Source organism: Flavobacterium sp. LS1R10, from assembly GCF_003968825.1.
GTDB lineage: Bacteria > Bacteroidota > Bacteroidia > Flavobacteriales > Flavobacteriaceae > Flavobacterium.
In genome coordinates this window covers 57,672-173,014 of record NZ_RYDH01000004.1, presented here as the reverse complement: position 1 = coordinate 173,014, position 115,343 = coordinate 57,672, and the positions used below count along the sequence as shown (strand labels likewise).

The following is a 115,343-nucleotide window of genomic DNA, read 5'->3' as shown; positions in this document are numbered from 1 at the left end:
GTGATTTGGGGAGGAGATCAAACGATAAAAACTTTTAAGAAATTTAGAACTTCACCAAGAACTAAAGATATTGTCTTCGCTGACAGAGTTTCGATGTTGTGTATAGACTGTAATTCTTATCTTGATCTTGACGAAAAAGAGATTAAAGTAGTTATTCGTAATTTTTATAATGATGCATATACCTTCGATCAGATGGGTTGTTCTTCACCCCAAACAATCTATTTTATAGGTGACGAAAATCAATATAAAAAGTGTGTAATTAAATTTCAAGAAGATGTTTCTGATTATTTGAAAATAAACTACGAAACAGATTTAGCTTCAATCTCTTCGTTAAAGTTAAATAGAATGGTTGATGATGCAATTGAAGATGTCATAGTTTCTCAATCAGGGAATAATTATATTAAATTCTTAGAACTTAATACTAATGTTGACGAATCTACATTACATGGCTGTGGTGGGGGGTATTTTTATGTACGTAATATAATATCTACAACATCTTTGATCAATTTACATACTCCCAAAGTTCAAACAGTTTCTTATTTTGGTTTGAAAGAAAGTGATTTAGAAGCTTTGTTTCAATTATCAAATGGTGAGGGTATTGATAGGATTGTTCCTTTGGGACAAGCATTAAATTTTAATTATATTTGGGATGGTTATAATTTATTTGACGAATTGAGTAAGAAAGTATTTATAAAATAAGCTAAAATGCTCCTAGTACTTTATATTAACAGAAAAAAGTATATGTATAGATAAAGCAAAATACTTCATAAAAATTTAAGCATGAATAATCCAAAAATATGGCTTTCCTCACCACACATGGGAGGAAACGAACAAAAATTTGTACAAGAGGCTTTTGATGCCAATTGGGTAGCGCCGCTAGGACCAAACGTAAACGGTTTGGAACACGATTTAGAATCCTATCTAGGGAATCAATCTCATGTCGGAGCTTTAAGTTCGGGTACGGCAGCGATACATTTGGGATTAATCCTTTTAGGAGTCCAAGCTGGCGATGAAGTACTTTGTCAAAGTATGACTTTTTCGGCTTCGGCTAATCCTATATTGTATCAAGGGGCAATTCCTGTTTTTATTGACAGCGAAACGGACACCTGGAATTTATGCCCGATTGCCTTAGAAGAGGCAATAGTAGACCGAATTGCTACAGGAAAAACGCCTAAAGCGATTATTGCAGTGCATTTGTATGGTGTGCCGTATCAAATTGATGAAATTAGAACAATAGCGGATAAATATGGTATTCCAATTCTAGAGGACAGTGCGGAGGCTTTGGGAAGTTCTTATAAAGGTCAGAAGTGCGGTACTTTTGGGGATATAGGGGTTTTATCTTTTAATGGGAATAAAATCATTACCACTTCTGGAGGTGGTGCTATTGTTACTCGAACGAAGGAGTTGAAAGACAGAGCTGTGTTTTTTGCCACACAGTCGCGAGATGATGCTCCTCATTACCAGCACAGTGAAATAGGCTATAATTACAGAATGAGTAATATTTGTGCCGGTATTGGCCGTGGGCAAATGGAAGTTTTAGACGATCATGTGGCTTTGCGAAGAAAAATGCATGCTTTTTATGTCGATTTATTCAAGGATATTGCAGCAGTAACCGTTTTTGAAGCTCCAAATGATGATTATTTTGCTAATTACTGGCTGAGTTCCATTATGGTGGAACCTGATGCAGTGAAAGGAATTAATAGAGAAGCTTTGCGTTTGGCTTTCGAGCAAGCCAATATTGAATGTCGTCCTTTATGGAAACCAATGCATTTACAGCCTATTTTTGAGAAGTACCCATACTATGGAAGTACAGTTGCTGAAACTTTATTTAAAAAGGGGTTGTGTCTGCCTTCCGGTTCTAATTTGACGAATGAGGACAGGGAGCGGATTGCCGGGGTGGTGAGAAGGGTTTTCGGTTTGTAGTTATCGGTTAGCTATTGTCAGTTCGAAACTGAAAGTTGATAAGTATGCAAATAACGGATATACGATCTTTGTAAAAGTAAACTTTTAAAAATATAGAGTATGACACAACGCCAAGCTTTACAGTTATTTGAAGAAAAAAAAGTGCGCACCCTTTGGGATTCTGAACAAGAGAAATGGTATTTTTCTATAGTGGATGTTATTCTTGTACTAACCGATAGTACAATCCCTAGAAGGTATTGGACGGATTTAAAAAAGAAGTTGTCCAAGGAAGGGAGCCAGTTGTACGAGGATATCGTACAACTGAAAATGCAATCTGCCGATGGAAAGTTTTATAAAACTGATGTGGCAGATACCGAGCAGCTTTTCAGACTGATACAATCGATACCTTCACCAACAGCGGAACCTTTTAAACTTTGGTTGGCACAAATAGCATCAGAACGTTTGGATGAGATGCAAGATCCTGAACTGACGATCGATCGCGCCTTAGAACAGTATTTGCAATTGGGTTATTCGGAAAGTTGGATCAATCAACGACTGAAAAGTATTGAAATCCGAAAAGAACTGACCGATGAATGGAAAAACAAAGGGCTGAAAGAAGGAATTCAGTTTGCAACATTAACCGATATTATTACCAAAGCTTGGTCGGATAAAACTACTAAAGAGTATAAAATTTTGAAGGGATTGAAAAAGGAAAATCTGCGGGACAATATGACTAATACAGAATTGATTTTGAATATGCTAGCGGAGGCTTCTACCAAAGATATTTCGCAAGCCGTAAATCCTAAAAGTTTTGAAGAGAGTCAAAAAGTGGCTCAACAGGGGGGAAACGTTGCTAAAGTAGCTCTTCAAGAATTGGAAGCTAGAACAGGTAAAAAAGTTGTAACAGGATTGAATGCAAAACAGGTTTTGCAAGAGAAAAATAAAAAACAGTAATCGATTTGCAAAAAAGAACGATCGAGAGATGATGCGCCGCATTACCAACACAGTGAAATAGGGTATAATTATAGAATGAGTACTATTTGTGCTGGTATCGGCCGCGGTCAAATGGAAGTTTTAGACGATCATGTGGCTTTGCGAAGAAAAATGCATGCTTTTTATGTTGATTTATTCAAGGATATTGCAGCAGTAACCGTTTTTGAAGCTCCAAATGATGATTATTTTGCTAATTACTGGCTGAGTTCCATTGTGGTGGAACCTAATGCAGCGAAAGGAATTAATAGAGAAGCTTTACGGTTGGCTTTCGAGCAAGCCAATATTGAATGTCGTCCTTTATGGAAACCAATGCATTTACAGCCTATTTTTGAGAAGTACCCATACTATGGTAGTACAGTTGCTGAAACTTTATTTGAAAATGGGTTGTGTCTGCCTTCCGGGTCTAATTTGACGAATGAGGAGAGGGAGCGGATTTCGGCAGTTGTCCATGCTTTTTTTAAACAACGTAACTAATTTCTAAATAAAAATTTCACGCAGATTGGCGCAGATTAAAAAAGTGCAGAGTAGCGCCTATTTTTTAAAGATTTTAAAGAATCTGCGAAAATCGGCGTGGAGCTAGATCAGCGATTATCGGCGTGTAAAAATATCCAGATATCCCCGTAAATAAAACATTGTTAAGTGGTACAATATTGAGTACATTTTTTTGTACATTTGTAAAAAAAATAATAAATTATGAAAGCGATAACAATTTCAGCATTAAGAAAAGGGATGAAAGAATACTTTGATTATGTTTCTCAATCGATGGAAGTAATTGTAGTTCCTAGAAATAAAGAGAATGAAGCGGTTGTCATTATGTCAATTCAAGAATATAATTCACTTTTGGAAACAGAGCATCTGTTATCCACCAAGAGTAATAGGAATAGACTTCAAGAATCTATTGGTCAACTAAAGGAAGGAGAAACAATTCCCTATTCATTAGATTAATAGAATTTACAAAATCATGAAATCGCAATGATTCTAAATCACAAACTGGAATGAAGAATGGCGATTCCTCCCGACAGCTATCGAGAAAGACAAAAACAAATATTATCTTCATATGAATATCGAATTTACAAGTCATGGTTGGGAAGATTTTACCTATTGGATAGAAAATGATGCTGATGTACTTGATAAAATTAAAGAGTTAATAAAATCAATTAAGCAAAATTGTTTTAAAGGGATTGGAAAACCAGAACCTTTAAAGTTTGGGTTAAAAGGATTTTGGTCAAGAAGAATTACAGGTGAACATAGATTAGTTTATTCCATAAAAGGAACAAAAGGGATTGATCAAAAATGTATTATTATTCAATGTAGATTTCATTATGATGACAAATAATACGTTCTATTTGCAACTGCCAATAAAATAATTTCAAAAATAATTATAGGAGGAAATCATTCTGATACTAGAGGTACCCTTCGATTTAATAATTCTTTTGATTCAACGGCTATAAAAAGAATTTATCTCATAGAAAATAGCGAAACCACATTTGTTCGTGGGTGGTAAGGACACCGCACAGAGCAACGGTGGTTTTCTGTTGTACAAGGTAGTTTTAAAATTGAATTGATTGCCATTGATAATTGGGAGAATCCTTCCAAAAGGTTAAAATCACTCTCTTTTATTATAAATAAATGCTGAAACACTTGATATTCTCTATATTCCTCAAGGGTACGTAAGTAGTATTCAAGCACTCAAGGAAGGAGCAAAATTATTGGTCATGGGAGATTATTTGTTAGGAGAAATTCAAGATGAATATCGATTTGATATTGATTGTTTTAAATAGAAAAGTTTCACGCCGATGCGTTAAAAAAATTTCACGCAGATTGGCGCAGATTAAAAAAATCTATACAATTATGGAATTTGATTCCGTAATTGTATAGATTTGTAGAATGATACGTAGAGAAGCAGAAAAAGAAATTATAGCTTTGGCAAAGCAGTTTAAAGCAGTTGCCGTGGTTGGACCGAGACAGTCTGGTAAGACTACCTTGGTACGGTGGATTTTTAAAGACAAGGAGTATGTGAGTTTTGAAAATCCCGACATTCGTTTGTTTGCTATTGAAGACCCAAGAGGCTTTTTGTCAAACTATCCCAATGGAGCAATATTTGATGAGGCGCAAAGAGTTCCAGATATTTTTTCCTATTTGCAACAAATCCTTGATGAATCAGTTGTAAAAGGTTTATTTATTATAACGGGTTCAAATAATTTTTTGTTGCAGGAAAGCATATCTCAGAGCTTAGCAGGAAGAGTGGGTTATCTTAATCTGTTACCACTGACTTTGCACGAAATAGGTGATAAGGAGCGTACTATTAGCCAGACTATTTTTAAAGGTTGCTATCCTTCGTTATATAATGACACTGTTGATACTACGCAGTGGTATTCAAATTATATTAGAACATATATTGAGCGAGACGTTAGGCTGATTAAGAATATAACCAATTTGGTGGTTTTTGAAAAATTCTTGCGATTATGTGCTGGTAGAATTGGTCAGTTGTTGAATATGAATAGTTTGGCGGTAGAAATAGGTGTTGATACAAAGACGATTAGTTCTTGGATTAGTGTTTTGGAAGCTAGTTTTGTAGTGTTCCGTTTACAACCGTATCACTCTAATTTTAACAAAAGAGTTGTAAAAATGCCTAAATTATATTTCTATGATACGGGATTAGCGTCTGCCTTATTGGGAATTCAAAATAGTGAGCAAATTGACGTTCATCCATTTAGAGGTGCGCTTTTTGAAAATTTGATTATTGTTGATTTTCTTAAAAGTAGATTTAATAAAGCCAAGACCAATAACCTTTATTTTTGGAGAGATAATTTAGGGAAAGAAATAGACTTGATTATTGATAATGGGATGGATATAATTCCTATTGAGATAAAATCAGGGCAAACAATAACCATTGATTATTTTAAAGGAGTTGTTTATTGGAATAAACTAGCTCAGAAAGAAGGGGGATATGTGATTTATGGGGGTGACTTGGTTCAAAAAAGGAGCAATTCTATTACGGGAATTCCATTTAGTGCAATAAATTCGATTGAAAATAAACTACTGTAATCTTTTATTGGTTTTAGTAGGATTCGTAATGATATAAAAGAATATCCCACAATGAAAATGGAGTTACCTTTATTGCGAGGTGTTGATTTGGGCTTTGTTCCAAAAATCAAACAATTGTTGGCTATAATCTCTGAATCGGTTCCTTTTATACCTAATGTGAGTAATTTAAGTGATAAAATTGGTATAAATAGAACTACTTTAATGACTTATCTACATTATTTGGAAGAAGTAGGTTTGACCATTAACTTGCAAAAAGAAGCTAAAGGAAGTGTGAAATTGCAAAAACCAGCTAAGATTTATTTAGAAAACACAAATTTAATGTTTACACTTTCTCCTTCAAAAGCTACTATTGGTAAGGCTAGAGAGACCTTTTTTGCAAATCAATTGGGGTATAAAAATAAGTTGAGCCATCACGAAAAAACTGATTTTTTTGTAAGTGATTTATATTCTTTTGAAATTGGAGGAAAGGATAAGTCGATGAAACAAATTGAAGGTATCGAAAATTCCTATATCGCCGCAGACGATATTGAGTATGGTTTTCAAAATAAAATTCCATTGTGGTTGTTTGGCTTTCTGTATTAAGTAATAACCCTGGTATAATGTCGTATTTTAAAATCAGGATAAAATCATGTAAAAATTTGATTTAAAGCTGTTTTACTTAAAGTTAATTCTTTTGACTTTACGACTTTTAAACTTTCGACTTACTTACAATTAAATGATAGAATAAATAAAATTACAATTACAAGATGACCATTGAAAAAACAAATATAAAAGATTTAGTACTTATTTCCCCGACAGTTTTTGAAGACTCGAGGGGTTATTTTTTTGAAGCCTACAATGAGGCTCAATTTCATGAACATGGGATTTTCTATCAATTTATACAGGACAATCAGTCTTTCTCCAAACGTGGGGTGATTCGGGGATTGCATTTGCAGATTAATCCTTTTGCACAAGCTAAATTGGTGCGTGTGTTTGAAGGAGAAATCCTTGATGTGGCGGTCGATTTACGCAAAAACTCATCTACTTATGGACAGCATTTTAGTGTGATTTTAAGTGCAACCAATAAAAAACAATTGATGGTTCCCCACGGTTTTGCCCATGGTTTTTCGGTTTTGAGTGAAACTGCTTCGGTGCTATACAAAGTAGATCAATTGTATCATAAGGAGAGCGAAAGAGGGATTAGGTATGATGATCCTACTTTGGCCATTGATTGGCAAGTGAGTCCTGATGAAGTTATTGTTTCTCAAAAGGATTTGGTTTTGCCGAGTTTTGAGGATATTGATTGGGAGTTTTGAAAAGAGAGTTTAAGGTCATATCGAGAGGCAGTTTTAATCGCAATCCTGATAGTAATCAGGAAGCAAAGACATTAAGTAGTTTTGTTTGTGATTTGAAAATCGACCGGTTGATCATAAATTGACTAACTATAAATGTAAAGTATTGATTTTTAGTATTATAAAATAGATGAATTAAAGCTATTATCTTTGTAGAAGTAAATTTTTAAATTTTTCGTTATGATACAGCGCCAAGCCTTACAGTTATTTGATGATAAAAAAGTACGGACTCTTTGGGATTCCGATCAAGAGAAATGGTACTTTTCTATTGTTGATGTAATTGATATTTTGACAGGCACTCCTAATGCAAGAAAATATTGGAGTGTTTTAAAAATGCGTTTAAAAAAAGAGGGAAGTCAGTTGACTACAAATTGTAGTCAACTGAAAATGCAATCTGTCGATGGGAAATATTATAAGACGGATGTCTTCGATACCGAGCAACTTTTTAGGTTAATACAATCGATACCTTCACCAAAAGCTGAACCATTTAAGCTTTGGTTGGCACAGATAGCTTCGGAACGTTTGGATGAAATGCAAGATCCAGAACTCACGATTGACTTGTGAGAAGTTGAAAGTGAGGAGTGAGAAGAGGAAAAGTGAGGAGTGAAAAATTAAAAAGATAAATGAAGAAAATAGTAGTTACTGGTGCTAATGGGCAATTGGGTTCTGAATTAAAGGTGTTGTCTAAAAACTACCCTCAGTTCGAATGGATTTTTGCAGACAGAACGCAAGTGTCCTTGGATAATTTGTCGATTTTACAAAGTCAATTAGAAGAAATTACTCCAGATTTTATATTAAATTGTGGTGCCTATACAGCCGTTGATAAAGCAGAAACAGAACACGAATTAGCGGATATTGTTAATCATTTAGCGGTCGCCATTATTGCTCAATATACGAAAGATCATTCTGTAAAACTAATTCATATTTCTACTGATTACGTTTTTGACGGGACATCAGCTGTCGCATTGAGCGAGGAGGCCCTAACGCAACCTGTTAATGTGTATGGAGTAACCAAAAGAGCGGGAGAGTTAGCTTGTTTGAAAGCAAATCCCGATGCAATTATCATTAGAACTTCATGGGTGTATAGCAGATTTGGAAACAATTTTGTAAAAACCATGCAACGATTATTACAAGAACGAGATACGATCAGTGTGGTTAACGATCAGATTGGTTCGCCTACTTATGCTGCCGATTTAGCTCAGGCTATGATGACTATTGTAACAGCACCAGACTGGATTGCCGGAATCTATAATTATTCGAATGAAGGAGAAATCAGCTGGTATGACTTTGTCCTGGCAATCCAGGATATTGGTGGGTATACTTGTGAAGTGAAAGGAATTCCCTCAGCGGCTTATCCTACACCTGCCAAACGTCCAGCTTTTTCTTTATTGGATAAAAGCAAGATTAAACGAGTTTATGGTATTGTTGTTCCGGATTATAAAGAGAGTTTAGCTGTTTGTATGAAAGGTGGGTTATGAGTTAGGGGTTGTGTAAAATTTCCGTTTTGCCCCACCCCTAAAGGGAGCCGAAAATCCAAAACGTAATTTAAATAAAGCCTGTTAATTTTAAATCGGATTTTGTGTTTCTTTTTTGCTCCCTTTAGGGACAGGGGGAAACAAAAAAGAAACTAACTAAATTTTATTTTTCGCACGCTCTAGGCGAGGGGGAAACAAAAAAGAAACTGACTAAATTTTATTTTTCGCACGCTCTGGGCCAGGGGGAAACAAAAAATAAATTTCGGGAAGTTTTGTTAAAACGAATTAAAAATAAAATCTAAAAATGAAAAAAATACTAATCACCGGTGGGGCCGGTTTTATTGGGTCCCATGTCGTACGGCTTTTTGTAAAGAAGTATCCGCAATATCAAATTGTTAATTTGGATGCACTCACGTATGCTGGGAATCTCGAAAATATTGTTGATATTGAAAAAGCGCCTAACTATACTTTTATAAAAGGAGATATCGTTGATGCGCCATTCATTGATCAATTGTTTGCGGAGCATCAATTTGATGGTGTTTTGCATTTAGCTGCCGAATCTCATGTGGATCGTTCTATAACCGATCCGTTGTCTTTTGTGAAAACAAATGTTATCGGAACGATGAATTTATTGAATGCGGCTAAGGCTACTTGGCAAGGCAATTACGAAGGAAAACGTTTTTACCACATCAGTACCGATGAGGTTTATGGCAGTTTAGGTGCCGAAGGATTGTTTACGGAGACTACTGCGTATGATCCTAATTCTCCGTACTCGGCTTCAAAAGCCAGTTCGGATCATTTTGTCAGAGCGTATGGAGAAACGTATGGCTTGCCTTATGTGTTGACCAATTGTTCCAATAATTACGGGCCGTTTCATTTTCCTGAAAAATTGATTCCATTATTCATCAATAATATCATTCAAAACAAACCCTTACCCGTTTATGGTGACGGGAAATATACCCGCGATTGGCTTTTTGTAGAAGATCATGCGGTAGCCATTGATTTGGTTTTTCATGAAGGAGTTAACCATGATACGTATAATATTGGTGGATTTAACGAATGGCAAAATATTGATTTGGTTAAATTGCTTTGCAAAATAATGGATGAGAAATTAGGAAGGGCATCCGGAACTTCGGAACAATTAATTTCGTACGTAAAAGACCGTCCCGGACATGATTTGCGTTATGCTATTGATGCCAGTAAGATAAACAGAGAATTGGGATGGAAACCATCGGTTACTTTTGAACAAGGATTGGAAAGGACCGTAAATTGGTATTTGGAAAATCCAACCTGGCTGAATAATATTACTTCGGGGGAGTATGCAAATTATTACGAGAAGCAGTATAATTAGTGATCAGTTGTCCGTTTTTTTAACTGATGTAGATTTAACTATAGAAAAAACTTCCTTTGTAAGGTATTAGTTAAAAAAATAAATTATTTTAGATTAAAAATTATACCTGTGAAATTTAGTGCCTTTGTGGCAAAAAAATAAAAAATATATGAAAGGAATTATATTAGCCGGAGGTTCCGGGACCCGTTTACATCCGTTAACACTGGCCATGAGCAAACAAATGATGCCGGTTTATGACAAACCCATGATTTATTATCCATTGTCTACTTTGATGATGGCGGGAATCAATGAAATATTAATTATTTCAACTCCTCATGATTTGCCTAATTTCAAAAAATTATTAGGCGATGGGTCTTCAATTGGTTGTCAATTTAGTTATGCGGAGCAGGCCATTCCTAATGGATTAGCGCAAGCTTTTGTTATTGGAGAAGAATTTATAGGGAAAGACAGCGTAGCTTTGGTTTTAGGGGATAATATTTTCTTTGGATCCAATATGGATGAATTGTTGCAATCCAATACCAATCCTAAAGGTGGGGTCGTATTTGCGTATCATGTTTCAGACCCGGAACGATACGGTGTAGTCGAATTTGATGCTGATTTTAAAGCGCTTTCTATTGAAGAGAAACCGTTAGAACCCAAATCAAATTATGCGGTACCCGGTTTGTATTTTTATGATAATTCAGTAGTGGAAATTGCCAAGAATATCAAGCCAAGTGCTAGAGGGGAATATGAAATTACTGATGTAAATAAAGTGTACTTGGAAAAAGGGGCTTTGAAAGTAGGAATTTTAAGCAGAGGTACGGCCTGGCTAGATACCGGTACTTTTAATAGCTTAATGCAGGCGGGACAATTTGTTCAGGTTATTGAAGAGCGTCAAGGATTGAAAGTGGGCTGTATTGAAGAAATTGCGTGGAGACAGGGTTTCATTAGTGAGCAACAATTGAAAGATCTAGCCGAGCCTTTGAGAAAATCAGGTTACGGAGAATACCTTTTGGGATTGCTGAAGCATAAGTTGTAAGCATTTCGGGCGCAGTATTTAGACAAATGATGCAGTACGGATAGTTATAGCTACAGTCCAAAAACAAAATTTCCGAATAATTTTGGCAGAGCGAAAATAGATGAAATAAGGAAGTCGAAAGTTTTAAGGTCATAAAGTCAAAAGGAACATTATTGTAAAAAGTAATTTAATATCAATCTGTTGCGTCATTTTGTTTATTTTTAATACACGACAGTATATAATAGTTGTTACTGAGTTTCCTCTTCCCATTCAAAAAATAATCTGTGAAAATTGGTGTAATTTGTGTTAAAAAAGACTCGTTATTTGATTTGCTTCGTCTATTTGAACACAGCTCTTTGGTCTCCTTCCTCTAACATCTATCCAGACAAAACACCTCTATTTTTAATACACGACAGTATATAATAGTTGTNNNACACAGCTCTTTGGTCTCCTTCCTCTAACATCTATCCAGACAAAACACCTCTATTTTTAATACACGACAGTATATAATAGTTGTTACTGAGTTTCCTCTTCCCATTCAAAAAATAATCTGTGAAAATTGGTGTAATCTGTGTTAAAAAAGATTTCTTATGTGATTTACTTAAGCCGTTTGAACACAGTTCTTTGGTCTCCTTCCTCTAACATCTATCCAGACAAAACACCTCTATTTTTATTGATGACACACAAGGAATAGTCTTTTTGTTCGGCTTAAAAAAAATAGTGCGTGTAAGAAAATGTTTTATTTCATATATTTGACGTGAATATCGTTTAAAGCGCATAACCTAAAACCAATCAATTTTGAACCCGGAAACCAACAGAAATGCAACCCGATTTAATTCTAAATTTTTTTCAAGAATAAACCGAAGGCTGAATATGCATAATTTAGGTTATTTGCCCCGATGGATCATCGTATTAATTGATCTTATGGTGCTTACCACCTCCTTTGTGTTTACTTTTCTGATCTTTAAAGGAACAGGAATGGATTATATTATTACCGACCACAGCACAATTTTAATTGCTGGTTTTTTTGCGACTAATTTGTTTTTCTTTTGGCTTTTCAGAACCTATTCCGGGATCATTAGGCACTCTTCTAATATTGATGCGGTCAAGTTGTTATTTTCACAAATGTCCGTACTGATTGTTTTTTTTATTTTTAATTTTCTTTTCCAAATTTTTTTTAAACAAAAAGCATTCTTAAATACAGCCCTTTTTATCAATATTGTACTTTCTTTTTGTGGCCTGTTTTTATACCGAGTGGTCGTGAAGCAAACGTTTGAGTTATATTTTTCAGAAAAGAACGACAGTAAATTGATACGAACCATAATTTATGGAACCGATGCCAATGCGATTTCGGTAGCGAATGCGCTGAAATTTGAAACACCATCCCGCTTTAAAATAGTCGGGTTTGTAGATAAGAACAATCAAAACGCATCTAAGCGCATGCTGGATTTGCCTATTTTAATCCAAAAGAAAAAGTTGCCTACACTAATGCGTTCTATAGGTGCCGAAAGTGTCATTATAGCGGATAAAAGTTTGTCTAAAGAAGAACAGATTGTGATCGTAGACCAGTGTCTGGAGTATAATTATAAGGTATTTACCGTTCCGCTGATCTCCGATTGGGAAAATCAAAAGGAAATTTCCCAAAAAGTAAAAACCATACAAATTGAAGATTTGTTGGAGCGAAAACCAATAGTGCTGGACAATAAAGCCATATCGAAACAATTAAAGGATAAGGTAGTTTTGATTACTGGTGCAGCAGGTTCTATAGGAAGCGAAATCGTCCGACAAATATTGGTGTTTAATCCTAAGAAAATTATTATTCTGGATCAGGCGGAGACCCCATTGCATCATTTAAAACTGGAAACCGAAAACATCAGTACCACAGTAAAAATATGCACGGTAATTGGAGATGTCAGAAACAGACAGGCTATGGATGAAATCTTTAAAGCCTACCGTCCGCAGGTTGTTTATCATGCTGCAGCTTATAAACATGTGCCGCTGATGGAAGAAAATCCCTGTCAGGCTATATTCACCAATATTGAAGGAACTAAAATTCTGGCTGATTTGTCTTGTTTGTACAAAGTCAAAAAGTTTGTGATGGTCTCTACCGATAAAGCGGTAAACCCAAGTAATGTCATGGGAGCCAGCAAACGGATCGCCGAAAAATACGTGCAGTCCTTGCAACTCAGGGATCAGATTGAGAACGGGGAGGAAGCTACAAAGTTCATTACGACGCGTTTTGGTAATGTTTTGGGATCCAATGGATCTGTAGTGCCTTTGTTTACAAAACAAATTGCCGAAGGAGGGCCGCTGACCATCACCCACAAGGACATCATCCGTTATTTTATGACCATACCAGAGGCGTGTCAACTAGTGCTGGAAGCGGGTGCGATGGGGAACGGAGGGGAGATTTATATTTTTGACATGGGGAAACCGGTTAAAATTATTGATTTGGCTCGAAAGATGATTAAGTTAGCGGGATTTATTCCGGATAAAGACATTAAAATACAAATTGTAGGGTTGCGTCCCGGGGAAAAATTATACGAGGAATTGCTCAATGACACGTCTAAGTCGATACCCACACACCATGCTAAAATTATGATTGCACAGGAAATTCAAGAAGAGTTTGAAGCATTACATGCAGATATTGATGAATTAATTTGTATTGCCAGCAGGTTCGGAAATAAGGCTATTGTGACGCAAATGAAAAAGATTGTGCCTGAATTTAAAAGTATGAATTCAGCGTATGAAATATTAGATAAACACGAGGAAGTTGCTGCGGTTCCTTATTTAACAGAACAATAATTATTGTGAACTTCTCAATACGCTTCGCACTCGGAGCGACGTGTTTCGAGAACCGTTTTTAATTCCAAATTTATTACTTCCCATACGATCGCCCAAAATCAAGATCACTCGTACGGATGAAAATTGCATTTAAAACAATCTTCATCCAGCGAGTTTTATATTTGACTTTATGATGTTTAAACTTTGGACTTAATTGGTTCCGAGTAGGGTATGGATTATTTATTTTTCTTTGCTTTAATCAACAGCTCCAGCTGATCCCAAAGTGCTTCCGGTATCGCTTCTAACAGATTGAATTGTCCGGCGCCTTTCAGCCATTCACCACCATCAATCACCACCACTTCACCATTGACATACGCTGAAAAATCAGAGACCAGATAAGCCGCTAAATTAGCCAATTCCTGATGGTCTCCCACGCGTTTTAATGGCACTTTTTTTGCCATATCAAATTTCTCGGCTAAGTCACCGGGTAGTAAACGGTCCCATGCGCCTTTAGTCGGAAAAGGTCCCGGTGCAATTGCATTAGAACGGATTCCGTATTTTGCCCATTCTACAGCAAGACTGCGCGTCATTGCCAGGACACCTGCTTTTGCTGTCGCACTAGGCACCACATAAGCAGAACCGGTCCAGGCATACGTTGTTACGATGTTTAAAATGGTTGCTGATTTTTGTTTGGTGTCAATCCAATGTTTCCCAAAAGCAAGGGTGCAGTTTTTTGTCCCTTTCAAAACAATATCAATCACGGTGTCAAAAGCATTGGCAGAGAGTCTTTCTGTGGGGGAAATGAAATTTCCGGCGGCGTTATTAAGCAGGACATCCACTTTGCCAAAAGTGTTCAAAACCTCTTGCAGCATGTTTTCGACTTCACTATAATGACGTACGTCACATTGAATAGGAAGGCAGGTTCCGCCAGTTAGCGTTTCCAGCTCCGCAGCGGTTTTTTTTAGTTTTTCTAAATCCCTGGAGGTGATGGCGACTTGCGCACCTAATTCCAAGAAATAGTGAGTCATCGCTTTTCCTAAACCACTTCCGCCTCCGGTGACTACAATCACTTTGCCTTTAAGAGCATCGTCCCGTAACATTTTATCTGTATAACTCATGTTTTTTATGTTTTAATGGTAAATATAGCAAAATTAAATAGTATGCATGCATAATAAAATAATAATATATTGAAACGATTTGCCAAAGGACGACTCCATCACACGACGATTCAACAGTTTCTCCCGCGTGTGTGTTGTAATCATTTTTGTTTTTGGAGTGCATGCTTTTTCTATAATCGCCCAATTTGGGGTGTAATGATCGCGTACTATGGGAACTTCATAACAATAAATATACTCGTGCTGCTATTTGGAAGTTTACTCCTAAAAAAAATCATTAATTCTAATCATAAAAATAGGGTTTTATAATTAGAATTAATGATTAGAGGTGTTGTTTTATTAAGTCCAACAATTCAGCGTATTCTGTTGTTTTATTGAATTGTAACTTTGTTAACGGATCTGGTTTACCTTTTTAGTAAAAGGAAAAGAAGTTTAAATTTACATTTTGTGGATGATAAAAATAGTCGGTCGTTTGTGCAAGTCGATGGTTTCTTTTTTCCAGGCCGCAATTTTCTTAGTCTTGATATATTCGGTAGGTAAAGTGATATCCGCAGCAATGCACAAGTGTGTTTCGGGATGCAGTGTTTGTACTAAATCTTTCAATAATTTGTTGTTGCGATACGGCGTTTCTATGAAAATCTGAGATTGATTTTTTTCAAAAGAAACTCTTTCCAAGGTTTTGAAACTGGCTTTTTTTTCGTCTTTTTCAATAGGCAAATAGCCATGAAACGTAAAGCTTTGTCCGTTCATTCCGGAAGCCATCATGGCCAAAAGAATGGAAGAAGGGCCAACCAAAGGAACAACCTGAATGCCTTTTTCATGGGCTAATTTGACAATCACAGCGCCAGGATCAGCCACTCCGGGACAGCCTGCTTCGCTCATTAATCCCATATTTTGCCCTTCCAGCAATGGTTGTATAAAGTCTAAATGTTCTTTGGTTTCAGTGTGTTTGTTTAAAACAAAAAGTTTTAACTCAGATTGTTTCTTCTCAGGACTAACACCTTTGATCGATTTGCGGGCTGTTTTGTCGTTTTCTACAATATAATAATCAAGGAGGTCAATACTTCTTTTTATGGTTTGCGGCAAAACATCCATAGGATCGCAATCGCCCATTGTGGTAGGGATTAGATAGAGTTTTCCTAAAACAGCGTTTGGTTTCATAGGTGTGATTTATGTTCCTTAAAATAGTGTGTTTATAGTATGATCAGTATATTGTTAGGATTCCCAAAATAATTTTATCCGAAAAAACTAGGTGTGTTTGGCGATTAGCTTTTGTGCAAGAACCGTACACGCTTCATCCAGCATGTTGTACACAATTTCAAATCCGTTAGGCAAACCAAAATATGGATCAGGAACATCTACTTTTTCGTTTGGAAATAATTCATTCAAAATCAGTTGTACTTTTTCTATTTGTTCCGGGTGCTCCGCAAGCTGCACTACATCCTCATAATTGGAATTATCCATGACATAGATATAATCAAATGTGTCGAAATCAGCACTGCTGAATTGCCTTCCTTTTTGATTTGAAATGTTGATTTTGTTTATTTTTGCAACAGCAATAGAGCGTTCGTCTGGCGAATGGCCAATGTGCCAGGATCCAGTTCCTGCCGAATCCACTGAGAATTTGTTCTTTGGAAGCTTAGAAGCTAATAGGCCTTCAGCCAATGGGGAACGACAAATGTTTCCCAAACAAACCATTAAAATTTTTATGGACATAAGGTGTCTATAGCGTTAATTTTTTATTGATGTCTTCCACAAATTTTTTGAATTGTTTGTCCGTAGCCACTAAATTATCAACGGTTTTGCAAGCGTGTAATACTGTAGCATGATCGCGATCTCCAATTTGGGAACCAATATTTGCCAAAGAGGCTTTTGTGAATTTCTTTGCAAAAAACATCGCCAGTTGTCGGGCTTGCACCACGTGTCTTTTTCTGGTTTTGGATTGCAGTGTTTCTAAATCCAGCTGGAAATACTCCGAAACAATTTTTTGAATGTAATCAATAGAAATTTCTCGTTTTACATTTTTTACAAATTTTTCAACGACACTTTTAGCCAGTTCCAGCGTTACTTCTTTTTTATTAAAAGACGATTGTGCAATCAATGATATAATGGCTCCTTCTAATTCCCTTACATTCGATTTGATATTACGCGCTACGTATTCGATGATTTCGTCCGGAATTTCAACGCCGTCTCTGTACAATATGTTTTTTAGGATGGAAATTCTGGTTTCATAATCCGGTTGGTGCAATTCAGCACTCAATCCCCATTTGAAACGCGAAAGTAACCGTTGTTCAATATCTTGCATGTCAACAGGCGCCTTGTCCGAAGTTAGGATGACCTGTTTGCCGTTTTGATGTAAATAGTTGAATATGTGAAAAAACACATCCTGAGTTCCTGACTTTCCGGAAAGAAATTGCACGTCATCAATAATTAAAACATCAATTAATTGATAGAAATGGATGAAATCATTTCGGTTATTTTTCTTAACCGAGTCGATGTATTGTTGGGTAAAAATTTCAGCCGAAATGTATAAAACGGTTTTTTCAGGGTATTTGTCTTTTATTTCTACCCCAATGGCATGCGCCAAATGCGTTTTTCCAAGACCAACACCACCAAAAATTAATAACGGATTGAACGAAGTTCCACCCGGTTTATTGGCAACAGCCATACCTGCAGAACGAGCCAATCGATTTGAATCCCCTTCTAAAAAGTTGTCAAAACTATAATTTGCATTCAGCTGTGATTCGATTTTTAAATTTCGGATGCCTGGAATTACAAATGGATTTCTTAATTCGGGGTTTAAGTTTTTAAAAGGAGCATCTACTTCTTGCGGCTTCATAGGAACTCTATTGGCGCTTGGCAACTGTTCCGTAAACGGTTGTTTATTGCCGTAAGTGTTTTCCATTCTGATTTTATAAAGTAACTTAGCATTTTTTCCAAGTTCTTTAGTAAGGGCCACTTTTAACAATTTTACATAGTGCTCCTCGAGCCATTCGTAGAAAAATTTACTAGGTACCTGAATATATAATGCGTTATCGGTAAGTTCAACTGATTTGATTGGTTCGAACCAAGTTTTGTACGCTTGGTCTTGGATGTTGTCTTTTATGAAAGACAAACAGTTTTCCCATACTGATTGAGCAGTTTTGTTCATATATTCTATTAAATTATTTTTAATTGGTAATTTTTATCTTACTAAAAAAAAGAGGTTGTGTGATTATTTATTGGGGTAACAAATATGTGAACAAATTTCTGTAAAAAAAAATATATAGGGCACTAATTTCCCGAATTATTGTTGTAAGGCGCTTTTTTAAATTTAAATTTTTTTAATACATAAGTAATGAAAGATCATCAAATAGAAGTTCGGGTGCGATACTCGGAAACGGATCAAATGGGAGTTGTATACCATGGGAATTACATTCCTTATTTTGAGATAGGAAGGGTGGAATGGCTTAGAAACAAAGGGATCTCCTATAAAAATATGGAGCAAAGCGGAATTGCGCTGCCTATTGTTTCTATGAATATTAATTATAAAAAATCAGCGCGCTATGATGAGTTGTTAACGGTTCATACGATTTTCAAAAGCCAGACTTCGGTGAAGATAGAATTTGATTGTGCTATTTATAATGAATCTGATGAGTTATTAACAACGGCTCAATTTATTTTGGTTTTTGTCTCCTTAAAAACAGGTCGTCCAATGGCTCCTCCAGCGTATATTTTAGAATTGTTAAAAACAATCGAATAAAGTACAAAAGAAGCAATATTGAATGGGAATTAGAGTCGTTTTATACCGATTTCAAACATCGAATTGAAAGTGTCGAATAGTTTTTCGGCATTTTTTTTTCGGGTTTTTAGCTCGATTTTACCTATCGGAAGGGTAGTGATCGCACTTATTTCCATTTCCTGAGATACAATTTCCAATTTTTGTTCCTTGATGACCCGCATTACTTTATTCATATTTTGGTACTCAAAGGCGAGGCTAAAATGACAATCGATTGTTTTCTCTATAATGGCACAGCTTTCCAGAATCAGTTGTGCCGTGGTTTTATAGGCAGTAATCAAGCCGCCAACGCCTAACTTCACGCCGCCAAAAACCCGAACTACGACTAACAGGATATTAGTGACTGAAAACGACTGAATTTGTCCGTAAATAGGCATACCGGCACTATGGCTTGGTTCTCCGTCATCGTTTGCTCTATAGGCCATTGTGCTGGTGCCAATTTGATAGGCATAGCAAAAATGTCCTGCATGAGGATGTTGCTTCCGCAAAATATCGATGAGCGGCTTTACTTCGTCCTCCGATTGAATGGGATAGGCATAGCCAAAAAATTTGCTGTTTTTTTCTTTGAATAGCAGTTCCTCTGAAGAAAATGCAATGGTGTTGTATGTGTCTTTCAATTGAAATTAAAAAAAGGAGTGAAATTTGAAATTTGATATTACTTGAAGCGGTTCTTTCAAATTATTTTTTTGTCCAGTAAATGGATGACATCTTCTGTGCCTACTTGTAAATTCCAAACTTCAAATCCCAATGCGAGTGCGACATCTGTATTTTCTTTTTTATCATCGACAAATAACGTTCGCTTGGGCGCTAATTCATGGTTGCTTATCAAATGATGAAAAGCGTCAGGATTTGGTTTTCTTAAGCCTAGCTCAAATGAAAAATAGACTTTCTCAAAGCATTGGTAAAAATCCCTGTAAAAAGAAATCCCGTTTTTGCGTTCGAACGTTTCTATATGAATAGCATCCGTATTGGATAATAAAAACAAGCGGTATTTTTGCGAAAGCATTTGCAGGAATTCCAATCGATACAACGGGAAATCGAGGAGTATGGCATTCCAAGCGGCTAGAATTTCTTTGGTGGTGGCATTTGGAAGATGTTTTTGAATGCCCAAAAGGAAATTTTCACGGGAAATTTTTCCGGTTTCAAACTGGATGTTCAAATGGTCTAAATCAGCATTCCATTCCTTCAGGCCTAATTTCTGGAACGCAGTAACGGTGGCTTGTTTGTCTAAGTTGATAAAAACATCTCCAAAATCAAAAATGATAGTGTTAATCATGGTTTCTGTGAATTAGAAGTTCGTCTGAACCTATGCATTGTTTTGTGAACTGTTTTTGAACAAGAATAGGCGCCTTGATTCCAGTTTTAAATTGGATATTTCCAACAAATATTCGAGCTTCATCCCAAAGATTAGCATCGATAAAAGTTTGCAGCGTTTGCCTTCCGCCTTCAATGATAACGGATTGAATTTGATGTTTGTACAGGGATTGAACCAAGTGTTCAGCTGTGTTTTTTTCAAAATCGATGCACTCAAAGATAGTATTTTCTTTTTCAACACCCGTTTTAAATCCGGAAAAAAGGATAGTTTTAACGTGATTGTCAAAGATGTGACTGTCTTTTGGGATGCGGTTCTTTTGATCTAAAACCACCCGAATGGGATTGTTTCCATACCAATCGCGCGCATTGAGTTTTGGGTTATCATCAATAACAGTTTGTGTTCCCACCAGTATGGCTTGCTCCTCGGTGCGCCATTTATGAACCAGTTGTCTGGAATAAATAGTGGTGATCCAGACCGGTTTTTTTTCTGATTTTTCTTTTGGCGCAATAAAACCATCTTGACTTTGTGCCCATTTCAAGATAATATACGGCCTTTTCTTTTTGTGAAAGGTAAAAAACCTTTTGTTGAGCTCCTGGCATTCGTCTTCCAGAACGCCTAGGGTTACGTGTACTCCGGCTTCCATGAGCTTTTTGATTCCGTTTCCTGCCACTTTTATATTGGGGTCAACAGTGCCTATAACTACATTTGGAATTTTATTTTTGATAATCAAATCACAACAGGGCGGTGTTTTGCCAAAATGACTGCAGGGCTCTAAACTCACGTAAATAGTTGCTTTATTCAGCAGCGATTTGTCTTTTACGGAATTTATTGCAAGGACTTCTGCGTGCGGTTCTCCTGCTTTTTGATGCCAGCCTTCGCCAATGATGTTGCCGTCACAAACAATTACACTGCCTACTAACGGATTTGGATAGGTGGTTCCCAGACCATTTTTGGCCAGCTCGACGCACCGTTTGATGTATTTTTCATGTATTTTCACTCTACAAAAGTAGTGATTTTTGCGTGTAGCCCCAATCAGGTACCCAAACTTGGGATTGAGGCAGGATTAGTTTTAAAAACTTTAGAGAATAACAACAAACAATTGATACTTTTGTGGCTAAAATTAGTTTCTGAAAAAAAATGGAAAAGTACCGCATTAGAAAAATAAAAAAAGAAGACAATCTCGCAGTTGCAGCATTGATACGAGCAGTTTTTGACGAATTAAAGATTCCAAAAGTAGGAACGGCGTATGAAGATCCGTATTTGGATTTAATGTATGAGGAGTATAATAAGCCAAAATCGGTTTATTATGTGGTGGAAAAGGATGGGAAAATTATAGGTTCTGCCGGGGTTGCCCCACTTGAAAATGAAGCAGAAACCATTTGTGAACTTCAAAAAATGTATTTCCTGCCGGAAACCAGAGGTCTTGGACTTGGAAGTCAGATGATGGCTCAGTGTTTAGAAAGTGCCAAGGATTTTGGTTTTGAAAATTGTTATCTTGAAACCATGCCATTTATGCTTGATGCCCAGAAACTGTATAAGAAAGTAGGTTTTGAATACCTTGAGTCGCCCATGGGAAGCACTGGTCATACCAGTTGTCCGATATGGATGCTCAAAAAATTATAAATCATGAATTTTAAATGAAAAACAGTTCCGTTAAAATTAGAGATTACAGAACCCAATTTATTCAAGAACTGACTCCAATTTATGATGCCGGAGAAGCAGAGAGTTTTTTCTATTTAATAGCAGAAGAAAAGCATCAACTGAAAAGAATAGATCTGGCCTTGCATCCTGATTTGGTTTTTTCGGAAACGGAAAGGGTAGTTTGGAATTCGATTTTGGCACAATTAAAACAGGAAATCCCGATACAATATCTTTTAGGCAAAACGAGTTTTTACGGATTGGATTTTGAAGTCAATGAAAATGTATTGATTCCAAGACCCGAAACCGAAGAACTAGTCGCATGGATTATTAGAAATAATTTAAAGATTGAAAAATTCAAAGATTTAAAGATTCTTGACATAGGCACGGGAAGTGGTTGTATTGCTGTTTCATTGGCAAAACACATTCCGAATGCGCAGGTTTTTGCAATTGATGTGTCTGAAAAAGCGTTGGCTACAGCCCACAATAACGCCCACAATAATGCTGTAAATATTACTTTTATCAATCAGAACATTCTGGAAGTGGTCTCCCTGAGCGCAGTCGAAGGGCTAGATCCACAATTTGATGTTATTGTTTCTAACCCGCCGTATGTTCGCAATTTAGAAAAAGAGGAAATTAAGAAAAATGTATTGGACTATGAACCGCATCTGGCACTTTTTGTAGAAGATAATGACGCATTGATTTTTTATAAAAAAATAGCCAAACTGGCTCAAAAAAATCTGCTGCCAAACGGAAAGTTGTATTTTGAAATTAATCAGTATTTAGGCAAAGAAATGGTCGATTTACTCGAAAAAATGAATTTCAAAAACATCGAATTACGAAAAGATATTTACGGGAATGACCGGATGATTAAAGGAGAAATAAGTAATTAGTATTTATAAGTTGAAAACGGATCAGTTTTTCAAAAGTTTTAGAGACTGACCACTGTAATCTACTCATAACGCAAGGCTTCAATGGGATCCAGGACCGCCGCTTTGATTGCGGGATATAAACCAGAAGCAATCGCTACAATGAAACTGGTAATAAAAGCCGCCATGATAGCGCCCCACGGAATTACAAAGGCAAAGTCCATGGCTGTGGCAATACCAAATCCGATTAAGATTCCAAAAATAATGCCTACTAATCCGCCCATTTGGCCTATCAGTAATGTTTCTATAAAAAACTGAATGGCGATTGTCGTTTTCTTGGCTCCCAAGGCTTTACGGACTCCAATTTCCCGGGTGCGTTCCGTAACGGAGACGATCATGATATTCATCAGGGCTATCGAAGATCCCAGCACGGTGATGATGCCTATAAGCCAGGATGCCAGTCCCAGGTATTTTGTGATTCCTAAAATTCGGTTGATCAAGTCATCGCTGCGCACGACGCCAAAATTACTGTCTTCTACGGGACTCAATTTACGAACCCGGCGCATCGTACTTGTGGCGTTGTCCAGAGCTTGTTCCAGTAATTCTTTTTTGCCCACCATGACACTCACTGTATAATTGATGTTGGGTGCCGTAAACAAGGAGCGCGCTAGTTGAATTGGAATCAAAACCCGTAAATCCTGACTGTTCCCAAACGTGGATCCTTTCTCTTTCAAAACTCCTATGACCTTAAATTTAGCTCCTCGGATGGATATTATTTTATCAATGGGATTTACGTCTTTCAGCAATCCTTTTTCAAAATCAGACCCTACAACACATACATACGCATTGTTGTCAATGTCAAATCCTGTAAAATTGCGACCGGAACTGGTTGCTAATCCGGAATTCGTTATGAAAAATTCGTCAACTCCGAGGATCGCATTTTCGGGATCCGTTTTTGTTGCCTCATATTTTACTTCGGCGGCAGATGTCGCGGTAAAGGAAAGCGACGTTTCTGTAAATGGGTAGTTGTATTTTTTCTTGAAAGCCACAGCCTCCGGATAAGAAATGATGGGATTAATGATTTCTCGCTCGTCCCCGCCACGATTTCGAGTGGTGTTTTCGTACTGTTTAATGTTGAAGGTATTGGCTCCCATGGAGGCAAAATCTGAGGAAATAGTGTTTTCAAGTGCCGAAACAACCGTAAGAATACTGACTAAAGCCGTGATCCCAATAGCGATAATCATCACCGTAAGCACCGTTCGCAACAATTGCGTTCGGATGGAACCAAATGCAATCCGAATATTTTCTTTGAATAATTTTAACATCATATACGTTTGACACGAAATTACAATTTTTGTTACAAATTAAGCTTTCGAAGACAGAATATTTATTTTGAATCAATATATTTGGTGTGAGAAAAATTTAAATTTCCATTTTTAGGAAATATATTTTTTTGAAATTTTTAATTTATAATTATTTGAAATGAATAATATTTTTTTCGCCTTTTTCTGTATTCTTTTTTGTAGCAATATTGGTCACTCCCAGAATTTTAAAATCACTAAAATGATTGCTGATAAAACAACAAAAGTACCTTTAGAAAACGTTAGTATTTATAATGATAAAGATAATTCTACAACAAATCAAGAAGGATTATTTGTATTTATTTCTGGCCGTAATGAAATTAATTTTAATTTGCTGGGCTATAATTCTCTGAAAACTACTTTTGAAAGAATAGAAAGGCACGACACCATTTTTATGGAAGCCAAAGCCTTTGAACTAAAGGAGGTTGTTGTGGCTAATAATGAATCGTTTATCAAAAAAGTATATGATAAAATGGTCGACAATTATAGTGCAAAGTATACTTCAAACTTCTTTTTAAGAAATGTACTCAAAAAAGGCAACAGCATCGTCGTGTTGCAGGATATTCACGCCAAAAGAGGTAAAAATTCATTTCCCAAAAATTTTAGTGAGATCGAAGTTTTAAATATGAGGAAAACTAGTTTTTTTGAAAAAAAGAAGCAGATTGATTTTGCCTTTCCAGATTTTACAGAGTTTTTTGGTGGATTCTATCCAGCGTTGGATCAAAATATTTTTACCGAGGTGGATTATAATGATTTTGATTTTAGAAAATTTTTATTTGAAGCCAAACAAAAAAATGTTTGGGGGCAAATTAGTAAAGGGTATTTTATTATTAATAGAAATGATTACGCAATTGTCGAATTTTTTGTGTCAATCTATGATAATCCTGAAGTAATACCTTTTAAAAAATTTAAGCTTTCAAGTACGCAATATAGGACCACACGATACGAAAAACTCGTCACCTACAATAAAAACAGTACAGTAAATAAATACTATCTCAATTTAGCAAAACTGAATGCACAGGTAGAAGTATTAGCTGATAAAAATAGCGATGGGTCATTTAAATACAACTTAACAATGGATTATTTTACAACCAATTCTGTTACTAATGAAAAAGTAGAATCCAATTTTGCTGTTGACAAAGATGTTTTTAAAGCTAAATTTCCTTATTCGGCAACCTTTTGGAACACTCAAAATCAACTGCCTTTAACGAATGAGCTTAAAGATTTTTTGAAACGAGTTTCTGATAACAAAGACCAAAAGAAGGAATTTGAGATAATTGGAAATTTCTAATTTTTTTTATTTAAAAATCAGGATATTTGCAGAGAGAATTAGGATTTTCAATGTAGCCATTACGATTTTGAAGAAATCGATTTTGTTTTTTGTAATTCGTATTTCGTAATTTGTAATTAATTAAAATGGCATCAAAACCTAGTATTCCAAAAGGAACCAGAGATTTCTCACCAACCGAGGTGGCAAAACGGCACTATATCATCCAAATCATAAAAAACAATTTCGAGAAATTTGGTTTTCAACCCATAGAAACCCCTTCATTTGAAAATTCCGAAACCCTAATGGGAAAATACGGAGAAGAAGGCGACCGTTTGATTTTTAAGATTTTGAATTCCGGAGACTATTTGGCGAAAGCCAATGCCACGCATCTCGAAAATAAAGACAGTACAAAACTGACAGCGAGCATTTCGGAGAAAGCGTTGCGGTATGACTTAACCGTTCCATTTGCCCGGTATGTGGTACAGCACCAAAACGAGATTGAATTCCCGTTCAAAAGATACCAAATCCAACCCGTTTGGAGAGCGGATCGCCCCCAAAAAGGCCGTTTCAGAGAGTTTTTTCAATGTGATGCGGATGTGGTAGGGTCTAAATCATTGTGGCAAGAAGTAGAATTAGTGCAATTATATGACACTGTTTTTTCAGCTTTGGGATTAGAAGGGGTAACCATCAAAATCAATAACCGAAAAATATTATCCGGTATTGCAGACGTGATTGGAGCATCGGATAAACTGATCGATTTCACAGTGGCACTCGATAAACTGGACAAAATTGGCGAAGACGGGGTCAAAAAAGAAATGATGGAGAAAGGAATTTCAGCAGCAGCAATTCTGAAAGTCCAGCCGTTATTCCATTTTACAGGAACCATTTCTGAAAAAATAAGCCAACTTTCAGTCTTGCTTGCTGAGTCAGAGGAAGGAATGAAAGGCGTGGAAGAATTGCGTTTCATTTGTGATAATGTGATGAAATTAGGTTTGAGCAATTCGACTTTAGACCTGGATGTAACTCTGGCTAGGGGATTGAATTATTATACCGGTGCCATTTTTGAAGTGGCGCCGCCAAAAGCTGTTGCAATGGGCTCCATTGGCGGCGGCGGACGATACGATGATTTGACCGGAATTTTTGGATTGAAAAACATGAGTGGTGTGGGGATTTCTTTTGGACTGGACCGCATTTACCTGGTGATTGAAGAATTGAATTTGTTTCCGGAAACCGTAACAGCAACTTCAAAAGCATTGTTTATTAATTATGGTGATGCTGAAGCTTTTTATGGATTGCAAGCCATTCAGAAGCTTAGAGCTGCAGGAATTAAAGTGGAATTGTATCCGGATAATGCTAAAGTGGCCAAGCAGTTTCAGCATGCGGACAAACGAGGAATTCCTTTTGCCGTAATTGCAGGAGAACAGGAAATAGCGTCGGATACGTTTGTGCTCAAAAATTTAATATCGGGGGAACAGCGTACAGTGGATTTTGAGAGTCTAAAACAAGATTTGTTACGGTCTTAAACACATAAAAAAAGCTCCGTTTTAGTACACGAAGCTTTTTTTTACTATTAGGTAATGGTGAATTAATAATTGTTTAGAATAAAATCGTGAGTTTTTACTTTCTAAAAGTGTTCTAAATAAAAAATTTTAACAAAGCTAAAGAAACAATAGCAAGATAATCTTAAAATAATCTTAAAATTTTGAGTACTCAGGTGTTATATTGAAAAGAAAAGCGAAATCAATAAAAAGATGACAATTTGACATTTTAAAAGAATTGGCAGTACTTTTGCAATCCCAAAAAGAATAAAAATGAAGTTTAAGAATATTTTTAAAAATACGAGTACTATGACTACCGAAAATACAGAAATCGATCAAGAATTAGAGGAGGTGACATTAGAAAATAATGCCAATGAAGAGCAAATCATTGTTGAGGAATTAAGTGTAGAAGAGCAATTAACGCAAGACTTAGCTAAAGAGAAAGATAAATATTTACGCTTATTTGCTGAATTTGAAAATTACAAACGCAGAACAACCAAAGAGCGTATTGAATTATTCAAAACGGCTAATCAAGAAGTGTTATTAGCGATGCTGCCTGTATTGGATGATTTTGACAGGGCTTTGGTTGAAATAAACAAATCGGATGACGAATTGTTGACAAAGGGAGTGGAGCTTATTCATGAGAAATTAAAAAGCACTTTGATTTCTAAAGGATTAGAGCAAGTTGAGGTTAAAGCTGGAGATGTTTTTGATGCGGATTTTGCAGAGGCAATTACTCAGATTCCAGCTCCAAAGATGAAGGGGAAAATTGTTGATGTTCTTGAAAAAGGATATAAATTAGGAGACAAGATCATTCGTTTTCCAAAAGTGGTTATCGGTCAGTAGAGATGCGATTTATTGCGTCTTAATTAAATAGACAAAGACGAGATACATTGCGTCTGTACTGTATAAAAAAATAAAAATGAAAAAAGATTTTTACGAAATATTAGGCATTTCCAAAAGTGCTGATGCTGCTGAAATTAAAAAAGCATATAGAAAAAACGCTTTACAGTACCATCCTGACAAAAATCCTGGAGACAAATCGGCAGAAGATAAATTCAAACTAGCTGCTGAAGCTTACGAAGTATTGAGCGACCCTCAGAAAAAAGCCAAATACGACCAATACGGCCATCAAGCTTTTGATGGATCGGGTGGTTTCAGTGGCGGAGGTGGTCACGGAGGTATGAATATGGATGATATTTTCAGTCAGTTTGGGGATATTTTTGGTGGCGGTTTTGGTGGTTTCAACAGCGGTGGAGGCGGTGTTCGTCGCGCTAAAGGAAGCAACCTGCGCATCAAAGTAAAATTGACGTTGGAAGAAATTGCCAACGGCGTGGAGAAAAAAGTAAAAGTAAAACGTAAAGTTCAGGCCCCTGGAGTTAGTTATAAAACGTGTTCAACCTGTAACGGTCAAGGACAAGTAATGCGTGTTACGAATACCATTTTGGGCAGAATGCAATCGGCTTCTACCTGTCCTACCTGTGGTGGTTCCGGACAAATTCTAGATAAAAAACCAGCCGAAGCAGACGCGCAAGGAATGATTCTTGAAGATGAAACTGTTTCTATAAAAATACCTGCGGGTGTGGTAGACGGCATGCAATTGAAAGTGTCTAATAAAGGGAACGATGCTCCGGGAAACAGTATTCCGGGAGATTTAATTGTGGCAATTGAAGAGTTAGAGCATGAATTCTTGAAACGCGAAGGAGAGAATTTACACTACGATTTATACATTAGTTTTGCTGAAGCGGTTCTAGGAATTTCCAAAGACATTGAAGCTATAAACGGAAAAGTGAGAATCAAACTAGAAGAAGGAATCCAATCCGGTAAAATTTTGAGATTAAAAGGAAAAGGAATTCCGAGTATCAATGGGTATGGAAACGGCGATTTACTGGTTCATGTCAATGTTTGGACGCCAAAAACGCTGGATAAAGATCAAAAACAGTTTTTCGAAAAAAATCTTACGGATGAGAATTTTATTCCAAATCCGGAAAAATCAGACAAATCCTTTTTTGAGAAAGTAAAAGACATGTTTTCATAAAAAAAAAGTTAGACTCGAGTTATCGATTCGATTAAAAAAATACATTACCCATCCTTGTTATAATAAGGATGGGTTTTTTATGAAATCGCCATTAACAATTTGTTTGCGTACAAACAGCAATAAATACAAAGCGATAACATAGATGACCGCTGAATATTAAATGCTACATATAGGAAACAATTCTTAGTATTTTGGCACGAATTATTTACTTTTACACCAATTAAAAAATAAGCATGAGTAATATTCTTGAAGTGAATAAAGTTGTCAAGCAATACGGTGATTATGTTGCGCTTAACCAGGTTTCATTAACGGTTCCTAAAGGAAGTATCTACGGACTTTTAGGTCCAAACGGAGCCGGAAAAACATCACTTATCCGAATAATAAACCAAATTACATTGCCGGACCGTGGCGAAATTATTCTTGATGGCGAAAAACTGCAACCCAAACACGTTCAATATATAGGATATTTACCGGAAGAAAGAGGCTTGTACAACACGATGAAAGTAGGAGAACAATGCTTGTATTTAGCCCAGATGAAAGGGCTTTCTAAAGCTGAAGCCAAAAAACAACTGGAGTATTGGTTTGAAAAGTTTGAAATACAAGGCTGGTGGAACAAGAAAATCCAAGAACTTTCTAAGGGAATGGCTCAGAAAATTCAGTTCGTCGTGTGTGTGTTGCACAAACCAAAACTATTGATATTTGATGAACCTTTTTCTGGTTTTGATCCCGTGAATGCCACTATTATCAAAGAAGAAATTCTGGCGTTGCGAGAAGAAGGAGCCACCATAATTTTTTCGACACACCGCATGGAAAGCGTAGAAGAATTATGTGATCACATCGCTTTGATTCACAAATCAGATAAACTGATTGAAGGAAAACTGGACGATGTTAAAAGACAATTTAAAACCAATAGTTTTGAAGTGGGTATTTTATCGGATAATGCAGCGGGATTGATGTCTGCTATTACACAGAAATTTAGCGTTGCTCCGGCACATTTTAAATCACTGAATAACGAGTTAAAACTGGAAATCCAACTCGGAAATGCTACGCCAAATGAATTATTGAATATCCTTACACAATGTGGACAAGTAACACATTTTGTAGAAAAAATTCCTAGTGTAAATGATATTTTCATTCAAACAGTAACACAATAGATGGTTAGACTTCTTAGATTGTCAGACTTTTTACAGTTTCCTAATCTAATTGTTCTAAAAAAATCTAAGTAATTTAAAAATTTAAGCAGTCTAAAAAATGAGTATCATTTCATTAATCATAAAAAGAGAATTTATTACTAAAGTGCGTAATAAATCTTTTGTTGTAATGACTTTTTTAAGTCCGTTGTTATTTGTTGGGATAGCAGCATTTATAGGCTATTTAAGTTCCATGAAAGCGGATACCAAACGCATCGCCATTCATGATGAATCAGGTTTGTTCGTTAAAGAATTTATACTTAAAAACAACAAAAACAGCCAATACAAATACCTCGATTTATCTCTTGTAGATTTAAAATTTTTGAAAGACAGCATCGCTGACGAGCGCTATGAAGGACTATTATATATTCCAAAGTCAGAACACACAAAGGATTTCGAAAATAAAATACAGTTTATTTCAAACAACAGTCCCAGTATTTCTTTTATAGAAAAAGTTCAGGATGTGATTGCTAATAAATTGACGAAAAACAATTTAGAAAAAGCACATTTAGATACGCTTGCCATAAAAAAAGCCCAGGCCCAAGTCAATATTAGTTTGACAAAAGCATCGGGTGAAGAGAGTGTCAAAGGACTTAACGAAATCAAAATTGGGATTGGTGGCGCATTTGGATACCTCATAATGATGTTCATAATCATCTACGGAAACATGGTGATGCGAAGTGTGATCGAAGAGAAAACCAGCCGAATTGTAGAGATTATTATATCCTCGGTCAAACCGTTTCAACTGATGATGGGCAAAATCATTGGAACTGCGCTAGCCGGATTGCTGCAGTTCCTTATTTGGGCTATCATTGGACTCTCATTAATGTTTGCAGCCTCAGTCTTTTTTGGGGTAAATGTGGGTCCAAGCGCCAGCGTTTCGCCTGAATTGATGCAAGCTGCACAGCAGGAAATGACTGGAACTGCCCAAATGTATATTAAGGAATTATGGAATCTGCCCATTGCAAATATCTTGATTGGATTCGTGATTTATTTCATCGGCGGTTATTTTTTGTACAGTTCGTTTTACGCAGCCATTGGTGCCGCAGTAGACAATCAGACGGACTCACAACAATTCCTTTTACCTATCATTATGCCATTGATGCTGAGTGTTTACGTTGGTTTTTTTACGGTTATCAATGATCCACACGGAACAATTGCCGTTATTTTTTCAATGATTCCGCTTACATCACCAATTGTTATGCTGATGCGAATTCCGTTTGGCGTACCTTTGTGGCAAATCGCCATTTCAGTAACGCTGCTATTTGGCACCTTCTTTTCTGTAGTTTGGTTTGCCGCAAAAATATACCGAATAGGAATACTAATGTATGGCAAGAAACCCACTTGGAGGGAATTATATAAATGGTTGAAATACTAATAGAAGTTTAATCGGTTATTTGGTTAACTGATTAACCCAATAAAGAAAAGAGATGTCAAAAATACTAATCATAGAAGATGAGGCCGCCATTCGAAGAGTACTTACAAAAATACTTTCGGAAGAAAATGATACTTATCAGGTGGAAGAAGCCGAAGATGGTCTTGCAGGTCTTGAAAAAATAAAAAATAACGATTACGATTTGGTTTTGTGCGACATCAAAATGCCTAAAATGGATGGTGTTGAGGTACTGGAAGCTGTCAAAAAAATCAAGCCCGAAATTCCTATGGTGATGATTTCTGGTCATGGCGATATGGAAACGGCTATCAATACAATGCGTTTGGGAGCCTTTGATTACATCTCAAAACCGCCCGATTTAAACCGATTGTTGAATACAGTTCGAAATGCTTTGGACAAAAAACAACTTGTAGTAGAGAACAAATTTCTGAAGAAAAAAGTCAGCAAAAACTACGAAATGATTGGCGAAAGCGACGCCATCAATCACATTAAAGTGATGATTGAGAAAGTAGCCCAAACCGAAGCCAGAGTTTTAATTACGGGACCCAACGGAACCGGAAAAGAACTGGTTGCACATCAATTACATGAAAAAAGTGAGAGAGCTAACTTCCCTTTAATCGAAGTGAATTGTGCGGCTATACCATCGGAATTGATTGAAAGCGAATTATTTGGTCACGTAAAAGGAGCGTTTACCTCCGCAGTGAAAGACCGCGCAGGAAAATTTGAAGCGGCAGATAAAGGCACTATTTTCTTGGATGAAATTGGAGATATGAGTCTTTCGGCGCAAGCTAAAGTATTGCGTGCTTTACAGGAAAGTATGATTACCAGAGTGGGAGCGGACAAAGATATCAAAGTCGATGTTCGTGTAGTTGCGGCAACCAATAAAGATTTGAAAGTCGAAATTGCCGAAGGACGTTTCCGGGAAGATTTATACCATCGTTTGGCCGTGATTTTGATAAAAGTTCCGGGATTGAACGAAAGACGGGATGATATCCCGATGTTGATTGCTCATTTTGCCGAAAAAATTGCTTTGGAGCAAGGAAATGCGGTAAAAAAATTCTCTTCAGCAGCGATTCATTTATTGCAGGATTATGATTGGACAGGAAATATTCGGGAATTACGAAATGTAGTGGAGCGTTTGATTATCCTTGGCGGAAACGAAATTTCTGAGAATGATGTGAAGTTATTCGCATCTAAATAAAATTAATTTAATGATTTAAAAATTTAATGATTTAAAGATTTGGCAATAGCTTTAATCTTTTAATTTTTTAATTTTTAATCTTTCAATCTAAAATAAATGAAACTAAAAAAAATAAACCAAGCGTTACAACAAGCCCTGATTGAAAACGGTTTGACTGAGGCCAATGCAATTCAAAAAGAAACATTTTCGACACTAAAAAGTGGTTCGGATTGTATTATTATTGCACCAAAAGGAAGCGGGAAATCAACTACAATCGTGCTAAATGTAATTCAGAGATTGACAGGAGCAACCGAAGAATCGCCAAGGGCTTTGATAATTGTTGAAGACAAAGCGAAAGTATTGGAAATGGAATCCCTATTTGAAAAATATGGGAAGTATTCTAATTTAGAAGTCTATGGTGTTCATGACAAAGGAGATATGGAATACGATAAGAATTATATTTCCAGCGGAATTGATGTGTTGATAGGGACTCCAAATAAACTAAGTGAAATGTTTACTACGGCTGGTTATAATGTAAACCGATTAAAAATGCTTGTTCTTGATGATGCAGATCCAATTTTGAAATTGCGTCATGAGACAAAAATCATGCGTATTTCGAATAGCATTGTCAAAACTCAACGTATTATTTTGTCGGAACAATTCACCGAGCGAATAGAGGTTCTTGCTGAAAAAATGCTGGTGGAGCCTTTTGAATTCGATTTTGATGGAGGAGAGGAAGAGGAAGAGGAGGAAGATTTAGAACCTGAAGTTGGAGATGACTTCCATAGCTAGAATAATTTATACTCCTTATGCTCCGCAAAGTTTTTAACTTTGAGGAGGTGTAGTTCAGTCTATGCTCCGCAAAGTTTTAACTTTGAGGAGGTGTGGTTCAGTCTCAGACTGAAGTAATAATGATATGAAAGAAGGCTAGATTACTTGCTCCTCAAAGTTTTTAACTTTGAGGAGGTGTAGTCAAGTCTCAGACTGAAATAATAACGATATGAAAGAAGGCTACATTATCCGAGACCAATCAAAACCTCATTTTATTACGGCAACAGTTGTAGATTGGGTAGATGTGTTTTCTAGAAAAAATTACAAAGATTGCATTATTGAAAGCTTGGATTTTTGCATAAAAAACAAAGGGATGATTTTGTATGGATTTGTAATTATGTCCAATCATATTCATTTGATTATTCAATCCGAAGAAAGTAAATTATCTGATTTGATTAGAGATTTCAAAAAGTTTACGGCAAAGACTATTTTGAATAAAATAGAAAACGGACCAGAAAGTCGCGCAGACTGGATGTTAAAACGATTTGAATTTGCTTGTAAAAGTCATACGCGTAATGAAAAATATCAGTTTTGGCAATATGGCAGCCATCCCGAAGAAATCTTTTCTGAAAAATTTATGTGGTCTAAATTAGATTATATCCACATGAACCCAATACGAGCGGGAATAGTTATTAAAGCGTCACATTATTACTATTCAAGTGCATCGAATTATGTAAATGATGAAGGAATCATAGCAATTACAAAAGTTGACAATCCAGTAATAGATGTTTTAAAACCGTCTTCAATAACGAATAATTTTATTTGGTAACGAGGTCAAAATAAAATAGGGAAAACTATTAGATTATAAATAACAAGGTCAGGAGATCTTTAACGCATCCTCAAAGTTGGAAACTTTGCGGAGCTGGTGTAGTCAAGTCTCAGACTGAAATAATAACGATATGAAAGAAGGCTACATTATCCGAGACCAATCAAAACCTCATTTTATTACGGCAACAGTTGTAGATTGGGTAGATGTGTTTTCTAGAAAAAATTACAAAGATTGCATTATTGAAAGCTTGGATTTTTGCATAAAAAACAAAGGGATGATTTTGTATGGATTTGTAATTATGTCCAATCATATTCATTTGATTATTCAATCCGAAGAAAGTAAATTATCTGATTTGATTAGAGATTTCAAAAAGTTTACCGCAAAGACTATTTTGAATAAAATAGAAAACGGACCGGAAAGTCGCGCAGACTGGATGTTAAAGCGATTTGAATTTGCTTGTAAAAGTCATACGCGTAATGAAAAATATCAGTTTTGGCAATATGGCAGCCATCCCGAAGAAATCTTTTCTGAAAAATTTATGTGGTCTAAATTAGATTATATCCACATGAACCCAATACGAGCGGGAATAGTTATTAAAGCGTCACATTATTACTATTCAAGTGCATCGAATTATGTAAATGATGAAGGAATCATAGCAATTACAAAAGTTGACAATCCAGTAATAGATGTTTTAAAACCGTCTTCAATAACGAATAATTTTATTTGGTAACGAGGTCAAAATAAAATAGGGAAAACTATTAGATTATAAATATTAAGGTCAGGAGACCTTTAACGCATCCTCAAAGTTGGAAAGTTTGCGGAGCTAAGAACAGATATTACATTGAAAATAACAAGGTCAGGAGACCTTTTACGCATCCTCAAAGTTGGAAATTTTGCGGAGCTAAGAACAGATATTACATTAAAAATAATAAGGTCAGGAGATCTTTAACGCATCCTCAAAGTTGGGAATTTTGCGGAGCTAATCAAAATAAAATAGGGAAACTATTAAATTATAAATAATAAGGTCAGGAGACATTTAACGCATCCTCAAAGTTGGAAACTTTGCGGAGCTAAACAATTAAATAAAGAGTAAAATGGGATTAATGAAAGTGTTTTCGGGAAGTGAAATTTTAGCAATGGCGTTACAAGAAAAAATCGAAGCGATTGGTGTAAATGTAGTAGTGAAAAACAATATACAATCGGCTCGATTGGGAGGATTTGGAAATTCAGATTTAGCGGTTGAATTGTTTGTTCAGGAAACCGAGTTTGCAAAAGTAAACCCCGTTATTGAAGAATTCAGAATGAGTATTTAAATTAGTATATTTGCTATTCAAATACGGCTATAAGACGGATATAACTGCGAAAAAAAATAGAATTGATGGATTGATTACTTCACATCGATCATGAACGTAAACTGAGAAAATAATAGTGTTTAAATCTGTTTTAGACCAGAAATTTGTTGCTCATACTATAGCTGTTATACAGTTTATAAAGAAGCTGATAGATGAATTTTATCAGAAAAACATACAACTATTGAGGATTTAGAGAAAGAAATGGAGAAATGGTAATATGCAAAAGCCAATTACCATACTTTAGTATAATGAAGCGAAAGCCGATTTAAAATTAATAGTTGAATTGATTAAATTAAAATCTCTTCAAGGAGCGAGAAATGGTATCAGAGATATTGTAATTCAAAGTAAAAATATTCATTTTGTGGAACAATATCAACTTGATGAATTCTTGGGAGAACCATACAGAAGAATGATTATTCTAACGTATAAAATTATTTATAAAATTCATTCTGAAATGAAAATTCGTATTCTTCAAATTTTTGACAATCGTCAGAATTCAATCAAATTGAAAAAGTAATTTGTGAATCCGCAGTAATTGAAACTACTACGTTTAAAAAATAAAAATGAAATATAAAATGTTGGTTTTGGACATGGACGACACATTGTTGAACGATGATCATACCATTTCAGACGAGAATAAAGGGATGTTGGCTAAGGCGCAGGAATTAGGGGTTTATGTTATTCTGGCTTCTGGACGACCTACACCTGCAATGATTGCCTACGCCAAAGAGCTACAATTGGATAATTCCTACATGATATCCTACAACGGGGCAGTAATTACCGATTTAAAGGAAGATAAAATTATTTTTGAGCAAATGTTGACACAAAAACAAATCCATGAATTGTACGATTATAGTATAAAAAGTAAGACACATATTATTACCTATATTAATGGTAAAATTGTAAGTGAAACGGATTCTGAATACATAGAAATTGAAAAGAAAATTACCGGTTTAGCCCATAATAAAGTGGTGAGTTTTAAAGAGGAAGTGCAGTCTTCAGCTGTAAAATGTATTTTATTGCAAGAGCCAAGTTATCTTAAAGAAGTAGAAAAAGACCTAAAAATCGCTATGCCGCATCTAAGTGTCAGCATGTCTAAGCCGTTTTTTCTGGAAGTAGCACAAAATGGAATTGATAAAGGAGCCAGTATTGAATTTTTAGCCAAAAAATTAAATATTCTGCAAAGTGAAATTATTGCTGTTGGAAATGCAGGGAATGATTTAACCATGATTGAATATGCTGGATTGGGTATTTGGGTGGATAATGTGGATCCTGAATTAAGACACAGAGGAGATTTTATCGTGGCATCAAATAATAATCATGGAGTGGCTGAGGTGGTGAGACGGTTTATATTGAACTAAGATTTTTTTTAAGAGTTTTACAACTAATATAAAAATCAAGGTATTGTTGTAATCTTTGTAGGAGACCTGTTCGAATTTCTAAAAGCTTTTCTCTTTTTGTCTCAGTTCAGTAGTTTTTGAAGCAATTGCATATTCCTTCTTGTATTGTTTCTGAACGGCGTTAAAAAGCACTTGTAAAAGGTGGTGTCAGAAAAAAATCCTTTTGGGTTGTAAATTTATTTTTAGCAATTTTATGCATAGAGTACAGATAAATTAAATTCATGCTGAGCAAAATTCACTAAATGGTTTGCTGTATTAGTTTTAATTGCAATAATGGATGCCGTAGCACTTTTGAATTAAAATCCTTGGTAAACAGGAACTCAATATTGCTCATTTGAAACGCAAAATCAGGACTGGAAGCGTTATGAATACTATTGATTTTATATTCCCAATTTGAGTAGCGCTAGATTGAAAATCGGAAAGCTGCATTTGGTACTTATCATGCCATTCAACAATGTTTTGAGCATTTGCTTGAATTGCATTAAAAAGGAATATAATTAAAATTATTTCTTTCATCTTTTGAGTCTAAAGTAGTCTACTTCACGATGCTAGTATATAGAAAATTATTGATTTCATTTTCCAGAATATTGTTCGTAAATTTGCACTCTTAATTTTTTGACAACGATTTCATTAATTGAGTTATCTTATGGAAAACAGAAAAAAAGTTGCTTTTTATACACTAGGTTGTAAACTGAATTTTTCAGAAACGTCAACAATTGCCCGTACCCTGCAAGACGAGGGTTTTGATCGGGTAGGTTTTGAGGAAGTGGCTGATATGTATGTGATTAATACCTGTTCCGTTACGGAAAACGCGGATAAGCAGTTCAAGCAAGTTGTGCGAAAAGCGATGAAATTGAACAATAAAGCCTTTGTAGCGGCGGTGGGTTGCTATGCGCAATTGAAACCGGAAGAATTAGCGGCTGTTGATGGTGTGGATTTAGTTCTTGGTGCTACCGAAAAGTTTAAATTGACCGATTATATCAATGATTTGTCCAAAAATGATTTTGGTGAAGTACACTCCTGCGAGATTTCCGAAGCTGATTTTTATGTGGGAAGTTACTCGATTGGGGATAGAACCCGTGCGTTTTTGAAAGTACAGGACGGTTGTGATTACAAATGTACTTATTGCACAATTCCATTAGCAAGAGGGATTTCCAGAAGTGATGAACTGGAAAATGTATTGAAAAATGCAGCCGAAATTTCGAAACAAAACATCAAGGAAATTGTGCTTACCGGCGTAAATATTGGTGATTACGGAAAGGGGGAATTTGGTAATAAAAAACACGAACATACTTTCCTGGAATTGGTTCGGGAATTAGACAAAGTAGAAGGAATAGAAAGATTGCGAATATCCTCTATTGAACCGAATTTATTGAAAAATGAAACGATTGAATTTGTATCAAAAAGCAGAACTTTTGTGCCGCATTTTCATATTCCGTTGCAGTCTGGAAGCAATGATATTTTGAAATTAATGAAGCGTCGGTACCAACGTGAAATTTATACTGAAAGGGTAAATAAAATTCGGGAAGTGATGCCGCATGCTTGCATTGGCGTGGATGTGATTGTGGGTTTCCCTGGAGAAACAGACGAGCATTTCCTGGAAACCTATCATTTCGTGAATGATATGGATATTTCGTATTTGCACGTTTTTACCTATTCTGAACGTGATAATACTGAGGCAGCAACCATGGCAGGTATTGTTCCTGCTAATGTTCGGGCTAAACGCAGTAAAATGATGCGCAGTTTATCCGTCAAAAAACGCCGTGCTTTTTATGAAAGTCAGTTGGGAACTAATAGAACCGTTTTGTTCGAAAGTGAAAATAAAGAAGGTTATATTCACGGGTTTACGGAAAACTATGTGAAAGTAAAAACCCCTTGGAATCCGGAATTAGTAAATACATTACAAAAAATCAATTTGACAAAAATTGATGAAGACGGTAGTGTCCGAATGGAATTTGTTACAACTTTGGTTTAATTAGTTTTTAAACATATAAGTCATATAAGCAAAAGATTAAAAACCATTAAGGGATTAAGTTCATTAAGTTTTATGCTTAATTTTCTTAATCCCTTAATGCTTTTTTTTACTAGATATTGGTCATTCGACTTTAAGACTTTTGACTTCCGACTACTTTTAAGGATTTGTAGACCAAATACTGCTGTTTTTAATGAAAACGCGTCGGTTAAGTTTGAGTTGTGCGATGATTAACTCTGCCATATCTTCTGCTTGCATGACTTTTTCCGGATTCCCGTCGGTCAGTTTTAAATCTTTGGCCATTTCCGTGGCAACCGTACTTGGGGTTAAGGCCGTTACACGAATATTGTGTTTACGCACTTCCTGCATCAACGATTCCGTTAATCCTAAAACGGCAAATTTTGAGGCACTGTAAGCGCTTGTCAATGCATTGCCACTTAATCCGGCTGTGGAAGAAATGTTGATGATGTCCCCGGTTTGTCTTTCGATCATATTGGGTAAAACGGCGCGAGTTACATAATAGGTTCCCATTAAGTTTACCTGAATGATGCGTTCCCAATCCGTAGGTTCTAATTCTAAAAATTTTCCAAAAGCGGCTATTCCGGCATTGTTGATTAGAATATCAATGGTTCCAAATTCAGCCAATGCTTGCTCAACGGCAGCGTTTACCGAGTTGATATCAGCAACATCAGCAGTTATTGCAAGTGCTTTTACGCGCAACGAACGCACTTTTGCCGCTACGCTGTCTATTTCATCCTGTGTTCTGGCAATCAAAATTACATTAACACCTTCTTTGGCTAGGGCCAAAGCGATTGCTTTACCAATTCCTTTTCCTGCGCCGGTGATCAGGGCATTTTTATTTTTTAAATCTGTCATTTGGAGAATTATTTTAGGCCAATAAAAGGCTAAGTTTACTGTAAAAGTAGTCCGTTTTACATTTGAAATCTATTTTGATTTTCTATTTAATCTAAATTTAACGTTCTGTTATTTTGACAGCAACGAACATTTTTTAATCAAATGGACTTTATTTTTTGTCCAATGTCAGTTTGTAAATTTCGGTTTCTAAAACCTCGGTATCTTTGTCTTCACAGAGCAGGAATTCTATTTTTTCTTTTGAATTGGCGTATAAAGTCAACCCCTCGAATTTATGGGTGCTGCTAATTTTTTGTGTGAAATCGATTTTCATGGTTGTCAGGTTGATGCTTCCAATAAGACTTCCTAAAATTTCGCCATCCTCATAAGTAGATTTGGTATCTTCGGCTGTGGCCAAAAAATAAATGCTGTTGTCGACTAAAACGGCATCGGTAAAACTACTTCGTACTCCTTGTATTTTTGGGAGTTTGTAGTTGTTTGAAAGAATAGCGAAATCAGTAGTGAGGTTTTTTCCTTCGATGGTAAAAAGGACATTCTTATTGGCGCTTCCGTTGCCACGATTCACTAAAAACCAACTTTTGCCATTGTAGATGGCACCTTCAATGTTGAAATCTTCGGCTTTTATTTCCCCGAAACTTTGCAGCGCTGCATATAAATTAGTGATATCATTTGTGGCAGTTACTCTTTTATGGCTGGAGTTGATTTGAATCATTTTGTTTCTTTTTTCGGTGGAACCGGAGCCAAAAACATACACGCTGTCTTCAAAATGGGTTATGGCTTCAAAATCAGCTTTGTCTTTTTTTGGCGTGTTCTCTGTAGGATTTTCCAGTAGCGGATAGCGTTTTAAATCCTTGGAATCGATGTGATATTCGTAAAGAAAGCCGCTGTTGTCGCCAATAATCAGTAGCGAATTGTCTTTGTAAACAAGTCCTGATGCGGAACCAATGCCGATAATTTGAAACAGTAATTCGAGTGTGAATTTTTCCATTGTATGTGTTTTGAAAACAACCGCCTAGCCCAGATAATAGTGGAAATCCTTTTATTATTTTCCTTTAAAATAATAAAAGATTGCAACGAATAGCTGGAATATGCTCCTGATATTCATCAGGATTAATCCTTATAGTTTGTTACATTTGAGTTGCAAAGATAAATTATTTGTTATGAAATCTATAAATCCCAATGATTTTAAAGTGATTGGCAAAATGGAGCGAGTTGCAGGATGTGATGCATGCGCACAACAGGTTCGGGTTTTGATTTGTTTGCAAGGCATGGATACATCGTTAAGTGTAGCCTGATTCGGGAAGTTTGCAGTTTTTAACCGAATGCAAAATAACATTATAGTTTGAAACCATAAGCCACACGAACGCCAACTTGTCCTACACCTTCTCCTAGAGTTCCATTGTTATTCACTCTAGGAAAATCAGAATAGTGCTCATATCGCAAAGAGATATCAATGTATTTTGTAGCGTAACCAATACTTGGCGCTACGATTAATGAGGTTTCATTATAACCGTTAGTCACTGCAAAAGCAGCACCGGCTTCTCCCATTACATAAAATTGATCGTCCCATATAAAAGCTTTAAAACCTGCTTTTGCCGGAATAAACCCTAGATCAGATCCATCAGCTTTACTTACAAATAAGTTGTTGAAACCAGTTGTTACGGTTACAGAATATCGTTTTGATAAATCATATTGTAATCTGGCATCGGCTCCTAAAGTTAATTTGTATGGATCATTTACGGAATATCCACCATTTACACCAACTCCTAAACGGAATCCTTGATCATAGTGCTCTACTTTGGTTGTTTCTTGAGCTTGTACATTATTTGCAAACATCATTACGATGGTACATGCAAATGCGATTTTCATTTTTTCTGTGATTTTCATAATTGTATTTTTTAAATTTATATTCTGTTTTGTAGGTTAAACTGCCCCCAAAACAACATATCAAAAGTAACAGTACCAATGCTGAAAAAGTTATACAATTATTTCGTTTTGTTATAGAATTTATAACTTGCAGCCTGTTTTACTAAAAAAGTAGTGATATATATCAAATAGTAGTGATGCAATTGAAAGCTTCTAATTATATTTGCCATCAAAAAAGCAAAAAGTGAATTTATCCCAATACTTCAAAGAGTTTTCTTATAATACAAGATTAGCGTATCCCATAATTTTAGGAATGTTGGGACATACCTTAATAGGGATTGTTGACAATTTCATGGTAGGAAAATTAGGGTCTACGGAGCTGGCGGCGGTATCACTGGGAAACAGTTTCATCTTTATTGCGTTATCGATAGGAATAGGATTTTCAACAGCAATTACTCCTTTAGTTGCAGAAGCTGATGCGGAAAAAGAGGAGGATAAAATCCGTTCTATTTTTCACCATGGATTGCTTTTATGTACAGTTCTTGGAGTCGCTTTATTTATTCTGACCGTTTTGTCCAAACAAATTATGTACTTGATGCACCAACCCAAAGAAGTGGCTGACATGGCTGCTCCGTACATTGACTGGGTTGCTTTTTCTTTGATTCCGGTAATAATATACCAGGGATACAAACAATTTGCGGATGGTTTAGCAAAAACTAAATATTCTATGTATGCCATACTTATGGCTAATGTGGTGCATATTTTTTTTAACTATGTTCTTATTTATGGCATTTGGATTTTTCCTAAATTAGGTATTCTTGGGGCGGCTTTAGGAACTGTCATTTCAAGAATTATGATGGTCGTTTTTATGCATTATTTAATAAAAAGAAATGCAGCATTAAAACGATATTTCAAAAATTTCAGTTTCAAGGAAATACGAAAATCAGTGTTGAAAAAAATCATCAATCTTGGGTTGCCTTCAGCCATGCAAATGCTGTTTGAAGTAGCATTGTTTACCGCTGCTATTTGGCTTTCAGGTTCGATTGGAAAAAACAGTCAGGCCGCCAATCAAATAGCCCTCATCCTGTCATCATCAACATTTATGGTCGCTATGGGATTGAGTGTTGCCGCTATGATCCGCGTGAGTCATACCAAGGGAATGAATGATTACAAAGAATTGATTGTTGTAGCCCGTTCTATCTTTTTACTGGCTATAATTTTAGAAACATTTTTTGCCATTATTTTTGTGGCGTTTCATCAATACTTGCCACATTTATTTTTGAATATGTCTGATTCGGCTCAAATGATTGATAATTCTGAAATTATCACTATCACATCAAAATTACTGTTAGTAGCCGCTGTTTTTCAAATTTCAGATGGAATTCAAGTTGTTGTTCTTGGTGCTTTACGTGGCTTGCAAGATGTGAAAATCCCCATGTATATTACCTTTGTGTCCTATTGGGTTATTGGTTTTCCAATTTCCTACTATCTGGGAAACTATACCAATCTAAAAGCAGTTGGAATTTGGATCGGGCTTTTGGCAGGATTGACGGCAGCCGCTTTATTTTTGTATATTCGCTTTGCGAGATTGACAAGAAAGTTGGTAATGCAAAGCGAGAATAAATAAAACAATAAATACTTAACTATTAAATTCATGGAATTACCAAAATTTTTACTGGGCGACAACACCGATTTTCCTGAAGATATTTTTATCATTCATTTGGATTATCCCCGATTTATTATCAATCTGAAAGATGATGAAGTCGAATTTATCGAAGAAGCCGAAGATCTGGATGAAGGCGAACTAAATGCAGAAATGGAAGGATTAATTATTCTTGCCAATGAGTTTTACGATAGAGAAATCAAACTTTACGAGGAGTAAATCTATTTTTTAAAATAGGTTTCTAATAATTTTTGAGCGGCTGCAAAGGGTGAAATTTCATCATTTTGCACCGCTTTTTTAGTTGCATTCATTGATACTTGAATTTCCGGATTATTGTAAAAATTAGTTTTTAATTGTTCGTTGATGGTTTCTAACATCCAATATTGGTTTTGTTCTTTCCGTTTTTCAAAGAAATAATTATTGACTTTAGTAAGTTCCAGAAATTTATGAATGGTTTCCCAAACTTCCGCTATTCCTTCGTGACTTATGGAGCTACAGGTAGAAGTGGTAGGGATCCAGCCTGATTTTTTAGCCGGAAAAAGATGCAGAGCTCTCTTGAATTCCAGTTTGGCTAATTGAGCTTTTCGGATATTGTCTCCATCGGCTTTATTAATTACGATAGCATCAGCCATTTCCATAATACCGCGTTTTATTCCTTGTAAATCATCACCAGCCCCGGTAATTTTTAACAACAAAAAGAAATCTACCATGCTGTGTACTGCGGTTTCACTTTGACCAACACCCACCGTTTCGATCAATATAGTGTCAAAACCGCAGGCTTCACAAAGCGTGATGGTTTCCCTGGTTTTTCGGGCTACTCCACCTAGGGTTTCCCCAGAAGCAGATGGTCTGATGTATGCATTTTTGTCTTTAACCAATTCCTCCATTCGGGTTTTATCACCTAAAATACTTCCGTGCGAAATGGTACTGCTCGGATCTACTGCCAAAACAGCTACTTTCTTTCCTAAACTGGTCAAGTGCAAACCAAAGGCTTCAATAAAAGTGCTTTTTCCTACTCCGGGAACCCCTGTTATTCCTATTCTGACGGATTTATTGGCGTGAGGCAAACAAGCATTTATGACTTCATTGGCTTTCGCTAAATGGTTGGTGTTTGTACTTTCTACTAACGTAATGGCACGACTCAAAGCTGTGATATTTCCCGCTAATATACCGCTAAAGAGTTCGTTAGATGAAGGCTGTATTTTTCTAAATTGCTGGATATGTTCCACCGCTGCAGCACTGATAGCTTCAGGAGAAGAAACCCCAGGTTTTTCGTTAAGGGCAGAATGAAGTAGTTTTTTATTTGACAAAGCAGCTTTTTTTAAAAGTAAAATTAATAAAAAAGGATGGTGAATGAATGGTGATTTGCATAAAATATCAGATTGATCGTGATCACGCTTTTGATGCACAGCTAAATCAATAATTTTATTTTTTGAATTGAGTTTATAAAGGATTTGTCAATATCTTTGCACCATTATGAATAATTTTATCTTGATTTTTGTTTTTTTATTCCTCGGTATTGTGCTGCAAAATATAAAAGCATTCCCTGTTATTAGTGTTTACAAGCTGTTAAATAAGCTTGTTATTTATATTTGCCTTCCGGCTCTGGCCTTGTATTATATTCCAAAAATAGACTGGAGTCCTGAATTGTTATTCCCTATTGGGGTAGCCTGGATTGGATTTGTAGTTTCCTATTTGTTTTTTAGTTTTTTAGGAAACAAATTTGGCTGGTCTAAGAAACTCACTGGGTGTTTAATTATCACGGCTGGTTTAGGGAACACATCTTTTTTAGGTTTTCCAATAATTGAAGCATTATACGGTGAAGAAGGTTTGAAAACGGCTATTTTAGTAGATCAGCCCGGTTCTTTTGTAGTGCTTTCGACCTTAGGGATTCTGGTGGCAACAGTATACTCTACCGGAAGTCCAAATGGTGTTCAAATTGCCAAGAAGATTCTGTTTTTTCCACCTTTTATAACTTTTTTAGTAGCCTGTTTGATGAATGTTTGTAATGTGGATTTCCATGAGTACATCCAAGTTTTATTTCAAAAAATGGGAAGTGCAGTAACTCCTTTGGCTTTGCTATCGGTTGGTTTGCAATTGCGTTTTGAACGGAAAAGCCAGCACTGGAAGTTTTTAGGATTGGGCCTTTTGTATAAATTAATTTTGACCCCGGCTCTTATTTATGTGTTGTATGTGTTGATTTTGCAACAGCATTCTAAAATTATTCAAGTTGCTATTTTAGAGTCGGCTATGGCCCCAATGATTACAGCTTGTATTTTAGCTTCTACGCACGGTTTAAAACCTCGATTGAGCAGTATGATGATTGGTTTTGGAATACCACTATCTTTTATCACGTTGTTGTTTTGGTATTTTTTGGTTCAATTGGTGTAATTTCTCGGTTGCTAAAGAAAAACGAAAAACCAGTCTCACTTACTTCATTCCAATATCGGAAAGGATGGTGATACGTTGGTATAGGACTATGATTTCGCACTGCTTTGAAAGAAAAAAAGTTGATTTTAGTTTGAAATCCAGAAAAAGGAATGTGCCGTACTATTATATGGGAGCAGCGTACTCCTATTTATTTTGAATAAAAAAAGCTCGCCTGGATTAAAATCTTTAGCGAGCCTTTTAAAAAATAAAAAACAAACAAACTTATTTTTGATTCTCCAAGCGGTAGGAAGTTGTTTCAGTGTAGGTTTTTCCAAATTGATCTGTGGCTTTAATCTCGATCGTATGTACGCCTATTTCCAGATTCGTAGGAATTTTTCCTTTCCAAAGATGTTTGCTTTCTATAGGATTAGACGAGCGTCTGCCAGGAATTAATTCTTCGGTTAGATCCCATTCATAAACCTCAGTGGCATACGAAGGATCTATTTCCTTTACATAGTCCATTGCTTTCCATTCGCCTTGGTCTACGCGGTATTCGAGGTTGTCGTTTTTACTTCCCATAAAGAAATTCACATAAATTCCGGATCGGGTAGGACGGCCTTTTTCCACTACTTTGGGTGCAAAAACTTCCATTTGATAGGTTTTGGGTTTGCCCGCCACTTTATAATCCAGACTGTATTTATTTCCTTTAAAATTAATAAAGGCGTATCCTTTTGGTGTTCCATCACGCATGGTCGAAACCGGAACGCCTTCGGAATTCAGTTTTCCGGAATACCAATCTCCGGAAGTGGTTCCTACATTGTAATGATGGTGTGGTTTTTCCTGCAACCAGCCATCGGTTTTGCCAAAGTAATCCTGGCGTTGAATGTGGGTATGGGCAGAAAGAGAAAGTGTGTTTGGGAAATCTTTTAAAAGTTCGAATAACTGATCCCGATCTGCATTTCTGAAAGTATCTTCATCGGTAGGCTCACTTATTGGAATATGAAAAGCCAGCACTATTAAATGTTCTTTTGAAACCAATTTCAAATCATTGGCTATAAACTGCAACTGTTTTGGTGTAAAACCGCCCCAATATCCTTTTTGATTTCGGGGATCAGGATAGAGCACATTATCCATGACGATAAAATGGACTTTACCATAATTGAAGACATAATTTGCTGGGCCAAAATGGGCTTCGTAGGTTTCATCGGCCATTTCATCTGTGGTGGCATCAAAATTAAGATCGTGATTTCCCAATAAATTGTACCACGGAATCCCCGCTTTTTGTACCGCTTTAATGTAAGGATTAAAAAGAGCAAGGTCATTTCCTACTAGATCTCCCAGGCTCAATCCGAAAGGAACATTTTTAATTCCTTCTACTTCGGCTACAATCCCTTTGGCAAAAAAGTCAACTTCAGCCTGGGTATAAGGTTGCGGATCACCAAAAATAAGAGCTGTGAACTCTTGATTTTCCTGTTGGGGAACCAAACCAAAATCGATTGATTTAGGCAATTTTCCCGTGGGGTCTACTCCTTTGAATTTTAATTGAGGAGAGCCATTGGGTTTGTGATTGTAAAAAAACTGAGGCAGATTATTTTCATCCACGCCTACTTTATAATTGGTGGGTTTAATTACGGCTATAATTGCATCGTCGCTAATAGGCAGGATGTATTTACCTTTTTCATCGGTAAGGACCACTTCCAGACCATTGGTTACGGAAACATTAGCAATTCCTTTTTCATTTCGTTCTTTTTTGCCGTTCTGATTGTGGTCTTCAAAAACACAACCTTGAACGTTGGTTTGTGCCATAATTCCTATTGAAAACAGCAAGGCACAAATGGAGAATGTTGATTTTTTCATTGTTTATTTATTTTAAATTAAGATTTTATTTGTCCCACCAAACTTTAGTGTTAATATCATCTGTACCCAACATTTCAACTGCTTTGAGGTAATTTTGCTGGTTGTTGATTTGAATGCTCGTTGGATAATAAAAACGGGAAGGCATAATTCCATTATTTTCCATGGCAGTCGTTTTTGGAAGAATTGGGAATCCAGTTCTGCGGTATTCAAACCACTGTTGGTAATCGATAAAATAAAGGGCATAATATTTTTGAAGCATGATTCTTTCTAAAGTACCATCATAAGCTGCTAATGAATTATCAAAATAAGTACTGGGTATTGTGGCTCCCAATTGCTCCATGGCGGCCTTAACTCCTTTTTTATAATGCGTTTCGGCATCCGTAGTGAATCCTCTTTGTGCCATTTCGGCTTTTATAAAGGCTACTTCGGCATACGTCATCAAGAAAATATTCATGGGATTTGTTATCTGAGTTGCATTAAACGTAGAAGCATTGTAAGCAAACTGAGATTCAGCTCCTGCATAGGCACTGGGAATTCCTTTGTAGCCTATGGAAACATTGTTCAAGTCTCTTGCAACACCGGCAATAAAAGATCTTCGGGGATCGGCCATGGTGTTTAGATTGTCTATAAAAAAAGAGGCTATTTTTACGTTTAAACTAAAATCCTGCGGTCTTCCCCAAGGAGAAACATTAGGGGTTACCCCAGTTACTTTCAGGATGGCAGATTCGGATGTGTTTTCAAAAACAGGGTATTGTGTTGGATTTTGAATCATCGTTGCCAACTTTTGAAAAGCATTGGTTTCGGTACGGTTGGATATTCTCAACAACAAACGCATTTGAAGGGAATTAGTGAATTTTCTCCATTTTGTGACATTGTTTTGAAAGAGGATGTCACTGGCATAAATCATAGGTGTAGCGGAATTATAAAGGGCATTTGCTCGTTCTAAATCGGCTAAAATAGTGGTGTAAATTAATTCCTGAGAATCAAATGCGGGATAAAGGTTGCCTTCCTCACCGTTTACAGCTTCGGTCATGGGAACCGGTCCAAAAATATCCGTAAGATTGGCATACACCCAAGCATTTAGTGTCAGTGCAATGGCTTCATAATTGCGATCCTCTGCCCGTATCGCCGCAGTTTTCATTTCCTTGATATTATTGAGCCATTTGTAATAATTAGCCCAGGACGAATAGCCTATTTCCTGACTTAAATCATAACGGTGAAGCCCTCCGGAAACGCTGGGAAAGGGGAGCGATACCTGCATCAAATCGAACGTGACACCCGCACTTCGGGTCGCGTTGTGTGTAGCCAGACCATAAATAATAGGATTAATTAATGTTCCCGGACTTATCTGGGCAATCCGGTTAGGGTCTTCATTGAGCTCGCTAAAATCGCCCGTGCAAGCAAAGTTTAGCAGTATTAGAACTAAAGTTGTAGTAAAAATTTGTATTTTTTTCATCTTTAAATAATAGTTTAGAAATTCACTTTTAAATTAAAACCATAGGTAGCAGGGGTGGGCATTTGACCCATTTCGATACCGGGTAAAATAGTATCTCCATTTAAGGCTGCCGTTTCCGGATCGAAAATAGGAAAGTCAGAAAGAACCGCTAAGTCTCTACCGAAAACCGATACATCTAAACTTGTAATGCCGGTATTCTTAAGCCATATTGGAGAGAAACTGTATTGCAGACTTACTTCTCTCAATTTTACATAAGAAGCTTCAAAAGAGTTGGACTCGACATTGGCTCTGCGGTAATACCTGGCGTACCAGTCCGGAGTCAGTGCCTCAGTAGTGTTTTGAGAATACGTACCATCGGAATTTAATACAACTCCTTCGCCTACAATCACTCCTTCTTCGCGTCCTTTTATGGTAGATCTGATTTTACCCATTTCAGATAGTTTATGATGGGTTTGGGAATAGATGATACCGCCAAGTTGACCATCCAACATGACATTTAAACCTATGTTTCCAAATTTAAAACTGTTGTATAATCCGGCTCTCCAATCCGGAGTGGCATCGCCTATGTATTGAATTTCATCCGGATAGGCCGGTAAACCCGCATTGTCATATACAATCTGACCGTCAGGAGATCGTACAAAACCGTAGCCGTATATTGCGGTTGTTGTGCCACCCTCTTTGGCAATCAATGTGGCTGAACCTCCTGAACCAATGGTTTGTTGTCCCTGAATACCATCGGCAAGTTCCATGACGCGATTCCAGTTTTTGGACCAAGTTAAAGTGGTTGACCACTTAAATTTATCCATATTGACAATTTTTCCGGTTAGGGTGAGTTCAACTCCTCGATTTCGAACTTCGCCAGAATTCATGATGCCGGAACTGAATCCCGTTGTGATGTCTAAGGGAACAGAAATAATTTGGTTTTTAGTCGTTGTCTGATAGACCGTCGCGTCAAAATTGATTCTGTTTTTGAATAATCGCCCTTCAAAACCGGTTTCAATACTGGTGGTGATTTCCGGTTTAAAATTGGCATTATACAAGGTTGATGGCGCTACTGCTGAACTTGCAAAGGCAGATTGATCGTAGTATTTACTGGTTCTATACGGATCAGTATCATTACCCACTTGGGCAAGAGACAATCGGTATTTAAAATATTCCAGTGATTTGGGTAAGTTGAATATTTCAGAAAGAATAAAACTGGTATTTACAGAAGGGTAAAAGAAAGAATTGTTTTGTACTGGTAAAGTACTGGACCAGTCGTTTCTGCCCGTAACATCTAAGAAAATCTGATCTTTAAAAGAAAGGGAGAACAGTCCGTACAAGCTATTGACTTTTTTATAACTGTCATTTACACTTATGATTGGATTGCTGATCCCATTTGCCAATTTATAAACATCAGGAACGACCAAGCCTTCCACAGCAGCATCCATCCTTTGGTATTTATAGCTCATCGCATTTCCACCTGCTGACGCAGAAAAGGAAAAATCGTTTGACAGCTTATTCTTGTAAGTCAATAAAAAATCAGAATTTACTTCCTGCATAAATACATCCTGTGTTCTAAAAAATCCTTTAGCATACCGGTTGATACTGTAGGGTCTTTTTTGCTCCCGATCCTGATGGTAGGTGTTTAAAGCAGTTCTCAATAAAAGATCTAAATTGGGAGCCAACTGGATTGTGGCGTTCAGATTTCCCACGATTTGGTTACTCGCTAAGGAATTTGTAGCTTCATTGGCAATTAAATAGGGATTATCAATATAACTACTGAAGGGTTGCAGCTGTTGGATTTGGTTTTGACCTTGTCTCCAAATAGGGCGGTACCAATCGAGATCTACATTTGGATTTTGGAAAATCGTAAAGTAGGCGATAGAGCCATTATTGTAACCGGTACTCGGTAAATTGTCACTGTCTCTGTTGTTGTAATTGATCACCGAAGCAATTTTAATTTTATCCGATATTTTATAATCCGCATTCACAGAGGCTGTAATTCTTTCAAATCCGGTATTAGGCATGATCCATTCATTTTTAGAATGACCAATAGACATTCTCATGGAACCATTTTTGTCCCCGCCTTGAAGCGTGAGGTTGTTGTTTATAGTAATTCCGGTACGCCAGAAATCTTTAATATTATTCTTGTAGGGAATCCAAGGGGTTCTTTCGGTTCCTTGAGTCTGCGTTACAGGATCGTATTGAAAATAGGATTGTCCGTCAAATTTTGGTCCCCAGGCGCTACTGGTGGAACCCGTATTGTTTCCATCGGAAGAACTTAAATAGGAATAATATGGATTTCCATTTCGATCAAATGATTTTCCGGTACCCTGACCATATTCATATTGGTAATCTGGCCAACGTTGAATGACGTCAAAAGTGACTCCTGTATTATAGCTAATCCCAAGGCCTTTGTTCTTTTTACCGGATTTGGTAGTGATAATTAACGCACCATTTGCGGCACGACTTCCATAAAGTGCAGTGGCTCCGGGTCCTTTTAAGACTGTTACGTTTTCGATATCATCAAGGTTAAGGTCTGAAATACCGTTACCAAAATCAACTGGAGAATCGCGGCCCATATACGCACTGTCAGATCCTGAGCTGGTTATTTTACTGTTTAAGGGAACACCATCTACAATAATTAAGGCATTATTCCCATTGGGATTCAACGAATTATTTCCTCTTAAGGTAATTTGTTGGGAATTTAGAGGCCCGGATCCTGAGGAAACGATATTTAAACCGGCCACTTTTCCTTTTAGGCCTGAAGACCAGTTATTTGGAGCAGTTTGTGCCAGATTATCAGCATTGATGGTTTGTTGCGAAAAACCCAATTGTTTTTCCTGTCTTTTAATTCCTAAAGCGGTTACCACAACCTCGTTCAGCGCATTAGTGTTCGCTGTTAAGCGGATTACCAGTGGCGCAGAATTATTTGCGGATACTTCTTTGTCATCAAAACCCATATAGGAAACTACTAAAATTGCATTAGCCGTGGAGGTGGTCAGACTAAATTTTCCGTCAAAATCAGTTGTGGTGCTGTTTGTAGTTCCTTTTTCTAAAACGCTTGCTCCAGGTAAAGGCAAGCCTTGAGAATCATTTACTGTGCCGCGGGTGAGCTGCTGGATTGAAGGAGATTTGGTTACAGAAATGGTATTGTTGATGCGGCGAAATTGAAAGCCAGTTTGGGCGGTAATTTTATTTAAAATAGTATGTATGCTTTCCTTGTTTACCACTAAAGTCAAACGTTGTTTTGAAGAGGCGATTGCTTCGTCAAAAACAAAGGTGTAAGGAGTCTTTTTTTCTAAGATATCAAAGACTTCCCTGATTTGGATTTCTTTGATGTCGATGGAGAAGTTTTTCTCCTCGGTAGTTATAGTTGTATAAGGCATTGCAGCCATTTCAGAAAATATGAAGAGGAAACTGAACAGGTACAGGTATTTTTTTAATTTTAGGGGAAAAAGAAATTGGATTTTCAAATTCATTTTAATAGGTTTTAAATATTTATTTTGTTTTAATGGGATCTCAATTCGAATGCCACTTAAGTATTGGTTTTAATAGCGAATTCCAGCATTTACTTCTTTGGTTTTTCTCGTATAAAAATGGTGTTTTGGTTTTGAACGTGAATTTCTAATTGTTTTACCTCGGCAATACTGTTGAGGATAGTAGTGATATTTTCGTTTTTAAATTTTCCGGTAATCCGGAGTTGTTCTAATTCCGGATGCTCAAAAAGAATGGTCACATTAAATTTATTTTTCAAAATTGCGGCTGTTTCGCCAAGGCTTGTATTTTCGAGTACTATAATATTTTTAGTCCAAGCCAAGAAATCTTCCCGGGTATTGTTTGTGAGCAGTGGAAGCTGTGATGTATGAAAACGCAGTTGTTGATTTTTAGTTAGCAATACGTTGTGATTGGGATTTTCTTTAGAATTCACGGTTACTTTTCCGGATAGCACACGGATGGTATTGGGGTAATTTTCATACGCGCTAATGGTAAAAGAAGTTCCTAAAACTTTGATTTTGAATTGAGGGGTTTCTACTGTAAAAGGACTTTTTGGATTGCGAACTACTTTGAAATAAGCTTCTCCTTTAAGGTCTAGTTTTCGGTTGTTTTTGAAATTGGTTGCGTAAGTAACGCTGCTGTTGCCATTTAAAACCAGCTGACTGCCATCAGGCAAAAAGAGTGTTTTTATTTCCCCTTTGGCAGCGGATTGTGTGATGCGATTTGTACTGGTAGATTGGGTTATTACGAAAGAAATTCCGATAAAAAGAATTGCAATGGCAGCTATTTTGCCCATATTCGAATAGCGTTTTTGCAGCTTTCCTTTGGGCTTGTTAATGGTAGTATTTATTTTATGCAGGATTGCATTTCTTTTCTCTTGGGTTAAAGAAAGGATTATGATGTTTTGTTCTTTCTCTGTTTGTTTAAAGAAGAAGGTTTCTACAGCCTCTTTTTCGGATAGCGTGCATTTATTTTGAACATATTTTTGGGCTAATGTGAGGAAGTCTTCTTTTTGCAAAACGGGTCTTTTTACTATAAGTACCCGCTGGTATTGTTTTTACGTAGTGGGAAATTCAGTCTTAAAGATTTGGTAACAGAAGGGGGAGTGGATTAACATTGCAGCAACATTCCCGTAATAAAAATCGAGAATTGGCAGGGGTCAATCTTCATTTTAAGCAATTTCAATCCATCACTGATGTGCTTTTCTACGGTGCGGACTGAAATGTTTAATTTTTGGGCAATTTCAATATTGGTGTAATGTTCCAATCGGCTCAGGATTATGACTTCTTGGCTTCTGGGAGGGAGTTTCTTTATTTGCTTAAAAATTTCAGATTCAAATTCTTGGTATACTAAATGCTTGTCGGTTCCGGAAGGATTCGGGATGTTTTGGAGTATTTCAAGATGCCCGGAATCAAATTTTAAATCCCGAATGTGATTGGCAACTTTGTATTTGACGGCTCGGAGTAAATAACCTTCTAAATTTTCAATAAATGTATTGGCTGATTTTTCCCAGAGACTAATAAATATTTCCTGAACAATATCTTCGCAAATGGCTTCCTCTTTGTAGATTTTAAAAGCATAGGTATACAATCTTTTCCAATAACGGTCAAATAAGATGCCAAAGGCAAGCTGATCCTGGTGCTGCAATCTTGTTTGTAATTCCGTATCGGATAATAGCAGTAGTGTTGTTTTCATGCTGTAGTAGTTGCTACAAATGAAATCAATTTTAACAAGCTGGGATTCGAAAGGAGTTTAAGCTATGGTTAACGAATGTCGATGATTTATCCCCAACGGTGTTAAACATTTTTTTTTCTGGTTATTAAAAAGAAAAACGGCGCTGAAATAAGCGTCGTTTTTTATAAAGTGAAAATGGAAGGTTTTAGTTTAGCATTTTTTTCCGCTGACTTTTGCCATTGTTGCCGCACACTTTTTTCCTTCGGCTTTGCATTTTGTTTTGCATGTTTCAACTTCTGCGGCAGTCATTGCTTTGGAGTCTTTTTTGGCACAACAGGATTCTTTTTTAGCTTTTGCGACAGCTTTTACTTCTTGCGCACTAAGAGCAGTAGTAAAGAATGCAATTGCAACAAATGTTAGTATTTTTTTCATGTTATAAATTTTAAAGTTGGTTTATTTACTTTGGATATTGGTCCAAATATAGATAATAATGCGAATCAATTTTAAAATTCAGAGTACTATTAAAAATATAAGTAAGTTTTATTTTTTATAAATATACTTTTTAAGTATTTCTCTAAATAAGTTTTGCTGTTCTGCCATTAATAGGATTATTTTACAGGACTGTCCGTAACTAATACCACTTAATTATTCCAGCCACGAATTACCCGAATTACGCGGAATTTTTATTTTAATTTTAAAAAAAAAATTGCTGAAAATTAATGTGATTCGGTGCTAACTTTTTTAGGAATAGTTCTCTTTTGTAAATATAGTCCACTTAGTCGAGAGTCCTTTTGTTTTTTAGCAACTGTCATTTTACAGAATTATCCAAACGCTATAATTTAACTGTTCAAATATAAAATATTTTTTAGTAAAACACTCTTTTTTACCGTTTAAAAGCTATTATTACCGTTTAAACGCATAAAAATGTATTTTTTCTGCTTTTTTTGTAAAAAAAATAGGCAAGGCAGTACTGAGTTTCTACAAATAGAGGCGTAATAATTTCTAAAAACACTTAAACAGGATTTTAATTTACTGTAATAACAAATCGTGCTTGTTTTAATTTTTTTTCCATCTTTTTTACGGATTAAAACGCAATTTTTAACTAATTTTAGCACCTTATTCAGAGTATACAGCTAGGTCAAAAAGGAGTCAAAAGCATCTTAAATAGTATGGCTTTCAGTCTTTTGTTTTTAATTAATTTAAAGGTTTAGGCTGCTTTTTGCTACTCCTTATTCGCGTTAATAATACAGTTTTATTAAAAAATATGAATTCATCTTCTGATAATGCAACACAAATTGACACTGCCGTTATTGCACAGCAAACCGTGTATCCTGTCCTGTTTTCTATTGCATTTGCTCATTTGCTCAATGATTTATTACAGGCCGTTATTCCGGCCGCGTACCCTATTTTAAAAGAAAATTTTAATTTGACCTTCACCCAAATCGGGTTAATTACCTTGGCCTATCAATTAGCGGCTTCCATTTTGCAACCGATCGTGGGACTCTACACGGACAAAAGACCAAAACCATTTTCCCAAATTTTCGGAATGCTTTTTACCTTATCCGGAATTGTGGGTTTGTCCTATGCGTCCAGTTTTTCAATGATCATAGTGTCGGTTGTATTGGTCGGGATCGGTTCGTCTATTTTTCATCCTGAAGCATCCCGAATCTCCTTTTTGGCCTCTGGAGGAAAACGGGGTTTGGCACAATCCATTTTTCAGTTGGGGGGCAATGCCGGAACGGCGATCGGGCCTTTACTGGTTGCCTTAATTGTGGTTCCTAATTCCCAATATTACATCATTTGGTTCGTCGCCGTCGCCCTTATTGGATTGGTTGTTTTGAGTAGGATTGCCCTGTGGTATCAAAATCATTTGAGTTTAAGGAGCGCTAAAAAAACGGTAATCAATTTGCCTAATTTGTCCCAAAAAACGATCGCAATCTCCGTGGGAATTTTGATGGTTTTGATATTTTCAAAATTCTTTTACATGGCCAGTATGTCCAGTTATTTTACCTTTTATTTAATCGAAAAATTTGGATTATCAGTACAGGATGCCCAGTTTCACTTGGTTCTGTTTTTAGCCTCTTGTGCAATAGGAACTTTAATTGGCGGGCCTTTGGGCGATAAATACGGCAGGAAATACGTCATTTGGTTCTCTGTCTTGGGAGCCGCGCCTTTTACCTTACTGTTGCCGTTTGTCGATTTATTTTGGACCGGAGTCCTTTCCGTCCTCATTGGAACTATAATGTCCTCAGCCTTTCCGGCTATTCTGGTTTTTGCACAGGAACTACTGCCTAAAAAACTCGGAATGGTTTCTGGACTTTTCTATGGTTTCGCCTTCGGAATGGGAGGTTTAGGCTCTGCTTTACTCGGAAATCTAGCAGATCACACCAGCATCACTTATGTCTATTACCTGTGTGCCTATTTGCCGCTGATCGGAATTATTGCTTTCTTTTTGCCTAATTTAAAGAAAAAATAATACTTTTTCGTAGCTATATTTACTTCGTCAGTTCGCTTCGCTCGTATCCTGCTCTGTACTTGTATTCCAAGGTAATAAAAACTACAGCTGAAAAAGCCTCGTTTTTCTAAATCGGGAGATGCTGTTGCGATCAGAGCTCTAGGTATTTGGTTTCCTAATGGCATTATTTTTTAAAGGGCTTCGTTCTGGTTTTTATAAAAATTAGTAGAATTTTAAGAGTTGTTTTCCCTCTATAGTGTGTTTATTTCGATACCTTACAGTGTTACTAATTATTAAAATAAACAAGTATGGCAACAGTACGATTAGGCGATATTGCTCCTGATTTTGAAGCAGAAACGTCACAAGGAAAAATAGAATTTCATCAATGGCTAGGAGATTCTTGGGGTATTTTGTTCTCACATCCCGCTGATTTTACACCGGTTTGCACCACTGAGTTAGGAACAGCAGCACTGTATTATCCTGAATTTAAAAAACGAAATGTCAAGGTAATCGCATTGAGCGTAGATGGCGTCGATTCACACATGGAATGGATTAAAGACATCAATGAAACTCAAAATACTACTGTAGATTTCCCTATAATAGCCGATGAAGGCAAGCATATCGCGGAACTATATGACATGATTCATCCCAACGCAAGTGAGAGTTTCACTGTTCGTTCCGTTTTTATAATAGGACCAGACAAAAAAATAAAATTGACATTGACCTATCCGGCATCAACCGGTAGAAATTTTGATGAATTATTGCGTGTCATCGATAGTCTGCAATTGACAGCTAATTACAGCGTGGCCACACCAGCCAATTGGAAAGATGGAGATAGCGTTGTAATTTCGCCTGCGGTTAAAGATGAAGATATCCCGACTAAATTTCCAAAAGGCTACGAAAGGGTCAAACCGTATTTGCGTATGACTCCGCAGCCCAATAAATAATATTTTTTAGAAAACCGTATAAACATGAAAGCAGAATGAAAATAAATTCATTCTGCTTTTCTATTTTGTCAAAAATTAAAAATTACTTCTTATTGGTGATTAATAAACCAGAAACAATGATGCCCATACTAATAATTTGTATCAATCCAATTGCTTGATTTAGGAAAAAGTAAGCAAGAATACCGCTGAATATTGGGATTAAATAATAGATTAGAGCTGTTTTAGATGTGCCTATCAATCGTATGGCTTCGTTCCACAAATAGAAAGAAACCAGCGAAGCAAAAATGCCAACATAGGAGGTAATCAGTATCGTTTTAGTGTCAAAAACAACTTTTTTGTAAAGCAAATGTTCACAAAGATAAAAAGGAAAAAGGAGCAGTGTGCCTATTACAAAAACACTAAACAAAAATACTTTTGGTGTTAATTCAGGTGGTTTTTTACGCACTAAAATAGTGTAATACGCAAAAAAGAAGCAAGCCACAAGCATCAATAAATCCCCAATGGTAAAGTTTATTTTTAGCAAGGCCTGAAGCGAACCTTTGGTAATTAGCACTAGAACCCCTGTGATTATAGTTACAATTCCTATGATTTTTAGATTAGAAACGGTCTCTTTAAAAATAATTCTGGAGATTACAACAATAAATAACGGAATCGAAATGGCGATTAGCGATAAATTCACAGCACTCGTTGTTTTTCCTGCAATGTAAATTAACGTGTTGAAAATAGTGATTCCCAATACCGCCGTAAACACAAGATACCGGAGGTGTTTTTTAACAATTGTGAAATTTCTAGTAGTGCTTTTTAAAGCAAATGGAGCCAAAACGAGACATGCAATTGTCCAGCGCCAAAAGGCCAGTCCTATAGGAGGAATGTGGTCTTTTATGCCACTGGCGATGACCATATTTACGGACCATAACAAGGTAGCAAATAAGGCAAATAGAACTCCTTTAGTGGGATTACTCATTAAACCAAATTATGAATTTTAGCATACTGTAGTAACATAATAGTCTTGGCATCCTGCATTTGACCAGATTCAATCATGGCATACGCTTCTTCAAAAGACATTTCAATCACATCTATATTTTCTTCCTCATGTGCTACTCCGCCACCGTCACTTACTTTCAAAGATTCATCGTACTCGCCAACAAATAAATACAATATTTCAGTTACAGCTCCTGGCGACATATATGTTTCCATGACTTTTTTGACTGTAGAAATACGATATCCTGTTTCTTCTTCGGTTTCTCTAATGATGCATTGCTCCGGATTGTCTTGATCCAAAAGGCCGGCACAAACCTCAATCATCATTCCTGATTTATTTCCGTTAAGATAGGTTGGCAAGCGAAACTGGCGTGTAAGAATAACGGTTTTTTGTAAAGTGTTATAAAGTAAAATGGCGGCTCCGTTTCCTCTATCATAGACTTCTCTTTTTTGGGTAATCCAGGAGTCGTCTTTTTTTTGATAGTCAAAAGTGACTTTGTTTAAAAGGTACCAATTGTCTGAGAGCAATTCGGTTTTTTGTATTTTAATGGTTGGGTTTTTCATTCGTAGGAATTGATTTTTAAACTAAAAAAAACGTCCCGATTTATCGGGACGTTTCATAATCTTATTTCAGAATCGTTTGCTTTCTGTCTGGACCTACAGAAACAATTTTGATAGGCACTTCTACTTCTTTTTCGATGAATTCAATGTATTCTTTTAATTCGATTGGTAACTCATCATATGTGGTCATACCAGTCAAATCTTGTTTCCATCCTTTGAAATCCTGATACACTGGAGTTACATTTTCCGGTTCAATGTTGTATGGGAAATGTGAAATATTTTCTCCTTTATAATTGTATTCCGTACATACTTTCAACGTTTCAAATCCTGAAAGGACATCCCCTTTCATCATCATCAGTTGGGTTACACCATTCACCTGAACCGCATATTTCAGTGCTACTAAGTCTAACCAGCCACAACGTCTTTGTCTGCCGGTTACTGATCCAAATTCATTTCCAACACGGGCCATAGTTGCACCATCTTCGTCAAAAAGTTCAGTAGGGAACGGGCCACTTCCAACGCGTGTTACATAGGCTTTGAAGATTCCGTATACTTCCTTGATTTTATTTGGAGCAATCCCTAAACCGGTACAAGCGCCTGCGGCAGTTGTATTAGAGGAAGTCACAAATGGATAGGTTCCAAAATCAACATCTAATAACGAACCTTGGGCTCCTTCACATAATATTGATTTACCTGCTTTTTGCGCTTGGTGTAAATATTCTTCGCTATCAATAAAGTCTAATTTTTTTAGCTCTTCGATAGCTTCAAAAAATTCTTTTTCTAATTCTTCTAAATTGTATTGTATCGCAACATCATAGAATTTTATCATGGCTTCGTGCTTGTCAGCCAAAGCTCTGTAACGATCTGTAAAATCTTCTAATTCAATATCACCCACACGGATTCCGTTTCTTCCGGTTTTGTCCATATAAGTAGGGCCAATTCCTTTTAAAGTAGAACCAATTTTTGCTTTTCCTTTAGATGCTTCTGATGCGGCATCTAACAAGCGGTGCGTTGGCAAAATTAAATGCGCTTTTCTTGAAATGATTAATTTGTTTTTGATGTCTAAATTAAATTTTTCAAGGCCTTCAATTTCTTTTTGAAAAACTACAGGATCAATTACAACTCCGTTTCCAATGATGTTTACAGCAGTTTTATGAAAAATACCGGAAGGAATAGTTCTAAGAACATGTTTTATTCCATCAAATTCTAAAGTGTGTCCTGCATTTGGACCTCCTTGAAAACGTGCAATAATGTCATATTTCGAAGTAAGAACATCCACAATTTTTCCTTTTCCTTCATCTCCCCATTGCAACCCTAGTAATAAATCTACCGTCATTCTATATGTTATTTGTAGTTAATTTTTATATTTAGGAACGATCTTGTTCGTCCAGAGTATTCTTTTCCTTTTTTACACCGTAAAGGTATAAGGAGTGATTTGTAATTTCTATATCGAAAATTTCCTCAATTGTTTTTTTGATGCTTTGGATTCTAGGGTCACAAAACTCGATTACTTCACCGGTATCAGTCATGATAATGTGATCGTGCTGTTTGTCAAAATATGATTTTTCGTAATGTGCCTGATTCTGTCCAAATTGGTGTTTGCGCACTAAAGCACAGTCCAATAATAATTCGATAGTATTGTAAAGGGTTGCCCTACTAACCCGATAGTTTTTATTTTTCATTTTGATGTAGAGATTCTCTACGTCAAAATGTTCTTCACTATCGTAAATTTCCTGAAGAATAGCATAACGTTCTGGCGTTTTGCGATGTCCTTTTTTTTCAAGATACATTGTAAAAACATTTTTTACAATTTCTTGATTCTTGTTGTTATCTGTGGAAATGAGTGTCATATGCTGGCAAAGATAAATTTTTTAGTTTAAAGATTAAAATTTCCGGTTTGTTTAGTTTCAAGTTTGTTCCGTTTCAGGTATGAAAAGCTACATTATGTAAAAAACCAGCAACTTTTCTAGGTTTTATAAACTCGGGTTACCTTATCTATTCCATCAATCTTTTTGATATTATTGATTAATTTTTTTAAGATTGTATTGTTCTGAACAATTACGGCCACCTGCCCATGAAAGATACCTGCCTCTGTGCTCAAAGAAATACTCTGGATGTTCACATGCATATTATTCGAAATCACTTTTGTTAGCTGGTTGGTAAGTCCTAAAACATCCATTCCGGTTATGTTTATGATGGCTTTGAATTCTTCTTGGGAAGAGTCAATCCATTTGGCCGTCATGATCCGGTAGGCATAGTTGGATTGCATTCCAATCGCGTTTGGGCAATCTTTTTTATGCACTTTTATCCCTTCATTTATCGTGACAAACCCAAACACGTCATCCCCGGGAATTGGGTTGCAACACGGGGATAATTTATAATCCAGTTTGTCATGTTCTTTGCCAAATACGAGCATGTCATAATTGCTGCTTATTATTGGTTTATGAATGTCCTCATCAGCTGTGCTGGCGGTTCGTTTTATTTTATTCTTGAAAAAATTAATAAAAGTATTGCTTTTTTGGGCGGCATAATCTTTGAGTTGTTGGTTTTCTATAGCGCCAATCCCGACTCTGTAAAATAAATCTAAGCTTGTTTTTAACTTAAAAAAATTGACTAGCTCATTTACAACAGATTCATTTAAAGTTATTTTTAAATGCTTTAGTTTACGCGTCAGCAGTTCTTTTCCTTCTTCTCCAATTTTCTTGGTGTTCTCGTTTAAAACATTTTTTATCTTAGTTTTGGCTCTTGAAGTGGTCACATAATCCAGCCAGTTGATCGTTGGTTTTTGATGTTGTGACGTGATTACTTCAATTTGATCACCACTTTTTAATTCAAAATTCAACGGGACTAATTTTCCGTTTACACGTGTTCCCCTGGTGCGAATGCCTATTTCGGAGTGAATGCTGAAAGCAAAATCAAGCGATGTAGCACCTTTGGGCAAGGATTTTATTTCTCCCTTTGGGGTAAAAACAAAAATTTCTTTTGAATATAAATTCATCTTGAAATCCTCCACAAAATTTACTGCATTTGTCTCAGAATTCTCTAAGGCTTCTTTTAGTAAATTGAGCCAGACATCCAAACCACTTTCTTCGGTAGCGCCATTTTTATATTTGTAGTGCGCAGCATATCCTTTTTCGGCAATTTCATCCATGCGTTCGCTGCGTACCTGAACTTCAATCCAGCGCCCTTTGGGTCCCATTACGGTAATATGCAAGGCTTCGTAGCCAGTAGATTTTGGAGACGAAATCCAATCGCGCAACCTACTCGGGCTGGGCCTGTAGTGGTCCGTTACAATGGAGTATATTTTCCAAGCGATGAATTTTTCGTCATGGGGAGTTGATTTGTAAACAATTCGGAGTGCAAATTTATCATACACTTCGTCAAAACTTACATTTTGAGCCTGCATCTTTCTCCGGATGGAGTAGATTGATTTTGGACGGCCTTTTATGATATAATCAATTCCTTCAGTATCTAAGGATGTTTTTAAAATATTTGAAATAGCCTCAATATACGCATCCTGCTCCTCTTTAGTTTCTTTTATTTTACTTACGATTTCATTGTATACTGCTGGTTCCGTATATTTTAATCCTAAATCTTCCAGTTTTGTCTTGATATTGTACAAACCCAATCGATGGGCCAGTGGCGCATAAATGTACAAGGTTTCAGATGCAATTTTAGTCTGCTTGTCCTCTTGCATCGAATCCATGGTTTGCATGTTGTGCAGGCGATCAGCAAGTTTAATCAGGATTACGCGCACATCATCATTTAGCGTCAAAATCATCTTGCGAAAATTTTCGGCTTGCATTGAAACGTTTAGGTCTCTTTGCACCATAGATATTTTTGTTAATCCTTCAACAATTTGGGCTACTTTAGGATTAAATAAGCGCTCGATGTCCTGAATTGTAGTGGGTGTATCCTCGACCACATCGTGCAATAATGCACCTGCAATAGAGGTTGCTCCCAAACCTATTTCTGAAGCAACAATTTTTGCTACAGCGATAGGATGAAAAATGTAGGCTTCACCGGACTTTCTGCGTTGCTCTTTATGGGCTTCTACAGATACATCAAAGGCTTTTCGGATGAGTTTTTTGTCCTCATCACTCAAGGTTTGGTAGCTTATTCGAAGTAACTCTTTGTACTCCTGAGCTATAGCTTTATTTTCTTTTTCTAAATCTATTTCGATCATAACGGCATGGTTCATTTCTTAAAAATAGCAATAAGTTAGCAGATATGCAATTTTATTTAAGCACGATATTACAGGATTTTTTTAAACGCTAAATTTTGAAAGTCATAACTGAAATCAGTCCGTCCGGAAATGGGTTTTATTGTGATTCAGACTGCTTTTCAATTGCCCCACATTCTAAAAATAAATACACATCAGCATGAAAATAGGTATTATTCCATTTTACCACACAATTACTGTCTTTGCAGAAAAAATAGCACCATAAAGTTGTGGGAACGTTTGGAAGCAAAATAAAATTTCTCTTTTACTTGAAAGTTGCACTTCTCTAAACCAATTGTCTTTAGGTGTGCCAATGAAAATTTTGAAATCTCCTATCAAAAAAGCATTCATCTTCAGTCTAAAATCCCCGTTGTCTTTTGGCTTCAAAGATCAAGATGGCTGCTGCAACGGAAACATTCATAGAATCGATTTCGCCCTGCATTGGAATAATAATATTTCGCGTGGCTTCTTCTCGCCATGCTGCTGTCAAGCCAGTTGCCTCTGTTCCTACTACTAAAGCCGTTGGTGTGGTGTAATCTTGGGTATGATAGGAAGTGGAGTTTTGTAGCGTTGCACAATAAAAATTGATTTTTCGTTCCTTCAAAAAAGCAATAATTTCTGCTGTAGTTCCGGTTGCAATTTGGTTGGTAAACAAACAACCTACGCTGGAACGCACAATATTTGGGTTGTATAAATCGCTTTTTGGGTTGGCAATAATCACGGCATCCAGATTAGCAGCATCCGCAGTGCGCAACAAAGCGCCAATGTTTCCCGGTTTTTCAGGTGCTTCAGCAACTAGAATCAATGGGTTTTCGGATAATTCTAAATCGGATAATCGCAATGATTTGGTTTTGGCTATAGCCAAAATACCCTCGGTGGTATCGCGATAAGCCAGTTTCTGGTAGACTTCTTTGTTGATTTCGATCAATTCTGCATTTTCAGAAAATTGATGCGCTTCAGTTTCGGAACAAAGTTCAGATAAAAACAATAAAGTTTCTATTTCGTAACCGCCTTTGATGGCAATTGAAATTTCCCGTTTTCCCTCTATCAAAAAAGTACCGGATTGTTTGCGCGCTTTTGCTTTTTCCTGCAATTGCACTAAGGATTTTATGTGCGGATTTTGTATCGAAGTAATTTGTTTCAAGGCTTTCCTCTATTTAATTAAACACGACAAAGATACACAGAGAAAATCCAGTTTTCTAATCTGATCCGAATATTTATTTGGAAGCAATAGCAGCATTAATGCCAGTTGCTTTGGTTATTTTTACGAGTATTTTCTTTATTTTTGTAGAAATTCCATATTTAAAAAATTTCAATCTAAATGTTTTACTTTCTAGACTTTGTCGGTACGATTGCTTTTACCATGTCAGGCGCATTGACCGCTATGAGTAAAAAACTCGATCCTTTTGGGGTGTTCATCATTGCGTTTGTAACGGCTGTTGGCGGCGGAACCTTACGAGATGTTATGATTGGTAGGACGCCCGTGGGCTGGATGCTAGACCTGAATTACGTGTATGTGATTTTTTTTGGGTTTGTTTTGTCGATTATTTTCAGGAAAAAATTTGATCGTTTGCGCACTTCTTTGTTTTTATTTGATACCGTCGGGCTGGGCGTTTTTACATTAATTGGTCTTGAAAAAGGAATAAATATTGGTTTGCATCCTGTTATATGCATTGCATTAGGAACGATCACAGCTTGTTTTGGAGGGGTTATTCGGGATATTTTATGCAACGATATTCCGGTGATTTTCAGACGGGAAATTTACGCCACGATTTGTATTCTGGGCGGAATGCTATTTTTTATGCTTCGGGAATTTAATTTGGATAAGGATATTTTATACATAACAACGTCAATTTTTATTATTATAATTCGGTTGATGGCCGTAAAATTCAAATGGTATCTGCCCACTTTAGAACCTAAATAAAAAATGATTACTTTCACAAAGTCTAAAACCAAAGCGTGAAAAATTATACCGTCAAACGATATCAAAAAAGCGATTATGCCCATTGGAATTCCTTTATTGGTCAAGCCAAAAATGCAACCTTTTTGTTTCACCGTGATTTTATGGAATACCATGAGGATCGCTTTGAAGATTTTTCAGTACTGATTTATGACAAACAAAAACTGGTAGCAGTTTTGCCAGCTAATAAATTGGAAAACAGCATTTTTTCACATCAGGGTTTGACCTATGGCGGCTTGGTTTTTTCAGCTATAATAAAAGCAGAGATAGTAGCGGAACTTGTAGACTGTGTTTTGTCTTTTTTTAAAGACCATAGCATCCAATCCTTTTATTTGAAACAAATCCCTTTTTTTTATTTTTCAAAAGGAAATGCTGAAATGGAGTTTTTCTTGCTTAAAAAAGGCGCTTTTCTGGAGAAGAAAGAAATGAATTTGGCCATTAATTTAGCAATGCCACTGACTGTTTCTAAAAGTAAATTGAAGCATTTGAGAAAAATGGAAGCACTCGACTTGCAACTTGTCGAGGAAGCGGAGCCGGACTCTTTCTGGGAATTGGTTTTAGAACCAAGATTGCGTGAAAAATACAATGCAAAACCAGTTCATACCTTGCAAGAAATCACAAAATTAAAGGCATTGTTCCCTCAAAACATCAAACAATTTTCAGTGTATTATGACGATGTAATAGTTGCCGGAGTGACACTGTTTGAAACCGAAACGGTGGTGAAATCACAATATGGAGCCACCACTAAAAAAGGCGAGGAGTTGCGCGCATTGGATTTTGCATTTATTACCTTAATAGAAAAATACAAAAAACAAGGCATGCTTTTTTTTGATATGGGTATTGTTAATGATACTAATGAAAGCGGATTTCATGCCGGACTTTTGAAACAAAAAGAAGAATTAGGCTGTACGGTATATGGCCAAGACTTTTATAAAATGAATCTAGTATGATACCATTTTTAGATTTAAAAAAAACAAACAAGCCCTATGAAACCGCTTTTCAGGAAAAATTAAAAGGGTTTTTAGCGAATGGTTGGTATATTTTAGGGAATGAAGTCAGCGAGTTTGAAACCAATTTTGCGGCTTATTGCGGAACAAAATACTGTATTGGGACGGGAAATGGTTTTGATGCTTTAGTGCTCGTTTTTAAAGCCTATATCGTGTTAGGAAAACTGCAAAAAGGGGACGAAGTCATTGTGCCAGCAAACACGTACATTGCCAGTATTCTCGCTATTTTGCAAGCAGATTTAATTCCGGTTCTGAGCGAGCCAAAATTAGAAACCTATAACATGGATCCCGATTTAATTACAGCAAAAATCACTTCTAAAACGGGAGCGATTCTAGTGGTTCATCTCTACGGACAGCTGGCAGAAATGGAGAAAATAAATGAAATTGCTGTAGCAAACAATTTATTAGTAGTAGAAGATGCGGCTCAGGCTCACGGGGCTTCCTTTGAAGATGAAAGTGCGAAGACCCAAAACCAAAAGCCAAAAAACCAAGCCTATAGTTTTTATCCTGGGAAAAATCTAGGGGCATTAGGCGATGCCGGTGCCGTTACGACTAATGATTCTGAATTAGCCAGGGTTATTCAGTCGCTTCGAAATTACGGATCGGAAACCAAGTATTATAATGACTATGTAGGGATAAACTCCAGATTAGACGAATTGCAAGCTGCTTTTTTAAATGTGAAATTACCGTTTTTAAATGCTGAGAATGACCGCCGAAGAACAATTGCCAATCGCTATTTATCAGAAATAAAAAACGATAAAATAATACTTCCATTTTGGGATTTGTCAAACAATCATGTCTTTCATTTATTTGTCATTCGAACTCAGGATAGAACGGATTTACAAGAATATTTACGTCAAAACGGAATTCAAACGGTTATCCATTATCCAGTTTCGCCCCACCGTCAAAAAGCTTTCTCTTCTGAGACTGCGGGATGGAATATGTTGTCCTTTCCAATTACTGAAAAAATTCATGAAGAAGTTTTGAGTTTGCCCATAAGTCCTGCCTTGACACCGGAGGAGGTTCGTCATATTATTGCAATTTTAAATACATATTAAAAAGTGTCCGATAGTAAAACGTCATATCATCGCATTGTAAAAACGACTTCGCTTTTTGGAGGTGTTCAGTTTTTTATGATTATTATTGGGGTTATCCGGACTAAGTGTATTGCTGTTTTTATTGGGCCTGAGGGAATGGGGATTATTTCTTTGTTGAACTCGGCGATGAATCTTGTGGGCGGTGTTACTGGTTTAGGGATTGAAACCAGTGGTGTAAAACACCTTTCCAGTAGCTACAAAAACGACAATTTAAGTACGATTGCATCTGTAGCAGCACTTATAAAAAAGCTCGCAGTACTAACCGGGATTTTAGGATGCGTTCTTGTGATCCTGTTTTCTAGTTGGCTGAGCCAAATTACTTTTGGGAATTCGAATCATACTTTTACCTTTGTTTTTATTTCGATCACCTTGTTGTTCCGGCAATTAATGATTGGCCAGCTGGTTGTTTTGCAGGGTTTAAGAAAAATGCGGTTTTTAGCCAAAGCTAATTTTTATGGAAATGGATTGGGGTTGTTAGTTTCAATTCCGTTGTATTATTATTACCGGATTGATGCCATTGTCCCCACCATCATAGTTGCTTCTTTAGCCTCACTATTGGTTTCTTTTTATTATTCGAAAAAAATACCATTTGAAAAAAATGTGTTTTCTAAAGAACAAGGAAATGCCGAAGGAAAAAGTATTATTAGACTAGGTATTTTATTGACATTAAGTGGTTTGCTGACCTTGTTATCAACGTATTTGATTCAAATTTTTGTTGGAAAATGGGGTGGTTTAGAACAAGTTGGGTTTTACAATGCCGGTTTCACCTTGTTGAATTCCTATGTGGGAGTAATTTTTACGGTCATGAGTACCGATTATTTTCCAAGATTAGCGTTCATTAATGCGGATAATGAAAAAGTAAGAACCAGTGTTGTTCAGCAATCGTTTGTTTCAATATTGATTATTACACCGGTAATCATTTTGTTTTTAACGTGCATTCCGTTGATTGTGAAAATTATATTTACACCGGAATTCAACGCCATTATTCCAATGGTTTGTTTTGGAATAATAGCAATGTTGTTTCGGGCCGTTTCGTGGTCAATGGGCTATATTTTGATTGCCAAAGGCGATTCGAAAATGTTTATGCGAACTGCTGTTGGATTTAATAGCATTTCGCTTATTTTGAATGTTTTAGGGTATTATTATTATGGTTTGGAAGGTCTTGGATTTAGTTTTTTGCTCTATTATTTCATTCATTTTTTGGGTTTAAAAATAATCACCAAAAAAAGATATGGGTTTTATTTTGAAAGCGATTTTTATAACACTTATTTAATTTGCATCTTGCTGTGTGTGGCAACTTTTTTGTTCAGACACCTTCCAAATCCAATTTTAAAGTATGGCTTAATGTCACTAATGGTAGTAGTGTCGATTGTTTTTGTTTTATTTGAAATGAACAAAAAGACCGCATTAAAAGAATTGTTCAATGCTATAATTAAGAAAAAGAATGATTGAAATACTTAAGAATGTTTACAGAAAAGTAAGATTTTTTTATCATCGGTTACAACTGTATTATTCCGTAAACTGGACCAAAACACTGTACTTTAATTTTAAAAAATTCCCGTATCCTATTGCTAAGCAGCTCCCTGTATTTTTTTATGGAAAAGTAAAATTTACTTCAATAACGGGTGCAATCAAAATTGAGGGAGTTGTAAAAAAGGGAATGATTGGTTTTGGACAACCTTATGAAATGAATACGCTTCACAAAGGAATTGCCGAAATTACTATTTTGGGAACGCTCATTTTAAAAGGTCACATACAATTGGGTAAAGATTATTTTATTTATGTTGGTGACGGTGGATTGTGCGAATTGGGACACATGGCTTCATTGGCCTCAAATGCAAAGTTGATTTGTATGGAACATGTTGTATTGGGGGATTATGCCCGTTTTGGTTCGGAATCACAAATTATGGACACTAATTTCCATCAGATGATGGATACTACAACGGGTGAAAAGTTTAAAATGACAGCGCCAATTAGAATAGGAAATTACAACTATGCAGCCAGCAGGGTTACGGTACTGCAAAATACGACTACCCCTGATTTTTGTACGATAGGCTCCAGTAGTGTGTGTACTGCGGATTATACGTCATTTGGTTCAAATATTTTGATTGGTGGTATTCCGGCAAAATTTATAAAAAACGCCATTTCCAGAGATTGGGAAGGAGAGAAAGCCTTGCTGGACGAGTATTTGATAGTGTAGTTTATGAAGCTAACAAATGAAATCGCAACTTAATTTCCATAATAATATAGCGCAGTAACAACGTATTATGAGCAGTTTTATAGGTGAGAATCATCTCAAAATGAATGCGTTTTAAAATTGCTTTATCCTCTTTTTTTGTTCTATTGAGCCCAATTGCTTTTTTAAGGATCAAATATGTACTCTGATTAATTTTTCTGGCTCTGGCATCTTTTTTCTTAAAAAAATGAGTGCCTAGGGAGTGGTGTACAATTCTTTTTTGAACCAGAATAGCATCAATAAAGTCAAATTCGTACGTTCGAGAAGCCCGAATCCAAAAATCCAAATCCTCGTACGCCAGCGTTTCATCATAGCCGTTCAAAGCATCGAACAGTGATTTTTTGACCATTGATGAAACGGAGCAAATACAGTCACCACCAGAAAGAACGGATTCATAAATATCTCCCGTTGTTCTTTCCTTGACTACCTTTTGAAAGCTATCAACAGGGAAATAATAAGATTCGTGTTTGCCTTTTTCAGTGATTAATTCGACGTTTCCATATACAATTCCAAGATTTTTAAAAGTTGTGTTGTTGAAAGCATTTATTTGTGAAGTGATGCAATTGGGCAATAATACATCATCAGCAGCCAAGTCAATAATATAATCCCCTTTTGCTGTTTTTAAGGCATTATTGAAAGACTTAGTATTCCCTAAATTAGTGTCATTGGCTATAAATGGAATTTGTGGATAATCCAGAAGCCATTTCTCAATTACGGATTTAGAATTATCAGTACTGCAATCGTCTACGATAATCAACTCAATAGTATCGTAATGTTGGTTTAATACGGACATTAAGCTCTCTATTACATAATCTTTATGATTGTAACACAAACAAATAACGGTGACTAGTGGATTATCTTGCATGTTTTTTTAAAAGCGTTATATTTGAGACGAAAATAACAAATTGAGAATGATAATACCCAATAAAAAATATAAAATCGCATTAATAGGGTACCGATTAAGTGATGGAGGTGCTGAAAAAGTGATGGCTGTTTTATCCTTTTTTTTTGAAAAACAGGGCATAGAAGTTCATACTATTATTGTCCTGGATGCCGTTTCCTATTCTTATGCCGGAAAATTAGTCAATTTGGGTAAAATGAAAAACAAAACCAACGGTTTTTCAAATAAATTCAGTCGGTTTTTATTTTTGAAGAACTATTTGAAAGAGCATGAATTTGATTTTATTATTGATTTCCGATTTAGGATAAAACCCATTCAAGAATTATTAATTTCAAAATGGCTTTATAAAACCAATACTATTTTCACCGTGCACAGTTATTTGATTAATCATTATATGCCCAATTGGTCGGTGCTTACCCGATACATGTATGGAAATTGTTATAAAGTGGTTAGTGTTTCTAATCAATCGAAAGAGTTAATAGCGCGAAAGCACCAGCTGAAAAACGCAATTACCATTTACAACCCTATAGATATTGAGGAAATTGTCAGGAAGAGTGAAGAACCTGTTTCACTTAACTTCAAGTATATTATTGGGATAGGTCAAATGGAAACTAATATCAAGCAATTTGATAAATTAATTGAAGCGTATGCCCATTCGACTTTATCCCAAAAAGGGATACATTTGGTTTTATTAGGGGAAGGCAAAAGAAAAAATATTCTTTTAAAGTTAGTAAAAGAAAAAAAGCTGGGGGATAAAGTTCATTTTTTAGGGTTTAAACAGAATCCGTTTAAGTACCTGAAAAATGCTAAATTTTTTGTTTTGAGTAGCTTGAATGAAGGATTGTCAAATGTTCTACTAGAATCATTAGCCAGTAATACGCCGGTAATATCCTTTGACTGCTTAGCCGGTCCAAGTGAAATAATTGTAAATAAAGAAAATGGTTTATTAGTTGAAAATCAAAATGGTAGTAAAATGACGGAAGCGATGAATTTATTCATTGAAGACGAAGTATTGTATCAGCATTGTAAACAAAATGCATTGGCAAGCGTACAATCCTTCTCAATTGAAAATATAGGCATGCAATGGTTAGATGTAATGAAAATTAGCAGAAAATGACAACAGTAGAAAACGTACAAGTATTAAAAATTCCTGTAATAGACGATGTTCGTGGAAACTTAGCCTACATTCAAAGTGGTGTAATTCCATTTGAATTCAAACGAATTTACTATCTCTTTGATGTGCCTAGTACTGCTTTTAGAGGTGGTCATTCCCATATTCAGCAACAAGAAATTTTAATTGCATTGAGCGGTAGTTTTGAGGTGGTTGTTCATGACGGTATCGAGAAAAAAAGCTACCTATTAAATAAACCAAACGTAGGTTTACTCATTACAACAGGAATTTGGAGAGAACTGCAAAACTTTTCTTCGGGATCAGTTTGCTTGGTTTTAGCCTCAGATATGTTTAAAGAAGAAGATTATATCAGAGATTATGACGAATTTTTGAAATCAAAAAAATGAAGTTGCTATTTGTAGTTCCTAACATTAATAACGCCGGAGGTGTGGCAAGAGTTATTGCTGTCAAAGCCAATTATCTGGTTGAACAATTAGGCTATGAAGTTGTTATTCTGACTCAAAACGGAGGTGATTCTCCTTTGTTTTATTCTTTTAATAAGAAGATCACTTTTCACGATATGATTTTAAAAGGAAAAAATCTTTCTTTTTTGAAAGCGTATTGTAAGAAACTAAACAGTTGTATTAAGACTGTAAACCCGGATATTATACTTGTTTGTGATAATGGTCTAAAGGCATATTTAATTCCTTTTATTATAAAATATAAAATTCCTCTGGTGCTAGAAATGCATAGTTCCAGGTTTATTGAAGAAAGTGAAATTGTGACAAACAGTTTTACTAAATTGTTCTCGAATCTTGTTTTACAACTGAAAAAAAACGGAATAAAAAAATACAATCGATTTGTTGTTGAAACAAACGAGAGTATTTCAGAATGGAACATAAAAAACACACTGGTTATTGCGAATCCTTTATGGTTTGTAACGGAAAAATCTGGTGAATTAACAAACAAAAAAGTAATTGCGGTAGGGCGACATACGTACGAAAAAGGTTTTGACAGCATGTTGCACATCTGGAAAAAAGTGGTTTTAAAACATCCAGATTGGATATTGGAAATTTATGGAAAATCTAATAAAAATATCGATTTAAAACAACTTGCCCAAAAATTGGATGTTTCAAATAATATAGTTTTTTATGAACCTGTTCAGAATATTAACGAAAAATATTTAGATGCTTCATTTTATCTGATGACGTCTCGATATGAAGGTTTTGGAATGGTGTTAATTGAGGCAATGGCTTCCGGATTACCCTGTATTGCTTACGATTGTCCTTGCGGACCAAGAGCAATAATCACGCATAAAGAAGATGGATTTTTGATTGAAAACGGGAACGAATCGGATTATGTAGCGGCTATAGAAATTTTAATCGAAAACGAGGTGTTACGAAGTGAAATGGCAAAAAAGGCAAAATTATCGAGTAAAAAATATCACATCGATGCCATTATGCAAACTTGGCATCAATTGTTTATTGGACTCAAAAATGAAGTTTAGGTTCTACTCTTAAAGTCAATGGAGCATAAATAACCTGCTCTGAACAAATTGAAAATCAGTATATTAGGATTGTTTCCGTTCAGGTTTTTAAATAATAATTTTTCAAAAACGGCATTTATTTTTGAAATAATAAAAGTTGATTTGGTTGTTTTTAAAAAATGATACAGTTGTAATAATCGTACAAATTCAATGTCAATTTTTTTCTTCTGATACAATAAATTTAAATTTTCTAAAGACTCTTTGGTCTTGTTCAAATACACTAGATTAGTGTCTAAATCGCCATGTTCAACAGGGTTTTCTATATGGCTTACTTTGGATTTTAATTTGCTTAGTTGAAACGAGAGTTGGGTGTCATCGTGACCGTATTTTTTTATGGTTTTGTCAAATTGTACCGTGTCAAAACAGACTTTTTTAATTATGGTATTATTAAAAAGTAGTGAGTGGTAGGGTTTTGTCTTTCTGTTTGCAGCAGATTTATCTTCAATGAATCTTCCGTACTTCCAGCGTAGTTTTTGATTATCAGAAGGACATTTTTCTGGATGCAAGCGTCCTCCATAAACCACATCAAAATCAAATAAATTTGATAAATATCTTTTGATATAATCAGAATTCACAATAGTAGAATCCCCGTCTATAAAAAGTAAATACTCGAATTTTGCTTTTTCGGCAAGTGAATTCCTGTTTTCTCTGTGGGCAATGTTTTCTTTTAATGAAACAAAACTGCAGTGAGAAAGCAAATTTATTTTTTCATTAAAAATATTTAGGGAAGAATCAGAAGCATCATCTTGGCATAAAATCTCAAAATCAATATTGCATTCCAAACATTGTTTGCGCAGCTCCAATGCTAAAGGATACACATTATAATTGTATATTGGAATAAGAATAGAAAGCATTACACGGCTCTCTGTTGCACTACTTCAAAAATTCGTTCGTCTTCACATTTTAATGTTTTCGAAGGGAATTTCATTAGCAACGCATAATCATGAGTGGCCATAATGACTGTTTTTCCATTGGCATTGATGCTTTTTAATACTTCCAAGACCTCAGCACTGGTTTGTGGATCCAGATTCCCGGTAGGTTCATCGGCAAGTATAAGTTCAGGATCGTTAAGTAAAGCTCTGGCAATGGCAACACGTTGTTGCTCACCACCTGAAATTTGGTGTGGCATTTTGTTGCCAAACTCTTTCATTGCTACTTTGTCCAGCACCTCATCAATTTTTCGCTGCATTTCATCAGCATCAGTCCAGCCTGTAGCTTTCAGGACAAATAACATATTGTCTTTAATGGTTCTGTCCGGCAGTAATTTGAAATCCTGAAAAACGATTCCAATTTTTCTTCTCAAAAACGGAATATCATCTTCTTTTAAGGTGGCTAAATCAAAGTCAACAATACTTCCTTCACCTTCTTTTAAAGCCAAATCACCATACAAGGTCTTCATTAAGCTGCTTTTTCCGGAACCTGTTTTTCCTATAATATACAGGAATTCACCATGTTTTACCTCCAAATTTACATGAGCTAAAATAGTTTTTTGTTCTTGGAAAATAGTAACGTTTTTTAAAGACAGGACAGATTGTGACATAATACAGTTTGTTTATGGGGTAAAAGTAACAAGATAACGGTTCTATTCAAAATAAATTCTATTCTATTCAACGGATTTTCAAAAAACAGGTATAAACAAGGGAAAGTCCGAATTTTATTTAAAGCCAATTTATCCGCACTTTATTGCTGCTTGAAGTTCCTATTTTAGCATAAAAAAAGAGTAGAAAATGAAGGTTTTCTACTCTTTTAATGAAATATAATTTGTTAAGGACCTTTTCAGTAGCCTCACCCAAACAGGATAGTTTTGTTGCTTTAAGGAACAAATGAAATCAAGACGGAAGTTCTTATTTTTTAAAGCGCAATCCTCTATCGGGATAATCCGTTATGATGCCATCAACTCCCCAACCTAGAACCGTTTTCATCCGACTTGCTTCATTAATAGTCCAAGGAATAACTTTCATTCCTTTGGCCTGTAATTCCGCTACAATTTCGGCAGTCAATAGCGTATGTTCTGGACTGTAGCTGTCTGGGATAAATCCCAAAGCATCTAAATTTGTTTTGACACTATCTTTGTACACCAGAGCCGCTAGTTTGTAATCAGGGTAGGCTTGATGGATATAGCGCAGTACTCTAAAATCAAAACTCTGGATAGTTAGTCTTTCCATAGGGATACGCCCTTGGATTGTTTTAATAAATAAATCTGTAAAAACCTGAGGTGTTGGATGGTATTTATTGTCCCCTTCTGGAGTACTTTTTATTTCAATATTATAGAAGATCTTTTGGTCAGATAAAAGTTCAGACTGCGCAATTACATCCAGAAGTAATGGTTTTGAAATCGTACTATTAGTCTGCTCAGGAAATTGTGGATGTTTGATGCTACCACAATCATATTGACGTATTTGTGAATAAGTAGTCTGATAGATATTTAAGTTTAATTCGTCCTCCTTGTTAATAGTGTTTCCTAAACTATCCAAACAAATTATGTGGTTGAAAAAAGGATCATGTGATACCAGTATTTGGTCGTCCTTTGTAACAACTACGTCTAGCTCTAAGGTGTTTACTCCCAATTTGATTGCGTTTTCAAAGGCAACTAACGAATTTTCGGGGTAGAGTCCTCTTGCTCCACGATGCCCCTGTAAATCAAAATTAAAGTGAGTTTGAATTTCACCAGGAAGTAATTGGACTGTTTGTTTTTCTTGTTTAGCCTTGCAGCCTAGCAGGCACAATACTAAAACTACTGTGATTAAAATTTTATTCATGTTTTTATTGTAAAATTGTTTGGTTTAAAAAGTCTACCGTAGCCTGATAAACACCTTGCCAATCCTTTGAACGTAAATCACAAGCAATAACATGATCCCCACTTTCTGGAAAGGCTATTTTTGTTTTTTTGTTTTCAGGCGTTCCTAAAGAGTTGTACATTGTATGCATGGCAGAAACGGAAACGACTTGGTCCTGTTCTTTTTCGTTTTTGTAATAATAGCCTAAGAAAACCGGACACTTGACCTTTGTAAATGTAGTTTCAGTCATGTTTTGCTTAAGCATAGTGATTAAGGAAACATAGCCATTGACGTGGTAATTGGTAGACCAGTACTTAGCTTGTTCCTCTGGGCGGTTTTGTGTTTGCATATCGCCACCGATGTTTGCTTTGAATTTCTCTCTACCACCAGGCAGAATAATACCCGCCATAGCAGGATTAAATAAATCGACAAAAGGCGAATAGAGGATCAATCCCGAGATGCTAGGATCTTCGGATGCCAATTTCAAGCTTAAAGTTCCCCCTGTGGAGGTGCTGACCAAAATTACTTTTTCTCCCAGTTTTTTCCCAATTTCTAATGCTAGTTTTGCAGAGGCAATATAGTTTTCAGGCGTAAGAAATTCAAAGGTATTTTTACGATAAATACCATGTTCCTCTAAACGCGAGAGGTAGATGTTGGCTTTGTATTGTGTAGAAAGCATTTTTAAAACCGGTTCTCCTTCACGGTGACTAGCGCCAAAACCATGCAAATAAACAAAAGCAACAGCTGTTTTTTTGTTTTCATACCCATCAGCCCATATTGTTTTAGCCGCATTGTTTGGCTTGATTCCAATTACTTTGGCCTCTGTAGTAGCGAGATAGGAATCTAAGCTGGATATTTCTACTGTGCTTATTCCTTCTTGGCTAAAAATAGAAGTGCAAAAAAAGAGTGCTGCAAGTAGTGTGTTTATTGTTTTTTTCATTTTTGTTAAAATTTAACAGCCATTTGTACACCATAGAACTGAGGTGCACCAGCTATAAAAGTTGGTATTCCAAAAGCACCACCGGTATTTCCGGCATCAATAATATACTTTTTGTCAAAAAGATTAGTCATGAATAATCCTATTTCGTATTTTTTTCTAATGGTTAATCCTGTTCTGATATTCAAAAGACCATATCCCGCTTGTGAAATATTAGGTAAGTTTGTTTCTTCAAAAAACACTTTCGATTTGTATGTATAGCTTGGTCTAAGGTAAAGGTCTAAGATAGTGTTTACAGATGGATTGTAATTAAATCCAACAGAAAAGGAATGTTTTGGAGTCAATCGGAAAGTATTTCCCGCCAATTGTTGTTGGTTCCCGTCTGAATCCGTTTCATCAAAGGCAGCATCGATGTACGCATAATTGACAAAGAAAGAACTGTTTTTTGTAAACTGATATTGCAAGGCCGTTTCAAAACCAAAAGTTGAGGCAGAACCGCTGTCATTTGGCTGAATCACTAAACCATCCTGTTCGTCTAATCGTGCGATAGTCGTTTGAAAATTGCTGTAATCGTATATAAAAGCATTGATGTCAAATTGCAATCGGTTGTTTAGGAAGAGAGATTTGGCGCCAAATTCATAAGACCATACCGTTTCATCCGATAATACATTAACAGTTTTCGCGGTAACATTAATTACGTTAGGTCTTCGGCCTCTGGCAACATTCCCAAAAAGAGTAATGTGGTCCGTTATATCATAATTTATAGCAAATCGTCCAACAGCAGAGGTGAAGGTTTCGCTGGCAGTACGTTTTCCATTTGTAGGAGCAAATAAGTTGTTAGGAAAAACTCCTAAAAAATTACCCAATACACCAGGCTGATCTGCATTTTGAACCTCTAAACCGGCATTACTATTTTCTAAAGTAGCTCTTACACCCAAAGTAAAAGTCAATTTATCAGTTAAATCATAAGAGGCATCTGCGAAGATATCTCCAGAATAATTCTCTCCAAAATTGGTTGATTTTTCTTTGTTGAAAGCTAAAAGCGGAGCTCCTGCCAATGGACCAAAAGCAGGGTCGTTTGGAATATTTGGGTATAAGGTAGGAACGCCATTAACGATTAGTGTGTTTCTAGCTGCCAATAAGGCAAAATAACTTTGTTCATTTACTTCAAAAGGAACCGCTTGAGATCCTTTTTCATAAAAAACATTTGCTCCAAAGAAACCGGATAATTTATTTTTATCATTAAAATTAAATCTCATTTCTTGGCTGAATTGTTTTCCTTCGGCAATTTCTCTAAAGTAAAGCACTGGAGCTGCCGTACCATCGGCATCAAAAGCTTCATCTGATTTAAATTCTCTGTAAGCTGTGGTGGCGGTCATATCCCAATTAGGATTGATTTCAGATTTCAATATCGCTGTAAGACCATAAACTTTTCTGTCGATCCCCAATTCGGTTCCTCTTTCTAAGTCCGCAAATGTATTTGGGTTGGTTGTTCCACCTAAAGGGGCATAAGTTCCGCTTTTGAAACCCGTTCCCGGTGGGGTATCCTGTTGCCAGTTTGCAATTAAATCTAAACTGGTTTTATCACTCATTAAATATTTTAAGGAAGTTCTAAAAGCTAGTGTTTCTTTACCATTCAAGTTGCCTCCAGATCTGTTTTCTATAAAACCATCCCTTTTACTCAGGATTCCGGCTACTCTTACAAATAGTTTGTCCTTAATAAGGGAAGTGTTTACAAACCCATTCATTGAGAACTGGTTGTAATTACCCGTTCCTATTTTTAGTTCTCCTGAATTTTCGTTTTTAGCTTTGTTTTGAATAATATGCATGGCACCAATTTGTGCACCTCTGCCAAAAAGAGTTCCCTGAGGACCTTTTAGAACTTCAACGCGTTCAATGTCAAATAACTCTACTACAGATCCTCTGGATTTACTGATGGAAACGCCATCTTGAAAAATTGAAACGCGTGGTTCTACTCGAGAATCCCCACTATCACTGGTAATCCCTCTAATAACGATACCAGGATTATTTACACTTTGAATCTGGATTTGTAATCCAGGAACATAATCTGAAAAAGCATCATATTCTGAAATCCCTAAATTTTCAATAAATTTCCCCCCATAAGAGGTAATGGCGATGGGAACATCTTTATTTAATTGTTCTCTTTTTTGGGCGGTAACAATAATACCATCTAATTGAAAGGAACTTTCTTTTAAAATAAAATTTTGTGTTGTTTCGGATTGGTTTAAAGAGATTGAAATTTTTTGGCTTTCGTAACCAAGATAGGCCACTTGAATTGTGTAAGTGCCGAATTTTATATTTTGCAATTGGTAACTTCCAGCAATATCAGTTATCGTGTTCTTAGATGTGGTATTAATGTTGATTGATGCACCAATAAGAGGTTTGCCTGATTCGTCTGTAATAATTCCATTTAAAGTGCTGTTTTCTTGTGCTTTAATAGTAAAAAACCATAGTGTACTCAATAAAATAAAATAGTAATTAACTTTCATTTTTTTTATATGTTTATGTTTAAATTTATTAAAGTAAAGATATTTTTAAGGTGTTAAGTCAAAACTCGTTGTCCGTTACTATTGTGTTAACGGATCCGGTGATCAGGTTATTAAAAGGTATAATAATTGGTCAGTCTGTTTTAAGAAGGTTAAATTATAAACGGTTAAAAAAAAATATTCATAATAAAAACCAATCGCAATTCGTTATAAAGATCAGAATGCAATACATTTGAATTATTAAAATAAAACCACAATGCGTAAAATTTCTTGGCTTTTCTGTAGTTTCTTCATTAGTAGCACTATCAGTATTTCGGCACAAAAATCAACTATTTATACCCACGATTTAAAGGATTTCAACAAAGCGGTTTCGTTGTTTAACGAAGAACAATATGCATCGGCACAAATTATTTTTAATAAAGTAAAAGAATCCGCCGGCACCGATGAATTAAAATCAGATTGTGCCTATTATGTGGCAAATTGCGCCATTCGTACTAATCAAGCCAATGCAGATCAGATGATGGAACGCTTTGTTTCGGATTATCCTACGAGTGTCAAACAAAATCAAGCGTATATCGAGGTGGCACAGTATCATTTTAGTTTGGGAAATTATCCCCAAGCCCTGCAATGGTTTGACAAAGTGGATGAAAGGAATCTGAGCAGAAAGGAACAAGACCAGTTTAATTTTCAAAAAGGGTATAGTTTTTTTAATGCCAAAAAGAAAAAAGAGGCAACTGTTTATTTTAATAAAGTGGTGAATGCTCCTGAATATGGTTCGCAAGCTAAATATTACTTGGGATTTATGGCCTATGAAGGAGATGATTATAAGCAAGCGACAAAATATTTTGACGCCGTTTCCGGAGAAGAAAAATACAAGGAAAAACTGTCTTATTATCAGGCGGATATGAATTTTAAATTAGGAAATTTCCAAAACGCAATTGATTTAGGGGAAAAAGCAATGGCCAAATCAAATCCTTTAGAAAAATCGGAACTTAATAAAATCATTGGCGAAAGCTATTTTAATTTAAAAAAATACGATACCGCAATTCCCTATTTAGTTGCTTATCAAGGTAAAAAAGGAAGATGGAATAATACGGATTTTTACCAATTAGGATATGCGTATTACAAACAAAAAGACTACGAAAATGCCATTTCTCAGTTCAATAAAATCATAGGTGGGAAAGATTTTGTTGCACAAAACGCCTATTATCATTTGGGGGAAAGTTACCTCAATACAAACAAGAAACAGCAAGCTTTAAATGCTTTCAAAAATGCGTCGGAAATGTCATTTGACGAAGCAATACAGGAAGATGCGGGTTTGAATTACGCTAAATTAAGCTATGAACTTGGAAATTCCTATCAAAGTGTGCCTGCAATTTTGCATGCTTTTTTGAAGAAATACCCCAATAATGCCAACCGTTCAGAAATAGAAAGACTCTTGATTGATTCTTATATTTCTTCTAAAAACTATAAAGAGGCCTTAGTAATATTGGAAAAAAACAGATCCCCTGAAAACAAATTAGCGTACCAGAAAGTTACTTTTTTCAATGGGTTAGAATTGTATACAGACGGTGATTATCCGGAAGCCTTGACTATGTTTACGCAGTCTATGAACGAACAGAAAGATCCGTATTTTACTGCCAGAGCGGCTTTCTGGAAAGCAGAAACAGAATATGTTTTGAATGATTTTAAAAATGCGTTGTTGAGTTTCAAACAATTTGCAGGCTTTGCACAAGCCTCAAAAACTCCTGAATATAAAAATCACAATTACACGATTGCGTATGCTTATTTCAAATTGAAAGAGTATGATCAGGCAGGAAATTATTTCGAAAATCAGATTGAAAAAGCACCAGAGGATAAAGTGCGTTTGAATGATTCGTATTTGCGTTTGGCAGATTGTCGTTTTGTAACCTCAAAATACGGTCCCGCAATGGATGCGTACTCTAAAGTGATAGCCTCTAAAAGTGTCGATGCGGATTATGCGTATTTTCAAAAAGCAATTTCCTATGGATTTATGGATAAAAACGATAAAAAAATAGAAGAATTGAATGCTTTTTTACAATTGTATCCAAAATCGGGTTACCGAGATGATACTTTATTTGAACTAGGGAATACGTATGTTGCCGAAAATAAAAATGATTTGGCTTTAAAAGCGTATGAGCAACTGAATACAGAATTCAAAAAGAGTTCTTTTGCCTCAAAATCTATTTTGCGCCAGGGATTAATTTATTTTAATTCAGACAGGAATGATCAGGCAGTAGTGAAGTTTAAGAAAGTAGCGGCTGAATTTCCTCGGTCTCCGGAGGCATTAGAAGCAGTAGCTGCAGCCCGATTAATTTACGTAGATATGGGCAGAGTAGATGAATATGCAACTTGGGTACGTACCCTAGATTTTGTGGCTGTCACGGATGCAGAGCTGGATAATGATACATTTGAAGCTGCCGAAAAACAATTTCAACAAAACAATACCAAACAGGCAATTACAGGTTTTAGTGGGTATTTAAGTCAATTTTCCCCAGGAATACACGCCTTGAAGGCTAATTATTACCTGGCGCAATTGTATTTTTCTGAAGGATCTGAAAGCAAATCAATTCCTAATTATGAATTTGTAATAGCCCAATCCAGAAGTGAATTTACGGAGCCATCTTTAGTGCGTTTGGCACAGTTTTTTCTGAAAAATAAGGAATATGACAAAGCAATTCCGGTATTGTCCCGTCTAGAAAACGAAGCAGATGTTTCTCAGAATAAAACATTTGCACAATCCAATCTGATGAAATGTTTTTATGAAAATAAGGACTATCCAAATTCAGTAGTGTACGCGGAGAAAGTCTTAATGAATCCAAAGACTGATGATAATGTCAAAAGTGATGCGCAAATTATCATTGCACGCGCAGCAATGCAAACTGGTGATGAAGCCATAGCACGCGCGGCTTATGCCAAAGTAATGACAATTGCTAAGGGGGAATTAGCGGCCGAAGCCCTGTACTACGATGCTTATTTTAAAAATAAAGAAGAAAATTTTGAAGCTTCTAATGTTGCCGTTCAAAAATTAGCCGAAAATTATGCGAGCTATAAGTATTTTGGAGCCAAAGGATTAGTCTTAATGGCGAAAAATTTTTACGGACTCAAAGACAGCTATCAGGCGACTTACATTTTAGAAAACGTCATTCAGAATTTTACTGATTTTCAGGATGTAGTTTCAGAGGCACAAACTGAATTAGACAGAATTAAAGCGGAAGAGTCCAAAACAAATGCATCGATAACTAAATAAAGCTGTGAGTGGAAGTTAGAAAAACAACCAAAATCAACGCGAAAAAATAACTGAAAACCAAAAAAACATACGGAATGAATCTACCTTTTTACATCGTTGATGTTTTTGCAGAGAATAAATATACAGGCAATCAACTCGCGGTTTTTTTAGGTGCTGATTCCTTGAGCGACCAGCAGCTGCAGACAATTGCCCGCGAAATCAACTTTGCCGAAAGCACCTTTATTACTAAGCTTCAACCGGAGAATAAAACTGCTGCGATTAGGATTTTCACACCAGACCACGAAATGCAGTTTGCAGGCCATCCAATCATAGGAACATCATGGGTTTTGATGCATAAAATATTTGAGAATAAACCTGAAAAGATTTCGCTGTCGGTTCCAATTGGTGAAATTCCGGTACATCAATCGGGAGATTTGGTTTGGCTACAGGCGGCTCAACCGGAGTTTTTGAATACTTTTTTAACGGAAGATTTTTTATCCTTCAGCAATTTAAGCAGAGCTGATTTTGAGGATGAATTTCCCATTCAGGAAGTGACTACAGGAAGCGCTTTTGTGATTGTTCCTATTAAAAGTAAAAAGGCACTAGAGCATTTGATTCTTGATAAGGATAAAATGAACGAATGGCTGCATGCACACTGCAAAACCAGTCATAGAGCGTTGTATTTTTATTGTTTGGTAGAAAAAAAGCTGAGTAGCAGGATGTTTTGTATTGAAGCAAATCAGCTTATAGAAGACGCGGCTACGGGAAGTGCGAGCACGTGTTTACAGGCTTTTCTTTTAAAATATCACTCGCCGGAAATTCAAATGATTAATCATCAGGGCGATTTTATAAACAGAGCCTCTCAGATTTATTTCGATGGAAAATTAGCTGAAAATCAGTTTGATATTAAAATTGGGGGAAAAACACAATACCTCGCAAAAGGAGAATGGGAAGTGTAACGTACCGGTTAAAAATGCAGTAGTAAAAAAAGTAGCAGTAGGAAGTTAGCAGTAAAAAAATAAAACATGACATTTAAAAACAAAGTAATATCGGTTATAAATAATAGCGTAACGTTTTCGGATCCGTTCCCTTTGGGGAGCGTTGGGTTGGGGATTTTATTTCTTTTCGTTTCTCAAGTTTCATTTGCACAAAAGAAAGAGCAAATAGGTACCGAGACCGTAAATGTAGTCAAGCCATTCACACCAACCATATTAGATGCTTTCAAAGTGAAGGAAACACCGTTGCTGGACGAAGAAGATAACACAAAAAAGGAAACCGTAAAGTATACTATTTTCTCTTTCCCGGTAGCATCAACTTTCACGCCGTCTAAAGGAAAAGCAGCAGGCGTAGAGAAAGAAAAAGAAGCCGTTTTGTTTCAAAACTACGCCACATTTGGTGTAGGGAATTACGGAACCTTTGTAGGGGAATTATATGTGAATCATGACCTTAATGCTACGGATTATATTGGTGGCATGTTTCGGCATCACTCCTCCCAAGGGGGTATTGAAAAGGTGATTCTGGACGATCGTTTTTATGACACTTCGATTGATTTGATGTATGGATCAAATCGAAAAGAAGTTTCATGGAATCTGGATTTAGGATATCAAAACCAAACGTACAATTGGTATGGATTACCGGCTGATTTTGGTACTACGCTGGCGCCTCAGGACAGAGCAATCTTGATCAGTGGAATCAGGCCGCAGCAATCCTACAGTACGCTGACGTTAGGAGGGAATGTAGCTTTTAACGAAAGTTTTTTTAATAAAATGAGTCTAAAATTTAATCATTTTTCTGATATTTTTGATTCTTCAGAAAATAGGTTTTACGCCAAGCCAACTGTAGAATTTGATGTGATAGATAGTGCTGTAAAAACTGACTTAATCATAGATTATGTTGGTGGAAGTTTCAATAATAATTATTTAAATACCAATACAGAACCAATCAAATACGGTTTTACAAATCTGGGAATTGCACCTAGTTTTGTGATGCAGGAGGAGGATTGGACACTGAATATTGGTGCCGCTATTTTTTATAGTCTGGACAATCAAAACAGCAATAATAAATTTTTTGTGTATCCAAAATTTAACGCTTCCTATAATGTTGTTGGTGATTTGATGATTTTTTATGCGGGAGCCGAAGGAAATTTAAAACAAAACTCGTACCAGGACTTTGTAGATGAAAATCCTTTTTTGTCACCAACACTCGCTATTGCACCTACGGATCAGCAGTATGATGTTTTTGCAGGATTAAAAGGGAAATTGACTAATAATATGAGTTATAATATAAGAGGTTCCTATATTAATGAGCGCAACAAGGCTTTGTTTAAAAGCAATAATTACAATGAAAATGCAACCAATCAGGACTATGCTTTTGGGAATTCTTTTCAAGTGGTGTATGACGATATGAGAACGTTGAATTTTTATGGAGAAGTAAAAGCTGATTTTTCTAAGAACGTGACTTTTGGAATCAACGGAAGCTTTAGCAGTTTTACAAATGATTTTCAACAAGAAGCGTGGAATTTGCCGGCTATAAAATTAAATTCAAGCTTGGATGTTAACATAACAGAGAAGTGGTTTGCTGGTACAAATGTGTTCTATGTGGGCGAGCGAAAAGATTTTCAGGTTAATACCAATGTGGTGACTAACGCTGCTCCTGTAACTTTGAAGTCTTATTTTGATGTCAATGCAAATGTTGGTTACAAATATAGCGACCGATTGACTGCTTTTGCCAGAGCCAATAATATCACTAATAATGCCTACCAAAAATGGCAAAATTATCCAGTGCAGGGATTTCAGGTGATTTTAGGCGTGAACTATAAATTTGATTTTTAATCCCTACTCCAGCCCTACCCGAAGGAGAAGGAGCCGAAAAGTAAAACAATCTTCGCTTTTTTTATTTAAAAACTTTGAATGCCCGACAGGGTTTTGAACCCTGTCAGGCATGTAAATCTACTTATGACTTTCAAACAAAAAATACATACCCATTACCTGCAATTAGTTCAGGATCGAATCGATGTTTTCAAAGACATGATTGTGGCACTTACCGAAGATTCTAAAAACGATGCTAAAGGTTCAGCCGGAGATAAACATGAAACCGCTTTGTCTATGATGCACATTGAGCAGGAAAAACTCAATCGTAAATTGAGAGAAGTACTGGATCAAAAAATAGTTTTGGATAAAATTGATGCTGGCACAGTTGCCGAAACGATTATTGTGGGGAGCTTGGTAAGAGCGAACGGAATCTATTTGTACCTGAGTGTGGCACTTCCTAAAATCAATGTCGAAGGAATCAATATTATCGCATTATCACCACAATCTCCTTTGGGAAATAAACTCATGGGAAATCAAGAAGGATTTACTTTTGAGATAAATGGTACGAAGTATTTGGTTGAGGATATTAAATAAAAATCTGTTGTAATCAGTGTTGCTTGCATCCGTTTTTCAGCGTTCTGTCCCTGATTTTGAAGATATGTTTTTCAGCCTTTAACCATTGTCATAAAAACAGCTAATACAATCACGATTATTATAAAAGCGAATATTTTACCGAAAACATTTTTGGTATTTTTAAGCAAATAAAAAATTATTGCAAATACAATTATTGAGATTACTATACCCATAATGTTTGTTTTTTAAAATTTAAAAACGTGAAAAGAGTTCTTTTGCTACTTTCTTTAAATTAAAATAAAGAAGACCTGAAATCATTAATGTAAAACCCAAAAAGAGTAAATATGAAATTACACCTAATATTTGAAGAAACCACTCATTGACCAAACTTTCATAATTTTCTTCAAAATAATAAATAGTAAACCGTCCCCAACCATATATAATTAAGCTTAATATTATAATATTAAGAAGGATAATTATTATTAATTCTATGCTGTGCTTTTTCCTCGGAAAATATGCGCTAGGGTATTTATTTACTTCAATTCTGTTTAAACAAAAACTATAACTTGCAATTACAGTAAAAAATTGCAATATCATTAGAGGAGAAGTATGAATATTGGCTAATGTAAAAATGATAATTATTATCGTTAATATATTCAAATACCAAATTCCTTTATAACCAGCATAGGTCATTAATAAAAAAATTCCTATTTGAAATAATATTACTGCTATTGAAATGCCCATAATGTCTGTTTTTTTTAATTTGTAAACCAATAAAAGAAAGTTTCTAATTATTGATTTTTCGTGACAAATTTAAAATAATTGAATCTTTTTTAGTTAAAGCATCTTGCATTCTGCTAATTTTTAAATCTTTTTCTTTGATAGATTCCAATGCTTTTTCAATGTTTTCAGCTCCTTTTGTAGTCAATATGGTCATATCTTTAGACTGGGAAATAAATTGCTTATATTGATTTTTTAATGTATTGATTTCTTGTAAAAGCTCCTGATTGTATGAGGCACAAGCAATAAATTCATTTTGTACTTTAGTACAATCAGATTCTATGTTATTTGCCGAATTTTCTAAAGTAGTTACTTTGTCATTAGAAGTATCAACTAAATCTTTATTCATTTGAAAAATACTACCATCATCCTCAATTATTCGGACTTGCATTCTATCGGTTAAAAGCATTTCAATAAAGCATTTTTTATTTATTTCATTTAGATACTCACTCTGAACATAAGTAACTCCCTCAGGCGTTTTAAGTCTTTTGCTCGGTGTATCAGTTCTCCTATATAAAGAAGGAATCCCATCCATTTCGAATGTAACATTACCGCCCTCAAGTGTCACAGAAGAGCTTCGATTAACCCAAATAGGAGCATCTTTAGTTTTACCTTCCCATTCCATATGAATTGATTTAAAATGAAGGACAACTTTTTTTTCTTGCGAGTAAGAAATACTCATAAAAAGACACATAGTTCCTAACACGAAAATATTTTTTAAAAAATTCATAATCGTTTGGATTATTTTTTTTAATGTTGATTTATCTTTCAATCATTATAAAATTACTATCTTTAATACAGGCCCATACTATTTTTTTTCCTTTAGAAGTTTTCCATTCAAATCTGATGAACGCTTCTTCGGATTTAAATGCAGAACTTAATAAAGTATAATTTTTAAAATCAATTCCCTCAGGCAATATCATTTCTTTGTAAGTCTTATCCTTAAGTTTAAGATTATAAAAAGAGAGAACTTTTTCTATTTCATAAGAACAGTTCATAACACCAACAGGAGTTTGTTTGTACATAATAGATTCTGTTATTTTTGAGCCTACTTTGTTTACAAACCATTCTCCAAAAACCGAATTTTCAAGTGTTTCAAGTTTTACGTTTGAATTGTATTCTGATTTTTGACCAAAACTCACTACGCTATGTAATGAGATAGTAATAATCGCGACTAGCAATAGTTTTTTCATTTCAAATTTTTTTATTGATGGTTTAAAATACTTAGCAAACTTAAAAACTTAAAAAATCGATTCCTTACGGTTTTCCTCATTTGAGCGTTTTTTTTACTTATTCAACCAAATGTAATTAAAAAATACATTTAAAACACAAATATGTGTCCTGATAATTTTTTAGATGGTAGCATTTTTACTGTGTGAAAGAAGTAGACGAGATAGAACTAATAAAATCTGTTGGAAATAAAATCAGAGACGCTAGAATTCTGAAAGGATTTTCTCAAGCGACCTTGTCTTATGATGCAAATATTCCTAAAAACCAAGTTGGTAGAATAGAAAGAGGAGAGATAAGTACTTCAATAACTACTCTTTTTAAAATATGTAAAGCTTTAAATATTCAGATGCAAGAATTGTTTATTATTCAGGAAATTAAATAAAAATCCGTTATTTACATCCGTCTCATTTGCGTCCCATTTTACAATCCGCAACTTCAATTCTATTTTTAGCACCTTTCCATTACGGTTTAAACGTAAATTCTATTTTTTAGTTATAAATTATAACTAAAAAGAGTATTTGCGTTTTTCAATTAGAACTATAACTCCATCTTTGCCCTATCAAAATGAACAAAGCAGGTTTCTTTCATAACTTGACTCGAGAGTTTTACTCGAACAGGCGAAGCAAACCTTAAACTTTAAACAAAAAAATTATGTGCGGAATAGTATGTGCCTTTGATTTAAAACAAAAAGCGGAAGTTTTAAGACCGCAAGTATTAGAAATGTCTAAAATTATCCGTCATCGTGGACCGGACTGGAGTGGAATTTTTAGTAATGAAAAAGCCATTTTGTCTCACGAACGACTGGCAATCGTTGATCCTGCTTCAGGGAAACAACCGTTGTTCAGTGAAGACAAACAACTTGTTTTAGCAGCAAATGGTGAAATTTACAACCACAGAGAATTACGTAAACAATTTGAGGGTAAATATAACTTTCAAACCGAAAGTGACTGCGAAGTAATTCTAGCACTTTACAAAGAAAAAGGGCCTCATTTTATAGATGAAATGAATGGGATTTTTGGATTTGCTATTTATGATGTCGAAAAAGACGAGTATTTTGTTGCTCGGGATCACATGGGAATTATTCCATTATACATAGGTTGGGATGAACACGGAACTTTTTATGTGGCTTCTGAATTGAAAGCATTAGAAGGCTATTGTACTAAAATTCAATTGTTTCCTCCAGGACATTATATGTCAAGTAAAGATGGCGAATTTGTACAATGGTATAAAAGAGAATGGACAGATTATGATGCTGTAAAAGACAACGTAACCAGCATTGATGAAATCAAAGTGGCTTTAGAAGCTGCTGTTCACAGACAATTGATGAGTGATGTACCTTATGGTGTCTTGCTTTCTGGAGGTTTAGATTCTTCTATTACTTCGGCTGTCGCCAAAAAATATGCGCAAAAACGTATTGAATCCGGAGATGTTGCTGATGCTTGGTATCCGCAATTGCACTCTTTCTCGGTAGGATTAGATGGTTCTCCAGATTTAGCGGCGGCGCAAATAGTTGCGGATCATATTGGAACCATTCACCACGAAATTAAATTCACTATTCAAGAAGGGTTAGATGCAATTAAAGATGTAATTTACAACTTGGAGACTTACGATGTGACTACGATTAGAGCATCAACACCAATGTGGTTGATGGCAAGAGTTATTAAATCTATGGGTATCAAAATGGTGTTATCAGGTGAAGGAGCAGATGAACTTTTTGGAGGATATTTGTATTTCCACAAAGCGCCAAACGCGAGAGAATTTCACGAAGAAAACGTACGTAAATTAGGTAAATTGCACATGTACGATTGTTTACGAGCGAACAAAAGTTTAGCAGCATGGGGAATTGAAGGACGTGTGCCATTTTTAGATAAAGAATTTATGGATGTGGCGATGCGCGTTAATCCACAAGATAAAATGATCAATGCAGAACATCCTATGGAAAAGTGGGTGGTTCGTAAAGCTTTTGAAGAGATGTTGCCGCCAAGTGTAGCTTGGAGACAAAAAGAACAATTTAGTGATGGTGTAGGTTATGGGTGGATTGATACATTAAAAGAAGTTGTAGCTGTTGAAATTTCGGATGAACAATTAGCAAATGCTAAATATAAATTTCCGTTGCAAACTCCTACTTCAAAAGAGGAATATTATTACCGTTCTATTTTTCATGAGCATTTTCCAAGTGATGCAGCTGCTTTGTGTGTGCCGCAAGAAGCAAGTGTGGCGTGTAGTACAAAAATTGCATTGGAATGGGATGAAGCGTTCAAAAACATGAATGATCCGTCAGGAAGAGCGGTGGCAAGTGTGCATGATGATGCGTATGCAAAAGCATAAATACAATTAATTAAGATTTTATAAATAGATAAAACGCTCTCCATTTTGAGAGCGTTTTTTATGAGAAATATATTTCGAGAGCAGTTTAGAATTTGAAAAAACATTATAATTACACATTGTCTAAAATAATTAGGAGGAGTTCTTTATATTAGCAAAACTAAAATGTTTATTATGAGATATATTACTTTATTCTTTGTTTTATTTTTATTGATTTCGTGTGATCAAAAAAATAAGATTTCCGTTGATACCATTATTACCGGTGCCACTATTTACACGGTCAATAACTCCTTTGAGAAAGCTTCGGCTATGGCAATCGATGAAGGTAAAATTATCGCTATTGGGACTAATGGTAAAATTTCAAAACAATATGAATCCAAGAATACGATAGATGCGGAAGGCAAATTCATTTATCCAGGCCTGATTGATGCACATTGCCATTTTTATAGCTATGGATTGAGCTTGCAGGAATCGGATTTGCGCGGTACCAAAAGCATGAACGAAATAATTTCCCGTTTAAAGGCTTTTCAAAAAGATAAAAATCCAACCTTTATTGTGGGTAATGGTTGGGATCAAAACGATTGGAAAGTCAAAAAGTATCCAACAAAAGCAGATTTAGATGTTGCGTTTCCTGATATTCCTGTAGTTTTAAATCGAATCGACGGTCATGCCATTATTGTGAATAGTAAAGCTTTGAAGTTAGCAGGAATCACAAAGGATACAAAAGCTGTTGGTGGTCAGATTGAAATTGCAAACGGGGAGCCAACGGGAATTTTAGTAGACAATCCAATGGAATTAGTGTTCAAAATAATTCCAAAACCAACCCGTAAAACACAAATAGCCGCTTTGCTTGATGCCGAAAAAGTGATGTTTGATTACGGATTGACGACCGTAAATGATGCAGGATTGGATCCGGACATTATTCACTTGATGGATAGTTTGCAAAAGGCAAAAGTGATGAAGCTTAATGTATATGCAATGATCACTGCAAATCAAAAAAACATTGATTTATACTTAAAAAAAGGAATTTATAAAACAGATAATCTAAATGTGCGTTCCTTTAAAATGTATGGTGATGGTGCCTTGGGTTCGCGTGGCGCGTGCATGCACAAACCGTATTCCGACAAGCCAGGCGAATATGGCGCTTTGTTGGCACCAATTTCTGGATTAAGCGATGTAGCTAGACAAATTGCAGCTTCAAATTTTCAGTTGAATACACATGCCATTGGCGATTCAGCAAATACGGTGATTTTGAAAATTTACAGAGAAGTTTTGACAGGCACAAAAGACCGAAGATGGAAAATTGAGCACGCTCAAGTTTTGCGTGAAGCGGATTTTGACTATTTCAAATTTGGAATTATTCCTTCGGTTCAACCCACGCATGCCACATCTGATATGTATTGGGCTGAAGACAGATTGGGAAAAGCAAGATTGAAAAATGCCTATGCTTATAAAAAATTACTTCAAAAAGCTGGAATGGTAGCTCTTGGAACTGATTTCCCAGTAGAGGAAGTGAATCCGATGCTTACTTTTCATGCTGCTGTAGCCAGAAAAGACAGTAAGGAATATCCAAAAGGTGGTTTCCAAATGGAAAATGCGTTGACCAGAGCCGAAACGTTAAGAGGAATGACTATTTGGGCCGCCTATTCTAATTTTGAAGAAAAAGAAAAAGGAAGTCTGGAAGTAGGAAAATGGGCTGATTTTGTGATGTTTGACCAGGATTTAATTATGGTGAAAGAGAATATGATAGTAAAAATGAAACCAAGTAATACCTATTTAAAAGGTCAAAAAGTCAAATAATTAAACGGATGCGTTTATGAGTTATAGTTATTATAGTAGGTTTGGTTTTTCTGATAATTAAATTACATTTTTGATGTTAAACGTATTTTTTTGTTTTAAATAGTAACTAAATATCATAATTGTGTTTTGTATTTGTAACTGCTATTGCATATTTGTCGACTTAGAATTGGGAAAAAATAAAAATATAGAGTTATGTGCGGAATATTAGCCATTATCGGAAGAGGAAAAGAGGAACAATTGTTTGGAGCACTTTCAAAAAGAATGACGCATCGTGGTCCGGATGAAAGTGATTTACATGTTACTGAAAAAGGGCATATTTTAAGTCACGAACGGTTGTCTATAATTGATTTACATTCTGGAAAACAACCGATACAAGGCACAAAAACGGCCTATATGGTTCATAATGGCGAAATATACAATCATCAGGAATTGAGAGATGGTGTGTTGAAAAGGCATGCTTTTAGAACCAAATCAGATTCAGAGGTTATTGTGCATTTGTACGAAGAGTTTGGATACGATTTTTGCAATATGCTGGATGGCGACTGGGCTTTTGTGGTAGTAGATGGCGATGATTTTATTGCCGGCAGAGATCCAATGGGAGTGAAACCGTTGTATTATGGTTTGGACGAAAGAGGAAGGATCTATTTTTCCTCCGAAATGAAACCTATTGCGGATCAGTGTAAAACATTTTCTACTTTTCCTCCGGGACATTATTATACTCAAAAAACAGGTTTTGTGAAATATTACAAACCGGAATATGAAGATTATTTAAAAGCCGACCAAGAATTAGATTTGGATTTAATCAGGGAAACGTTGACTGAAGCAACTCGTAAGCGTTTAATGAGCGATGTACCCATTGGAGTGTTGCTTTCAGGAGGATTGGATTCTTCATTAACATCAGCAATTGCTTCTAGGTTATTGGCGGAAAGCGGCAAAAAATTACAATCATTTTCTATTGGATTAAATGCGGATGCGCCAGATGCTGCGGCTGCCAGAAAAGTAGCGGAATTTTTAGGGACTGAACATCATGAAATTCATTTTACTGTTGCAGAAGGAATAAAAATCTTAGATAAATTAATCTGGCATTTAGAAACGTATGACGTGACTTCGGTTAGAGCAAGTACACCAATGTATTTCTTGTCGAAAGCAATTACGGATTTAGGTGTAAAAGTGGTGCTCTCAGGCGAAGGAGCCGATGAGATTTTTGGGGGATATTTGTATTTTAGAAATGCACCTTCGGCGGAGGATTTCCAAAAGGAAACTATTGAAAGAGTACAGAAATTGTTTACCGCCGATTTGTTAAGAGCGGACAAATCAACGATGGCGCACGGATTAGAAACCAGAGTTCCGTTTTTAGACAAAGCGTTTTTGGATGTGTCAATTCGCATCAAAGCAGAAGAAAAGATGCCTAAAACGTACGATGGAAAAGAAAAATACATTTTAAGAAAAGCATTTGATACGCCAGACAATCCGTATCTGCCTGAAGAGGTTTTGTGGAGACAAAAAGAACAATTTTCGGATGGAGTAGGATACAATTGGATTGATGAATTAATTGATTATTGTGCTACGCAAGTTACGGATGAGCAATTAGCTGGAGCTGTAGCTGAATTTCCGTATAATTCTCCTACAACTAAAGAAGCGTATTTTTACAGGTCGGTATTTAATAAATATTATCCGCAAGTAAGTGCGGCACAAACGGTTAGGAAGTGGATTCCAAAATGGCAGGAAAACCTTGATCCAAGCGGAAGAGCGAATGCGGCACACGTTCAGGCAGATACTGAAATTGCCAAAATAGGAGTTGTAGTTTGAAACAATAATTTAAATTTTTTATAAATGAAGAACGCTCTCAATTTTGAGAGCGTTTTTTTGTAATTATATGAACAAATGTTAATAACTTAAGGGCTTTAAAAGGGAATTTAACGGTTATATAATTTGCGTTTTTATATATTTGCGTGTTAGACAAAAAGTACATTTTTTTTAGAATAAAATATATATGAGCGAAGAAATCAAGAAGGACAGTTATTCAGCAGATAGTATTCAGGCATTAGAAGGAATGGAACACGTAAGGATGCGTCCTTCGATGTATATTGGAGATGTGGGAGTTCGAGGTCTGCATCATTTAGTGTATGAGGTTGTGGATAACTCTATTGATGAGGCAATGGGAGGCCATTGTGATACCATAATAGTTGATATTAATGAAGATGGATCCGTTTCTGTTGAAGATAATGGGCGTGGTATTCCGGTAGGAATTCATAAAAAAGAAGGGGTTTCAGCATTAGAGGTTGTAATGACCAAGATTGGTGCCGGAGGAAAATTTGACAAAGATTCGTATAAAGTTTCCGGTGGTCTTCACGGTGTAGGGGTTTCGGTGGTAAATGCATTGTCAAACCATTTGAGAGCTACAGTTCACAGTAGTGATGGTAAAATATACGAACAAGAATACGAAAAAGGGAAAGCATTATACCCGGTTAAGCAAATTGGAGAAACGACTAAGAGAGGGACAATTGTTACTTTTTATCCGGATCCAAGCATATTTACCCAAACTATTGAGTATTCGTATGATACTTTATCGGCTCGTATGCGTGAATTATCTTATTTGAATAAAGGAATCACGATTACATTTACGGATAAAAGAGAATTTGATAAAGACGGAAATTTTGTTTCAGAAGTATTTCATTCTGACGAAGGTTTAAAAGAATACATCCGTTACTTAGATGGGAACCGTGAGCCAATTATTGCGCACGTAATTTCTATGGATCATGAAAAAGGAGAAATTCCGGTAGAGGTGGCGTTAATTTACAATACCAGCTATACGGAAAATATTTTCTCGTATGTGAATAATATCAATACGCATGAGGGAGGAACGCATTTGCAAGGTTTTAGAACCGGTCTTACAAGATCGTTAAAGAAATACGCGGATGCTTCTGGAATGTTAGACAAATTGAAATTTGATATTTCAGGAGACGATTTCCGGGAAGGATTGACCGCTATTATTTCGGTAAAAGTGCAGGAGCCACAATTTGAAGGACAAACGAAAACGAAACTTGGGAACAGAGAAGTTGTTTCTCCTGTAAGTCAAGCGGTAAGTGAGATGATTGAAAACTATTTGGAAGAAAATCCAAATGATGCCCGTATCATTGTTCAAAAAGTTATTCTTGCAGCACAAGCACGTCACGCAGCCAAAAAAGCACGTGAAATGGTACAACGCAAAACCGTAATGGGTGGCGGTGGATTGCCAGGAAAATTATCAGATTGTTCAGAACAGGATCCAGCAAAATGTGAAGTATACCTTGTCGAGGGAGATTCGGCGGGAGGAACCGCAAAACAAGGTCGTGATCGTGCGTTTCAAGCTATTTTACCTTTGCGTGGTAAGATTTTGAACGTAGAAAAAGCAATGCATCACAAGGTTTTTGAAAACGAAGAGATTCGAAATATATTTACTGCGCTAGGCGTTACAATAGGAACTGCCGAAGACAGCAAAGCATTGAATATCGAAAAATTACGCTACCACAAAGTAATCATTATGTGTGATGCCGATGTCGATGGTAGTCATATTTCTACTTTAATCTTGACGTTCTTCTTTAGATTTATGAAAGAATTAATCGAACAAGGGCACGTATATATTGCCGCACCGCCTTTGTATTTAGTTAAAAAAGGAAACAAAAAAGAATATGCATGGAATGATTTGCAACGTGATCAGGCAAATGAAAGAATGGGCGGAAGTGCAGGAATTCAACGTTATAAAGGTCTTGGAGAGATGAACGCAGAGCAATTATGGGAAACTACAATGGATCCAAGTTTTAGAACATTGCGTCAGGTAACTATTGACAGTTTGGCGGAAGCCGATAGAGTTTTCTCAATGTTAATGGGTGATGAAGTACCGCCACGAAGAGAATTTATTGAGAAAAATGCAGTTTACGCAAATATTGATGCGTAACGTAACGTAATCATCCGTTTTTATTCTAATAGAATAACGCAAAAAAAGTAACCAAATTAACAAATAACCGAATAAACTTTAAAATATGAAAGTTACCATTGTAGGAGCAGGAAATGTAGGAGCAACATGTGCGGACGTGATTTCTTATAGAGGAATTGCCAGCGAAGTAGTACTATTGGATATTAGAGAAGGTTTTGCTGAAGGAAAAGCGTTAGATATCATGCAATGTGCTACCAATACTGGTTTTAATACCAAAGTATCAGGTGTTACCAATGATTATGCTAAAACAGCAGGAAGTGATGTAGTGGTAATTACATCTGGAATTCCAAGAAAACCAGGAATGACTCGGGAAGAATTAATAGGAATTAATGCAGGAATCGTGAAAACGGTTGCTGAAAATGTATTGAAGCATTCACCGGATACTATTATAGTGGTCGTTTCTAATCCTATGGATACCATGACATATTTGGCATTGAAATCTACGGGATTACCAAAAAACAGAATTATTGGGATGGGTGGAGCGTTAGACAGTTCTCGTTTTAGAACGTATTTGTCTTTGGCTTTAGACAAACCGGCCAATGATATTTCAGCAATGGTTATTGGGGGACACGGAGATACTACTATGATTCCTTTGACACGATTAGCATCTTATAACGGAATTCCGGTTTCACAATTTCTATCGGAAGAGGAATTGCAAAAAGTAGCTGCCGATACAATGGTTGGTGGAGCTACACTTACAGGACTGCTTGGAACATCGGCATGGTATGCTCCCGGAGCTTCCGTTGCTTTCTTGGTGGATAGTATTTTAAATGATCAAAAGAAAATGATTGCATGTTCTGTTTTCGTTGAAGGAGAATATGGTCAGGATGATATCTGTATTGGTGTTCCGTGTATTATTGGTAAAAATGGAGTAGAAGAAATTCTTGACATTAAACTAAATGATGCTGAAAAAGCCTTATTTGCTAAAAGTGCAGACGCTGTCAGACAAATGAATGACGCTTTAAAATCGATTTTGGTATAAAAATTTACATATAAAAAAGAGAAGACTGCATCTTTGCAGTCTTTTTCTTGAGATTAATCTATAAATAAATTGGTTAATCTTACCGTTAATTATATATTTGCTCGGTTTAAAAAAAATGAAGTAGCTCGATATATTCTTTTATAATATAAAAAACGAATGTAAAGTGTTCTTTCATAAGGTTTAAAGCAAAAATAAATAAATATAAAATAATTAATTTTTAGTAATAATGCAGAATAAAGGACTTATTAAATTTTTCGCAATTCTATTTGCATTGGTAAGTATTTACCAACTTTCGTTCACTTTTGTCGCGAGCAAAATTAAAAATGATGCGAAATCTTTTGCGGGTGGAAACCCTGATAAAGAAGCTAAATATTTAGATTCTATTGGTAAAGAAAAAGTATTTAGCCTTGGGTTTACTAATTTTACTTATAACGAAGTAAGTGATAAGCAAATCAACAAAGGTCTTGACTTAGAAGGAGGTATTAATGTAATACTTCAAATATCTGTTAAAGACATATTGAAAGGTTTATCGAATAACTCAAAAAATCCGGTTTTTAATAAATCTTTGGCTGATGCAACAGCAAATCTAAAAGGAAATCAAACCTATTTAGATGCATTTTTCAATGCTTTTGAAGCGAATTCAAAAGGAACCGTAAAATTAGCTTCTCCTGATATTTTTGCAAACAGAAGTTTGCAAGGTGAAGGTGGAGTCGATTTTCAAATGACCGATGCTGAGGTCGAAAAAGTAATCAAAAGAAAAGTAGATGAGTCTGTAGAAAGTGCTTTTGGTGTATTGAGAGAGCGTATAGACAAATTTGGTGTTACCCAACCTAACATTCAAAAATTAGGGGAGACGGGAAGAATTCTTGTAGAACTTCCTGGGGCTAAAGATGTAGACAGAATTAAAAGATTATTACAAAGTACCGCTCAACTAGAGTTTTGGGAAACATATAAAATAGAAGAAATTGGTAATTTTTTGATGGCAGCTAACGAGTCATTGAAGAAAACTGAAATCAATATTGCCGAAGTTAAACCTGTTGTGAAAGATTCTTTGAGCGCTTTGCTTTCGGATGGTAAAGATTCAGCTGATGCAAAAAAAGGAAATAATCCTTTATTTGATAAAATCATTGGGCAAGGTGGAGGTCCAGTTTTGGGACTTTTCTCTCCAAAAGATACGGCTGTTGTAAACGGATATTTAAAAAGAGCGGATATTAGAGTTTTATTGGCTGCAGACCAGCGGTATGTGAAATTTGTTTGGGGAAAACCTTTGACTATTAAAGACGATAAAGCAAAAGCTGTTGAAGCAGTAGAATTATATGCTTTAAAAGGAAATAGAGACAATGTACCTGCAATGGCTGGTGGTGTGGTTACAGATGCAAGTGATACCTTTGACCAATCAGGTAAACCAGCAGTTTCAATGCAAATGAACGGACAAGGTGCAAAAGCATGGGAAGAATTAACAGGTAGAGCATACACTCAAAAAAGTAATATTGCTATTGTTCTTGATGATGTGGTGTATTCTGCACCAGGAGTTTCAACAGGTCCAATTTCAGGAGGTAGATCTGAAATTTCAGGAGCTTTTGATGTTACAGAAACTAAAGATTTAGCAAATGTATTGAGAGCAGGTAAATTACCAGCTGCCGCAGATATTGTTCAGTCAGAAGTGGTAGGGCCATCCTTAGGTCAGGAAGCAATTGATCACGGTACTAGCTCCGCTTTGATAGGATTGCTTTTAGTGTCACTCTGGATGATGATTTATTACGGCAGGGCAGGTTGGTATGCTAATATTGCATTAGCGGTTAACTTACTTTTCTTATTCGGAATTTTAGCAAGTATTGGTGCAGTTTTAACATTGCCAGGTATTGCAGGTATCGTATTGACAATGGGAACAGCTGTTGATGCGAATATCATTATCTATGAAAGAGCAAAAGAAGAGTTGCGTGCGGGTAAAACACTAGAAGAAGCGGTTAAAACTTCCTACAGCTGGAGAGGAGCAATGTCCTCTATTACGGATGCCAATGTAACGCATATTTTGACCGGAGCTGTATTGTTCATTTTTGGTTCAGGGCCAATTAAGGGGTTTGCTACTACGTTATTAATCGGTATTATAACCTCATTGTTTACTTCAATTTTTATTGCACGAATCTTTATTGACTGGAACATTAGTAAAAAGAACAATTTGACGTTTGTTACTAATTTCTCTAAAAATATGTTTGTCAATTTTAATTTTAATTTCTTAGGAGTTAAAAAATGGACGTATTTATTTTCTAGTATTATTGTTATCATCAGTTTTACGTCATTAGCTATTAATGGTCTTGATGAAGGAGTCGACTTTGTAGGAGGACGAACTTTTCAGGTGCGTTTTGAAAAAGCAATTGAAACTGAAACAGTAAAAGCAGAGCTAGCGGAAGTTTTTGATGGTAGTGCCGAAGTAAAAGTTTTTGGTAGTGATAATCAATTGAAAATTACCACTAAATACAAAGTGGAAGAGCCAGGAATCAAAGCAGACGAAGAAGTAAATAAATTATTGTTTACTACTTTAAAACAACATTTTTCAGCTGATATGACGTATGATAAATTTGTTAATGCTTATGATGGTAAAAAACTCGGTATTTTACAAGCGTCTAAAGTAGGGCCAACAGTTGCTGAAGATATTAAAACCAATGCTTATTGGGCGGTTCTTGGAGCAATGGCAATCGTGTTTTTATATTTGATGATCAGTTATAGAAAATGGCAATACAGTTTAGGAGCGATTGCTGCTGTTGCCCACGATGTTATTTTTGTGCTAGGAATTTATTCATTGTGCTATAAATTTATGCCTTTTGGTATGGAAATCGATCAGCATTTTATTGCTGCGATTCTAACCGTTATTGGGTATTCTATGAATGATACAGTTATTGTATTTGACAGGGTTCGTGAATATTTAGCCGGAAAAACTAAAGGTTCTTTCTCTGAAATCGTAAATCAATCTATTAATACAACGATGTCAAGAACTATCAATACCTCTTTGACGATGATTGTGGTGTTGTTGATCATGTTTATTTTTGGAGGAGAATCTATCAGAGGATTTATATTTGCTATGTTAGTTGGTATCATTGTAGGGACATACTCTTCATTGTTTATTGCAACACCAGTACTTGTAGACACCATCTCAAAAGAAGATAAAGACAGAGTCGAAAAGGCGCATCTAGAAAACTAGAAACAGCTTTTATATCAATCAAAAAAAGAGATTCAGCGTAAGTTGAATCTCTTTTTTTATTTGTAACTCCAAACATAATTTTAATTCCTTTTTTGAAAACTGTATAATCAGATAAACGAAAATACTAGTAGTTATGCGGATGAAAGTATTAGTTATTTTAGTTTTAGTCCTTTGTACAATTCCATTTTATGCCCAAGAAAAGGCAAGTAAAGTTGATTTGGGTTTTTCGTATGGAATAGGAAATGAATTTAAAAACAGAAATTATACCTTTACAAATAAGTCTTATAAGGTGCAAATTTATTATGTTGTAAAACAAACGAAGAATTTTAAATACGCACTAGTGCTTCAGCCAGAAATTAATTTTGCAAGCCATCAACTCCTAAATATTTATTTTGTGGAGCCTGATGATCCGGATTATATTGCAAAACGGGAGCGCTATACAAAGCTAAAAGATGTAAAAGAATACGTTCTTAATCTTGGCTTTTTAGTGCGAAAACCAGTCTTTAAATCGGCGAGTATTTATGTTTTAGGGAGCATAGGTCCAATGATTATAGATACAGAAACGGAACGACTATCCAAAGGTTTTGCCTTTTCAGATGTTTTAGCGGTAGGATTTACTTTTAGGTTTAAGGGTGTGACTTTAGACGTAAGACCAAATATTCGTCATGTGTCTAATGGGGGATTACAGAAAACCAATGCGGGATATACGACTAAAAACATTGACTTTGGGTTCTCCTTTTCGTTATAAAGAAAGCGTTAGCTACTAAGATGCAGCTAACGCTTTTTTTTGTTGTAACGTATTGTTATTTAGTTTGTTATTTCTTTTTCTGACGTAAGAATAAAATACAGTCCTATAAGAATAAAGGGGATACTAAGCCATTGTCCGGTTGAAAATAAACCTAAAGCACTTTCAAAACCGCCTTGACTTTCCTTAACAGATTCTACTATAAAACGGACTGTAAATAAAAGAACCAGGAACATACCAAATATAAATCCGGTATACCTTCTTTTTTCGGTTTTCCAATACAGGAAAAATAAGACTGCAAAAACAAAAATATAACAGAATGCCTCGTACAATTGAGTAGGATGTCTTACCGGAACTTGTTCCAGTAAAGAGACAAATTTAGGGTCGTTCGCAATGGCTGAGTACGCAGCTTGAGGATTGGGTATTTGAGTCGCATTGACCGCGTCCATAGCACTAAAATGGTCTTTCAAGAATTTTATTCCAAAGTCAGAAGTCGTTTTATGACCAATAATCTCCGAATTAAAAAAGTTACCCAATCTGACGAAAATAGCACCGCTTGCAACAGGAATAACCACCCGGTCCAAAATCCATAACTGGGGTTTTTTCAATATATTTTTACTGTAAAAATACATAGCAATAATTATTGATATGGCAGCACCATGACTTGCTAAACCTTGAAAACCTGTGAATTCCCATCCTTTTATAATGTATAAAATCGTTTCGTTTGGATTTTCTCGTATTGGCATAAAAATTTCCAATAAATGATTGCGATAATACTCCCAATCGTAAAAGAAAACGTGACCCAAACGTGCACCAAGTAAGGTCGCTAATACAGTCCAGATAAATAACGAATCTAATTTTTCTATTGATTCCCCTTCACGATCAAAGATATTTTTCATAATATACCAGCCTAATCCAAAAGCAATTACAAACATTAAACTGTAATAACGAATGATAAAAAAGCCTAAATCAATTCCTTCTGATGGATTCCAAACGATGTTTAAAGCGTGTGTCATGTATTGTATTTTATATGTTTGACGTAAAAATAGAGATTAAATGTAAAATTCGTATTAAAAAAGAGAATCTTTATGCGTACATGATTTTTTGGGAACCGGATCATAGCCGGTTTTTCCCCAAGGATGGCAACTAAAAACACGTTTTATACCTAAAAACCCGCCATAAAACAAACCGTGGGTTTGTAAAGCTTCAATCATATACGAGGAGCACGTGGGTTCAAATCTACAAGCCGCAGGTGTAAAGGGTGAAATGGCCACTTGATAGAAACGAACCAATAGTAAAAATGGGTAAATGATGATTTTTGATAACATGATTTTAAAATTAAAATTTCTCTGTTGTTATTCAAAATTATTTTTCAGGTGTAATCGATTTCGGTATTTAGCGGACTAGATACTAAACGAAGTTCCTTCTTTACCATCTTTTAACTGAATTCCTAATACAATCAATTGATCCCTTATTTGGTCAGAAAGTGCAAAATTCTTATTGTCGCGAGCTTGTTTTCTCATTTCAATAAGCATATTGACCGTTCCTTCTAACTTATCGTTATTGCTGTCCGAGACTTTTTCGTCTTCTAATCCTAATACGTCAAACACAAATGCATGCATTGTTTTTGCAAAATGGTTTAAATCTTCCGCATTCAAGGTCTCTTTTTCATCCTTTAATAAATTGATAAAACGTACACCTTCAAACAACTGTGCAATCAAAATTGGCGTGTTAAAATCGTCATTCATTGCATCATAACAGGTTTGCTTCCAAGCCGGAATGTCAACGGTGCTTTTTGTGTGAACAGTGATTTCTTTCAACGAATTCATCGCTTCCATCAATCGTTTGTATCCTTTTTCGGCAGCAACAATGGCATCATCAGAAAAATCAAGAATACTTCTGTAATGCGCCTGGAGCATAAAAAATCGTGCTACTGATGCTGAAAAAGCTTTACTTAAAACGGTGTTTTCTCCAGTCAATATTTCTCTTGGCAAAATATTATTTCCCGTAGATTTTGCCATTTTTTTTCCGTTCAAAGTCAACATATTGGCGTGGAGCCAATAATTAACCGGAGTTTGACCGGTACAGGCTTCGTTTTGTGCAATTTCACACTCATGATGCGGGAACTTTAAATCCATTCCGCCACCGTGAATGTCAAAATGATTGCCTAAGTATTTAGTGCTCATTGCAGTACATTCTAAATGCCATCCAGGAAATCCATCACTCCAAGGCGAAGGCCAACGCATAATATGTTGAGTTTCCGCTTTTTTCCAAAGCGCAAAATCCTGTGGATTTCTCTTGTCACTTTGCCCGTCAAGATCGCGGGTATTGGCTAGCATATCCTCAATGTTTCGGCCACTTAATCTGCCGTAATGATTGGTTTCATTAAATTTTACCACATCAAAATAAACAGAGCCATTGGCTTCATAACCAATTCCTTTTTCAATTATGGTTTTGATAATTTCAATTTGCTCAATAATATGTCCCGTTGCAGTAGGTTCGATACTTGGTGACAAAAAGTTAAAAGCATTCAGAATTTCATGAAAATCAACCGTATAGCGTTGCACTACTTCCATTGGTTCGAGTTGTTCCAGACGTGCTTTTTTGGCAATTTTATCCTCACCTTCATCCACATCGTCCACAATATGCCCCACATCCGTAATGTTTCTAACGTAGCGTACTTTGTATTCTAAATGCAAAAAATACCTAAAAATCACGTCAAAAGACATAAAGGTACGCACATTTCCAAGATGTACATTGCTGTAAACTGTAGGTCCACAAACATACATTCCTACATTTCCTTCATGAATAGGTTTGAAAACTTCTTTTTCTCCTGAAAGAGAATTGTATATTTTTAGATTTTGGCTATTGTATAATGGCATTGTAGATTATTGTTTTCCCCACCCCACCCCTCCCAAAGGGAAAGGAGTTGAGACGTGAATGCGTTATTAATAATTGTTGTAATCTTGTTCTGATCTTACCAAGCTGTGCTCCCTCTCCTTTGCAGAGGGTCGGGGAGAGGACTAGAACTTAGTTTCTAATTTAATGTAATCTAAAAACTCTCTGCGAGTGACACTATCTTTAAATTTTCCGCCAAATTCAGAGGTTACGGTACTACTTTCAATATCACTGATTCCTCTTGAATTTACACAAAGGTGCTTGGCATCGATTACACAGGCTACATCTTCTGTACCTAATGCGATTTGTAATTCCTGAACAATTTGCATGGTTAAGCGCTCCTGAACCTGAGGTCTTTTAGCATAATATTCTACGATACGGTTCATTTTAGACAAACCAATAACTCTGCCGTTTGAAATATAAGCCACATGCGCTCTTCCTATAATTGGTAATAAATGATGTTCACAGGTAGAATATACGATGATATTTTTTTCAACTAACATTTCACCGTACTTGTAATTATTGTCAAATGTAGATGCTTTTGGTTTTTTAGCAGGATTTAAACCGCCAAAAATTTCCTTTACAAACATTTTGGCAACACGATTGGGCGTGCCTTTTAAACTATCATCGGTCAAGTCCATTCCAAGTGTGATTAGAATGCTCTCCACGTCCTTTTTTATTTTTTCAATTTTTTCCTCATCAGAAATGACAAAAGCATCATCTCGTACTGGATTTTTTGCGGATAAACTAATATGGTTTTCTCCTATTTCGTCTTGAAATTCTTCGTTTTTTATCATTAAAAGCAACTATTATTGTTGGTGTAAATATTTAAGGGGTAAAGGTAAATAATAAAAATTAAAAAATTTCTATCGCTCCTACTATTTAAGACTACTTTATCGGTTCAGCCGCCCGTTATACTCTCTTTTTTGGATCTAAAAAGAAAAGGCAATAACGAACTCGTTACTGCCTTTTATAAAATAGTTCCGGTTCCCTAAAGGGGATGTCTACCAAAATGTGTTTGATTATACTTTCGTTAGTGTCGCATTATAAACAGGAATCGCTGCTTTCAGGATTCGTACTGCGCTAATTAAATCTTCTTTCTTTAAAACATAAGCAATTCGAACCTGATTTAATCCCATTCCCGTAGTAGAGTAAAAACCGGCTGCTGGCGCTACCATTACTGTTTCTCCATTTAGGTCATAACTTTCTAATAGCCATTGCGCAAAAGCATCGGCATTAGCAACTGGTAGTTGCGCAATACAATAAAAAGCCCCTTTTGGTTTGCTTACAATAACGCCATCTATTTTATTTAATTCTTCAATCAAAGTGTCTCTGCGTTCTCTATATTCTGAAATTACTTCGTCAAAATAACTTTGTGGAGTGTCAAGAGCAGCTTCGCTTGCAATCTGTTCAATCGTTGGTGGACTTAATCTTGCTTGTGCAAATTTCATTGCAGTAGCCATCAGTTCCTTGTTTTTAGAAACAATGCATCCTATTCTGGCACCGCACATGCTGTATCTTTTTGAAACAGAATCAATCATGATTGCATGTTCTTCAAGCCCGGGAACATTCATTACTGAATAATGGACATCACCATCATAAGTAAATTCACGATATACTTCATCAGAAATTAGAAATAAATCATGTTTTTTGACTAAGGCAGCCAGTTGCATGATTTCTTCTTTTGAATATAAATAACCCGTTGGATTTCCTGGATTACAAATCAGGATCGCTTTTGTTTTTGGCGTAATCAGCTTTTCAAAATCAGCTACGGCCGGTAATGCAAAACCGGTTTCAATACTCGAGATTACTGGAACTACAGAAACTCCTGATGCGGTTGAAAATCCATTATAATTTGCATAAAATGGTTCCGGAATAATGATCTCATCACCATGATCCATCGTGCTGCCTATAGCAAACATCAAGGCTTCAGATCCTCCGGTGGAGATTATAATATCTTCAATATGTACAGGAATTCCTTGATTTGTATAATAGGCAGCTAATTTTTTTCTATAGCTTTCATTCCCGGCGGAATGGCTGTATTCTAAAATAGTTAAATCTATATTTTTAACCGCATTCATAGCAACTTCAGGAGTTCTGATATCGGGTTGGCCAATGTTTAAATGGTATACTTTGTGGCCTTTATTTTTCGCTATTTCAGAGTAGGGAACCAATTTTCGTATTGGTGATTCAGGCATTTGTTTGCCTTTATTTGATATTGTTGGCATAGTTTTAAATTATTGAATTGCAAATTTGCGATTTTTTTTTCGAATTTATCACAATTTATGCCCGGATATATCATATAAAACAAGGTTTTGTTTTATATTTTTAGTATTTTTATAGAAAGCTAGCACAATGAAAAGAACGCTAAATTTATTTTTTTTAATCTTCTCGATATACAGTGTTTTGGCGCAGCAAGGATTTCAGTTTGAAAAAAATGGAGACAAAATTAGTGTGCCTTTCAAGTTGATCAATAATTTAGTGCTTTTGCCTATAAAAGTGAATGGAGTTGAATTGAATTTTTTATTGGATTCCGGTGTAGAAGAGACCATATTATTTAGTTTGGAAGAAAAAAAAGAAGTTCGTTTTTTTAACGCTGAAAAAGTACTATTAAGAGGATTAGGCAGTCAAGAGGCGGTCGAGGGATTGAAATCGACCAATAATATATTGCAATTCGGCAGCATGTTGTATGCGGATCATATGGTTTATATTGTTTTGAATCAGGATTTTAATTTATCCTCTCATATTGGGATTCCTGTAAACGGAATTATAGGATTTCAGTTTTTTAGAAATAATCTGGTTGAAATTAATTACTCTAAAAAGAGAGTTATAGTCTATAGCGATACCGCTAAAAATAGAAAAAAAATAGTTAGAAAGTTCAAAACTATTCCTATCGCTATCGAGAAATCAAAGCCGTATTTAAAAGGTACGGTGTTGTTGAATAATAAGGAACTGGTGATCAAGTTGCTGATTGATATAGGAAATAGTGATGCAATATGGTTGTTTCAGGATCGCTCCGAATTTCTTAAAGTTCCCCCGAAAAATTTTGCTGATTTTTTGGGCAGAGGATTTAGTGGTGATGTTGAAGGAAAAAGAGCCAGAATTCAAAAATTCGCAATGAATCAGTTTGTATTTAATAATCCAATAGTAGCTTTCCCGGACTCTACTTCAATTAGGAATGTTACTATGGTTCCTGATCGGATGGGATCAGTAGGAGGAGAGATTATGAAAAGATTTACCGTTATTTTTAATTACCCTAAAAAAGAAATGTATGTAAAAAAAAATAGTCTTTACAACGATCCTTTTGCATACAATAAAAGCGGAGTAGAGATCCAGCACAACGGATTACAGTGGGTTCAGGAAACTGTTCGGATGGAAACCGTCCCTTTGTTACCAAAATATAATGAGTCAGGCGAAACTAAAGTACTCAATGACTTTAAATATAAATTCCAATTAAAGCCTATTTATGAGATTGCAAATGTTAGAAATAATTCGCCTGCAGCAAATTCAGGAGTACAAAAAGGCGATATTATTATTTTAATCAATAACGCTCCTGCTTATAGATATTCGTTGCAAAAAGTTAATTCTCTCTTTAGATCTGAGGAGGAAAAATGGATAACATTGGAAGTGGAAAGAAACAGTCAGATTCTGAAATTTAGATTTCAGTTACAGGATTTTCTCTAACAAAAAACGCCTCCAGAGGGTTTCAGGAAGCGTATTGATGTGTACACATGGAATTTAAATCCATCAAGTAGGTCGGGTAAAAATCAAATAGGACACATTGGATTTAGAGGAATAGTGTTTTTGTCCATTGGCTCCTTAACGCGAAAGTCTGAGAAAACAGGGTATCTCCTTGTTTTAAATAAATCACAATTGCGTGATTTAATTTGCAACTACTTCCCCTTTTATTTTTAAAGCGACTCTCCCGGAATCGTAATTCACGGCATTCGATTCAACAGTTATTGTTTTTCTAATTGGTCCGGGAGCCATATTGTATTTTATGGATATTTTTCCTGTTTTTCCCGGCATAATTGGCTCGGTTGGTTTTGTTGGAATGGTGCACCCACAAGTAGAAAGTACATTTGTAATAAGTAATGGCGCATTTCCAGTGTTCGTAAAAATAAAATTACGGGTTCCATTATCATTTTTGGTAACCCTCCCATAATCGATTGTATTGTCTTTTGCAGCAAATTCAATTTTAGGGCCATTTTGAGCAAATCCTACGGTGCTAATTAATGTGAATGCAAATAAAATTAGTATTTTTTTCATTTTCATTTTTTTAAATTCATTAAAGTAAATATACTTTGTTTTAATTAACGCACAAATTTTTATTTCCCTTTTTATAGTCTACTTAATTATTTACTTTTGTGCCCTATCAGAATTACAAATATCAGACCAAAGTCTACAAGGGTATTTGTTGATCTGGTTATTGGTTTAACGGAACCAACAAACAATTGAATTTAACGATTAAATGACCCACAATAAAATGATTATTCCTGCACAATTTGACGCTAAAACTATTGAGAATAAGTGGTATGACTACTGGATGAAAAACAATTATTTTCACTCAGAGCCGGATCATAGAACACCATATACTATCGTAATTCCACCGCCTAATGTGACTGGAGTTTTACACATGGGACACATGTTGAACAATACTATTCAAGATGTATTAATAAGAAGAGCGCGTCTTAAAGGGTTCAATGCGTGCTGGGTTCCGGGAACGGATCATGCCTCAATAGCTACAGAAGCTAAGGTGGTAGCCAAATTAAAAGCTGAAGGAATCCATAAAAATGATTTAACACGTGAAGAATTTTTGGCGCATGCCTGGGAATGGACGGATAAATATGGCGGTGTAATTCTGGAACAACTCAAACAATTGGGCTGTTCATGTGATTGGGATCGAACAAAATTCACCATGGATCCTGATATGTCAGCCTCAGTGATTCGTTCTTTTGTAGATTTATACAACAAAGGTTTGATTTACCGTGGGTATCGAATGGTCAACTGGGATCCGGAAGCCAAAACGACTTTGTCTGATGAAGAAGTGATTTTTGAAGAACAACAGGGAAAATTATATTATATACAGTATAAAATCCTCACCCCAGCCCTCTCCGAAGGAGAGGGAGCTGAAACTTTTAACTCCCCTCCTTCGGAGGGTTTGGGGGAGGAATTTCTGACAATAGCAACCACGCGTCCGGAAACTATTTTTGGAGATAGCGCCATTTGTATTAATCCAAATGACGAACGTTTTGCTCATTTGAAAGGCAAAAAAGCGATTGTGCCTATTTGCGGAAGAGTGATTCCGATTATCGAAGATGACTATGTAGATATAGAATTTGGTACTGGTTGTTTGAAAGTGACCCCGGCTCACGACATGAATGACAAGGCATTGGGAGAAAAGCATAATTTGGAGATTATTGATATTTTCAACGAAGATGCAACGATGAATAGTTTTGGTTTGCATTACCAAGGGAAAGATCGTTTTGTGGTTCGTGAAGAAATTGCAAAAGAACTAGGGACTATAGGTGCTTTAGCAAAAACAGAAACACACTTAAATAAAGTAGGTACTTCGGAAAGAACCAAAGCAGTTATCGAGCCTCGTTTATCAGACCAATGGTTCTTGAAAATGGAAGATTTGGTAAAACCGGCAATTCAATCCGTATTGGTTGATGGCGAAATTAAATTGCATCCAGCACGTTTTAACAATACGTACGCCCATTGGCTAAACAACATTCGCGATTGGAATATTTCTCGTCAATTGTGGTGGGGACAACAAATTCCGGCCTATTTCTATGGCGACGGAAAAGAGGATTTCGTGGTCGCTGAAAATATTGAAGACGCTCTAAAGTTAGCGAGAGAGAAAACTTTAAACCTTAAACTTGAAACAAAAGATTTAAAGCAAGATGTTGACGCTCTTGACACTTGGTTCTCGTCTTGGCTATGGCCAATGTCCGTTTTTGGAGGTATAATGAATCCGGAAAGTGAAGACTTTAAATACTATTATCCAACCAATGATTTAGTAACTGGTCCGGATATTTTGTTTTTCTGGGTAGCGAGAATGATTATTGCAGGATATGAGTACACAGGAAAAAAACCTTTTACAAATGTTTATTTGACTGGTTTAGTTCGTGACAAACAAAGACGTAAAATGTCTAAATCATTAGGGAATTCACCGGATCCTTTAGACTTAATAGAAAAATTTGGTGCCGATGGTGTTCGGGTTGGATTGCTTTTGAGCGCTTCTGCCGGAAATGACATTATGTTTGACGAAGAATTGTGCAACCAAGGAAAAGCATTCACCAATAAAATTTGGAATGCCTTTAAATTGATCAAAGGTTGGGAAGTTTCGGAAACGATTCCACAACCGGAATCTTCAAAAGTAGCAATCGAGTGGTATGAAGCCAAGTTGCAACAAACACTTCTAGAAATCGAAGATAATTTCGAAAAATACAGAATTTCCGAAGCTTTAATGGGAATTTACAAACTGGTTTGGGATGATTTCTGCTCTTGGTTCCTGGAAATGATAAAACCGGCGTACCAACAGCCAATCGACAGCGTTACTTTGGCGAAAGCCATAGCAATGCTTGAAAATAATTTAAAATTATTGCATCCGTTTATGCCGTTCCTGACAGAGGAAATTTGGCAAATTCTTGCCGAAAGAACTACAGATGAAGCATTAATCGTTTCGACTTGGCCAGAAATAAAACCGTTTGATTCCCGTTTAATTGCTGATTTTGAAAACACAATGGAGGTTATTTCCGGAATTCGTACGATCCGTAAAGACAAGAATATTCCGTTTAAAGATGCGATTGAATTTAAAATTGTCAATAATGACAATACTTCGGATTATTTTGATTCGGTGGTGACTAAATTAGGAAACTTGACTTCCTTAGAATATGTTTTGGATAAAGTGGATGGCGCCTTGTCTTTCCGTGTCAAATCGAATGAATATTTCATCCCAATCACCGGAAATATTGACGTACAAGCTGAAATTGCTAAACTGACGGCGGAGTTAGTCTATACGCAAGGTTTCTTGAAATCAGTACAAAATAAACTAGCCAACGAGAAATTTGTGGCTGGTGCACCGGAGAAAGTTTTAGCCAACGAAAGACAAAAAGAAGCAGATGCTCTGGCAAAAATGGAAACTATCGAGCACAGTTTGGCGGGTTTAAAATAGACATAGTCAAAATATATAAACCCGACCCATTTTCAATATGGGTCGGGTTCTTTTTTAAGTCAACTTAGTTTAGCAGGATTGAAGCAGAAATTTAGCCAAATAAAAACAAGAATAATAACGGAAATATAATTCCGGCAACGGCCAGTTTCCAACCCCTGTTTTTCCAACTGAATTTTCCGGCTTTAATCATAACCGTTCCTGTTAAGGCAATAATGATTAAGCTGATCGCAAAAATATCAGAATAATAAATCCAAAAATTAGAGGTGTTTTTATGCAATTTCATCGTTTGGCTGATAATTGGCGTTTTAGAGAAGGAAACAATTTCTCCTTTTCCAGTTTTCAGTTCAATTTCGACATCGTGCTTTTCAAAAGAAATTTTAAAGGTTCCTTTTTTTACCATTTGACGTCTCATTTTATCATCGATGCCCAATTGTTTGCCTAAATCTTCAGCAAATTTTTCGTTAATTTCATTTTCAGCAAAAACTTTTACTTGGATAGCCTTGGTTTCGGTAGTGTATTTTTCCGGATGCCAGTATTCTCTGTGGTTCATCATAAGTCCTGAGAGGGCAAAAGAAACAATTAATCCGATATAGAAATACCCTAAATCACGGTGTAAATTTCTTGCTTTTATTTTCATCATGGGTTTGAATTTTAGGTTTTGAATTATTAATCAGACTTTTTATTTGGCAAAAGGTTTAATTAGAATTTATATTTTAAGCTGGTCATCACTTGACGAGGTGCTGTTGGGTTTACACTGTAATTTTCATGTACGGTATAATTCAAAACATTTGTAATATTTGACAATCTGCATAATAGAGAGAATTTCTCCCAGTTGTATCCTACTGAAACATCAATTGTGGTGTATCCTTTTATTGGAATTTCTCGGTCATAAATCCCGTTAGGCAAGGATTGGTCAATTTGATTATTCCATCCGCCTACTCTTTTTCCAATATAATTCCCTAAAGCTCCAACAGATACTCCTTTTAATATTCCGGAAGGCAGCGTATAAAAAAAGCTTAGATTAGCTGTATTAGCCGGAGTTCTGGCCAAACGATCTCCTTCTATAAAGCTTCCTTTTATACCGGATGTTTTAGTATAGCGCATGTCATTATAACTGTAACCGGCTATGATATTTAAGCCTTCTATGGGTTTTGCAATAATGTCAAATTCGACCCCTTTGCTGGTGGTTTCGCCGCTTAAAATTTTTATCGATGTATCGATATTGCTGGAACCATCGGCTTTGAATTCAGCAGTTTGTGCTAAGTTGCTATTGGTAATTTGGTACACCGTTACGTTTGTGCTTAGTATTCCTCTCCAGAAATCCTTTTTGATTCCAACTTCATACTGGTCTATGATAGACGGTTCAATGGCTTTTAAATCTACTGTAGTTCCGGTGTTTGGTGTAAATGAATTGGAGTAACTTGCAAAAAGGGACATGTTTTTTGTAGGTTGAAATACAAGTCCTAGTTTTGGGGTGAAAGCAACATCTTTGCGTTTTGGAGCTTCGGTAACTGTGGTTTTAAGGACATCCGTTGTCGCTACTTGAGCTTCTTGCCAAGACCACCTAATTCCTGCTAAAACTTTAAATTTATCGGTTAGTGAAATTAAATCTTGGGCGTATATCCCAAAACGGTTGGTGTCTGTTTTTACGATTCTGGTTGTAGTTGCATCCGGTATGGCACCGCCTTGATTGAAATTTTCAAAATCAAAAATGTTTCCACTGCCATAGGTTGTAGGGCTGAATGCAAAAGCATAGGCTTGTGTAAATGCATTTTCCATATCAACTCCCGTGAATAGTTGGTGTTTTACCTTTCCAGTTTTAAAGTTACCTTGTATGCTGAATTGTTCTCCAATGATTTGTTCCAGATTTTTGTTTTGTCCTAAGGGTCTTTTCCAGTCACCGTTTGTTGCCGGTTGAATGCGTTCCGTTCCTTTTGAAGTTCGGTCGTAGTTTTGAAAAGAGGTATTGAAGTTTAATTTCCAATTGCTGTTAAAATCATGTTTTACTAAGGTAGATACGGTGGCTTGTTTTGTTTGTCCATTAGACCAATTTGCCCCTAAATAAGTATTTCGAGGAAGTTCAACAATTTCTTTTCCGATGATTCCAGTACCAAAATCCGGAGTCCAGTCATCGTGCAGATAATCTCCTTGTACTATGATTTCAGTCTTGGCACTCACTGTAAAAAGGAAAGAAGGATTGATGTAATACCGTTCTTTGGTCACATTATCTCTGAAGCTTTCAGAGTTTTCATAAGAGCCGGTGAATCGATAGGCAATATTATCATTTAAGGGACCGTAAATATCGATGGAAGGTTTGTAAAAAGAATAGCTGCCCATTTGCATCGCAATTTCTCCTCCTTTTTTAAAGGAAGGGATTTTGGTCACCATATTCAATATTCCTCCGGGTGCTACATTTCCAAACAATAAAGCGGCACTTCCTTTTAGGACTTCTACTTTCTCTAACGAAGAAACTTCCGGGATTGAACCACTGTTAAAACGGAATCCATTTTTAAACATATTGTTGGCAGACATGTCATACCCTCTTGAAAAGAAGGATTCCTGTGCACTGCCACGAGCGGAACCCACATAGACTCCATTTACGTTTTTGATGACATCACTTAATCTGATTGCCTGTTGCTGTTCGATGATTTCATTTCCTATCACTTGTATGCTTTGGGGAATATCCATTGGTTCCAAACCGGATCGTACTGCTGATAGTGGTTTTTTATGCTGATTTGGAGTTACAATTACTTCTTTAAGAATTTCTCCTTTTTTGTTTTTTATGGTGTCTAAAACGCTATCAAATGTTTCCGTGTCTGCGGTATTTTCAATTGCTTGTGCTGTTTCTTGTGCAAAGCCACTTATGCTGAATAACAAAACTAAAACGGGTATTAAAATGTTTCTCATGGTTGTTTATTTGGAATGATTAAAAATAACGATGCAAATATAGAATCTGAATTTGATTTAACAAAACTTATTTAGATTAAATATGGATAATAATTTAAATGTTTTTTAATGTATTGTAATGCAGTTTTTTAAATAAAAAAAATCCTTGCTTTTAGACAAGGATTTTTAATTTTAGCGTGAAATGTTAAATTTTAACATTTGATTTTCGGTTTCTTCCCCACCAAATATAGCATCCGGTTATAGGAAGACTCGCAATAAGTAAACTGATTAAAAAGGCAAATATTTTTCCGGCTATTCCAAAAACGGCACCCGTATGAATGTCGTAATTCAAGAGCAGCAGTTTGTCGGCAATTTTAGCTTCTTTATACCTTCCGTAAAGGTGATCTACTTTTTGTTCTTCTAGGTTGTATTGGTCAAAATAACGGTAGTCTATTTTCCAATAGGTGCCTTCCTCAGGATTTGCATTTGCAGCAATAGAAGAATTGGCACTTTCCGGTGGATGCACTTCTATAGATTTTGCTTTTGGATATTCTTTTTGCATCAAAGTCCAAATTTGATCCAGCGGTTTATCTACTTTTTTTGTTTTTATAGTCGAAATTGGATCTTCATAAACCAATGATTTTTCTCCACCAAGAACCGTATAATAAGAATAAGCAAACCATTGGAAACCCCAGACTAAACCCGTAATTGCAAAAATAAGGGCAATTATAAGCACGTATAAGCCAGTAATATTATGCAAGTCATAGTTTTTGCGTTTCCATTTTAATCCTTTTTTCCATTTAAACCAAAAACGTTGTTTGGCAGCATTTTTATTTTTTGGATACCAAAGAATCATTCCCGTAATCAGCAGAATCAAAAACACTAAAGTTGCCGATGCCGTAACGGTTTGTCCGATTTCATGAGGCAGCCAAAGATAAAAATGACCGTCAAGAATAAAGTTAAAAAACCCATCTTCCATATTGGTTTTTTCAAGGACTTCACCTGTATACGGATTGAGGTACACAATATAATGATAGGAAGGTTCGTAATGGAAAAATATAGCTTCCACTGATTTGACAGAACCATTGTATTTTATGGCATGTAACACTTTGTTTGGAATTTCTTTTCGGGCAATTTCTTCCAATTGCGTAGGTAATAGAAATGGTTTTTCCTGTTTTGTAACAAACCTGTACTCATCGGTGTAATCTTGTATTTCTTCCTGAAAGGCATACAAACTTCCCGTGATGGCAATTATGAAAACAAGTACGCCTGAGGATAAGCCAAGCCAAAGATGGATTTTTAGGATTGCTTTTTTTAAGGTGTTATTTTTCATTA

At 35.9% G+C, this 115,343-nt stretch carries 99 protein-coding genes and 2 pseudogenes (1 of these 101 only partly in view); 58 read left to right on the top strand and 43 right to left on the bottom strand.

Annotation, left to right across the window (positions count from 1 at the left end):
- The 14 genes and pseudogenes from EKL96_RS09335 to EKL96_RS09265 form a co-directional block, all read left to right on the top strand.
- Positions 1–699, top strand: partial view of an acyl-CoA reductase gene (locus EKL96_RS09335; protein WP_126461282.1) — the 3' portion only. It extends 546 nt beyond the left edge of the window; only the last 699 of its 1,245 coding nucleotides appear in the window; its start codon lies off the left edge, out of view; the stop codon is at positions 697–699.
- A gap of 81 nt (positions 700–780) precedes the next feature.
- On the top strand, positions 781–1,923 hold the full coding sequence (locus EKL96_RS09330) for a DegT/DnrJ/EryC1/StrS family aminotransferase (protein WP_126461279.1): 1,143 nt from the start codon (positions 781–783) through the stop codon (positions 1,921–1,923).
- Between the two features lie 99 nt (positions 1,924–2,022).
- Positions 2,023–2,856, top strand: coding sequence for a Bro-N domain-containing protein (locus EKL96_RS09325; protein WP_126461276.1), 834 nt, complete (start codon positions 2,023–2,025; stop codon positions 2,854–2,856).
- An 18-nt stretch (positions 2,857–2,874) separates the two neighbouring features.
- Positions 2,875–3,369 (top strand): annotated as a pseudogene (locus tag EKL96_RS09320) (DegT/DnrJ/EryC1/StrS family aminotransferase); the annotation flags it as partial.
- Between the two features lie 219 nt (positions 3,370–3,588).
- The gene (locus EKL96_RS09315) at positions 3,589–3,840 is read left to right on the top strand and encodes a type II toxin-antitoxin system Phd/YefM family antitoxin (RefSeq protein ID WP_126461271.1); all 252 of its coding nucleotides are present in this window, start codon (positions 3,589–3,591) and stop codon (positions 3,838–3,840) included.
- A 112-nt stretch (positions 3,841–3,952) separates the two neighbouring features.
- Positions 3,953–4,231, top strand: a complete 279-nt coding sequence (locus tag EKL96_RS09310; protein WP_126461268.1) for a Txe/YoeB family addiction module toxin — start codon at positions 3,953–3,955, stop codon at positions 4,229–4,231.
- 551 nt (positions 4,232–4,782) lie between these two features.
- Positions 4,783–5,943, top strand: coding sequence for an ATP-binding protein (locus EKL96_RS09300; protein ID WP_126461265.1), 1,161 nt, complete (start codon positions 4,783–4,785; stop codon positions 5,941–5,943).
- 51 nt (positions 5,944–5,994) lie between these two features.
- Positions 5,995–6,525 (top strand): ATP-binding protein, encoded by a 531-nt coding sequence (locus tag EKL96_RS09295; protein WP_126461261.1) that lies wholly within the window; start codon positions 5,995–5,997, stop codon positions 6,523–6,525.
- A 164-nt stretch (positions 6,526–6,689) separates the two neighbouring features.
- Positions 6,690–7,238: a dTDP-4-dehydrorhamnose 3,5-epimerase gene (rfbC, locus tag EKL96_RS09290; protein ID WP_126461258.1), complete on the top strand. Its 549-nt coding sequence runs from the start codon at positions 6,690–6,692 to the stop codon at positions 7,236–7,238.
- A gap of 216 nt (positions 7,239–7,454) precedes the next feature.
- Positions 7,455–7,832, top strand: a pseudogene (locus EKL96_RS09285) (Bro-N domain-containing protein); the annotation flags it as partial.
- A gap of 65 nt (positions 7,833–7,897) precedes the next feature.
- Positions 7,898–8,752, top strand: coding sequence for a dTDP-4-dehydrorhamnose reductase (rfbD, locus tag EKL96_RS09280; RefSeq protein WP_126461253.1), 855 nt, complete (start codon positions 7,898–7,900; stop codon positions 8,750–8,752).
- A gap of 301 nt (positions 8,753–9,053) precedes the next feature.
- Positions 9,054–10,100, top strand: coding sequence for a dTDP-glucose 4,6-dehydratase (rfbB, locus tag EKL96_RS09275; RefSeq protein WP_126461250.1), 1,047 nt, complete (start codon positions 9,054–9,056; stop codon positions 10,098–10,100).
- A gap of 148 nt (positions 10,101–10,248) precedes the next feature.
- The gene (rfbA, locus tag EKL96_RS09270) at positions 10,249–11,118 is read left to right on the top strand and encodes a glucose-1-phosphate thymidylyltransferase RfbA (protein WP_126461242.1); all 870 of its coding nucleotides are present in this window, start codon (positions 10,249–10,251) and stop codon (positions 11,116–11,118) included.
- Positions 11,119–11,970: 852 nt separating this feature from the next.
- Positions 11,971–13,902 (top strand): polysaccharide biosynthesis protein, encoded by a 1,932-nt coding sequence (locus tag EKL96_RS09265; protein WP_126461241.1) that lies wholly within the window; start codon positions 11,971–11,973, stop codon positions 13,900–13,902.
- 215 nt (positions 13,903–14,117) lie between these two features.
- Here EKL96_RS09265 and EKL96_RS09260 read toward each other — a convergent pair whose 3' ends face one another.
- The 4 genes from EKL96_RS09260 to dnaA form a co-directional block, all read right to left on the bottom strand.
- On the bottom strand, positions 14,118–14,999 hold the full coding sequence (locus tag EKL96_RS09260; protein WP_126461240.1) for an SDR family oxidoreductase: 882 nt from the start codon (positions 14,997–14,999) through the stop codon (positions 14,118–14,120).
- Positions 15,000–15,434: 435 nt separating this feature from the next.
- Positions 15,435–16,157 (bottom strand): SAM-dependent methyltransferase, encoded by a 723-nt coding sequence (locus tag EKL96_RS09255; protein WP_126461237.1) that lies wholly within the window; start codon positions 16,155–16,157, stop codon positions 15,435–15,437.
- An 87-nt stretch (positions 16,158–16,244) separates the two neighbouring features.
- Positions 16,245–16,712, bottom strand: coding sequence for a low molecular weight protein-tyrosine-phosphatase (locus EKL96_RS09250; protein ID WP_126461234.1), 468 nt, complete (start codon positions 16,710–16,712; stop codon positions 16,245–16,247).
- A gap of 7 nt (positions 16,713–16,719) precedes the next feature.
- The gene (gene dnaA / locus EKL96_RS09245; protein WP_126461231.1) at positions 16,720–18,147 is read right to left on the bottom strand and encodes a chromosomal replication initiator protein DnaA; all 1,428 of its coding nucleotides are present in this window, start codon (positions 18,145–18,147) and stop codon (positions 16,720–16,722) included.
- Between the two features lie 186 nt (positions 18,148–18,333).
- Here dnaA and EKL96_RS09240 point away from each other — a divergent pair, with 186 nt between their 5' ends.
- Positions 18,334–18,738, top strand: coding sequence for an acyl-CoA thioesterase (locus EKL96_RS09240; protein ID WP_126461228.1), 405 nt, complete (start codon positions 18,334–18,336; stop codon positions 18,736–18,738).
- Positions 18,739–18,767: 29 nt separating this feature from the next.
- Here the strand turns inward: EKL96_RS09240 and EKL96_RS09235 are convergent, their stop codons facing one another.
- The 3 genes from EKL96_RS09235 to ribD are packed head-to-tail and all read right to left on the bottom strand — an operon-like array spanning position 18,768 to position 21,086.
- A complete protein-coding gene (locus EKL96_RS09235; protein ID WP_126461225.1) occupies positions 18,768–19,391 on the bottom strand; it encodes an IMPACT family protein in 624 nt (207 codons plus the stop codon).
- 56 nt (positions 19,392–19,447) lie between these two features.
- Positions 19,448–20,050, bottom strand: a complete 603-nt coding sequence (locus tag EKL96_RS09230; protein WP_126461222.1) for an HAD family hydrolase — start codon at positions 20,048–20,050, stop codon at positions 19,448–19,450.
- Positions 20,043–21,086, bottom strand: a complete 1,044-nt coding sequence (ribD, locus tag EKL96_RS09225; RefSeq protein WP_126461219.1) for a bifunctional diaminohydroxyphosphoribosylaminopyrimidine deaminase/5-amino-6-(5-phosphoribosylamino)uracil reductase RibD — start codon at positions 21,084–21,086, stop codon at positions 20,043–20,045. Before ribD ends, EKL96_RS09230 begins: the two co-directional genes overlap by 8 nt.
- A 140-nt stretch (positions 21,087–21,226) precedes the next feature.
- On the opposite strand from ribD, the gene EKL96_RS09220 reads away from it, so the two are divergent.
- Together EKL96_RS09220 and prmC are read left to right on the top strand one after the other, a co-directional pair.
- On the top strand, positions 21,227–21,712 hold the full coding sequence (locus EKL96_RS09220) for a GNAT family N-acetyltransferase (protein WP_126461216.1): 486 nt from the start codon (positions 21,227–21,229) through the stop codon (positions 21,710–21,712).
- Positions 21,713–21,726: 14 nt separating this feature from the next.
- Positions 21,727–22,620, top strand: coding sequence for a peptide chain release factor N(5)-glutamine methyltransferase (gene prmC, locus EKL96_RS09215; RefSeq protein ID WP_126461213.1), 894 nt, complete (start codon positions 21,727–21,729; stop codon positions 22,618–22,620).
- 59 nt (positions 22,621–22,679) lie between these two features.
- Here prmC and EKL96_RS09210 read toward each other — a convergent pair whose 3' ends face one another.
- A complete protein-coding gene (locus EKL96_RS09210) occupies positions 22,680–23,924 on the bottom strand; it encodes an ABC transporter permease (protein WP_199739588.1) in 1,245 nt (414 codons plus the stop codon).
- 154 nt (positions 23,925–24,078) lie between these two features.
- Here EKL96_RS09210 and EKL96_RS09205 point away from each other — a divergent pair, with 154 nt between their 5' ends.
- The 12 genes from EKL96_RS09205 (at position 24,079) to EKL96_RS09150 (ending at position 36,879) form a co-directional block, all read left to right on the top strand.
- The gene (locus EKL96_RS09205) at positions 24,079–25,248 is read left to right on the top strand and encodes a hypothetical protein (protein WP_126461209.1); all 1,170 of its coding nucleotides are present in this window, start codon (positions 24,079–24,081) and stop codon (positions 25,246–25,248) included.
- A gap of 125 nt (positions 25,249–25,373) precedes the next feature.
- Positions 25,374–26,750: a histidine--tRNA ligase gene (gene hisS, locus EKL96_RS09200; protein ID WP_126461206.1), complete on the top strand. Its 1,377-nt coding sequence runs from the start codon at positions 25,374–25,376 to the stop codon at positions 26,748–26,750.
- Between the two features lie 288 nt (positions 26,751–27,038).
- Positions 27,039–27,611, top strand: a complete 573-nt coding sequence (locus EKL96_RS09195; protein ID WP_126461203.1) for a nucleotide exchange factor GrpE — start codon at positions 27,039–27,041, stop codon at positions 27,609–27,611.
- Between the two features lie 76 nt (positions 27,612–27,687).
- Entirely contained in the window at positions 27,688–28,803 is a 1,116-nt protein-coding gene (gene dnaJ / locus EKL96_RS09190) for a molecular chaperone DnaJ (protein WP_126453722.1), read from the top strand.
- A gap of 233 nt (positions 28,804–29,036) precedes the next feature.
- Positions 29,037–29,957: an ABC transporter ATP-binding protein gene (locus EKL96_RS09185; RefSeq protein WP_126461200.1), complete on the top strand. Its 921-nt coding sequence runs from the start codon at positions 29,037–29,039 to the stop codon at positions 29,955–29,957.
- A 97-nt stretch (positions 29,958–30,054) separates the two neighbouring features.
- On the top strand, positions 30,055–31,371 hold the full coding sequence (locus EKL96_RS09180; protein WP_126461197.1) for an ABC transporter permease: 1,317 nt from the start codon (positions 30,055–30,057) through the stop codon (positions 31,369–31,371).
- 52 nt (positions 31,372–31,423) lie between these two features.
- The gene (locus EKL96_RS09175) at positions 31,424–32,587 is read left to right on the top strand and encodes a sigma-54-dependent transcriptional regulator (RefSeq protein ID WP_126461194.1); all 1,164 of its coding nucleotides are present in this window, start codon (positions 31,424–31,426) and stop codon (positions 32,585–32,587) included.
- A gap of 96 nt (positions 32,588–32,683) precedes the next feature.
- Positions 32,684–33,358 carry a DEAD/DEAH box helicase gene (locus EKL96_RS09170; RefSeq protein ID WP_126461191.1) on the top strand — a complete coding sequence of 225 codons (675 nt, stop codon included), beginning with the start codon at positions 32,684–32,686 and terminating at the stop codon, positions 33,356–33,358.
- Positions 33,359–33,566: 208 nt separating this feature from the next.
- Positions 33,567–34,166, top strand: coding sequence for an REP-associated tyrosine transposase (locus EKL96_RS09165; protein WP_126461188.1), 600 nt, complete (start codon positions 33,567–33,569; stop codon positions 34,164–34,166).
- Positions 34,167–34,296: 130 nt separating this feature from the next.
- A complete protein-coding gene (locus EKL96_RS09160; RefSeq protein WP_126461188.1) occupies positions 34,297–34,896 on the top strand; it encodes an REP-associated tyrosine transposase in 600 nt (199 codons plus the stop codon).
- A 364-nt stretch (positions 34,897–35,260) separates the two neighbouring features.
- Positions 35,261–35,479, top strand: a complete 219-nt coding sequence (locus tag EKL96_RS09155; protein ID WP_113633582.1) for a DUF2007 domain-containing protein — start codon at positions 35,261–35,263, stop codon at positions 35,477–35,479.
- Positions 35,480–36,081: 602 nt separating this feature from the next.
- Positions 36,082–36,879, top strand: a complete 798-nt coding sequence (locus EKL96_RS09150) for a Cof-type HAD-IIB family hydrolase (RefSeq protein ID WP_126461185.1) — start codon at positions 36,082–36,084, stop codon at positions 36,877–36,879.
- Between the two features lie 369 nt (positions 36,880–37,248).
- Here EKL96_RS09150 and EKL96_RS09145 read toward each other — a convergent pair whose 3' ends face one another.
- Positions 37,249–37,434, bottom strand: a complete 186-nt coding sequence (locus tag EKL96_RS09145; protein ID WP_126461181.1) for a hypothetical protein — start codon at positions 37,432–37,434, stop codon at positions 37,249–37,251.
- 130 nt (positions 37,435–37,564) lie between these two features.
- On the opposite strand from EKL96_RS09145, the gene mtaB reads away from it, so the two are divergent.
- Positions 37,565–38,893, top strand: coding sequence for a tRNA (N(6)-L-threonylcarbamoyladenosine(37)-C(2))-methylthiotransferase MtaB (gene mtaB, locus EKL96_RS09140; protein WP_126461178.1), 1,329 nt, complete (start codon positions 37,565–37,567; stop codon positions 38,891–38,893).
- A gap of 156 nt (positions 38,894–39,049) precedes the next feature.
- Here mtaB and EKL96_RS09135 read toward each other — a convergent pair whose 3' ends face one another.
- Both EKL96_RS09135 and EKL96_RS09130 read right to left on the bottom strand, forming a co-directional pair.
- Positions 39,050–39,766, bottom strand: a complete 717-nt coding sequence (locus EKL96_RS09135; RefSeq protein WP_126461175.1) for a 3-ketoacyl-ACP reductase — start codon at positions 39,764–39,766, stop codon at positions 39,050–39,052.
- A 148-nt stretch (positions 39,767–39,914) separates the two neighbouring features.
- Positions 39,915–40,751 (bottom strand): DUF6929 family protein, encoded by an 837-nt coding sequence (locus EKL96_RS09130; protein ID WP_126461172.1) that lies wholly within the window; start codon positions 40,749–40,751, stop codon positions 39,915–39,917.
- 172 nt (positions 40,752–40,923) lie between these two features.
- On the opposite strand from EKL96_RS09130, the gene EKL96_RS14575 reads away from it, so the two are divergent.
- The gene (locus EKL96_RS14575; RefSeq protein ID WP_255416375.1) at positions 40,924–41,058 is read left to right on the top strand and encodes a hypothetical protein; all 135 of its coding nucleotides are present in this window, start codon (positions 40,924–40,926) and stop codon (positions 41,056–41,058) included.
- Positions 41,059–41,098: 40 nt separating this feature from the next.
- On the opposite strand, the gene EKL96_RS09125 is transcribed toward EKL96_RS14575, so the two are convergent.
- Positions 41,099–41,650 (bottom strand): hypothetical protein, encoded by a 552-nt coding sequence (locus EKL96_RS09125; RefSeq protein WP_126461169.1) that lies wholly within the window; start codon positions 41,648–41,650, stop codon positions 41,099–41,101.
- Between the two features lie 223 nt (positions 41,651–41,873).
- Between EKL96_RS09125 and EKL96_RS09120 the strand changes: the two genes are divergently transcribed.
- Together EKL96_RS09120 and EKL96_RS09115 are read left to right on the top strand one after the other, a co-directional pair.
- The gene (locus EKL96_RS09120) at positions 41,874–43,256 is read left to right on the top strand and encodes an MATE family efflux transporter (protein ID WP_126461166.1); all 1,383 of its coding nucleotides are present in this window, start codon (positions 41,874–41,876) and stop codon (positions 43,254–43,256) included.
- 27 nt (positions 43,257–43,283) lie between these two features.
- Entirely contained in the window at positions 43,284–43,511 is a 228-nt protein-coding gene (locus EKL96_RS09115; protein ID WP_126461163.1) for a hypothetical protein, read from the top strand.
- A 2-nt stretch (positions 43,512–43,513) separates the two neighbouring features.
- On the opposite strand, the gene meaB is transcribed toward EKL96_RS09115, so the two are convergent.
- Positions 43,514–44,602: a methylmalonyl Co-A mutase-associated GTPase MeaB gene (gene meaB, locus EKL96_RS09110; protein ID WP_126461160.1), complete on the bottom strand. Its 1,089-nt coding sequence runs from the start codon at positions 44,600–44,602 to the stop codon at positions 43,514–43,516.
- A 166-nt stretch (positions 44,603–44,768) separates the two neighbouring features.
- On the opposite strand from meaB, the gene EKL96_RS09105 reads away from it, so the two are divergent.
- Entirely contained in the window at positions 44,769–45,683 is a 915-nt protein-coding gene (locus EKL96_RS09105) for an AEC family transporter (RefSeq protein ID WP_126453692.1), read from the top strand.
- Between the two features lie 261 nt (positions 45,684–45,944).
- Here EKL96_RS09105 and EKL96_RS09100 read toward each other — a convergent pair whose 3' ends face one another.
- The 6 genes from EKL96_RS09100 to EKL96_RS09075 all read right to left on the bottom strand — a co-directional run bounded on the left by EKL96_RS09100 (position 45,945) and on the right by EKL96_RS09075 (position 54,561).
- A complete protein-coding gene (locus tag EKL96_RS09100; RefSeq protein WP_126461157.1) occupies positions 45,945–47,519 on the bottom strand; it encodes a calcineurin-like phosphoesterase C-terminal domain-containing protein in 1,575 nt (524 codons plus the stop codon).
- 25 nt (positions 47,520–47,544) lie between these two features.
- Positions 47,545–48,975, bottom strand: a complete 1,431-nt coding sequence (locus EKL96_RS09095; protein WP_126461154.1) for a SusD/RagB family nutrient-binding outer membrane lipoprotein — start codon at positions 48,973–48,975, stop codon at positions 47,545–47,547.
- A 14-nt stretch (positions 48,976–48,989) separates the two neighbouring features.
- Positions 48,990–52,439 (bottom strand): SusC/RagA family TonB-linked outer membrane protein, encoded by a 3,450-nt coding sequence (locus EKL96_RS09090; protein ID WP_126461151.1) that lies wholly within the window; start codon positions 52,437–52,439, stop codon positions 48,990–48,992.
- Positions 52,440–52,528: 89 nt separating this feature from the next.
- Positions 52,529–53,473, bottom strand: coding sequence for a FecR family protein (locus EKL96_RS09085; protein ID WP_126461148.1), 945 nt, complete (start codon positions 53,471–53,473; stop codon positions 52,529–52,531).
- A gap of 92 nt (positions 53,474–53,565) precedes the next feature.
- A complete protein-coding gene (locus EKL96_RS09080; RefSeq protein ID WP_126461145.1) occupies positions 53,566–54,150 on the bottom strand; it encodes an RNA polymerase sigma factor in 585 nt (194 codons plus the stop codon).
- Positions 54,151–54,339: 189 nt separating this feature from the next.
- Positions 54,340–54,561, bottom strand: a complete 222-nt coding sequence (locus EKL96_RS09075) for a hypothetical protein (RefSeq protein ID WP_126461142.1) — start codon at positions 54,559–54,561, stop codon at positions 54,340–54,342.
- A gap of 832 nt (positions 54,562–55,393) precedes the next feature.
- Between EKL96_RS09075 and EKL96_RS09070 the strand changes: the two genes are divergently transcribed.
- A complete protein-coding gene (locus EKL96_RS09070) occupies positions 55,394–56,605 on the top strand; it encodes an MFS transporter (RefSeq protein ID WP_126461139.1) in 1,212 nt (403 codons plus the stop codon).
- Positions 56,606–56,892: 287 nt separating this feature from the next.
- Entirely contained in the window at positions 56,893–57,531 is a 639-nt protein-coding gene (locus EKL96_RS09065; protein WP_126461136.1) for a peroxiredoxin, read from the top strand.
- A gap of 82 nt (positions 57,532–57,613) precedes the next feature.
- Here the strand turns inward: EKL96_RS09065 and EKL96_RS09060 are convergent, their stop codons facing one another.
- From EKL96_RS09060 to EKL96_RS09035, 6 genes are all read right to left on the bottom strand, one after another.
- Positions 57,614–58,495: a DMT family transporter gene (locus EKL96_RS09060; protein ID WP_126453668.1), complete on the bottom strand. Its 882-nt coding sequence runs from the start codon at positions 58,493–58,495 to the stop codon at positions 57,614–57,616.
- On the bottom strand, positions 58,495–59,076 hold the full coding sequence (nudK, locus tag EKL96_RS09055) for a GDP-mannose pyrophosphatase NudK (protein WP_126461133.1): 582 nt from the start codon (positions 59,074–59,076) through the stop codon (positions 58,495–58,497). The genes EKL96_RS09060 and nudK overlap by 1 nt, the downstream gene beginning before the upstream one ends.
- Positions 59,077–59,137: 61 nt before the next feature.
- Positions 59,138–60,409 carry an adenylosuccinate synthase gene (locus tag EKL96_RS09050; RefSeq protein ID WP_126461129.1) on the bottom strand — a complete coding sequence of 424 codons (1,272 nt, stop codon included), beginning with the start codon at positions 60,407–60,409 and terminating at the stop codon, positions 59,138–59,140.
- Positions 60,410–60,440: 31 nt separating this feature from the next.
- On the bottom strand, positions 60,441–60,923 hold the full coding sequence (locus EKL96_RS09045; RefSeq protein ID WP_126461125.1) for a Fur family transcriptional regulator: 483 nt from the start codon (positions 60,921–60,923) through the stop codon (positions 60,441–60,443).
- Between the two features lie 116 nt (positions 60,924–61,039).
- Positions 61,040–63,259 (bottom strand): RelA/SpoT family protein, encoded by a 2,220-nt coding sequence (locus tag EKL96_RS09040; protein ID WP_126461121.1) that lies wholly within the window; start codon positions 63,257–63,259, stop codon positions 61,040–61,042.
- A 394-nt stretch (positions 63,260–63,653) separates the two neighbouring features.
- Entirely contained in the window at positions 63,654–64,439 is a 786-nt protein-coding gene (locus EKL96_RS09035; RefSeq protein ID WP_126461118.1) for a TrmH family RNA methyltransferase, read from the bottom strand.
- A gap of 177 nt (positions 64,440–64,616) precedes the next feature.
- Here EKL96_RS09035 and EKL96_RS09030 point away from each other — a divergent pair, with 177 nt between their 5' ends.
- From EKL96_RS09030 to EKL96_RS09010, 5 genes are read left to right on the top strand one after another with little or no spacing between them, the layout of a single operon-like run.
- A complete protein-coding gene (locus EKL96_RS09030) occupies positions 64,617–65,219 on the top strand; it encodes a trimeric intracellular cation channel family protein (protein WP_126461115.1) in 603 nt (200 codons plus the stop codon).
- 35 nt (positions 65,220–65,254) lie between these two features.
- Entirely contained in the window at positions 65,255–66,205 is a 951-nt protein-coding gene (locus EKL96_RS09025; protein WP_126461112.1) for a GNAT family N-acetyltransferase, read from the top strand.
- Complete coding sequence (locus EKL96_RS09020; protein WP_126461108.1) at positions 66,202–67,320, top strand: DegT/DnrJ/EryC1/StrS family aminotransferase; 1,119 nt, start codon at positions 66,202–66,204, stop codon at positions 67,318–67,320. The genes EKL96_RS09025 and EKL96_RS09020 overlap by 4 nt, the downstream gene beginning before the upstream one ends.
- 3 nt (positions 67,321–67,323) lie before the next feature.
- Positions 67,324–68,811 carry an oligosaccharide flippase family protein gene (locus EKL96_RS09015; protein ID WP_126461105.1) on the top strand — a complete coding sequence of 496 codons (1,488 nt, stop codon included), beginning with the start codon at positions 67,324–67,326 and terminating at the stop codon, positions 68,809–68,811.
- Positions 68,804–69,559, top strand: a complete 756-nt coding sequence (locus EKL96_RS09010; protein WP_233579286.1) for an acyltransferase — start codon at positions 68,804–68,806, stop codon at positions 69,557–69,559. The genes EKL96_RS09015 and EKL96_RS09010 overlap by 8 nt, the downstream gene beginning before the upstream one ends.
- A 1-nt stretch (position 69,560) precedes the next feature.
- On the opposite strand, the gene EKL96_RS09005 is transcribed toward EKL96_RS09010, so the two are convergent.
- Positions 69,561–70,460: a glycosyltransferase family 2 protein gene (locus tag EKL96_RS09005; protein ID WP_126461102.1), complete on the bottom strand. Its 900-nt coding sequence runs from the start codon at positions 70,458–70,460 to the stop codon at positions 69,561–69,563.
- Positions 70,461–70,506: 46 nt separating this feature from the next.
- On the opposite strand from EKL96_RS09005, the gene EKL96_RS09000 reads away from it, so the two are divergent.
- From EKL96_RS09000 to EKL96_RS08990, 3 genes are read left to right on the top strand one after another with little or no spacing between them, the layout of a single operon-like run.
- Positions 70,507–71,613 carry a glycosyltransferase gene (locus EKL96_RS09000; protein WP_126461099.1) on the top strand — a complete coding sequence of 369 codons (1,107 nt, stop codon included), beginning with the start codon at positions 70,507–70,509 and terminating at the stop codon, positions 71,611–71,613.
- Positions 71,610–72,014, top strand: a complete 405-nt coding sequence (locus tag EKL96_RS08995) for a sugar 3,4-ketoisomerase (RefSeq protein WP_126461096.1) — start codon at positions 71,610–71,612, stop codon at positions 72,012–72,014. Before EKL96_RS09000 ends, EKL96_RS08995 begins: the two co-directional genes overlap by 4 nt.
- A complete protein-coding gene (locus tag EKL96_RS08990) occupies positions 72,011–73,114 on the top strand; it encodes a glycosyltransferase family 4 protein (RefSeq protein WP_126461093.1) in 1,104 nt (367 codons plus the stop codon). The genes EKL96_RS08995 and EKL96_RS08990 overlap by 4 nt, the downstream gene beginning before the upstream one ends.
- On the opposite strand, the gene EKL96_RS08985 is transcribed toward EKL96_RS08990, so the two are convergent.
- From EKL96_RS08985 to EKL96_RS08965, 5 genes are all read right to left on the bottom strand, one after another.
- A complete protein-coding gene (locus tag EKL96_RS08985; RefSeq protein ID WP_126461090.1) occupies positions 73,111–74,007 on the bottom strand; it encodes a glycosyltransferase family 2 protein in 897 nt (298 codons plus the stop codon). The two genes, EKL96_RS08990 and EKL96_RS08985, sit on opposite strands and share 4 nt — an antisense overlap.
- Positions 74,007–74,693, bottom strand: a complete 687-nt coding sequence (locus EKL96_RS08980; protein ID WP_126461087.1) for a cell division ATP-binding protein FtsE — start codon at positions 74,691–74,693, stop codon at positions 74,007–74,009. Before EKL96_RS08980 ends, EKL96_RS08985 begins: the two co-directional genes overlap by 1 nt.
- Before the next feature lie 304 nt (positions 74,694–74,997).
- Positions 74,998–75,912, bottom strand: coding sequence for a glycerophosphodiester phosphodiesterase (locus EKL96_RS08975; RefSeq protein WP_126461083.1), 915 nt, complete (start codon positions 75,910–75,912; stop codon positions 74,998–75,000).
- A gap of 4 nt (positions 75,913–75,916) precedes the next feature.
- A complete protein-coding gene (locus EKL96_RS08970; protein WP_126461080.1) occupies positions 75,917–76,870 on the bottom strand; it encodes an alpha/beta hydrolase in 954 nt (317 codons plus the stop codon).
- Positions 76,871–76,875: 5 nt separating this feature from the next.
- A complete protein-coding gene (locus EKL96_RS08965; protein WP_126461077.1) occupies positions 76,876–79,377 on the bottom strand; it encodes a TonB-dependent receptor in 2,502 nt (833 codons plus the stop codon).
- A gap of 253 nt (positions 79,378–79,630) precedes the next feature.
- Here EKL96_RS08965 and EKL96_RS08960 point away from each other — a divergent pair, with 253 nt between their 5' ends.
- From EKL96_RS08960 to EKL96_RS08945, 4 genes are all read left to right on the top strand, one after another.
- On the top strand, positions 79,631–82,645 hold the full coding sequence (locus EKL96_RS08960) for a tetratricopeptide repeat protein (RefSeq protein WP_126461074.1): 3,015 nt from the start codon (positions 79,631–79,633) through the stop codon (positions 82,643–82,645).
- Positions 82,646–82,719: 74 nt separating this feature from the next.
- On the top strand, positions 82,720–83,583 hold the full coding sequence (locus tag EKL96_RS08955; RefSeq protein ID WP_126461071.1) for a PhzF family phenazine biosynthesis protein: 864 nt from the start codon (positions 82,720–82,722) through the stop codon (positions 83,581–83,583).
- Positions 83,584–83,649: 66 nt separating this feature from the next.
- On the top strand, positions 83,650–85,455 hold the full coding sequence (locus EKL96_RS08950; protein ID WP_158615223.1) for a TonB-dependent receptor: 1,806 nt from the start codon (positions 83,650–83,652) through the stop codon (positions 85,453–85,455).
- 123 nt (positions 85,456–85,578) lie between these two features.
- On the top strand, positions 85,579–86,028 hold the full coding sequence (locus EKL96_RS08945; RefSeq protein ID WP_126461068.1) for a hypothetical protein: 450 nt from the start codon (positions 85,579–85,581) through the stop codon (positions 86,026–86,028).
- A 231-nt stretch (positions 86,029–86,259) separates the two neighbouring features.
- Here EKL96_RS08945 and EKL96_RS08940 read toward each other — a convergent pair whose 3' ends face one another.
- The 3 genes from EKL96_RS08940 to EKL96_RS08930 are packed head-to-tail and all read right to left on the bottom strand — an operon-like array spanning position 86,260 to position 87,980.
- The gene (locus EKL96_RS08940) at positions 86,260–86,751 is read right to left on the bottom strand and encodes a hypothetical protein (protein WP_126461065.1); all 492 of its coding nucleotides are present in this window, start codon (positions 86,749–86,751) and stop codon (positions 86,260–86,262) included.
- A gap of 43 nt (positions 86,752–86,794) precedes the next feature.
- A complete protein-coding gene (locus tag EKL96_RS08935) occupies positions 86,795–87,559 on the bottom strand; it encodes a hypothetical protein (RefSeq protein ID WP_126461062.1) in 765 nt (254 codons plus the stop codon).
- Positions 87,549–87,980 carry a hypothetical protein gene (locus tag EKL96_RS08930; RefSeq protein ID WP_126461059.1) on the bottom strand — a complete coding sequence of 144 codons (432 nt, stop codon included), beginning with the start codon at positions 87,978–87,980 and terminating at the stop codon, positions 87,549–87,551. The genes EKL96_RS08935 and EKL96_RS08930 overlap by 11 nt, the downstream gene beginning before the upstream one ends.
- Positions 87,981–88,162: 182 nt before the next feature.
- On the opposite strand from EKL96_RS08930, the gene EKL96_RS08925 reads away from it, so the two are divergent.
- The 8 genes from EKL96_RS08925 to EKL96_RS08890 all read left to right on the top strand — a co-directional run bounded on the left by EKL96_RS08925 (position 88,163) and on the right by EKL96_RS08890 (position 101,047).
- Positions 88,163–88,399 (top strand): helix-turn-helix domain-containing protein, encoded by a 237-nt coding sequence (locus EKL96_RS08925; protein WP_126461056.1) that lies wholly within the window; start codon positions 88,163–88,165, stop codon positions 88,397–88,399.
- 269 nt (positions 88,400–88,668) lie between these two features.
- Positions 88,669–90,345, top strand: coding sequence for an asparagine synthase B (gene asnB / locus EKL96_RS08920; RefSeq protein ID WP_126461053.1), 1,677 nt, complete (start codon positions 88,669–88,671; stop codon positions 90,343–90,345).
- 171 nt (positions 90,346–90,516) lie between these two features.
- The gene (locus tag EKL96_RS08915) at positions 90,517–92,142 is read left to right on the top strand and encodes an amidohydrolase (protein ID WP_126461050.1); all 1,626 of its coding nucleotides are present in this window, start codon (positions 90,517–90,519) and stop codon (positions 92,140–92,142) included.
- A 192-nt stretch (positions 92,143–92,334) separates the two neighbouring features.
- Positions 92,335–93,951: an asparagine synthase B gene (gene asnB / locus EKL96_RS08910; protein WP_126461048.1), complete on the top strand. Its 1,617-nt coding sequence runs from the start codon at positions 92,335–92,337 to the stop codon at positions 93,949–93,951.
- Between the two features lie 184 nt (positions 93,952–94,135).
- Positions 94,136–96,079 (top strand): DNA topoisomerase (ATP-hydrolyzing) subunit B, encoded by a 1,944-nt coding sequence (gyrB, locus tag EKL96_RS08905; protein ID WP_126461045.1) that lies wholly within the window; start codon positions 94,136–94,138, stop codon positions 96,077–96,079.
- An 85-nt stretch (positions 96,080–96,164) separates the two neighbouring features.
- Positions 96,165–97,100 (top strand): malate dehydrogenase, encoded by a 936-nt coding sequence (gene mdh, locus EKL96_RS08900; protein ID WP_126461042.1) that lies wholly within the window; start codon positions 96,165–96,167, stop codon positions 97,098–97,100.
- Between the two features lie 226 nt (positions 97,101–97,326).
- Positions 97,327–100,299 (top strand): protein translocase subunit SecDF, encoded by a 2,973-nt coding sequence (gene secDF, locus EKL96_RS08895; protein WP_126461039.1) that lies wholly within the window; start codon positions 97,327–97,329, stop codon positions 100,297–100,299.
- A 139-nt stretch (positions 100,300–100,438) separates the two neighbouring features.
- Positions 100,439–101,047, top strand: coding sequence for an acyloxyacyl hydrolase (locus EKL96_RS08890; RefSeq protein WP_233579285.1), 609 nt, complete (start codon positions 100,439–100,441; stop codon positions 101,045–101,047).
- A gap of 59 nt (positions 101,048–101,106) precedes the next feature.
- On the opposite strand, the gene lgt is transcribed toward EKL96_RS08890, so the two are convergent.
- From lgt to EKL96_RS08865, 5 genes are all read right to left on the bottom strand, one after another.
- Entirely contained in the window at positions 101,107–102,060 is a 954-nt protein-coding gene (lgt, locus tag EKL96_RS08885) for a prolipoprotein diacylglyceryl transferase (protein WP_126454092.1), read from the bottom strand.
- Positions 102,061–102,114: 54 nt separating this feature from the next.
- Positions 102,115–102,372 carry a membrane protein insertion efficiency factor YidD gene (gene yidD, locus EKL96_RS08880; RefSeq protein ID WP_126461032.1) on the bottom strand — a complete coding sequence of 86 codons (258 nt, stop codon included), beginning with the start codon at positions 102,370–102,372 and terminating at the stop codon, positions 102,115–102,117.
- A 75-nt stretch (positions 102,373–102,447) separates the two neighbouring features.
- Positions 102,448–103,926 carry a cysteine--tRNA ligase gene (cysS, locus tag EKL96_RS08875; RefSeq protein WP_126461029.1) on the bottom strand — a complete coding sequence of 493 codons (1,479 nt, stop codon included), beginning with the start codon at positions 103,924–103,926 and terminating at the stop codon, positions 102,448–102,450.
- Positions 103,927–104,067: 141 nt separating this feature from the next.
- Entirely contained in the window at positions 104,068–104,739 is a 672-nt protein-coding gene (folE, locus tag EKL96_RS08870; protein ID WP_126461026.1) for a GTP cyclohydrolase I FolE, read from the bottom strand.
- A 225-nt stretch (positions 104,740–104,964) separates the two neighbouring features.
- Positions 104,965–106,170, bottom strand: coding sequence for a pyridoxal phosphate-dependent aminotransferase (locus tag EKL96_RS08865; protein WP_126461023.1), 1,206 nt, complete (start codon positions 106,168–106,170; stop codon positions 104,965–104,967).
- Between the two features lie 127 nt (positions 106,171–106,297).
- Between EKL96_RS08865 and EKL96_RS08860 the strand changes: the two genes are divergently transcribed.
- On the top strand, positions 106,298–107,626 hold the full coding sequence (locus EKL96_RS08860; protein WP_126461020.1) for a PDZ domain-containing protein: 1,329 nt from the start codon (positions 106,298–106,300) through the stop codon (positions 107,624–107,626).
- Between the two features lie 198 nt (positions 107,627–107,824).
- On the opposite strand, the gene EKL96_RS08855 is transcribed toward EKL96_RS08860, so the two are convergent.
- Positions 107,825–108,211: a DUF1573 domain-containing protein gene (locus EKL96_RS08855; protein ID WP_126461017.1), complete on the bottom strand. Its 387-nt coding sequence runs from the start codon at positions 108,209–108,211 to the stop codon at positions 107,825–107,827.
- Positions 108,212–108,428: 217 nt separating this feature from the next.
- Between EKL96_RS08855 and EKL96_RS08850 the strand changes: the two genes are divergently transcribed.
- Positions 108,429–111,122 (top strand): valine--tRNA ligase, encoded by a 2,694-nt coding sequence (locus EKL96_RS08850; RefSeq protein ID WP_126461580.1) that lies wholly within the window; start codon positions 108,429–108,431, stop codon positions 111,120–111,122.
- 91 nt (positions 111,123–111,213) lie between these two features.
- On the opposite strand, the gene EKL96_RS08845 is transcribed toward EKL96_RS08850, so the two are convergent.
- The 3 genes from EKL96_RS08845 to EKL96_RS08835 form a co-directional block, all read right to left on the bottom strand.
- Positions 111,214–111,762, bottom strand: coding sequence for a PepSY-associated TM helix domain-containing protein (locus tag EKL96_RS08845; protein WP_126461014.1), 549 nt, complete (start codon positions 111,760–111,762; stop codon positions 111,214–111,216).
- A 59-nt stretch (positions 111,763–111,821) separates the two neighbouring features.
- Positions 111,822–114,029, bottom strand: a complete 2,208-nt coding sequence (locus EKL96_RS08840; protein WP_126461011.1) for a TonB-dependent siderophore receptor — start codon at positions 114,027–114,029, stop codon at positions 111,822–111,824.
- Positions 114,030–114,213: 184 nt separating this feature from the next.
- Complete coding sequence (locus tag EKL96_RS08835) at positions 114,214–115,341, bottom strand: PepSY-associated TM helix domain-containing protein (protein WP_126461008.1); 1,128 nt, start codon at positions 115,339–115,341, stop codon at positions 114,214–114,216.
- Positions 115,342–115,343 lie beyond the last annotated feature (2 nt).

What these genes read in the sequence shown, in the direction of transcription:
- EKL96_RS09330 (WP_126461279.1), top strand. Translation starts at nt 781, where the DNA reads ATGAATAATCCAAAAATATGGCTTTCCTCACCACACATGGGAGGAAAC.
- EKL96_RS09325 (WP_126461276.1), top strand. Translation starts at nt 2,023, where the DNA reads ATGACACAACGCCAAGCTTTACAGTTATTTGAAGAAAAAAAAGTGCGC.
- EKL96_RS09315 (WP_126461271.1), top strand. Translation starts at nt 3,589, where the DNA reads ATGAAAGCGATAACAATTTCAGCATTAAGAAAAGGGATGAAAGAATAC.
- EKL96_RS09310 (WP_126461268.1), top strand. Translation starts at nt 3,953, where the DNA reads ATGAATATCGAATTTACAAGTCATGGTTGGGAAGATTTTACCTATTGG.
- EKL96_RS09300 (WP_126461265.1), top strand. Translation starts at nt 4,783, where the DNA reads ATGATACGTAGAGAAGCAGAAAAAGAAATTATAGCTTTGGCAAAGCAG.
- EKL96_RS09295 (WP_126461261.1), top strand. Translation starts at nt 5,995, where the DNA reads ATGAAAATGGAGTTACCTTTATTGCGAGGTGTTGATTTGGGCTTTGTT.
- rfbC (WP_126461258.1), top strand. Translation starts at nt 6,690, where the DNA reads ATGACCATTGAAAAAACAAATATAAAAGATTTAGTACTTATTTCCCCG.
- rfbD (WP_126461253.1), top strand. Translation starts at nt 7,898, where the DNA reads ATGAAGAAAATAGTAGTTACTGGTGCTAATGGGCAATTGGGTTCTGAA.
- rfbB (WP_126461250.1), top strand. Translation starts at nt 9,054, where the DNA reads ATGAAAAAAATACTAATCACCGGTGGGGCCGGTTTTATTGGGTCCCAT.
- rfbA (WP_126461242.1), top strand. Translation starts at nt 10,249, where the DNA reads ATGAAAGGAATTATATTAGCCGGAGGTTCCGGGACCCGTTTACATCCG.
- EKL96_RS09265 (WP_126461241.1), top strand. Translation starts at nt 11,971, where the DNA reads ATGCATAATTTAGGTTATTTGCCCCGATGGATCATCGTATTAATTGAT.
- EKL96_RS09260 (WP_126461240.1), bottom strand. Translation starts at nt 14,999, where the DNA reads ATGAGTTATACAGATAAAATGTTACGGGACGATGCTCTTAAAGGCAAA.
- EKL96_RS09255 (WP_126461237.1), bottom strand. Translation starts at nt 16,157, where the DNA reads ATGAAACCAAACGCTGTTTTAGGAAAACTCTATCTAATCCCTACCACA.
- EKL96_RS09250 (WP_126461234.1), bottom strand. Translation starts at nt 16,712, where the DNA reads ATGTCCATAAAAATTTTAATGGTTTGTTTGGGAAACATTTGTCGTTCC.
- dnaA (WP_126461231.1), bottom strand. Translation starts at nt 18,147, where the DNA reads ATGAACAAAACTGCTCAATCAGTATGGGAAAACTGTTTGTCTTTCATA.
- EKL96_RS09240 (WP_126461228.1), top strand. Translation starts at nt 18,334, where the DNA reads ATGAAAGATCATCAAATAGAAGTTCGGGTGCGATACTCGGAAACGGAT.
- EKL96_RS09230 (WP_126461222.1), bottom strand. Translation starts at nt 20,050, where the DNA reads ATGATTAACACTATCATTTTTGATTTTGGAGATGTTTTTATCAACTTA.
- EKL96_RS09220 (WP_126461216.1), top strand. Translation starts at nt 21,227, where the DNA reads ATGGAAAAGTACCGCATTAGAAAAATAAAAAAAGAAGACAATCTCGCA.
- prmC (WP_126461213.1), top strand. Translation starts at nt 21,727, where the DNA reads ATGAAAAACAGTTCCGTTAAAATTAGAGATTACAGAACCCAATTTATT.
- EKL96_RS09210 (WP_199739588.1), bottom strand. Translation starts at nt 23,924, where the DNA reads ATGATGTTAAAATTATTCAAAGAAAATATTCGGATTGCATTTGGTTCC.
- EKL96_RS09205 (WP_126461209.1), top strand. Translation starts at nt 24,079, where the DNA reads ATGAATAATATTTTTTTCGCCTTTTTCTGTATTCTTTTTTGTAGCAAT.
- hisS (WP_126461206.1), top strand. Translation starts at nt 25,374, where the DNA reads ATGGCATCAAAACCTAGTATTCCAAAAGGAACCAGAGATTTCTCACCA.
- EKL96_RS09195 (WP_126461203.1), top strand. Translation starts at nt 27,039, where the DNA reads ATGAAGTTTAAGAATATTTTTAAAAATACGAGTACTATGACTACCGAA.
- dnaJ (WP_126453722.1), top strand. Translation starts at nt 27,688, where the DNA reads ATGAAAAAAGATTTTTACGAAATATTAGGCATTTCCAAAAGTGCTGAT.
- EKL96_RS09185 (WP_126461200.1), top strand. Translation starts at nt 29,037, where the DNA reads ATGAGTAATATTCTTGAAGTGAATAAAGTTGTCAAGCAATACGGTGAT.
- EKL96_RS09180 (WP_126461197.1), top strand. Translation starts at nt 30,055, where the DNA reads ATGAGTATCATTTCATTAATCATAAAAAGAGAATTTATTACTAAAGTG.
- EKL96_RS09175 (WP_126461194.1), top strand. Translation starts at nt 31,424, where the DNA reads ATGTCAAAAATACTAATCATAGAAGATGAGGCCGCCATTCGAAGAGTA.
- EKL96_RS09170 (WP_126461191.1), top strand. Translation starts at nt 32,684, where the DNA reads ATGAAACTAAAAAAAATAAACCAAGCGTTACAACAAGCCCTGATTGAA.
- EKL96_RS09165 (WP_126461188.1), top strand. Translation starts at nt 33,567, where the DNA reads ATGAAAGAAGGCTACATTATCCGAGACCAATCAAAACCTCATTTTATT.
- EKL96_RS09160 (WP_126461188.1), top strand. Translation starts at nt 34,297, where the DNA reads ATGAAAGAAGGCTACATTATCCGAGACCAATCAAAACCTCATTTTATT.
- EKL96_RS09155 (WP_113633582.1), top strand. Translation starts at nt 35,261, where the DNA reads ATGGGATTAATGAAAGTGTTTTCGGGAAGTGAAATTTTAGCAATGGCG.
- EKL96_RS09150 (WP_126461185.1), top strand. Translation starts at nt 36,082, where the DNA reads ATGAAATATAAAATGTTGGTTTTGGACATGGACGACACATTGTTGAAC.
- EKL96_RS09145 (WP_126461181.1), bottom strand. Translation starts at nt 37,434, where the DNA reads ATGAAAGAAATAATTTTAATTATATTCCTTTTTAATGCAATTCAAGCA.
- mtaB (WP_126461178.1), top strand. Translation starts at nt 37,565, where the DNA reads ATGGAAAACAGAAAAAAAGTTGCTTTTTATACACTAGGTTGTAAACTG.
- EKL96_RS09135 (WP_126461175.1), bottom strand. Translation starts at nt 39,766, where the DNA reads ATGACAGATTTAAAAAATAAAAATGCCCTGATCACCGGCGCAGGAAAA.
- EKL96_RS09130 (WP_126461172.1), bottom strand. Translation starts at nt 40,751, where the DNA reads ATGGAAAAATTCACACTCGAATTACTGTTTCAAATTATCGGCATTGGT.
- EKL96_RS14575 (WP_255416375.1), top strand. Translation starts at nt 40,924, where the DNA reads ATGAAATCTATAAATCCCAATGATTTTAAAGTGATTGGCAAAATGGAG.
- EKL96_RS09125 (WP_126461169.1), bottom strand. Translation starts at nt 41,650, where the DNA reads ATGAAAATCACAGAAAAAATGAAAATCGCATTTGCATGTACCATCGTA.
- EKL96_RS09115 (WP_126461163.1), top strand. Translation starts at nt 43,284, where the DNA reads ATGGAATTACCAAAATTTTTACTGGGCGACAACACCGATTTTCCTGAA.
- EKL96_RS09105 (WP_126453692.1), top strand. Translation starts at nt 44,769, where the DNA reads ATGAATAATTTTATCTTGATTTTTGTTTTTTTATTCCTCGGTATTGTG.
- EKL96_RS09100 (WP_126461157.1), bottom strand. Translation starts at nt 47,519, where the DNA reads ATGAAAAAATCAACATTCTCCATTTGTGCCTTGCTGTTTTCAATAGGA.
- EKL96_RS09095 (WP_126461154.1), bottom strand. Translation starts at nt 48,975, where the DNA reads ATGAAAAAAATACAAATTTTTACTACAACTTTAGTTCTAATACTGCTA.
- EKL96_RS09090 (WP_126461151.1), bottom strand. Translation starts at nt 52,439, where the DNA reads ATGAATTTGAAAATCCAATTTCTTTTTCCCCTAAAATTAAAAAAATAC.
- EKL96_RS09080 (WP_126461145.1), bottom strand. Translation starts at nt 54,150, where the DNA reads ATGAAAACAACACTACTGCTATTATCCGATACGGAATTACAAACAAGA.
- EKL96_RS09075 (WP_126461142.1), bottom strand. Translation starts at nt 54,561, where the DNA reads ATGAAAAAAATACTAACATTTGTTGCAATTGCATTCTTTACTACTGCT.
- EKL96_RS09070 (WP_126461139.1), top strand. Translation starts at nt 55,394, where the DNA reads ATGAATTCATCTTCTGATAATGCAACACAAATTGACACTGCCGTTATT.
- EKL96_RS09065 (WP_126461136.1), top strand. Translation starts at nt 56,893, where the DNA reads ATGGCAACAGTACGATTAGGCGATATTGCTCCTGATTTTGAAGCAGAA.
- EKL96_RS09060 (WP_126453668.1), bottom strand. Translation starts at nt 58,495, where the DNA reads ATGAGTAATCCCACTAAAGGAGTTCTATTTGCCTTATTTGCTACCTTG.
- nudK (WP_126461133.1), bottom strand. Translation starts at nt 59,076, where the DNA reads ATGAAAAACCCAACCATTAAAATACAAAAAACCGAATTGCTCTCAGAC.
- EKL96_RS09050 (WP_126461129.1), bottom strand. Translation starts at nt 60,409, where the DNA reads ATGACGGTAGATTTATTACTAGGGTTGCAATGGGGAGATGAAGGAAAA.
- EKL96_RS09045 (WP_126461125.1), bottom strand. Translation starts at nt 60,923, where the DNA reads ATGACACTCATTTCCACAGATAACAACAAGAATCAAGAAATTGTAAAA.
- EKL96_RS09040 (WP_126461121.1), bottom strand. Translation starts at nt 63,259, where the DNA reads ATGATCGAAATAGATTTAGAAAAAGAAAATAAAGCTATAGCTCAGGAG.
- EKL96_RS09030 (WP_126461115.1), top strand. Translation starts at nt 64,617, where the DNA reads ATGTTTTACTTTCTAGACTTTGTCGGTACGATTGCTTTTACCATGTCA.
- EKL96_RS09020 (WP_126461108.1), top strand. Translation starts at nt 66,202, where the DNA reads ATGATACCATTTTTAGATTTAAAAAAAACAAACAAGCCCTATGAAACC.
- EKL96_RS09010 (WP_233579286.1), top strand. Translation starts at nt 68,804, where the DNA reads ATGATTGAAATACTTAAGAATGTTTACAGAAAAGTAAGATTTTTTTAT.
- EKL96_RS09005 (WP_126461102.1), bottom strand. Translation starts at nt 70,460, where the DNA reads ATGCAAGATAATCCACTAGTCACCGTTATTTGTTTGTGTTACAATCAT.
- EKL96_RS09000 (WP_126461099.1), top strand. Translation starts at nt 70,507, where the DNA reads ATGATAATACCCAATAAAAAATATAAAATCGCATTAATAGGGTACCGA.
- EKL96_RS08995 (WP_126461096.1), top strand. Translation starts at nt 71,610, where the DNA reads ATGACAACAGTAGAAAACGTACAAGTATTAAAAATTCCTGTAATAGAC.
- EKL96_RS08990 (WP_126461093.1), top strand. Translation starts at nt 72,011, where the DNA reads ATGAAGTTGCTATTTGTAGTTCCTAACATTAATAACGCCGGAGGTGTG.
- EKL96_RS08985 (WP_126461090.1), bottom strand. Translation starts at nt 74,007, where the DNA reads ATGCTTTCTATTCTTATTCCAATATACAATTATAATGTGTATCCTTTA.
- EKL96_RS08980 (WP_126461087.1), bottom strand. Translation starts at nt 74,693, where the DNA reads ATGTCACAATCTGTCCTGTCTTTAAAAAACGTTACTATTTTCCAAGAA.
- EKL96_RS08975 (WP_126461083.1), bottom strand. Translation starts at nt 75,912, where the DNA reads ATGAATAAAATTTTAATCACAGTAGTTTTAGTATTGTGCCTGCTAGGC.
- EKL96_RS08970 (WP_126461080.1), bottom strand. Translation starts at nt 76,870, where the DNA reads ATGAAAAAAACAATAAACACACTACTTGCAGCACTCTTTTTTTGCACT.
- EKL96_RS08965 (WP_126461077.1), bottom strand. Translation starts at nt 79,377, where the DNA reads ATGAAAGTTAATTACTATTTTATTTTATTGAGTACACTATGGTTTTTT.
- EKL96_RS08960 (WP_126461074.1), top strand. Translation starts at nt 79,631, where the DNA reads ATGCGTAAAATTTCTTGGCTTTTCTGTAGTTTCTTCATTAGTAGCACT.
- EKL96_RS08955 (WP_126461071.1), top strand. Translation starts at nt 82,720, where the DNA reads ATGAATCTACCTTTTTACATCGTTGATGTTTTTGCAGAGAATAAATAT.
- EKL96_RS08950 (WP_158615223.1), top strand. Translation starts at nt 83,650, where the DNA reads ATGACATTTAAAAACAAAGTAATATCGGTTATAAATAATAGCGTAACG.
- EKL96_RS08945 (WP_126461068.1), top strand. Translation starts at nt 85,579, where the DNA reads ATGACTTTCAAACAAAAAATACATACCCATTACCTGCAATTAGTTCAG.
- EKL96_RS08940 (WP_126461065.1), bottom strand. Translation starts at nt 86,751, where the DNA reads ATGGGCATTTCAATAGCAGTAATATTATTTCAAATAGGAATTTTTTTA.
- EKL96_RS08930 (WP_126461059.1), bottom strand. Translation starts at nt 87,980, where the DNA reads ATGAAAAAACTATTGCTAGTCGCGATTATTACTATCTCATTACATAGC.
- asnB (WP_126461053.1), top strand. Translation starts at nt 88,669, where the DNA reads ATGTGCGGAATAGTATGTGCCTTTGATTTAAAACAAAAAGCGGAAGTT.
- EKL96_RS08915 (WP_126461050.1), top strand. Translation starts at nt 90,517, where the DNA reads ATGAGATATATTACTTTATTCTTTGTTTTATTTTTATTGATTTCGTGT.
- asnB (WP_126461048.1), top strand. Translation starts at nt 92,335, where the DNA reads ATGTGCGGAATATTAGCCATTATCGGAAGAGGAAAAGAGGAACAATTG.
- gyrB (WP_126461045.1), top strand. Translation starts at nt 94,136, where the DNA reads ATGAGCGAAGAAATCAAGAAGGACAGTTATTCAGCAGATAGTATTCAG.
- mdh (WP_126461042.1), top strand. Translation starts at nt 96,165, where the DNA reads ATGAAAGTTACCATTGTAGGAGCAGGAAATGTAGGAGCAACATGTGCG.
- secDF (WP_126461039.1), top strand. Translation starts at nt 97,327, where the DNA reads ATGCAGAATAAAGGACTTATTAAATTTTTCGCAATTCTATTTGCATTG.
- EKL96_RS08890 (WP_233579285.1), top strand. Translation starts at nt 100,439, where the DNA reads ATGAAAGTATTAGTTATTTTAGTTTTAGTCCTTTGTACAATTCCATTT.
- lgt (WP_126454092.1), bottom strand. Translation starts at nt 102,060, where the DNA reads ATGACACACGCTTTAAACATCGTTTGGAATCCATCAGAAGGAATTGAT.
- yidD (WP_126461032.1), bottom strand. Translation starts at nt 102,372, where the DNA reads ATGTTATCAAAAATCATCATTTACCCATTTTTACTATTGGTTCGTTTC.
- cysS (WP_126461029.1), bottom strand. Translation starts at nt 103,926, where the DNA reads ATGCCATTATACAATAGCCAAAATCTAAAAATATACAATTCTCTTTCA.
- folE (WP_126461026.1), bottom strand. Translation starts at nt 104,739, where the DNA reads ATGATAAAAAACGAAGAATTTCAAGACGAAATAGGAGAAAACCATATT.
- EKL96_RS08865 (WP_126461023.1), bottom strand. Translation starts at nt 106,170, where the DNA reads ATGCCAACAATATCAAATAAAGGCAAACAAATGCCTGAATCACCAATA.
- EKL96_RS08860 (WP_126461020.1), top strand. Translation starts at nt 106,298, where the DNA reads ATGAAAAGAACGCTAAATTTATTTTTTTTAATCTTCTCGATATACAGT.
- EKL96_RS08855 (WP_126461017.1), bottom strand. Translation starts at nt 108,211, where the DNA reads ATGAAAAAAATACTAATTTTATTTGCATTCACATTAATTAGCACCGTA.
- EKL96_RS08850 (WP_126461580.1), top strand. Translation starts at nt 108,429, where the DNA reads ATGATTATTCCTGCACAATTTGACGCTAAAACTATTGAGAATAAGTGG.
- EKL96_RS08845 (WP_126461014.1), bottom strand. Translation starts at nt 111,762, where the DNA reads ATGATGAAAATAAAAGCAAGAAATTTACACCGTGATTTAGGGTATTTC.
- EKL96_RS08840 (WP_126461011.1), bottom strand. Translation starts at nt 114,029, where the DNA reads ATGAGAAACATTTTAATACCCGTTTTAGTTTTGTTATTCAGCATAAGT.
- EKL96_RS08835 (WP_126461008.1), bottom strand. Translation starts at nt 115,341, where the DNA reads ATGAAAAATAACACCTTAAAAAAAGCAATCCTAAAAATCCATCTTTGG.